Here is a 115,343-nt window from a genome sequence, read left to right as displayed (position 1 = left end):
ACGTTACTTTGATCATAAGGACAATCCTAAAAGCTGCATAGCAGACTCACGGTCGGAGTAATGAATCGTTTCGCCATTCCGAATCTGATAATCTTCGTGGCCCTTACCCGCTAACAAGATGATGTCTTTTGGCGAAGCATTCTCAATGGCATAAGACAGTGCTTTGAAACGATCATGCTGCACAATCGCTTCGGCAGGTTTTGACAGCCCAGCTAACATGTCTTTTACAATCTGAACCGGATCTTCACTGCGTGGGTTATCGTCAGTCAACACCACTCTGTCGCCTAGACGCTCTGCAATTTCCGCCATCATTGGGCGCTTACCTGCATCGCGATCGCCTCCGCAACCAAAAATAGCCCACAGCTGCCCCTCACAGTGAACTCGTAAAGCTTGCAGCGCTTTTTCTAGTGCATCAGGAGTATGGGCATAATCGACCACGACTTTGGCACGGTCCTCTGTCTGGAATAACTCCATTCGGCCGAGTACAGGTTGCAACTGACCTGCGGTTTCGAGTAACGCTTGTTTATCCTTACCCAAGCTTAATAAGGTCGCAAAAGCGAGCATTAAGTTGGTTGCGTTAAACTCACCAATCAGTGGCGCGTGCAATTGACCTGAGCCAAATTTACCATCGAATTGGATAGTAATCCCCGACTCCGCGTAGCTGACATCTGTCGACCAAATTGCGCTTTCAAATTCAGTGTTTGGTTTGAGTGAAACCGCAATCGCATTGCTCAACTGCGTCGCCCATGCATGACCGACCTCATCATCGACATTGATAATGGCACGTTCACATTGATGTTGCGTAAACAACTCCAGCTTTGCATTGGCGTACTCTTCCATCGTGCCATGATAATCTAGGTGATCACGACTTAGATTAGTAAACACACCCGCCGCAAACGACAACGCCTTGACACGGCCTTGCGTTAAGCCATGAGAAGAGACTTCTAGCGCGGTGTATGTGGCGTGTTGATTTGCGAGAGAGGAGAGCGTTTTCTGAATTTCTACAGCATTCCCTGTTGTATTCGCGGCTTGCTGTAAATTGTCGAGAAAACCATTTCCCGTCGTGCCCATCACTGCCGCTTTGTGGCCAAGTAGCTCTAGCCATTGTGCAATTAGCTGAGTAATGGTGGTTTTGCCGTTGGTGCCGGTGACACCAATCAAATCCATATCTGGGTAAGCATAGAGCTTTCCAGCGATTGCAGATAAACGTTGATCCAACGTATCGAGGTAAATAACGGGAACGTCATCGATGATTTCCACTGTGCCGTGTGCTTTTACCTCACAGGCTTGCGCTAGAACCGCATTGGCGCCTTGCTCAATGGCAGAGGCAATGAAGTTACGCCCATCCACAACATGGCCAATCACCGCAACAAACGTGGTTCCAGGCTGAACTCTTCGGCTGTCGAGCTCCAATTCAGAAACAAGAACGGACGATAAACTGGGGCAATCCACCCAAGGGGAAAGCAGCACGTCCATACTGATGGCTTTAGTCATATTTGTTCTCCGAGCTTTGGCTCAGGTTTTCTTAATTTTGTTTGCTCAGTAAGCCACTCAGCTTACTGCTGGAATTTGTTTTCGTCTGGTGCAACATTGAGTATTTGTAGCGCGCCTTTCATGATTTCAGAGAAGACAGGAGACGCTACCGAACCACCATAGTAATCATCACCTTGAGGCTCGTTTACGATCACAACCAATGCAATTCGCGGATCGCTAACCGGAGCAAGCCCTGCCGTATAAGTAATGTACTCATCGCTGTATCCACCTGCAGACGCTTTACGTGAGGTACCTGTTTTGGCCCCCACTCGATAACCAGGAACTGCCGCTCGACGAGCCGAGCCTCCTTTTTGGGTTACGGTTTCCAGCATGTCCAAGACCTGGCGTGCGTACTTTGCACTCACTACTTGGCGCGACATGTCATGATCATTGCTTTCGATAATATGGATTGGCTCGTATTTGCCGAGATTTCCAAGCGTCGCATAGGCATGCGCTAACTGGATTGGCGTTATCGATAGACCATAACCAAACGCAATCGTGGCACGTTCAATAGGAGACCATCGTGTTCGTGTCGGGAAGATACCAGTCACTTCCCCAACGAGGTTCAGACCAGAAAGCTCACCAAAGCCCACAGAGCTGTACAGACCGAGCAGCGCCTCTACTGGCATTTGCATTGCCAGCTTCGTCACACCGATGTTACTCGATTTTTTGAGGATCGTGGTCAAGCTCGCTTTACCCACGCGGGATACATCTCTTACTCGGCTACCACCTAAACGAAGTACACCATTACCGGTATCTACGATGGTATCTTTATCGGCTACCCCATTTTCTAAGGCGGCTAAAATAACGAAAGGCTTAATGGTGGAGCCTGGCTCCATCGAGTCCGTGATCACTCGGTTACGCATTTTATAGCTTTGCCAGTCGCTACGATTGTTAGGGTTGTAGGAAGGCGCATTCACCATGGCCAATACGGCGCCGGTTTTCACGTCCAACATAACAACGGAGCCTGACGTGGCGCGATGGTCCGCAACAGCTTGTTTAATCGCACGATAAGCAATCGCCTGTAGTCGCTGGTCGATTGTTAACTGGAGTGACTTACCTTCTTGCTTGTCTTGCCACGCAATGTTTTCTACGACGCGACCATAACGGTCTTTACGAATGGTTTTCTTACCTGCGGCGCCAGTAAGCCACTCATCGTAGCTACGCTCAACACCCTCTAGACCATGCCCATCAATCCCCGTCACCCCAACTAAGTGAGCACTAACCTCACCGGCAGGATAGTAACGACGAGATTCTGACTTAAGACCCACACCAGGCAGCTTTAGCTCACGAATATAGTTCGCCATGGCTGGACTCACTTGGCGCTGCAAGTAAATAAAGCGGCGCTTTTCATTGTGCTTGATCTTGTCTATCAACCCTTGTCGGTCAACACCAAGAACATCCGCTAATGCATACCAGCTCTTGGTCTGGCTTAAGGCGTTTTCTTTAAATATCGTCGCGGGATCCGCCCAAACGGCCTCAACAGGCACACTGACAGCGAGCGGCTCACCATTTCGGTCCGAAATAATACCGCGTGCAGAAGGGATGGATTTCACACGAACCGAGCGTAGGTCACCTTGTTTAATCAGGTTATCCGGTTCAATGATTTGAATATAGGCTACGCGCGCCACCAAAAGTGCAAATGCACAAAAGACAAAAAACAGTAATAGATGGAAGCGCCAACGAATCAGAAAGGATTCTTCAACCGCCACTTTCACTGCTTTTTTCTCGGTTTTCGTATCCCCCGAAGCGTTTTTTTCTTTCGCGACAGGTTTACGCTTGTTGCTTGGTTTCGTGTTGGTTTTCTTTCTAATCATTTGAGCGTGACAACCACTTCTTTATCGCCATCAGGTCGTTTCATTTCAAGTTCTTTTTTGGCAAGGTCTTGAACACGACTGTGTTCCGCGAGGGCCGTTTCTTCCAACATCAGGTTGCGCCATTCGCTATCTAAACGCTCTCGTTCAACCAAAGTGTGATCTTTTTCGGTGATCGCTTGACGCGCATGGTGGGTAGCAAATACCACTCCCATTGCCGATGCCACGATCAATAGCAACAACAGTAATGGCCAGCGACCAACGGTGATAAGATCCGTTGCAATCAACTTAGCAAGGTTAGGAGTGGGTTTCGTCATAATAATTAAAGCTTTTCTGCAATTCTTAGCACAGAGCTGCGCGAACGAGGGTTCATTTCAATTTCTTGTTTGCTTGGCTTAATCGCTTTGCTCACCGCTTTCATATTCGCACTACCAAGAGCACGAATTTGCTCTTCAGTCATTGGAATGCCATGTGGCACTTCAGGTCCTTTGCTCTCTTTACGGATAAAACGTTTGACCATACGGTCTTCCAGAGAGTGGAAACTGATGACAGATAAACGACCTTCAGGAGCCAGAATACTTGCCGCGCCTTTTAGTGCCGTATCAATTTCTTCTAGCTCACTGTTGATGTAAATACGAAATGCCTGGAACGCACGAGTCGCAGGGTGTTTTTTCTCTTTAAAGCTTTTGGGTGCAGCATCTGAGATCAGCTTCGCGAGCTGGCCAGTACGTACCAGTGGTTCATTTTCTTCGTCTTCACGGTAGGCAACAATCGCTTTGGCAATACGGCGCGCGTGTTTGTCTTCACCAAACTCACGAATCACCCAAGTAATATCATCTAAGTCAGCTTCCATTAGCCATTGAGATACGGGAATACCTGATGTTGGGTCCATACGCATATCTAGCGGGCCGTCTTTCATAAAGCTAAAGCCACGCTCTGCGTCGTCTAACTGCGGAGAAGAAACACCTAAATCCAGTAGAACGCCATCAACTTTGCCAACCAAGTCATACTCTTCAGCATACTCAGCAATACCAGAAAATGGACCATGAATGATGGTGAAGCGAGGATCATTGATTTTGCCTGCTTCAGCTATCGCTTGAGGGTCACGATCGATACTGTACAGTCGGCCGTTTTCGCCGAGTTTAGATAAAATAGTCCGGCTGTGACCGCCACGGCCAAATGTTCCATCGATATAGATACCGTCTGGTTTGATAGCTAAGCCATCAATGGATTCATTTAATAACACGGAAATATGCTGGAAGGTTTCGGTCATAGCTTTCTCGTTGAATGATCTTGAAGCGATTTTAAGATATGTTGCTCTCTCATGCTGAATACTTATAGCAAAAGATCAACCTACCATAGTGTACTGATTTCCCACATCATCGCCACCTCAAGTCTAAAGTCAGACGTGATTTAGCGCCAAGTTTATTGGTAATGACAGGGTTTGCGTCAATAAAATGCAAAAAACCCATCACTACAAAAAGTAGTGATGGGTCTCGAATAGTTGGAGTCGACACATAAGCCGGGTTCTGTTCCGCTTGCGCGGCGGTAGCCATTCGTCTAGGCCAGCAATCGCTCACTGGCTCAAGCAACCTACCCGCCTCCTTACGCGAGCAACGCAATGTGGAGGCCTATTTGGTCTTGCTCCGGGTGGAGTTTACCCTGCAACGAACTATTGCTAGTCGTCCGGTGCGCTCTTACCGCACCCTTTCACCCTTACCTGTGCCCTAGGGCCATCGGCGGTCTTCTCTCTGCTGCACTTGTCGTAGGCTTGCGCCTCCCAGGCGTTACCTGGCACCCTGCTCTATGGAGCCCGGACTTTCCTCCCCTTTACCAGTCTCCCGAAGGACGTCAACGTCAGTCTCCCAAAGGACTTCAACGTCAGTCTCCCGAAGGACATCAGTAAAGCAGCGACTACCCAGTCAACTCCGAGGGCGGATTGTATAGAGTTATCTACTCAGAGTCTAGTGAGATCACAGATATGATGAAATGAATGCATTGAGTGGTGTTTTTTTAACCTAACCATCAAACATTGAGCCTAAAAAAGGCCGATATTTTCACATCGACCCGCTTTACCATGTGTCTCGTTAGCAGTGCTTAGTCTAAATTTTCTAAGCCCCACTTATACAACGCATTCTTCTTCAAGTTATGAATTTCTGCTACCAAAGCCGCTGCTTTTTTCAAAGGCAGCTCTTTGGTTAAAATCCCTAATGTACGCAAAGCATCATCTGGCAATGAATCGTCCACGGTTTCGCGATGGCCATGTACCAGCAACACCATTTCACCACGCTGTTGGTTATCGTCACTTTTCACCCACTCAATTAACTCACCTAATGGCATGCCTTGAATGGTTTCAAAGGTTTTCGTTAGTTCTCTCGCCAACACGACTTCTCTATCTGGGCCAAGAACGTCTAACATGTCTTGTAGAGAGTCCAAAATACGGTGCGGTGACTCGTAAAAAATACACGTACGCTCTACCGAAGCAATCTCTAGGAATTTATCCTTACGGCCTTTGCTTTTCGGTGGTAAAAAGCCTTCGAAGCTAAAGCGATCGGATGGCAAGCCTGATGCACTTAACGCCGTAATGACCGCGCAAGCACCAGGAAGCGGCACAACTCTAACGCCCGCTTGACGACATTTTGTCACCAAATGGTATCCTGGGTCGCTGATAAGTGGCGTACCAGCGTCAGAAACTAACGCGATAGACTGACCGGAAAGCAGCTTTTCTACCAAAACCTGTGCTTTTTGCTGTTCATTGTGATCATGCAGAGCAAAAGTTTTGGTTTGAATATTGAAGTGAGACAGTAATTTACCCGTATGTCGAGTATCCTCAGCAGCAATGATGTCCACCGTCGACAGAATTTCGATAGCACGTTGGGTGATATCCGCTAAATTTCCGATTGGAGTCGGTACGATATAGAGAGTTGGCCCCTCATTCGGCAACTTATTTTTATCTGTCATTTGTTTACCATCACTTCAACGATTAATATAGAGACAATTTTGTACAAAATTATAGAGAACTCACGGCAATGATTAACCATAAGAGACTCAGTGTACCACGCATACTTACTCCTGTTGCACTAGCAATTACGCTCGCCGCCTGTTCTTCAGGTCCAAGACAGCCTGATGGCGTTGATGTAACACTTGAGCCTACTCAGTCTGTTCAGAACTATATGATCCAAGCTGATAGCACGGAAGGCAGTTTACAAAATGACTGGTTGATCATGGCAACCAAAGCCGCTATTCAAGCGAACCAGTTTGATCAAGCAGAACTGTTGATCAAACGTCTGGCTCGACAACAGTTGACCGAAGTTCAGCAAGCGGAGTGGCAACTGGCGCGTGCGACCATACAGCAAAAGCAAGGTAATTACTCGCAGTTGCTGCAATTGTTAAACTTTAAACCTTGGTGGAAATTGCCAAACGAGCAATGGAAAGACTATTACTTGATGCGTGCCGACGCTTATCAAGGCCTCAACCAAGCGTTTGAAGCAAACCGCCAGCTGGTTGCATTTGGTCAATACGCCTCGTCAGCAGAGCAGAGGGAAACCTCTAGCCGTATTTGGATGAACTTTGGCAGCTACTCAGAATATGAACTCACCTCATTAGAAACAGAGCCGAATGAGGATGTTCTAGACGGCTGGCTTCAGCTGGCTGTTTATGCAAAAACGCTGTCGGGCAACCTGTCCCAACTTAAAAATACGCTAGAGCGCTGGTTAAGCGAAAACCCTTCGCACCCAGCTGCTATCTATACACCAGAAGAGATTCAAAACATTCTCTCTCTTGATATCGTGAAGCCAAACAATACTGCTTTATTGCTGCCGCTGACGGGTAAGTTCTCGCCACAAGCGCAATTAATTCGTGATGGTTTTGTATTTGCAATGATGAATGATCGTAATCGAGATCCTAGTGCAACACTTACGGTGATTGACACCAATGCGTATAACGCTGACCAAATTAAACAACGCTTGATCAATGAAAACATCGATTTTGTTGTTGGCCCTCTAGAAAAAGAGAACGTGGAGTTGTTGCACACAACCATGGATGGCTCAGCAAATGGCCCTACCATTCCAGCCCTTGCGCTAAATATCCCCGAGGATGTGCAACCAGATAGCAATATTTGCTACTTGGCATTATCACCGGAACAAGAAGCCGCACAAGCTGCAAAACACTTGTTCAGCGAAGGCTACAACTTCCCTCTTATTCTTGCACCAAAAGGCAGCTTTGGAGAGCGTGTAACTGAGGCTTTCAACAAAGAATGGCGAAAGTACAGCTCTAACAAAGTCGCAGCAAGTTACTTTGGTGACAAGCGCCAACTTCAAAAAGACATCAATGAAGTATTTGGCCTGCAAGAGAGCAAGCAGCGTATCGCCCAGATGCAATCATTAATGCGAATTAAGCTTGAAACACAGCCACGTAGCCGTCGTGATGTTGATGCGGTTTATATCGTAGCTAGAAGCACTGAGCTGACTTTGATCAAGCCGTTTATCGAAGTAGCGATTAACCCTGATGCGAAAGCACCACAAATCTTCTCTAGTTCGCGTAGCAACAGTGGCGGCGCGACATACGAAGATCTAACAGGCATCATCTACAGCGACATTCCATTGCTGATTGACCCAGATCCTAGCGTAACCGCTGAAATGAACGAGCTTTGGTCAGAGCAATCTAACATGGAAAAACGTTTGAAAGCACTCGGTATGGATGCATATAAATTGATCGGTGAACTTCCACAAATGAAGGTCGTTCCTGGTTACTCAGTCGGTGGCCAAACCGGTATTTTAAGTATCGACAACAACTGTGTTGTACAGCGTGAATTGAGCTGGGCTGAGCGTGGGGCTCTTTAGTAAGCGCCAAATCGGAAATCAATATGAAGCTCTGGCGAAGCACTATTTGCAACGCCAGGGCTTGCGCTTTATTGAACAAAATTTCCTGACCAAGGTCGGTGAGATTGATTTAATCTTCCAACAAGGTGAAACTATCGTGTTTGTTGAAGTCAAATATCGTAAGAATGATCACTTTGGCTCAGCAGCAGAAATGGTAACGCACGCAAAAATGCGCAAGCTAATCAAAACTGCACAAGTTTGGCTTAGCCAACAAAAGCGCTTAAAACACAATATCGATTATCGGTTTGATGTCATCGCTATTCATGGCAATGGGCGAGATATCAACTGGATAGAAAACGCAATCTCTGAAGGATAAGCGATGCTAGACAGCATTAAAGACAGCTTTACAGAAAGTATTCAAATTCAAATCGCAGCAGCAGAGGCGCTGCCCGATGCCATTACTCACGCGGCCCAAGCGATGGTCTCAAGCTTGCTCAATGGCAACAAAATTTTATGTTGTGGTAATGGCGGCAGTGCTTCAAACGCTCAACAATTTGTTTCTTGTCTTTTAAACCGTTTTGAAACTGAGCGCCCTAGCCTACCTGCAATGGCCTTAACAGCCGATAATACAACCCTGACCGCTGTTGCAAACGACTACCACTACCAGGAAATTTTCTCAAAACAGGTACGAGCGTTTGGCCAGCCAGGCGACATTCTGCTTGCCATGTCGACTAGCGGTAACAGCAAAAATATTATCAAAGCGATGGAAGCGGCCGTAACTCGAGACATGACGATTATCGCGCTAACAGGCAAAGATGGCGGTGAGATGGCAGGACTGCTTGGTGAGAACGACGTCGAAATTCGCATTCCATCACACCGCACTGCACGTATTCACGAAGTACATATGGTGACACTCCATTGTCTTTGTGACCTTATTGACCAGGTGCTTTTCCCTGCTCATGAAGAGTAACCAAGACTGAGGGTCAGAATTATGATACGTAGCCTCGTTATCTTATTAACAGCATTGAGTTTAAGTGGTTGCGCTGGCTTGTTTATCGCTGGCGCTGCAACCACAGCAAATATTGTCACGGACACACGCAGTACAAAACAAATTTGGCAAGACAACAACATCGAATTCGAAGTTGCGGCGATCGGTAACAAGGCGCCGTTTAAAGGTGAAGTTCGTGTGGTTGCCAGCTCCTACAACGGTACGGTTGTTCTTATGGGTCAGGCTCCAACGCAAGACCTTATTCATGCTTTAGAGCGAAGAGCTCGAGAAGTTAGTGGTGTAAAAGTCATACACAATCAAATCAAACAAAAAGAGCCACTCACTGTCACTCAAATTAGCAACGACAGTTGGATCACAACCAAAGTAAAATCAGCCTTGCTGACCGACTCTGAACTCAATGGCGTTAAGGTTAAAGTGATCACTGAAGACGGCGACGTTTTTCTGTTTGGTTATGTCACACCAGAGCAAGGCGAGCGAGCGACAGAAATCGCGCGTAATATCTCTGGCGTAAAACAAGTCATTAAAGGGTTCCAATATGGCGAAATGGAACCTGTTGAAGTGGACTTACCGAGTGACGGTGTACAAACAATAGAAAGTGAGACAAACGCGGAAAATGAAGCCAACGTCGAAGCATTTACGATTGAGTAATTGCGAAACATCACTTGAAAACACGTCAAGACACTAAAAAGAAAAAAAGCAGCGTTACGCTGCTTTTTTATTATTTAATCACTCTTAAGCTTGGTTTGCCTTTTGGTCGAGGAGCATCGTCCTCTTCGGCATCCGAATCAGAGGCTAACTCAGAAGGCTCATCGCTAACCGTTGTAAACGATGGGGATGATTCTTCCTCGGTCATCGCTTCTTCTTCGATGTGAGTGTACGCTTCTTCTGGTTCAAACATAGTACCAGCACCATTCTCACGCGCATAAATAGCTTGGACAGCATACACAGGCACAATTACTGAGTGTGGACGGCCGCTAAAGCGAGCATGGAAGGTAATCGCATCATTACCTAACTCAAGATTACCCACCGCACGTGGTGCAATATTCAAAATAATTTGACCATCTTGAATAAACTCAACCGGTACACGTACGCCCGGCATCGTTGCATCCACCACCAAGTGAGGAGTCAAGTCATTGTCTACTAGCCAATCGTAAAATGCACGAAGCATATACGGACGGCGAGCAGTCATTTTTGCAATATCCATAACGTGTTTAAAATCGCTTAGCGAACTAGGCGCATTTCACGTTCAGCTTCAGTTAAAGAAGCAAGGAACGAATCACGTTCAAATACGCGGTTCATGTACACCTTGATTTCTTTTGAACCAGGGCCAACCAGATCGATACCAAGTTGAGGCAGACGCCACAATAATGGAGCTAGGTAACAGTCGATCAAGCTGAATTCTTCGCTCATGAAGTACTCATATTCAGCAAAAATTGGCGCTAACGTCAGAAGATCATTACGCAGCTTTGTGCGTGCTTTTTCTGATTCTTCTGCATTACCTTTCATCACTTTTTCAGCGAGTGAATACCAGTTGCGTTCGATACGGTACATCATCAAGCGGCTGTTGCCACGAGCAACAGGGTAAACCGGCATTAGAGGTGGATGAGGGAAACGCTCGTCCAAGTACTCCATGATGATTTTTGAATCGTAAAGAGCTAGCTCACGGTCAACAAGAGTTGGCACTGATTTATATGGGTTTAGCTCAACAAGCTCAGCAGGAAGGTTTGCTTCATCAACAAGCTCAACTTCAACACTTACGCCTTTTTCAGCTAGTACAATGCGAACCTGATGGCTATACAAATCTGATGCACTTGAGAAAAGAGTCATCACAGAACGTTTATTGGCAGCTACAGCCATGGAGCCCTCCAGTACACTTACAAATAAAAACAATGGAGGCTAAGCCTCCATTGTACATCAATTAAAATTGGGAATTAGCACGGTATTTTAGCACAATTAATGCACATCGCGCCAATACTCTTTCTTGAGCATCACGACAACGATGGTTAGAAGCACTAAGAAGCCCATTACCCACCAACCTAAAGCATGACGCTCAAGCTGCACTGGGTCACCTGAATAAACCAAGAAGTTCACTAGGTCGCCAACCGCTTTGTCGTATTCGCCTTCGCTCAGCTCACCCGTACCATCTGTTTCAGTACCAACAACAACTTGTACTTCTTCGCCATCTACGATTTTCGTATCGTAAATCGGCGTCGGGATACCCTGTAGCTCTTCAAGCACATGTGGCATACCAACACTCGGGAAGACAATGTTGTTCACGCCGAATGGACGAGATGGATCAACATAGAAAGAGCGTAAGTAAGTGTATAACCAATCAGCACCACGAACTCGTGCAACCAACGTAAGATCTGGTGGTGGAGCACCAAACCAGTTTGCCGCTTGCTTCGGTGGCATTGCATTGACCATTAGATCACCGATTTTCGCTTCAGGATTGAAAATCAGGTTTTCTTTCATTAAGTCTGTTGGAATTTCCAAGTCTGTTGCTACACGCTCATAACGCTGATACTGCGTTGAGTGACAAGCAAAACAGTAGTTCATGAACAACTTCGCACCGTTTTGTAGCGAAGCTTTATCCGTTAGGTCAACATTCGCTTTATCAAGCGGAACGTTAGCCCCCGCTGCCATCGCTAGTGATGGCAACATCGCAAATAGAATTACAATCCACTTCTTCATTTGAATGTCACCCTCTCTGGTAATGGTTTGGTTGCTTCATTTTTGCTGTAGAAGAACAGCAACACAAAGAACATGAAGTAACACAAGCTAAAGATCTGAGATAGTAGTGTGTACGTTGGTGTTGCAGGTAACGCACCTAAAATACCCAGAGCGATAAAGGCGATAGTGAACTGTACAATATTCAACAGATGAAGTTTGCTACGGTAACGGTATGAACGAACTTTACAACGATCCAACCAAGGTAGAACAAACAGCACTGCAATTGACGCACCCATTAGGATAACACCTAATAGTTTGTCTGGAACCGCACGTAAAATTGCGTAAAACGGCGTGAAGTACCATACCGGAGCAATGTGCTCTGGTGTCTTCAGTGGGTTGGCCGCTTCAAAGTTAGGCGGTTCAAGGAAGTATCCTCCCATTTCTGGGTTAAAGAACAGCACGTAACAGAAGAAGAACAAGAAACCAGCCACACCAACTAAGTCCTTAACCGTACCGTATGGGTGGAAAGGAATAGAGTCGATAATGTCGTATTTCTTCGTGTAGTAATCGTGGAACTTGAACTGTGTCTTGTAATCATCGCCCATTGAACCTTTTGGTAGCTTAGTTTCGATACCATCAGGGTTGTTTGAGCCGACTTCGTGCAGCGCCAATACGTGCAGAACCACAAGAAGAAGTAGAACGATAGGCAGTGCAATAACGTGTAGTGCGAAGAAACGGTTTAATGTTGCACCAGAGATGATGTAGTCACCACGGATCCAAAGCGTTAGGTCATCACCGATAACAGGAATCGCACCAAACAAAGAAATGATTACCTGCGCACCCCAGTATGACATCTGACCCCATGGCAGTAGGTAACCCATGAATGCTTCAGCCATTAGAACGAGGAAGATCAACATACCGAAGATCCACAGTAGTTCACGAGGTTTTTGGTATGAGCCGTAGATCAGGCCACGGAACATGTGCAAGTACACAACAACGAAAAACGCAGATGCGCCAGTTGAGTGCATGTAACGTAGAAGCCAACCGTACTCTACATCACGCATGATGTACTCGATAGAAGCAAACGCACCGTCACCAGAAGGAACGTAGTTCATCGTTAGCCAGATACCCGTTAGGATTTGGTTAACCAGAACCAGCATCGCCAGAGAACCGAAAAGGTACCAAAAGTTGAAGTTCTTAGGCATTGGGTATTCAGACAAATGCTTTTTATAAGCATTCATTGCAGGAATACGCTTTTCAACCCAGTCTAACATTGCTTGCATTATGCATCCCCCTCATCAACACCCACAATGAGCTTGGTGTCGCTCAAATACATGTGCTTAGGAACGACAAGGTTCAATGGAGCAGGTACCCCTTGGAACACTCGACCAGCCATATCGAACTTAGAACCATGACAAGGACAGAAGAAGCCAGATCTTACGCCCTGGACCTGCTCTGAGAAAGAGTCTGGTAGATAGGTTGGTGAACAACCTAGGTGAGTACAGAAACCAACAGCGACAAAAAACTCTTCCTTAATCGAACGAAACTCATTCTGAGCGTACTCAGGCTGCTGTTCCATTTCAGATTGCGGATCACGAAGCTTATCGCCGATCGTTTTTAAGTTATCTAGAACGCTTTGAGTGCGGCGAACAATCCATACAGGTTTCCCCTGCCACTCGACACGAACCAGCTGACCTGGTTCAATTTTACTTATATCCACTTCCACCGGTGCACCTGCCGCTTTGGCTTTAGCACTCGGATTCCATGATTTGATAAAAGGCACGGCGACGGCGACTGCCCCTAACCCACCAACAACTGCCGTTGTAGCGGTTAGAAAACGCCTGCGACCGTTATTTAAAGGCGCGTTGCTCATCCAAACATTCTCCCATTTGCTCCCTTTGGATCGTTATTATTCCGCTTATAAGAGCATGGCTAACAAATAATGAATTTAGTTCTATTTATTGGAGGGAAATGATAAAGAAAACCCTACTTTTTGACAAGATAAAGCTACCTTTTTGTAACATTTGTGAGGCAAATCGCTCGCGTCGTCACAAAAGCGGCAGAATTATAAAAAATTGATGTGATTTGTAACAAGAAAGCACAACATGGAAGTTCTGCTGAAAGCTATTCAAACCTTTTATCTTGGTAGTTTTCAGTTAATTACACAGCAAAATATTTCTTAGTGCACATTCAACTTACGTTATTTGTATTTTCACTTTTGTAGCACGCCGCATACGCAAAAAAGACGAGTAGGCATTTTAAAACATGTTGCAGGGATATTAAGACGCAAAGGCACCCACAGCAGATAAATAAGCTTATGACGTATGGTAAGGAAGAAGCCTTACTCTGAGCCTAGTTATAAGTGAATACAAATGGATATTGATAGGCAGGTATTATTTCTTTAAAAACAAAAAAGCCCGGCATAGAGCCGAGCTTTTGGTACACAGTTTCCAGAGTAACTCTGAAAAGCAGAATTTCCAATAAGAGGAAATTAACGCTTAGAGAACTGTGGACGACGACGTGCTTTACGTAGACCAACTTTCTTACGTTCAACGCAACGAGCGTCACGAGTAACGTAGCCAGCTGCGCGTAGAGCAGGACGTAGAGACTCATCGTATTCCATAAGCGCGCGAGTGATACCGTGACGGATAGCACCAGCTTGACCAGAAATACCGCCGCCTTTAACTGTTACGTAAAGGTCTAGCTTTTCAGTTAGTTCAACAAGTTCTAGAGGTTGTTGTACAACCATGCGAGCTGTTGGACGACCGAAGTATTCGTCAAGGTTACGCTTGTTTACTACAATGTTGCCGCTGCCTGGTTTAATAAAAACACGTGCAGCTGAGCTTTTGCGACGGCCAGTGCCGTAGTATTGATTCTCTGCCATTTTCGAAATCCCCAATTAGATGTCTAGTACTTGTGGTTGTTGAGCAACATGGTTGTGCTCAGCGCCTGCGTAAACTTTAAGCTTACGGTACATAGCACGGCCTAGAGGACCACGTGGAAGCATGCCTTTAACTGCAAGCTCAAGAACCATCTCAGGTTTACGATCGATCAACTTTTCAAAAGTGATAGATTTTAGACCACCTGGGAACTCAGAGTGACGGTAGTACACTTTGTTCTTAGCTTTGTTACCAGTTACAGCAACTTTCTCAGCGTTGATAACGATGATGTAGTCACCAGCGTCAACGTGAGGAGTGTATTCAGCTTTATGTTTGCCACGTAGGCGAGATGCAATTTCACTTGCTAGACGACCAAGAGTTTTACCTTCAGCGTCTACAACGTACCAGTCGCGTTTTACAGTTTCTGGTTTAGCAACGAAAGTTTTCATGCTAATAATAACCCGTTAATTAAAATTTAAACTTTAAGGAACACCGTTCTGGTGCTCCCACACTGTCTAAGAGCCCAGTCATCACCCCTTCGAGTCGTTGGTACTCTCGACCTTCAATTTCGAAATAACTTCGATAATCCGGTCTGCAGTAACGGTGGGTCGCAGGATTATAGAGAAGAGCGAAGAAAAAATCACCTTTTTTTGCGCCAAATCACTAATTTTTTCTTCACTTTTTAAGAACCCACTAGATTTAGGCCAAATGCTCACGCGCGAGGTACTCATGACTTTGCATCTCAGTGAGCCGAGACAAACAGCGCTTAAATTCAAACTCGAGCTGCCCCTCAGTATATAAGTCTTCCATTGGCACTTCAGCAGAAATAATCAACTTCACATTGCGCTCGTAAAACTCATCGACCAGTGCGATAAAGCGCCTCGCAGCGTCATCTATTTTTCGGTTCATCTGTTGAACGTCCGCCAATAATACCGTGTGATAAATTCGGGACAGCTCAATGTAGTCATTTTGACTGCGAGCGGTTTGGCATAACTGAGCAAACGACGCATGCAGAACCCCATCACTCGCTTCAATTACCTCAAGCTGACGGTGATTAACTTCGATTTGATGAGCGACGATCTGACGTTCGCCCGTCAGCTGCTGATAATACTTGTTGAGATTAATGTTGGCCTGTTCATCAAGTGGATAGTGGTATATTTCGGCCTGTTCAAGCGTTCTTAAGCGATAATCAACGCCACTATCAACATTCAACACGTCACAGCGTGCCAAAATCATATCAATTGCAGGCAAAAAGCGCGCTCTTTGTAAGCCATTACGATATAAGTTCTGCGGTTCGATGTTTGAAGTCGCGACTAGGATCATCTGCCGCTTGAACATCTCTTGGAGTAACGTTGCAAGGATCATCGCATCCGTAATGTCAGAGACAAAAAATTCATCAAAGCAAACCACATCCGCTTCTTCTTTGAATTTATCCGCTACTTTTGCTAGCGGATTTTCGACATCACCTAACAGCTTCAACTCATCATGTACTCGATACATGAAGCGGTGAAAGTGTACGCGCATTTTTCTTTGGGTTGGTAAAGCATCAAAAAACGCATCCATGAGGTACGTTTTACCGCGTCCGACTCCTCCCCAAAAGTAAAGACCTTTTGGGGGCTCAGGCATGTCGATTTTTTTCCCCATGAGCTTTTGCCATTTGGAAAGCTGGGGCACAGGAGCTGACTGAAATTCAACGATAGCATGGTAAAGCTTATCTAATGCAACGACCGCTTGATACTGAGCTTCATCACGCTGAAACCCGTGTTCTGCTATGTCTTTTTGATATTGTTGTAGTGGTGTCATCGTATTAAGTCGTATAGAGGTACTGGGAAAAGGGTTACCTCGGGGTCAACTTTGAGAATAGAGAGAAGTAGTTATCAGTCCCCGAAGACATACTGCTATTTTTCTTTATCGGCTGTTCAAGCCATAGTAACATGGACTAGCACCGCGTGTAACTAAGTAGTAAAAGACTTGTTAAAACAACTATAAGGAGCAGTTATGCCTTGGATTTATGCCATTGTGGGTTTGCTGGTCGGTACAATCGTAGGCGTAGTCATTAGTAGACTAACCACCCCTGAATACAAGAAACAAAAGTCTGTGCAGAAAGAACTTGAAGCGGCCAAGTTTGAACTAGAGCAACAACGTCAAGAGCTTGTCGATCATTTTGCACAAACCGCAGAAATGTTGGATACACTAGGTAAAGATTACACCAAGCTGTACCAACATATGGCTAAGACCTCTTCTGAGCTTTTGCCAAACTTGCCAGAGCAAGACAACCCGTTTGATAAGAAAACGGCAATGTCTTCTGAAGCTATTGCAGAAGATCAACCAGAGTTTAACGAACAGCCAAAAGACTACGCCAATGGCGCAACGGGTCTTTTAAAGGATCAAGAGAAAGAAATCATTAATGCTCCCGAAGCGGTAACCGCAAAAGCATCATAACCTTCTCTTACCTCTACCTACTAGGGCCGATACATTTGTATCGGCCCTTTTTTGAACTTTTTCTTCTTACCTTTGCTCTAACTTGGATGTGAACTGCCTCCCCCTTTGATTATCCGAACTAGGCCCTATATTAGTTATTAACAAAGTGAACTAACCGTTCGGATATTTCTTTTTGGCAGACATGTTTCAAGAGGAGTTATTGGATGAAAAAACCACTGCTTGCGCTCACCGTTCTATCTCTGAGTTTGGGCTCTATTATTGCGCCAGTTCAAGCCACCGCCGCATTACCTTTAAATGTGGATGGCCAACAGTTACCTAGCTTGGCGCCCATGCTTGAGAAAGTAACCCCTGCTGTTGTGAGTATTGCTGTAGAAGGCAAACAAGTACAAACCAGCCGTATTCCCGAACAATTTCAATTCTTCTTTGGACCGGACTTTCCGATGGAGCAAAGGCGCGAGCGCCCGTTCAGAGGTTTAGGTTCTGGTGTCATTATTGATGCGAAAAAAGGGCATATCGTCACTAACTACCACGTAATCAAGGGCGCGGATGAGATTCGAGTTCGCCTCTATGATGGTCGCGAGTATGACGCTACGCTCGTTGGCGGCGATGAGATGGCCGATGTTGCGTTGCTTAAATTAGAAAAAGCGAAAAACTTAACGCAAATTAAAGTCGCAGATTCCGACAAACTTCGCGTAGGTGACTTTACGGTTGCGATTGGTAACCCATTCGGACTCGGTCAAACCGTGACGTCGGGCATCGTCTCAGCGTTAGGCCGTAGTGGCTTGAACGTTGAAAACTTCGAAAACTTCATCCAAACCGATGCCGCAATTAACAGCGGTAACTCTGGTGGTGCATTGGTCAACCTTAATGGTGAGCTGATCGGTATTAATACTGCGATTTTAGGCCCTAACGGCGGTAACGTGGGGATTGGCTTTGCGATTCCGTCCAACATGATGAAAAACCTCACCGAGCAAATTCTAGAGTTTGGTGAAGTCAAACGCGGCATGTTGGGTGTACAGGGCGGTGAAGTAACCTCTGAACTGGCTGATGCATTGGGTTACGAGTCAAGTAAAGGGGCCTTTATTGGCCAAGTCGTACCAGACAGCGCAGCCGATAAAGCTGGATTGAAAGCCGGTGATGTAATTGTATCGGTAAACGGTAAAGCGATTAATACTTTCTCAGAGCTCCGCGCAAAAGTGGCAACGCTGGGCGCAGGAAAAGAAATCACGTTAGGTGTAGTTCGAGATGGTAAGAATAAAACCTTTGATGTAACGCTTGGCGAATCTACAAATATGAAAGCCAAAGCCGAAACATTACACGAAGGGCTCAAGGGTGCTGAGTTAAGCAATACGACACCAAGTGATGCAATTCAAGGCGTTAAAGTATCGAGCGTTGCAGATAACTCTCCGGCTGCTCAATATCAATTACAACAAGGGGACATCATTATCGGTGTAAACCGTCAGCGCGTGAAAAACCTTGCTGAGCTTCGTGCAATCGTGGATAAGCACAAAGGCGTATTAGCTCTGAATATTCAGCGTGGCGAACGTACTATTTATCTTGTTATTCGTTAGTCACTTTCAAAGTAATAGGAAATAAGGTTTTCGATGCATAGCATCGAGTAATAAGCCTCGAATACTTTTCCTTATCGCTCAATAGCTAATGAAAAGGGCAGCACGATTCCGTGCTGCCCTTTTGTTATTTTTCAATGTAATGCTATTCTTCATCTTCTATGCCATTTTGGCGCTCATGCATGGAGAGGATATGCTCAGCTTTTTATTACGTTCTGTCTTTTTAGGCTTGGCTACTGCCGCAGTGGTATTACTGGCGGTACCATCTTTGCGCAACAACGTAATTCCTGCCGCGCTAGATCCGCAACCTGTTAATATCGCGTCCGTTGAGTTGACATTTAATCAGGCGGTGCGAAGAGCAGCACCTGCCGTAGTAAACATCTACAGCCGTAAATATGTTGAAAATGATCGCAGTAAACTCTCGACTCAAGGTCTGGGTTCAGGTGTTATTGTCAGTGAGAAAGGCTACATCATTACCAACTACCATGTGGTTGCTCAAGCAGACCAAATTGTTGTCGCATTACAAGACGGTAGAGCCGCGGCGGCTCAGCTAGTTGGCACGGATAAACGCACAGACATTGCCGTACTGCGTGTCGAAGGTTCAAATTTACCTGTTATTCCTCTGAACTCTAATTACAAGCCACAAGTGGGTGATGTGGTCCTAGCCATCGGTAACCCATACAACCTTGGACAAACCACAACGTTCGGCATTATTTCAGCAACAGGACGCTCATCGATTAGCGACGGTCGCCAAGCATTCATTCAAACCGATGCCGCCATCAATGAGGGCAACTCTGGCGGTGCTCTAGTGAACACACAAGGTGAGCTCGTCGGCATCAATACCGCCTCTTTCCAACAAGCGACTGATTTAGAAACTTACGGTATTTCCTTTGCGATCCCTGCGCCACTAGCCAGCAAGATCATGCAGAAAATCATCGCTGATGGTCGCGTGATTCGTGGCTATATTGGTATCGACGGCCAAGACATTAATGCGGTCACTGCTCGCCTACTTGGAAATGAACACATAGGTGGTATTGTCGTGCTTGGTATTGATCCAAATGGTCCAGCCAATGCAGCAGGCTTCCAAAAGCAGGACATCATTATCAGTATTGATGGCAATAAAGTGCAAGGGCGTCAGAGCGTCATGGATATCGTCACCGATTTACGTCCTGGCACCACCGTGGACGTCGGCATCATTCGCAAAGGAAAAGAGATGAGCTTGAAAGTCACCATTGCCGAAGACAAGCAAGAAGCATAAAAAATCCCAGCCATTGGCTGGGATTTTTTATTTGTGCGTTACTCGCTATCGCTCGGTGCTTCCGTCGTATCGGAATCATCCAGCTCAACTTCAATGCGAGTGACTCGCTGCAAACCTCTTGGTAATAACCCACCTCGGCGACCACGTTCGCCACGGAAGTTATCAAGGTCAGACGGTTTAAGACCCAACTTTCGCTTACCCGCGTACAGCGTTAACGATGCACCTTTTGGTAAAGACATTAAGTGAGATAGTACTTCTTCTCGCTCTTTTGCTTTAGCAGCAGGAATATTGATGATCTTATTCCCTTTACCTTTCGCCAGTTGTGGCAGGTCTTTGATTGGGAACAGCAGCATGCGGCCTTGGTTAGTGATTGCTAAGATTTCATCAGAATCTAAATCTTCAATCGCTTTTGGCGTCATGACCTCAGAGTTAGCCGGCAAAGTGACCAGCGCTTTACCACTGCGGTTTTTAGACAGCAAGTCAGCACCTTTACATACAAAGCCGTAACCTGCATCAGAGCCCACCAGCCACAGCTGATCTTCTTCACTCATGATCACTTGGCGAATACTGCTACCAGCCGTAATATTCAAACGACCGGTAATCGGCTCACCTTGACTACGAGCAGAAGGCAGCGAGTGCGATTCCAGAGAGTAACTTCGACCGTCACTGCCTAGGAATACCGCAGGCTGATTACTCTTACCTCGTGCGTGCGCTAAGTATTTATCACCCGACTTATAGTTCAGGCCTTCTGCATCTACGTCATGGCCTTTCGCGTGACGAATCCAACCTTTCTCAGAAAGCACAACCGTGATTGGTTCGCTTGGAACAAGATCACGTTCAGTAAGCGCTTTTGCTTCTGCACGCTCAACCAATGGAGATCGACGGTCATCACCGTATTTCTCAGCGTCTGCTTTGATTTCTTTTTTCAGTAGTGTGTTTAGACGACGCTCAGAACCGAGCAGCTGTTCTAGCTTCTCACGCTCTTTCTCTAGCTCGTCTTGCTCACCACGGATCTTCATCTCTTCTAGTTTGGCGAGGTGACGAAGTTTGGTATCTAGAATCGCATCCGCTTGGATATCGGTAATACCAAAACGTGCCATCAATACCGCTTTAGGATCATCTTCAGTACGGATGATCTCAATCACTTCATCTAGGTTTAGGTAAGCAACCAACAAACCTTCCAAAATGTGTAAGCGAGCCATGACTTTGTCTAGGCGGTGTTGTAGACGGCGACGTACGGTCGTGCGACGGAACTCAATCCACTCTGACAGAATTTGCACCAGACCTTTAACTTGAGGACGATTATCCAAACCAATCATGTTCAAGTTAACACGGTAGCTGCGCTCAAGATCCGTTGATGCGAACAAGTGGTTCATCAACAAATCACAATCAACTCGGTTTGACTTAGGTACCACAACGATACGCGTTGGGTTCTCGTGATCCGACTCGTCACGAAGATCGTCAACCATTGGTAGCTTCTTCGCACGCATCTGGTTGGCGATTTGCTCAAGCAGTTTTGCACCCGATACTTGGTGTGGCAGAGAGGTGATAACGATATCAGAACCTTCTTTGTGCCATACCGCGCGCATCTTGATGCTGCCGCGACCGTTGCGGTAAATCTTCTCAATATCCGCTTGCGGCGAGATGATTTCTGCTTCTGTTGGGTAATCCGGACCTTTAACATATTGCATCACGTCCGGCAGTTCTGCTTTCGGGTTGTCGATCAAATGAATAGTCGCATCTGCGATTTCACGAACGTTATGCGGTGGGATGTCTGTTGCCATACCAACCGCAATACCGGTTACACCGTTAAGCAGGATATGAGGCAGGCGTGCTGGCAACATTTGTGGCTCTTTCATTGTGCCATCAAAGTTAGGTTGCCATTCAACCGTACCCTGGCCCAGTTCGCCTAGCAATACTTCAGCAAACTTAGACAGTTTTGCTTCGGTATAACGCATTGCCGCGAATGATTTCGGGTCATCTGGCGCACCCCAGTTACCTTGACCATCCACTAATGGATAGCGGTAAGAGAATGGCTGAGCCATCAATACCATCGCTTCGTAACACGCTGAATCACCGTGCGGATGGTATTTACCTAACACGTCACCAACCGTACGTGCAGATTTTTTGTATTTTGCTGATGCAGAGAGACCAAGCTCCGACATCGCATAAATGATGCGTCGTTGAACCGGCTTTAAGCCATCACCAATGTATGGCAAGGCGCGGTCCATGATTACGTACATCGAGTAGTTCAGATAAGCGTCTTCAGTGAACTTGCGCATTGGCAACTGTTCGACGCCATCGTAGGTAATTTCTGTAGACATCCGTTACACCTCTGCCAAGTCGCCGTTGTTTTGTAGCCAAGAACGACGGTCATCTGCACGCTTTTTGCCCAGCAGCATGTCCATCATTTCCATGGTCGCCGTAGAGTCGTCAATGGTTAACTGCACTAAGCGACGCGTGTTCGGATCCATGGTGGTTTCACGCAACTGAAGTGGGTTCATCTCACCCAGACCTTTGAATCGTTGCACGTTGATTTTGGCTTTCTTCTTCGACAAGCGCTCTAAGATGCCATCTTTTTCATCGTCATCGAGGGCGTAAAACACTTCTTTACCACAGTCGATTCGATACAGAGGCGGCATCGCCACATAGATATGGCCCGCTTCAACCAGTGCACGGAAGTGACGAGTGAACAGTGCACAAAGCAGCGTTGCGATGTGAAGACCATCCGAGTCCGCATCGGCAAGGATACAGATCTTACCGTAACGAAGACCATCAAGGTTATCGCTGTCAGGATCAATCCCCAAAGCCACTGAAATATCGTGTACTTCTTGAGATGCTAATACTTGGTCAGCAGAGACTTCCCACGTGTTCAAGATCTTACCACGCAGTGGCATCACAGCTTGGAACTCACGGTCACGTGCCTGTTTTGCCGAGCCCCCCGCAGAGTCACCCTCCACAAAGAAGATTTCAGTGCGACTTAAATCCTGTGCTGAACAGTCGGTCAACTTACCTGGCAGTGCCGGGCCGGACGCCACTTTCTTACGTACGACTTTTTTCGCTGCACGCATACGACGGTGCGCATTAGCGATACAGACTTCTGCCAATTGCTCTGCTAGCTGAGGCTTTTCGTTCAACCAAAGACTGAACGCGTCTTTTACTACGCCAGAGACAAATGCCGCGGTTTGACGAGAAGACAGACGTTCTTTGGTCTGGCCTGCAAATTGCGGATCTTGAATTTTAACCGACAACACGTAAGAACAGCGGTCGAAAACGTCATCACCCGTTAGCTTCACGCCACGAGGTAATAGATTACGGAACTCACAGAACTCGCGCATCGCTTCTAACAAGCCTTGGCGTAAACCATTAACGTGCGTACCACCTTGAGCAGTTGGGATCAGGTTAACGTAGCTTTCGGTGATCATCTCACCACCTTCTGGCTGCCAAATTACCGCCCAGTTTGCCGCTTCGGTATCCGCCAAGAACTCACCAGTAAATGGTTCTTCAGGAATAACTGGGTAGCCTTTTACGCCTTCCGCAAGATAGTCTTTAAGACCGTCTTCGTAGTACCACTTATAGTCTTTACCATTAACTTTGTCGGTTAATGTAATTTCTAGGCCCGGGCACAAAACCGCTTTTGCGCGCAGATTATTGACTAGGCGTGTAACAGAGAAGTTAGCCGAATCGAAGTACTTCGCATCAGGCCAGAAATGCACGCTGGTACCGCGATTGCGACGACCACATGTGCCGGTTACGGTCAGGTCAGAGACTTTATCACCGTGCTCAAATGCAATTTCATACACTTGACCATCACGACGAACGGTTACTTCAACGCGTTTTGACAACGCGTTTACTACCGAAATACCTACCCCGTGCAAACCACCAGAGAATTGGTAGTTTTTGTTAGAGAACTTACCACCTGCGTGCAGCTTGCATAGGATTAACTCTACGCCTGACACTTTCTCTTCAGGGTGGATATCAACAGGCATGCCTCGACCATCATCGATCACTTCTAGTGATTGGTCGGCATGTAGGATGACTTGTACTTTTGAGGCATGTCCGGCTAGCGCTTCGTCGACACTGTTGTCGATAACTTCTTGGCCCAAATGGTTTGGGCGCGCTGTATCCGTATACATCCCTGGTCGGCGACGTACTGGCTCTAAGCCATTCAGTACTTCAATGGCACCAGCATTATATTGTTCAGTCATAATACGGAATTATTCTCAAAGTTTACTTGTTGCCTGAATATCACCAATGGGTGAACCCATACTCAGGAAACGAAAAAGCCACCCTGTTCACATCACTAAGTGCTTGTAAACATGATGCATAACAAAGTAGCCAGGGTCCTCGACCCTTAAGATCTTTTGGCAAAACATAGTCGGAAAGCATACCGCCCATGTCAAGAAACGGTTGGATATATCAATAAAAACTATGAGCCTTTTCCAATCGCTTTCGAATTACAGTTCTAGAAATTCGATAATCTGTGCAGGATAACGCTCAAAGCCTACAAAACTGTGATCACCGCCTTGTTCTACTGTTTGCTTAGCGCCTGCAAACTTATCTACCGCTTGTCGATAGTCTAAAACCTCATCTTCTGTTTGCTGCAACAACCAGAAAGAATGTGGCGACGCGATGCTTTGTACATCAAGAGCTTTTAACTCGTCAATATGACAAGCTTCAAGTGTATAGGTTTCGTGCGTATAAGGGTTAGTTTGCTCACCCAAATAATCTACTAACAACTCATAGGGCTTAACCGCGGGGTTGACCACAACCGCTTTAAATCCAAACTTGTCATTTAGCCACATTGACATAAAGCCGCCTAATGAGCTGCCCACCAGACCAATGTTATAGTCGTCTTTATATTGCTCGATGATATCCAACAACATTTTCGCCGCTTGTTGAGGATAACAAGGTAACTGGGGAACAATCACTTTGATATCAGGACGATGCAGCTCGCAGTATGCTCTTATCACATTGGCTTTCATTGAGAGTGGAGAACTGTTAAAGCCATGGATATACAGAAGAAGTGAAGGTTTACTCATAGATATCTCGCACAAAAAGCGAGCCCGAACATAGAGCTCGGGCGCGTTAGTATCCGTTAGAAGAGAAGTCTGGTTGGAACTGGCCGTCAGGAAGTCGGCCCACTTGGGTCGTAATATCACCACAAGCGTGCAACTGCAGTTCACGCCAACCAGGCGAAGTCGTATCGAGGGCAAAATCATCCGAGTTAGGCTTAAACTGAACACACGTCGAGGGTGTTGCCATCACTCGAATGCCATTATGAAGCACATTCATGTCTTGATGAACATGACCACAGAGAATGCCTTTCACGTTATCAAAACGATCGACAACCTGCCAGAACGCTTCGGCATCTTTTAAGGTATGTTGATCAAGCCACGCGCTTCCCACCAATAATGGATGGTGATGCAACAACACAAGTGTGTGCCTTTCTGGGTGTTCTGCTAACTTTTCTTCGAGTAACGCTAACTGCTGGTCACTCAAGCGTCCGTGAGGAACGCCAACAACTTGCGAGTCTAAAAGAACCAACTGCCAATGCGCGCCAAGCAATACATGCTCTGCCGCTTTGATTTGTTGCGAAGGTAATACACTGCCCATATTGGGCTTGTAGTCATGATTACCAGGCAGCCAAAAGCAGTCTTTCTCTAGCGGTTCAATGCCTTCGGCAAAGCGCTGGTAAGATTCTGCACTATGGTCTTGGGAAATGTCCCCTGTCGCCAAGATGTAATCAAACGTCACGTTGCGGCGTAAAACATCAGCAACAACAGCGTTAAAGCTATCGGCCGTTTTTACGCTCAGCAAACTTCCCTCATCGGCAGCAAACAGATGAGTATCCGTAATTTGTAAAAGTTTGATGCTGTCACTAGATGATTGCAAAATGAAAACCTGATTCGTCCACTATATCGTTATTTGTTATTTTCCTTTAGTGACGTGACGATCAATTGAAGGCAAGTGGTGTTCTACTGATACCACTTCGTAAACAAAACGTCAGCCATTCACCGAGGAACGTGTTTAGTTGATGCTTTTCATCTTTCTGCATCAGTTGGTCGTTGGGATAATCATACTTAGCTTTTATGCGAGAGAACTCTCCGCTTGAGCATACTTCGGCTACTCTCGCATCGTGATAAAGCCTGACAGACATCGTCGGTAAAGGAAACACTGGCGTTTCATCACTCTGACATATCTCAACAACTGTGGTGTATTTTGTGATTTCATTCACGGTCAGTTGGTAAACCATGTTCGCCGCTTGATAGCAGCGTACATCCCCAACTTCAGCAGAAGCAGGCAATAAGGCGTTCAATTTAGCGTAGTTGGTCTCATAGGTTCTCATTAGACCCGCTAAATCAACATGATACCTCTGTTTTTCAGCCACTTGTGCCATTACTTACTCTCCACCATTTGGGGTTGCCCCCACTGTGACTTCAACTCTTGATGGTTTAATTGCAACCATTGCAACGCAATAATCGACGCACCATTTTCAAATTTTCCGTCTTTCACCCATTGATATGCTTGCTCACGACTCAAAACATGTACGCGAATATCTTCATTCTCATAGTCTAAACCATGAATGCCGTGCGCTTTAGATGCGTCCACTTCACCAACAAATACGTCCAACTTTTCCGAGCAACCGCCAGCAGAAGGATAATAAGAAGTGACTAGCGCAACACGCCCCACTTGTATCCCCGCCTCTTCGACAGCTTCTCGGCGAATGACGGCTTCAGCTGATTCATCACGGTCAATCATACCCGCGACAATCTCTAGCTGCCATGGGTGTTGATGCTCTAAGGCTCCTACTCGAATCTGTTCAATGATAACCACTTGATCCGTATTTGGATCATAAGGAAGCATCGCTGCAGCATGACCACGCTCGAACATTTCTCGTTCGACAACCTCGCTCCAACCTCCAGCAAATAGCTTATGCTGAAAGCGATATTTCACCATTTTGAAAAAGCCTTCAAATAAGGTTTCTTTCGAGATGACTTTTACATCTTGCGAAGTAAAATCCTTTTGTTGTTTGTCACACTGTTGCATTCGACACCTCTCTGAGTGAATCTTGTAGTTTACTCATTGTTATTCGCTTGCTCAAAGGACTTGGCTCAACTTTTTGTACAATAGTTACAAATTAATTTAAGTCTTTGGTGAAAATTTATTGCACAACTGGATAATTACGTGTAAAAAAGTGCAAACTTTAGAGTAAATATCGTGCAAATTGAGTTAAACTACTGAGAATTAACCAATCTATTGACCGCGGGAATAGAAAATGAAAAAATTGCTTCCACTATTTATCAGTGCAGCGCTAGGTAGCATGAGTACGTCTGCGTTCGCAGACTCTTTGGCTGAAATCTACGACTTAGCAAAACAAAATGATCCACAATTGCTCAGTGTAGCAGCACAACGTGACCAAGCTTTCGAAGCAATCACCTCAAGCCGTAGTGCTCTATTACCACAAATTAACCTAACAGCAGGTTACAACTTAACTCGTGGTGATACTGAATACGACTCAAATCTAGTCAATGACGTATCAAACGATGCCAACGCTCTAACCGCTGGTGTTAGCTTTTCACAAGCACTTTACAACCGCGCATCTTGGATCTCGCTAGATACCGCTGAGAAAAGTGCTCGCCAAGCAGACGCAACTTACGCTGCGACTCAACAAGCACTAATTCTTCGTGTTTCACAAGCGTATTTTGAAGTTCTACGCGCACAAGACAACCTTGTTTTCGTCCGTGCAGAAAAAGCCGCAGTGGGTCGTCAACTAGAGCAAACAAAACAGCGTTTTGAAGTAGGTTTATCTGCGATCACTGACGTACACGACGCGCAAGCTCAGTACGACCAAGTACTGGCGGATGAAGTGTTAGCAGAAAACGCACTAACTAACAGCTACGAGTCATTACGTGAAATCACTGGTCAAGAGCACAAAGATCTCAACATCTTAGATACTCGCCGCTTCACTGCTAGCCCATCGACCGTGCCTGCTGAATCACTAATTGACGAAGCAAAAACCAAAAACCTGACCTTGCTATCTTCACGTATTCTTCAAGATATCGCACGTGACAATATTTCACTAGCAAGTTCTGGTCATCTACCAACGCTGTCTCTAGACGGTGGTTACAACTACGGTGATACGTCTCATAGCTCTCGTGACAACACCACAGACAACTTCAATATCGGTGTGAACCTTGCGGTGCCGCTATACACGGGTGGTAACGTCACCTCTCAAACCAAACAGGCTGAATACGCGTACGTGGCAGCAAGTGAAGATCTTGAAGCACAATACCGCAGCGTAGTAAAAGATGTTCGCGCACAAAACAACAACATTAACGCCTCTATCGGCGCACTACGTGCTTATGAGCAAGCCGTTATTTCTGCGCGCTCTGCACTAGAAGCAACAGAAGCAGGTTTTGATGTGGGTACTCGTACTATCGTTGACGTGCTCGACGCAACTCGTCGTCTATACGATGCGAATAAAAACCTATCGAACGCTCGTTACGACTACATCTTAAGTGTTCTTCAGCTACGCCAAGCCGTTGGTACGCTAAGCGAACAAGACATCTTAGACGTTGATGCAGGTTTGAAAGCAGCAAAATAACTGCTGACTGAATGCTTCAGTTCTCAATAAATAAAAACGCCAGTTGATTTATCAGCTGGCGTTTTTTATTGCTTGCAGTTAAGAGACGAAAAGTATCTCAGAACATCAAGTATCAAAAAGGCCGCACTTGGCGACCTTTTACAAACAAATAGCGTTTCAATGCCAACAAATCGTAGGCTTAGCCCTTACCGCCTTTGATTGCATTGATGATTTCACTGGTTGAGCAGCCATCCTCAAAGTTCAATACACGAACTTCGCCACCTGCAGCGATGACTTCTTTACCACCAGCAATCTCTTCTGGTTTGTAGTCACCACCTTTTACTAGCAAGCTTGGCAGAACTTCCGAGATCAAACGTTGCGGCGTATCTTCACTAAATGGTACTACCCAATCCACAGCGCCCAAACCTGCCAATACCGCCATGCGGCGATCGGTTGGATTCACAGGACGACCAGGCCCTTTAAGACGCTTCACTGATTCATCGGTATTCACCGCAACAATCAGGCGATCACCAAGTTCTGCAGCGTGATTGAGGTAAGAAACATGCCCAGCGTGAAGAATATCAAAGCAGCCGTTTGTCATAACGACTTTCTCGCCACGTGCACGTGCTTTTTTCACTGCTTCAATCAGCGCTTTTTCTGAAATCACACCGTAATCCGTGTCTTGGCTGCCATGTACCGCTTCTGCCAGTTCAATTTCAGACAAGGTCGAGGTACCAAGCTTACCAACAACAACGCCTGCCGCAGCATTCGCTAGTGCACACGCTTCTTCGAAGGATTTACCCGCCGCAACTGAAGCTGCAAGTACAGAAATCACCGTATCACCAGCACCTGTCACGTCGTACACTTCTTTCGCTTGAGTCGGAAGGTGGAATGGCTCTTGACCACGGCGGATCAACGTCATGCCGTTTTCACTACGCGTAACCAGTAGCGCTTCAAAATCAAACTCTTCAACAAGCTGAAGTGCTTTTTCAACCAGCTCTTGGTCTGATTTTACTTTGCCAACGACATCTTCAAACTCTTTCATGTTTGGTGTTAAGAGTGTTGCTCCGCGGTAGCGTTCAAAATCCGCACCTTTAGGGTCAATGAAAACTGGAATGTTTGCTGCGCGCGCTTTTTGGATGTATGCCTGAACATGCTCTAACGAGCCTTTTGCGTAGTCAGACATAATCACGGCTTTAACGTTTGGCAGAGCGGTATCCATACGCGATAGTACAGGTGCAGAATCCGTGTTTTCAAATTTGTCTTCGAAGTCGAGACGGATCAGTTGTTGTCCACGGCTCATCACACGAAGCTTCGTAATCGTTGGGTAATCCGGCAGTGCAACGAAATCGCACTTCACATTGAGTGAGCTCAGCGTCTCCGTCAGCACTTTTGCAGGCTCATCTTCCCCTGTTAGACCAACAATGTGAGCATGGCCACCTAGTGATGCGATATTCATCGCAACGTTCGCAGCACCACCAGGACGCTCTTCATTGTTTTCTACTTTTACAACAGGAACCGGCGCTTCAGGAGAAATACGTCCGGTTGGGCCATACCAGTAACGATCTAGCATGACATCACCGATGATGAGCACACCAGCGCTGTTGTAATCAGGTAGAATTGGTTTCATTATTGGTCTCCAAAAATTAAATCGAAGTGAGTTTATCACAGCCCTTATCGAGGCTAAATATATGGTCTTAACTGAACCACTGATTCCAAGCCTGTTTTACCCACTCCCTTTCGGCAACAAACTTATCTTCCACCACATCAGCATCTAAATTGAGTAGATTTCTCCGGTGTATTTCGTTTCGCATTGTCGTGTAGGCACGTATCAACTGCATTGCCTGGTCTTCGTCCATGACATTTTGTGCAATGAGCGTTTCAAAGATGCGCACATTATCACACCAACGCGTTAATTTCGGCTTATCGTGACTATAGTTGAGCACTAAGTACTGAGCGAGAAATTCGATATCGGTAATCCCTCCCACATCTTGCTTGAGCATAAAACGGCCGGGCTTTTTCCCCCCAAGATGACCGCGCATTTTCTCTCTCATTTCGACAACGGCTTTTTTCAGTTCCGCCCGATCGCGCGCTTTGCACAACACATCATGTCGCGTATTGTGAAATGCAATGGCAAGGGGTTCATCGCCATAAATCAAGCGCGCGCGCACAAGTGCTTGATGCTCCCATGTCCAGGCTTCTTGATGCTGATAATCGTCAAACGCATCGGTTGGGCTAACCAACAAACCTGACGCGCCAGATGGGCGCAAGCGGGTATCGACTTCGTACAAAATGCCGGAAGCGGTGCGAGTCGAGAAAATATGGATGATGCGCTGCGCTAGGCGAAGGTAGAACTGACGGCCGTCGATTTCCTTTTTGCCATCTGTATAGACATTGACTGGGCAGTCATGCATGAAGACGATATCCAAGTCGGAGTTATAGCCGAGTTCCCAGCCACCGACTTTGCCATAACCAATGACGGCAAAACCCTTCCCTTCACGATCTTTCACATGCGTTGGCTCGCCGTATTTTTCGGACACTTGCAACCAAGCCTGACTGACCACAGCATCAACGATAGCTTCCGCCAAATAGGTTAAGTGATCACTCACTTTCATCACCGGCAATGCACCAGCAATATCCGCCGCCGCAATACGTAAAATGCAGATTTGCTTAAACTGGCGCAACGCTTCCATTTGCTGCTCCATATCATCTTCTGGAATACGGGCCAGATAATCACGCAGCTCTGTGCGGTAACTGTCTAATGGGATTGGATTGTACAACTGTGCAGGATCGATCAACTCATCGAGTAAGATCGGATACCGAGATAACTGCTCTGAAATCATTGGGCTTGCGGTACACAAACGTACGAGCTGTACTAGAGCCGCTGGGTGCTCATCCAATAACTCCAGATAAGTTGTACGTGTGCAGATATTGTGCAGTAAATGCAACACTCGCGGTAAACCAAACTGTGCATCAGGGTGGGCAAACACCGCATCAAACACCTTCGGCATCAAACGGTTTAACACTTCGCGTCCACGCGGTCCTAACGTTTTTTTAGCCAGATCGGTTTTAAAGTTGATGATGGTTTTCGCGCATGAAGCAAAGTCTTCAACCTGAATATCCTGCTGTAAGATATGCTCAAGCACATCTTGTTTGTTCGCCATATCCCATAGCTCATGAAAATGACGAGCAACCGTAGTGCCCTCATCTTCTTCATCATCACCAATTAACGACTCAAATACTTGATGGACATTCGCCATGTGCTGCTGAGTTTGCTCAATCAGTTGGTCCCAAGAGGTCATTTGCATCGCTGTGGCGAGCTTTAAGCGTTCGGTTTCGCAATCAGGCAGCGTCTGGGTTTGCTTATCCGCCATCGCTTGCAACAAGTTTTCTAATTGACGCAAGTACTTGTATGCAGCTTCTAGACTGCTGACTTCTTGCGAAGTGAGTAACGCCAGCTCTTCAATGCCTTGCAGCGTTTCCAACAACCCTCGATTACGAAGAGAAGGCTCGCGACCACCTCGAATTAATTGAAAAACTTGGGCGATAAATTCAATTTCTCGGATGCCACCTGCACCTAACTTAATGTTGTTGTTCAAACCTCGGCGGCGAACCTCACTACTGATCATCGATTTCATCCGACGCAAAGACTGAATCGCACTGAAATCAATATAGCGACGAAAAACAAAAGGACGCAGCATTTGGCGTAGCTCTTGGTATTGCGGGTACATTTCGCACCCCATCACTCGAGCTTTGATCATCGCGTAACGCTCCCAGTCACGTCCCTGTTCTTGATAGTAATCCTCTAGTGCCGCATAGCTCATAACTAATGGACCACTCTCACCAAACGGACGCAAACGCATATCTACGCGGTAACAGAAGCCATCGAAGGTTTGTTGATCGAGCGCTTTGATGATGCGTTGACCAAGACGAGTAAAGAACTGGGCATTGGCAATGCTGCGACGAGCGCCTTGGGTTTCGCCATTCTCTGGATATGTGAAAATTAGATCAATATCGGAAGAAAAGTTTAACTCGCCACCACCCAGTTTCCCCATGCCGATAATCAACATCGGCTGTACTTCACCTTCCTCACTCGTCGGCGTTCCCCACTCCTGACAACACGCTTGATATTGCCATTGATAGGTTTCAAAAATCATCGCTTCAGCCAACTCGGATAAGTGGCTTAAAGACGTTTCTAGCGACCATGCATGCGTGAAATCCTTCCACGCAATGTACACCATTTCTCGGTTGCGAAACTGACGCAACACGCGATGACCAGACATCTCATCCGGGCATTGTCCCAACAGTGCAGCAAGACGTGAGCGGTAAGATTCCTGACGACTTGGTTGCGCTAACATGCTTGGCAACTCACGGGCTAAAACTTCATCGCGATGAATGGCTTCGGTAATAAACTGGCTTAAGCCCGCCACATAGCGAAATTGCTGCGCAATCTCATCTGGCCAAAGGGGAAAATAACCTGCCTCTTGAGCATTTTGTACGGCAGATTCAGCGATAGAAATCAGTGGCGAAGGCAGCTGCATTTTTCTTCCTTGTTTGAAAAGCACGGTAACTCATTCTTTATACCAGACTTAAAGCAAATAAAAACGCCCACAAAAGGTTTGTGGGCGTTTTATCAAAAGTTCTGGATGGAATATTAAACTTGGAAAGATTTGATCTTCTTGTCTAACTCGCCAGCATTATTTTGCATCATTTCAGAAGTTTCTAGCAGCTCTGTCACAACCACAACCGAGGCTTCCACCAGCTCACGTACATTGGTGAGGTTTTGACTCATCTCTTCTGCAACACTGCTTTGCTGACCAGACGCCGTCGCGATTTGGAAGTTCATGTCATTGATTTGCGTCACTTGCCCAACAATACCATCGAGCTCAGATCCAGCATTAGAAACCAGCTCGTTTCCATCGGCCGCTTCCACTACGCTTTTCTCCATGAGTTCTACAGCAGATTCGGCACTGGTTTGCAGCTGAGCAATCATCTCTTGAATTTCTACCGTCGCTTGTTGTGTACGTTGTGCAAGGTTACGAACTTCATCTGCAACCACCGCAAAACCACGACCCGCCTCGCCAGCTCGCGCAGCTTCAATCGCCGCATTCAGTGCAAGCAGGTTAGTTTGTTCAGAGATACCTTGAATCGTACCCACAACACTACCAATGGATTCAACACGTTCTTCGACCTGGTTAACTGCCTGCGCCGATGAAGCGATGTCCGACGAGAGTTCACTCATTTTCGCCATCGTACTTTGCAAGAACTGTTGACCAGAAATCGCTTGTGCGGAAGCTTGCTCTGTAAGAGAAGACGCCGTCTGGGCATGTTCTGCGACGGTTTGCACCGTCGACGACATTTCACTCATCGCCGTCGCAAGTTGATCAATTTCGTTAAACTCTTCTTGCGCCGACTCTTTCGTTTCCGACATGCTCAGCGTCATCACTTCCGTGAGTGTGGATAACTCATCAGAAGCATTAATTTGCATTTGAATCACATCGTGCAATTGGCGACGTGTCTTTTCTAATTCACGTGCCACGTCTCCGTATTCATCTTTACAATCCATACCAAATGGCACGGAGAGGTTCTTGCTCGCCATCAGTTTGATCGCGTCGCTCAGATACTGCGTTTGACGCAGCATCACTCTAGCCGCCGCTAATAAGAGCACGACAAAAACCACAATCAATAAGGCGGTTTGCCAAGCAACTTGCGTTAAGTATGCTTCGTAATGCTGTTGGGCAACTTGCGCGTTTTGTGTCGCCGCTAAAAGTGAATCGTAAAAGGTGTTCGCGTCCCACAGTTGTTTTGCCACAATCAGGACAGTACTGAAGACCATCAACATGACCATTTTAGGAACCAGTCGAATGTCGGATATGACCCTTTCCCATGGCTTAAATGCCAGCTTTTCCATTGTCAGTTCTCCACCGAGTCTTATATAGTCTTTATCTATAATCTTTATATTACTTATAGTTATGTTCGCGTTTAGCGTGGTTACGCGATTTATTTCGAGCTTCGTATGAAAAACAATGATATCAAAGACAGCACACGACCGATGGGCCTGTTGTCACTAATATTGTCTTTTATGGCACTATTTGTGATCTCTGGCTTGTTGTTTTTCCCGATCGATCACGAAACCCGTCAAGTTCTTATCGGTCTGGATTTCATAATCTGTAGTATTTTTCTATTACAGCTCACCATTGATTTGATCCGGTCCACAGATCGGTGGTTGTTTCTTAAACGTCATTGGATAGATTTCGTGGCGAGCATCCCATTAATAGAGCCACTGCGCTTTGCTCGTATCTTTCATATTCTTCGAGTGGTATTAGTACTGCGCTCGTCAAAGTTCATTTTGCATCAGCTCAAAGAGAACCGCCGCGAAACCACGGTCGCCTCAATATTACTGTTGATGGTGATCCTCATTACGCTCGGTTCTAGTGCCATGCTGTTTATCGAAGCGAAAAACCCAGAAGCGAATATTCGCACTGGCGCCGATGCTTTGTGGTGGGTATTAGTAACGATCTCAACCGTTGGTTACGGCGATCATTATCCGGTGACCTCAGTAGGAAAGTTTTTAGCCGTCATCATCATTGTTTGTGGTGTGGGGATCTTTGGTATGATTTCGGGTCTTATCACCTCTATCCTTACTGCCCCGACAAAACAACAGACGCACAGCTCAATCAATAAAGAACGTATGCTCGAGCAGCTCCTAAGCCAACAAGCGCAAATACTAGAACGACTCGACTTCATAGAACAAGAGCTGCAACAAAGCAAAACAAAGACAAAAAAATAGGACCATGCGGTCCTATTTTTTGTACAGGTACTCAAGGTGATCATTCACGCCAATAAGGCTGAACTTCTACACTGATCGCTCGGGTTTGATCCATTGCATGCAAAATTGAACGCTCTTGACGGTGCAACCAGCGTTCTAACTGCTCTTTTTCTGCGTCTTCCAACATATCAACCAACGGAAGTAAGTGGTTCAGCATTAGCAGATCATCAATACCATGCACCAGATCCGCCCATGGCAAACGGAAGCTGTTACGCTCATCCGAGTTATATAGACTCGCGAAACCAATACCGGTATAGAGGTTACGCAGCAAGCGATAGCGCTGATCAACGTACTCTTGCGCCGTCAGGTCGCGCTCTGCTGGGAAAGCTTCCATTAGTTCTGCCCAAGTGCGATCGAGCTGAGTGACTGAAAACGGCATGATATTACTTGCCATTTTTTCGCGCGCTTTTTCATCAAGAAACGGCTGCCAGCCACGCGCTAAGATCCAGCGACTAAGATCCAGCAATAACCCGGTGTAACGCGCGGAATTGAGCAACCCTAGCACTTCTTCACGGCTTGGCAACTCTTGTAACTGCTGAGTCAACTCAGATACTAAGAACTTACGCGCATCCAACTTACGCAGCACATTGCCTTTGTCATCTAAGAGCTCTTCAAGGTGTGCATGTTCATCCAACCAACTCAATTCTTCTTCCAACCATTTAAGCTCTTGGCGCAGAATCGCACTCGCGCGACGAGGGACAACACCACCAAAAATGGTCAATGTTTGACGAATAAAACGAATGGCATTGCTGATTTCACGTAGCGCTTCCACATTGTCACGCTCAGCATAAATTTGCTCGTGATAATGCCAGTGAGATAGGGCGTGTTCTAAAGAGTTGATCAAGCAGTATTCAACGGTATCCGTCGGGCTACTGTCCACAAGCGCCAACGATTTTACTTCATCACCTGCATAGCCACTTGCAAGTCGATAGCCTTTCGCCGCCTTACTCAAGTTACCCAAACGCATGCCACCTTGCTCGCAAAAGCTACGTGCTAGTGTAAATAGGGCATCGGTTTGGCCCGATTTAAGTTCCAGTTCAACTTCGCAAATCGGTTCTTGTTTCTCTTCCCCATCTTCACCTTTGGCTACGACCATACCTTGGTCAAACGCCACTTCTATTTGGCTACCATCTGGCATGCCAATCAGCCACTGTTCACGTGTGAAGTTGGTCGAGAATAACGGCATAAGCTCAGATTGCAGCGTTGCTGCGTCTTTACCTGGCGGCCAAATGTCTACAGGATGAAGCGACAGATTAGGCTCGTCGCTAGTGTGCTCAGCATTGTATTCTGGTCTTTGATGTAAGCCTGCGACGACGCGTCCTGCGGTCTTTACGGTTTGGACGAATACATCATCAAAACGGCGAATTCTTAAACCAATGTCGTGCTTTCTCAGCCATTTATCGGCGGTATCAAAGTAGGTGTTACCCAAGTCACGACAACTATGCTGAAGTACTTTTGTCTCAGAAATTTTTTCTTTTAAAGTTTCTGAAAATTCAGGAGAAACAAAAAACTTCAGTTCTATTTCGGTTTCCATAGCTATACCTTTCAAAGCAGATAGAAACAGGATATTGCGTAATTTCTCGCACGGCAAGAGAGAAATATCGCCGGAATGATGATCTAAAACAGTTTTAATGAGCGATTTAATGCGTTACCATGCGCGCCTTTATAGCCATCGTTCAACATTTCGCCAAGCACTCAGAAATGGTGTATGTTTTTTTAAGGTTATAGTTATTAGGTTGAATGACCATGCCAGTAAATACAATTATGGGGTTATTTGCAAAGTCCCCAATTAAGCCTTTGCAACGCCACGTTGTGTGTGTCAACGAATGTTGTTCACACTTGGTGAAATTCTTTGAAGTATCTTCAAAGGGTGACTGGGAAAAAGCATCTGAAATCCGTGCACAAATTTCTCACCTAGAGAAAGAAGCGGACGTGCTGAAACGTGAAATCCGTCTAAAACTGCCTCGCGGTTTGTTCATGCCAGTAGACCGTACTGACATGCTTGAGCTTCTGACTCAGCAGGACAAACTTGCAAACCTGGCAAAAGACATTGCTGGCCGTGTATATGGTCGTCAACTTGTCATTCCTGAGGCTCTCCAACCAAACTTCCTCGCTTACGTTCAACGTTGTCTTGATGCGGCCGATCAGGCGCAAAAGGTAATCAATGAACTTGATGAATTGCTAGAAACCGGCTTCAAAGGTCGTGAAGTGACGCTCGTCGCTGAAATGATTCATCAATTAGATGTCATCGAAGATGATACCGATGCTATGCAGATTGAACTTCGTCAACAGTTGATGGCGATTGAGTCTGACATGAACCCTATCGATGTCATGTTCTTGTACAAGATTCTTGAATGGGTAGGTGGTATTGCCGACCAAGCGCAGCGCGTAGGTGCTCGTTTGGAAGTCATGCTATCTCGATCTTAAAACATAAAGTTAACGACATAACGAAGAGCATAATGAACACGTGTCATAGGGACGATGACTATTTTCATCGTCTTATGGTTTGGCGCGCGTAAAATTTTGTTCCGCTTGTTATAAAACAACTAGGTATTACGATGGATATCCTTGCGAACTACGGCACTGTCCTGATTATTGTTGCAGCGATTTTTGGTTTCATGATGGCGATTGGTATTGGCGCGAACGACGTTGCTAATGCGATGGGTACATCAGTAGGTTCAAAAGCGCTAACCGTAAAACAAGCTATCATCATTGCGATGATCTTCGAATTTGCAGGTGCTTACCTTGCAGGCGGTGAAGTAACCGACACTATCCGTAAAGGTGTAATCGAAACTTCTTTATTTGCTAGTCAACCTGACGTTCTTGTCTACGGTATGATGTCTGCTCTTTTGGCTGCGGGTACATGGTTACTTCTTGCCTCTTACATGGGCTGGCCAGTATCTACGACTCACTCAATCATCGGTGCAATCATTGGTTTTGCATGCGTATCAGTAGGTACTGAAGCGGTTGACTGGGGCAGCGTTCAAGGCATTGTTGGTAGCTGGATTATTACACCAGTGATTTCAGGTTTCTTTGCGTACGTTATCTTTGTCAGCGCACAACGTCTGATTTTTGATACTGAGAACCCGTTATTCAACGCCAAACGTTTTGTTCCTGTTTACATGTTCATCACAACAATGGTGATTGCACTTGTAACTATCAAAAAAGGTCTAAAACACGTTGGTCTTCACCTAACCAATGGCGAAGCTTGGATGTGGGCAGCAGCAGTTTCAGCACTCGTGATGGTTGGCGGCTACGTATACATCCAGAAAAAATTCGCTAATCGCGAAGAAGACCGCAGCTTTTCTGGCGTGGAAGGTATCTTCAGCGTTCTGATGGTTATCACCGCTTGTGCAATGGCATTTGCACACGGTTCAAACGACGTTGCAAACGCCATTGGTCCACTGTCTGCTGTAGTATCGACCGTTGAACACATGGGCGAAATCAGCACGAAAAGCACCATCGCTTGGTGGATTCTACCTCTTGGTGGTATTGGTATCGTGGTCGGTCTTGCGACACTGGGTCACAAAGTAATGGCAACCGTTGGTACAGGTATCACTGAGCTAACTCCTAGCCGTGGTTTTGCAGCTCAGCTAGCAACCGCTTGTACTGTTGTTCTAGCTTCTGGTACTGGTCTGCCAATCTCAACCACTCAAACATTGGTTGGTGCGGTTCTCGGTGTTGGCTTTGCTCGTGGTATCGCGGCACTAAACCTGGGCGTGGTTCGTAACATCGTGGCATCATGGATCGTTACACTACCAGCAGGTGCACTATTGGCCGTTGTATTCTTCTACGGACTTCAAGCGATGTTCGCTTAAGACACTCGTCAATAGAATGTAAGCGCTTTGTCATTATTGACTCAAACGCACAGAAAGGGAGGCTTTGCCTCCCTTCTTTGTTGCACCGAAGTTTGAAACTGCATACTATTCGTCTATTTCCGGCTCCAATCATTCGGTGCCAACGCTGTCTCCAAGAAAAATCGTTAAGGGATTTACTGTGAAAAAACTAATCATCACGGTTTTGTTTACTTTGCTAGCAGCGCCAGCGGCCCTAGCAGCAGACCGTTATATTTCTGATGACCTCTTCACTTTTATGCACTCAGGTCCAAATAACACCTACCGTATTATTGGTAGTGTTAATGCCGGTTCTAAAGTACAACTGATTAAAACCAACCGAGATACTGGCTATACGCAAGTTCGTGATGACCGCGGTCGTACTGGTTGGGTACAAAGCAAGTTTGTGACAAACCAAGAAAGCATGGCGATTCGCCTTCCTCGCATTGAGAAAGAGCTAGCAGAAGTGAAAGAGCAGCTTGCTAACGCTCGTAAAACTTCTGATGCAGAGAAAGCTGGTCTTGTTACCTCTCTAGAAACGCGCAACCAACAAATTTCCGATCTTGAGAATAAATACTCTGAGATCAGCGACCAGCTTACTTCTGTTGAAACAGAAAACCGCGAGCTGCGCGCTAAACTGGATACACAAAAAGACGACATGCTGCTTAAGTACTTCACTTATGGCGGCGGTGTTGCAGGTTTAGGTTTGCTATTTGGTTTGATTCTTCCGCATGTCATGCCTCGTAGAAAACGTTCACCTGCGGGTTGGGCATAAGTCCTTCGCCCTTTTATCGATAAAAAAGAATGCAAAAGCCAGTCGATATTCGACTGGCTTTTTTGTTTGCTTAGTTTTACGGAAATCTGCACTACTCCCCCATTGAACTAGATGCTCGACGACGATCCGTTGCGCCATAAAGCTTGCCATCTTTTAGCTCAATTGCATTCAAACCACTTACCACTGGAATAACGTGTACTGGGTAGCCAAGCTCCATAAACTCCGGCACCAACATTTCTGCGAAGGTTTTCTTTTCCACCAGCAAGCCAGTCGGGTCATAAGACTTGGTGCGATCTATCTTGGTACCGTACTGGATGTTTGGTAAGTCAATAGCCTCTTGCGCTGATAACTTCCAATCCAGCACGCCAACCACGGTTTTGAGTACATACCCCGGTATTTGCGAACTTCCTGGTGAACCGACAACCAAACGCAAGTTATCATCGCCGTCCATCACCATTAATGGCGTAATGGCTGAGCGTGGACGCTTACCCGCTTCAATCGAGTTTTGAGTAGGCTTACCGTTAAGCGTTGGTTGAGGTGAAAAGTTTGCCATTTGTGCATTCAAGATAACGCCATCAACCATGACACCAGATCCCATTCCCGTGCCAACGGTGCTGGTCATAGCAATCGCATTACCTTCCCTATCAACGATAGAAATGTGCCCTGTATCTTTGCTCTCGAAGCCTTGATATTGCGCATACTGAGTTTGCGTTATCTGTCCGGCTTTTGGATTCTCTTTCGAGGTGCCATTATCAGGGATTAAATCACGTCTCTGGTCCAAATAGGTTTTAGATAACAATTGTTCAACTGGTGCTTCCACATAATCCGGATCTCCGGCATACGCAATACGATCAGCTTTTGCTAAGCGCATCGCCTCGGTCATTAAACGCCAAGGCTCTACATCAGTTAATGCCATCTGAGATATATCGTACGGCTCCAGCAGTTTCAGACTTTGAGCGACCATCACACCGCCAGAGGCCGGGTAACCAAACGAAACGATTTTGTTGCCTCGATAATCGCTTTCAATAATATCGCGAGATTTCACCTGATAGTTTTTAAAGTCCTCTAACGATAATTTCTCATGCTGATCGTTAATACGACGATTCACCGTATCAACAATATGTTGACCAAGTGCACCACCATACAAATAGCGATCGCCTTGCTGGGCTATTTTCTCTAGCGTCTCAGCCATTTTAGGGTTCTTCATTAACGTCCCTGTAGGCTTCACTTCATCATCTTGCCAATACAAGGCTTTAATTTCTGGATCGCGAGCCAAACGCGTTTGCTCTCGCACGACGATATCATAGGTATAGCTGTTCATCGCGTACCCATCACGCGCGAGCTTAATCGCAGGTTGAACCAACTCAGACCATGGTAATTTGCCGTATTGCTCGTGAGTGGAATAAAGCAGACGTAAGGTGCCCGGCACTGCAACGGAGCGAGGCCCCAAAATTTCATCGCGGCTGAGTGCTTTCCCATTTTCAATAAACATCTCAGGGTGAGCGCTAGACGGCGCTTCATCTCGCCCATCAAGGGCTAAAAACTTCTGCTTGTCATGTTGATAAAACAGCGCGAAAGTACCGCCGCCAATTCCCGTCATATCCGGTTCAACCACAGACATCACCATCTGCATCGCGACCATGGCATCAACGACGTTCCCGCCCTCTTTCAATATTGAATAACCAGTGCTGCTCACGTAAGGGTTGGTCGCGCTGACCATAAAATCTTGTCCGTTATTATCTGGTGTTATAGGGAAAGGGGTCGGCTTTGCTGCGTAACTTAACGACGCAACAACACTTAAAGAAAAAATCAGAATACGCATGTGTCTCTGTATAGACTCCTGTTATTTCATGGGGTCTAACGTGGACCAGGTCGTGATGACGAAGTTCGTCAATATGGTGCTTTTTTACACAACGCTGACTGGAGTCATTCTACTAATACATGACTGATATTGATGTAATTTAAACGACTGAGAAAAGCTATATTTAGCTTGTGTGAGTCCCTAAAAATCATCATTCAAATAGATAAAAAAAGACCTTATGAGAAACAAAAAAGCCAGCGACATGACCTCGCTGGCTTGATGATTTACTCTAAAAAACGGCTACCCTTTCCACTCATACAACGCAGGGATACGAATTTGCTCACCTTGGAACTCGACAATCACCGCTTGCGGTTGTATTTCTCTTAATGTGACCTGCCCATCAACAACGTCTCCTTGATGATATTCAACATTGTTAATTTTCACCCAGCGGCGATTTTCATCACTGGCGTACATGTGAGTTTGCAAATTGAGCGCAGGTAAACGCCCTTGCCATTGGTGAGCGTTGCGCTCTAAATCGTTCACGCGCACCGTTTGTGGTGAAGGCGCATCATCTCGGGATAACGCATTTTCGACCTTTCGCGCCAAATCAGGAGATAATGAGGACAAGTCAAGATCATCCAGAGACAAACCTAGGTCCTCTTCAACTACTGAAGTGCCTTGAGTTGATACAGATGTTTCTATCTCGTCTTTGTTTGCTGTATTACTCACGTATTCATCAGATGTTGCAAACGTACCAAAATCACGAGACAGCTCTGCACTTGGCCACTCTCTTGGCAATTGCGCCAACTGAGTAGTTTCAGGATAGTCCAATGCTTTGAACGGTTGTTCCGCTTCCATCTTAGCCTTAGGGGCGGAAGTACTAGCTTCAGCATGAGGCGTAAGGAGATCTAAATACCAAGCAACTCCGATTGCAGCAACGGTGATCGGCAACAAGAACAAACCAATATGTTTCATGGCTGACATTATGCGTCCTCCTTCTCGATTCGTGCCAGTTGAGGCGCATCTGGCTGCACGTTTTGTTGAAGACGATCTAGCGTCCGCTTACCTGCAATGCCGTCGACCCCGATACCTTGCCAACGTTGGAATAACTCGACTCGCTCTTTCATCGCACCATCAAAAATAGACGTTTCAAGCAGTGGCTCACTTACCGCTTCTGCTAATAATCGGTCTAATACTTCGATCGCAGGGCCTTCCATGTCTAAACGTAATGTCTCTTTCAACGGCGCTTGCCACAGTTCAATGATATTGCCTTGCCACATCGGCTTTAGCCACGAAATAGGCAGACGCAGACGCTGCTTGCCATTGAGCACTTCGACTTTGTCATTACCGACGGCGTACAAAATGACATACCCAACATCACCTTGATAATTCAACTCCAAAATCACAGGGCGATTTTGTTGCATCAGCAGCGGCCAGGTCGCCATTTTACGCTCACAACGCATGGTCGATTGGGGTTCTGATAAACAAAGATTGTCGCGAACCGATGCTTGATAACCCCACAAACGATACAAATCATTCACGGCGAGATTCGACTGTTTTTGTGCTAACAATAAGTCACGCTGATCATCTGTCAATTGTTGGTTGACGACTATTGGCGTTGGCTCCTCTCTTGGTGCGGTCACTTGCGCCAACACTGACGTTGCTTGAGCTGGCATATAATTAACGACCGCCCACCCCGTACCTAATGCAGCAATAAGACCCACCGTAACAGAGCCCCAAGCAGGCCAACGGAAAGTACGGCGCTCTTTTTTATCTTGCTGATAAATATCTGCCTGAAACTGCATCACCTCTTCACAGGCCTGCTGAACGGTTTGCTTATCCACCACCACATTACCTTGGTGATAACTGATGTTGAGAGATTTATCACAGATAAGATTAATCAAGCGCGGGATGCCGTGACTGTATTTGGCAATGAGTTTACAAGAAGCACGATTAAACAGTTGCTGGTCACCACCTGCCGTATGTAATCGAAACGCGATGTAATCTTCTGTCTCTTTTTCATCCAACGGCAACAAGTGATAACGCCCAGTAATGCGCTGAGCGAGCTGGCGTAGTTGCGTCGTTTGTAATAACCGCTGTAATTCAGGCTGTCCGACCAACAACACTTTGAGCAGTTTTCTGGTATCGGTTTCCAAGTTGGTCAACAAACGTAGCTGCTCTAAAACGTCGGCAGCAAGGTGTTGAGCCTCATCAATGACCAGCAATGTCTGCCAGCCTGAACGATAATTACGCAGCAAGTATTTGTGAATCACTTGGTTTAGCTGTTTGAGGTTTGCATCTGGCGGGTAAGTAATTTTGAATTCATCGCAAATAGCTTCGAGCAAGTCTCGACTCGAAAACGTGGGATTTAGGATCAGACCCGCTTTGGTGTTATCACCTAAATTCGCCAGCATCGCTTTTGCGACGGTCGTTTTGCCTGTACCCACTTCGCCAGTAAGCATAGCAAAACCACCGCCATCGCCTAGCCCGGCTTGGAGATGTGTGATTGCCTCTTTGTGACGTTGGCTTAAATACAAATAACGCGAGTTTGGAACAATCGAATATGGTTGTTCTACAAACCCAAAAAAGTCCTTATACATTAGGCTCTCCAGCTAAAAAACCACCAGGGAATAGTCAGATATAATATAAACATAGCTGCATCTACTCTCGGGAGTAAAGAAAAGTACCATTGCTTGCTACAATGTCCAACGGCATATCAATAAATTAAGAGGTAATTCGTGCAAGTTTATTTAGTAGGTGGCGCAGTTCGAGATAAATTGCTCGGAATTGATAGTTATGACAACGACTGGGTGGTCGTAGGTGCGACTCCCGAGATGATGCTGTCCCAAGGGTACACCGCCGTTGGTAAAGACTTTCCTGTATTTTTGCACCCAAAAAGTAAAGAAGAACATGCACTTGCGCGAACAGAAAGAAAATCAGGCTCTGGTTACACTGGCTTTGAGTGTTTCTTTGATCAAAGTGTCACCTTAGAAGAGGATTTAATTCGTCGTGATTTAACCATTAATGCAATGGCAATGGATGATGCAGGTAAGCTCCATGATCCTTACGGCGGCCAGAAAGATCTCAATAATAAACTCCTACGCCATGTCTCAGACGCCTTTGTCGAAGACCCTCTACGCGTTTTACGTGTCGCTCGCTTCGCAGCAAAGCTGGCTGATCTAAACTTTACGGTTGCCGACGAAACCATGCGCTTAATGCGCCACATGGCAGAGTCTGGGGAGCTGAGCACACTGACTCCCGAGCGTATTTGGCAAGAATGGCATAAGTCCCTCTCCACCCCTCGCCCTGATATCTTCTTATCGATTCTAAGAGATTGTGGGGCATTGGCCGTTGTTTTACCTGAAATTGATGCACTATTTGGCGTACCTCAACCAGAAAAATGGCATCCAGAAATCGATACGGGCATCCATACTTTGATGGTAGCAAAGCAAGCTGCAAGACTGAGTGACTCACTCCCCGTCAGATTTGCCGCCCAAGTGCATGATTTGGGCAAAGGGGTGACACCAGAGAGCGAATGGCCAAGCCACAAAATGCATTGTCATACAGGGTTAAAACTGATCAAAAAGCTGTGCGAGCGTGTCCGGGTGCCGAATGAGTTTCGTGATTTAGCCTTGATGGTGTGCGAACAGCACTCCAATATCCATCGCGCGGCCGAGTTAAAGCCGCAAACCATCATAAAAATACTCAACAAATTCGATGTGTGGCGCAAAGCTGAGCGCTTAGAAGATATTTTAATATGCTGTCAGGCTGACCATGCAGGTCGAAAAGGGTTAGAAGAGAAGCCTTATCCTCAAGCTGAGATTTTTACCCGCGCTTATCAAGCCGCAGCCGCCGTAGATGTTCAGAGCATCATTAAGGATGGATTTAAAGGCCCGGCAATACGTGATGAACAAGAAAAGAGACGGATTGAAGCGGTAAGAGTCGCTTTGAATAAGTGATCTGAGCTCAGATTAATTAACCGAATTGTATTCATGCCAGGTCATTCCAGCGAGACTAGGAATCTAATATCAGCACGCAGGGAAGTTTTAGAAATGGCCAACGCTACAAGAAACTCGGAGAGAAGGTTCTGAACCTCGCTCCTTCGTCGCTGTTCAGAATGACGTTGTGGTTTAGGTATGCAGCTTGCGGTTAAGCAAGCTGCCAATCCGTCGCGTTATCAGGCGCTAAGCAAGAACGCAAACAAACCGAAACCTAGAATCAGACGGTAAATCACAAACGGTGTCATGCCCATTCGTGAAATCATCTTTAAGAAAAAGTGGATACAAATATATGCACTGATAAACGATGTGATGATACCAGTCAGCAAGAAGCCAATATGGACAGGTTCACCACTGGTCACTAGCTTCATGCCTAAATAGCTACCAGCTAATGTAATGATCGGGATCGACATTAAAAATGAAAAGCGCGCAGCCGCTTCTCGAGTAAAGCCGAGGTAAAGTGCAGCCGTAATGGTCGCCCCTGAACGCGACGTTCCAGGAATCATCGCTAAGGCTTGGGCAATACCGATAAACACGGCTTTCTTCCAACCCGTTTGGTATTCATCCGCAACCAACTTAGCGTTTTTGTCTACCCACCAAAGCAACAAGCCAAATACGATCGTTGTGGTCGCGATGACATAAGCGCTACGTAGATACACTTCAATGATGTCTTTCATCAACAAGCCGAACACACAAGCTGGAATCGTCGCAATCACGATCATCCAAGCAAGTTTTGCTTCTTTACTCCTATCTCCTTTAAAGATCGAAGCAAATAATGCCTGGAACAGAGTGATCACTTCATGACGAAAATAGATCACTACCGCCATTAATGTACCGACGTGAACAGCAACATCAAAGGCTAGACCTTGGTCTTCCCATCCCAAAATGGCGGAGGGCAGGATTAAATGGGCTGAGCTCGAAATAGGCAAAAACTCTGTCAGACCCTGAATCAGAGCCAGAATAAAGGCTTCAAAATAACTCATGTAAACAACTCAAATTAAAAATGAAAAAGAAACAGGTTTGAGTGAATCGACTGGCTGCATTGCATGCCAAATATCTGCGACTGTGCGTCCATCGCCTGGGATCACTAATTGAGGTTCGAGATCATACAGAGGCTTTGTGACAAAAGGATATTTGTAAATATCACTGCGAGGTAGCTCAGGTTTTTTCTTGGAGACGCATTCACCGAACAACACTATATCGAGATCCAGTGTTCGATCCTGATACTTTTGCGCATTTTCTTCGCGTCCCCACTTAAATTCAATCTCACGTAGCTGATGACTCAACTCTTCTAATGACAACTCGGTACGCATTGCAACGACAAAGTTGTAGAAGTTCCGGCTGCTAAAGCCAATAGGTTCACATTCATATACCGGCGATACGAGGAGACTTTCTCCAAGCTGTAGCAGCTCCTGATACGCAGCGAGCGCATGTTGCTCTCTTTCTACATTCGTACCAACACCGATATAGGTGGTGATCATGCTTGACCTCGCTCAATCACGACACCAACAGCGCGTGCTTGTGGCACGGCACCAGGTTTTGCTAAACGGATTTTCACCCAAGGCACAGAGAAACGCTGCATGATAAGCTCTGCCACTTCTTCGGCTACGCGCTCAACCAACAGAAAACGACCATTTTCAATATGGCTCAGTACCGCCTCACTCACTTGCGAGTAATCCAACGCATCTTGCACATCATCACTTTTACCCGCAGGCTTATTGTCGTGCGCCATTTCGATATCCAGAACCAACTTTTGTTTAATTTGTTGTTCCCAGTCGTACACGCCAATCGTGGTGATTACTTCTAATTGTTCAATAAAAACTTTATCCAGAGCCATCTTATGTCCTTCTATTACAGAGGTCGGATACCCGTGAGGGGTAATTTGATCGTAGTATTCTATACCTAAGTAACATTTCCTTGGGTCATCACAATGTTACTTAGGTATAAACTGCGAAAGCATCTTTATATACAAGAAATCACATAATGCAAGCTCTATCACAGTGAGGATTTCTGCATTATGTGAATTCGAGGTATGATAGCAACTACGCGGGAACCGAGCATTAAATTCCAATCCATCAAGGACTTCTATGGACGCACTGGCACTGATAATGACAATGGCCGCCTATTTACTGGGTTCGGTTTCCAGTGCGGTTTTGATCTGTCGACTCTTAAAACTGCCAGATCCACGCAGTGTAGGCTCCAACAACCCTGGAGCAACGAACGTATTGCGTATTGGCGGACGAGGAGCCGCTGTTTCAGTCTTGTTGTGCGATATGCTCAAAGGCACCATCCCCGTGTGGGGCGGATACTTTCTTGGTATCGACCCTATCATTCTTGGCGTCATCGCCATTGCTGCCTGTCTTGGGCACATGTACCCCATCTTTTTCCACTTTAAAGGCGGAAAAGGTGTCGCAACCGCGCTTGGCGCTATCGCTCCGATTGGTTTGGACTTAACAGGATTAGTGATGTTAACTTGGCTGTCAGTAGCCGCGCTATTCCGCTATTCATCCTTAGCGGCTCTCGTCACGGTTTTGGTCACTCCGTTTTATACCTGGATGTTTAAACCGCAATACACGTTACCTGTTGCTATGCTGTGTTGCTTAATCGTATTTAAGCATCATCAAAATATTCGGCGGCTTTTGTCTGGCGACGAGCCAAAAATCGGCGAGAAGAAACTGACACAAAAAAACTCGGCTTAATGCCGAGTTTTTCGTTTAAAGAGGGATGCATTGGTTATGCATGAACTCGATTCAGGAAGTTCAACAACATTTGGTTGACGAACTCCGGTTGTTCTAAACAACTGATGTGTCCCGCTTGCGGAATTTCTACCAACTCACTGCCCGTGATACAGTCTTTCATTAAATACGATTCGAAAACCGGGCGAGGCTTATCTTCACAGCCCACCGCAATTAACGTCGGCAGAGCGAATTTTTCCGAATCTTCAATCACATCACGGCGACCAAACACCATGCGCCCCATGCGAGCTACTTCAACCGCACGCTCACCGTTGAGGTCTTCTAAACTGCGTTTGAATGAAGCGACCAACTCAGGGTTATCCTGATCGACGTTGTTGGCAAAGAACAGCGGCACAACGGCTTCAATAATTGGCGCAGGCACCGCTTGGACTTGGCTGATAGTATCAAGCATTGCAAAGTACTTTTTATACGTAACTTCTGGCTCCCAGCCAATGAAGGTATCCATCAATACCAGTGATTTCACACGTTGCGGTGCTTGAGCCGTCAGTTCCGCTCCCCACATGCCGCCAACAGATAAGCCCACTACAGAAAACTCTTCAATATCCAAATGATCCATCAACGCCAACATATGTTGTGCATAATCAACCAATGACTGTGTAGATGCAGGGGCCGCTTCTGACTCACCATGTGCCCACAAATCTGGCACAATACAACGATATGACTGGCTTAAAACTTCAATTTGTGGCGCCCACATTTGGCTATCCCACAAATAACTGTGACCAAACAGTAATACTGGACCATCACCTTTATCAAGGTAAGCAAGTTGCTGACCTTCAATTTCAAACTTATTCATTGTTATATCCATTTCTTATTCTTCCGCACCATCCTATCACTGAAACGATACCGAACTGCTCGCATCAGTCAGAGTGTAAACGAAGCTTTTCATTGAATAGCTAAAAATAAAGGCCTCTGATGAGCAGAGACCTTTATCGTAGTGAATCTATTCCAAACCTACCGCATAAGTTTGATTAAGCGACTGGCGTCAGTTGGTCAATCGGCCAACGTGGGCGAGCCTCTACCGACATATCTGCCACTTCGCCATTCTTCAAACGCTGCATACCAGCGTAAGCGATCATCGCACCATTATCCGTACAGAACTCAGTTCGTGGGTAGTAAACCTCGCCGCCAACTTTCTTCGCTAGCTTCTCTAACTCTGCACGTAAACGACGGTTAGCACTCACACCACCAGCAATAACAATACGCTTCATGCCTGTTTGCTCAAGCGCGCGTTTACATTTAATCGCCAATGTTGCACACACGGCTTCTTCAAATGCCAGTGCGATGTCTGCGCGAGTTTGCTCGTCATCGCCATTCGCAGCAATCGTATTTGCTGTAAAGGTTTTCAGGCCAGAGAAACTCATATCCAAGCCAGGGCGATCAGTCATTGGGCGCGGGAACTTAAAGCGACCCGGCGTGCCTTTTTCTGCCAGTTTAGACAACAGCGGGCCGCCTGGGTAATCCAATCCCATTAGCTTCGCTGTTTTATCAAACGCTTCGCCCGCCGCATCATCAATCGACTCACCCAGAATTTTGTACTCACCGATGCCTCTCACTTCGACCATCATCGAGTGACCACCCGACACCAACACTGCCACAAACGGGAATGGTGGTGGGTTATCTTCCAACATTGGAGCCAACAGGTGACCTTCCATATGATGAACAGGTACAGCAGGCACTCCCCAAGCATAAGCAATACTGCGACCAATAGTAGCGCCCACTAATAGTGCACCAACGAGACCCGGCCCCGCGGTGTACGCGACACCATCAATGTCTTTCGAAGTTAAGTTCGCTTCTTTTAGTGCCTCTTTAATAAGAGGAATGGTTTTCTTTACATGGTCACGTGAAGCCAACTCAGGCACCACACCACCGTAATCTGCGTGCAGTTTTACTTGGCTGTAAAGCTTGTGTGACAGCAGACCTTTTTCATCATCATAAATCGCGATGCCAGTCTCGTCACAAGAGGTTTCAATACCGATAATGCGCATGGTTTTCTCAGTATGCTTTCTGTATAGAGGAAATTTGGGCGTCATATTACCTCGCCTTGGTGCTGCAAACAAATTTTGTACAGACAATAATCGACAAAAGGCTTTACAAAGTAGTTGTGATCGGATTAAAATTCCGCACCATTTTTGATCAAGCTGGTAAGAGACCAAACAATTGTGATTTGGTCTGTTGAATGCCAGCGTTAACGAATAACCCCTGAGGTGAAAGGCATATGCCAGTAGTTAAAGTACGTGAAAACGAACCGTTCGACGTTGCTCTACGTCGTTTCAAGCGCTCTTGCGAAAAAGCAGGTATCCTTTCTGAAGTGCGTCGTCGTGAGCACTACGAAAAACCAACTACAGTTCGCAAACGCGCTAAAGCAGCAGCTCAAAAGCGTCACGCTAAGAAGCTAGCTCGCGAAAACGCTCGTCGCGTTCGCCTGTACTAATAACTGAGCTCCAAAAGGAATTTAGTTATGGCTCTGATTGATCAACTCAAAGAAGAGCAAAAATTAGCGATGAAAGCCAAGGACAAATTGCGCCTTGGTACTATTCGTTTAGCCCTATCAGCAATCAAGCAACGTGAAGTTGACGAGCAGATCACTCTGAACGATGACGACATTCTTGCAGTATTGACCAAAATGGTTAAACAACGTCGCGATTCTGTAGCGCAGTATGAAGCAGCGGGTCGTCAAGATCTTGCTGATGCGGAACAAGCAGAAATTACCGTTCTTGAGGACTTTATGCCTCAACCACTGACAGACGAAGAAGTAGCGGCTCTTATCGAGAACGCGATTGCTGAATCTGGTGCAGCTGGCATGCAAGACATGGGCAAAGTAATGGGCGTTCTGAAACCGCAAATTCAAGGGCGCGCAGATATGGGTAAAGTAAGCGGTTTAGTTCGCGCTAAACTGGCTTAAGATACCCCACCCAATTGCAGCAAGCCGTGCTATCCTTTGGAACGCACGGCTTGTTTGTATCTGGATGAATGGAATGAAATAAGTGAGCAACACGCTTATTCTTTTAAAGCATTCACTCCACTCATCATCTTCTTTTTTTGTTAGGTTTTATGGCTGGACACATCCCTCGCAGTTTTATCGATGACCTTCTAGCTCGACTTGATATTGTCGATATCATCGACGCACGTGTGAAACTTAAGAAAAAAGGCAAAAACTACGGCGCATGCTGCCCGTTCCACAACGAAAAGACGCCGTCATTCAGCGTCAGTCAAGAAAAACAGTTCTACCATTGTTTTGGTTGTGGTGCGCACGGAAATGCCATCGACTTTTTGATGGAATTCGACCGGCTAGAATTCGTCGAAGCCATTGAAGAACTCGCTTCATACTTGGGCTTAGATGTTCCTCGCGAACAACGTAGCGGCGGTAATGGTTCGTTCCAGTCAGGCCCACAAGCAAGCAGCAGTGAAAAACGTAATCTATACGACTTAATGGGCAGCATTGCTCAATTTTATCGTAACCAACTCAAGCAGCCAGCAAGTAAAGTGGCGATTGAGTATCTAAAAGATCGCGGCCTGTCTGGTGAAATCGTCCAGAAGTTTGGCATCGGCTATGTGGCTGATGAATGGGATTTAGTTCGTAAGAACTTTGGCCAGAATAAAGAAAACCAAGACATGCTCGTCACGGGCGGCATGTTGATTGAAAACGATAAAGGCAACCGCTACGACCGATTCCGTGGTCGAGTGATGTTTCCTATTCGAGACAGACGCGGCCGAGTAATAGGCTTTGGTGGTCGAGTATTAGGTGATGGGACACCGAAATATCTCAACTCACCTGAAACCCCGATATTTCATAAAGGTAAAGAGTTGTATGGCCTTTATGAAGTACTACAAGCGTACCGTGAGCCACCACAAATTTTAGTGGTTGAAGGCTATATGGATGTTGTCGCGCTTGCTCAATATGGCGTAGATTATTCCGTTGCCTCATTGGGGACCTCTACAACGGGCGATCACTTGCAAGTATTATTCAGGCAAACAAGCACTGTCGTATGTTGTTACGACGGTGACCGCGCAGGCCGTGAAGCAGCGTGGCGTGCCATGGAAAATGCATTGCCTTACCTAACTGATGGTCGCCAGTTAAAATTCATGTTTTTGCCGGATGGAGAAGATCCCGACTCTTATATCCGACAAAACGGAAAACAAGCATTTGAACAACAAGTGTCTAATGCGATGCCTTTGTCTGAATTCATGTTCAGCTCATTGACTCAGCAAGTCGATATGAGCACGAAAGAAGGCATGGCAAAGCTGAGTACCCTTGCTGTTCCTCTCATCGACAAAGTCCCTGGCGGCACTTTAAGACTATACTTGAGAGAACTGCTTGGCCGCCGTTTGGGTTTGGTTGATGAACGCCAACTACAGCAGCTAATTTCAAAACAAGGTAAAGAGGATAAAAGGCCTCAACCTCATAAAGAAATCAAGCGAACGCCGATGCGAGAAGTGATCGCGTTACTGATTCAAAACCCACAATACGTAAGTATGGTGCCAGATCTAACTAGCGTTAGAGATTTACCCATTCCTGGTCTAAGTTTATTTGTTGATGTACTTGATAAATGCCAAGCGCATCCCCATATCAACACAGGCCAATTATTAGAGCATTGGCGAAACAGCCAAAATGAGACCCTTCTGTCTCGTCTCGCGAGTTGGGACATTCCACTCGATGAGGACAACCAAGAAGAAATATTTTTAGACTCACTGGATAAAATTATTGCCCAGTGCGTAGAAAAACAAATTGAAAACCTGCAGGCCAAAGCAAGAAGTGTCGGTTTATCAGCCGAAGAGAAAAGGGAGCTGCTAGCACTTATGCTAGATTTAAAAGCGTAACCCTGTTTAATTAGTCAGCAACGATTTAATTTGTTATAGTAAGTGGTTTGCATTTCGCATACTGATTCCTTCACCAGATTACGAAGTTGGATACCGTCTATGGATCACAATCCGCAGTCACAGCTAAAGTCACTTGTTATTAAAGGCAAGGAACAAGGCTATCTGACCTACGCCGAAGTAAATGACCACCTACCTGCTGAAATCGTAGATTCAGAACAGGTAGAAGACATCATTCAGATGATCAACGACATGGGCATTAAGGTAGTAGAAACTGCTCCTGATGCTGATGATTTAGCACTGAACGATGACACAAATATTACCGATGAAGATGCAGCCGAAGCTGCAGCCGCTGCACTGTCTAGCGTAGAGAGTGAGATTGGTCGTACCACAGACCCAGTACGTATGTACATGCGTGAAATGGGTACTGTCGAACTTCTAACTCGCGAAGGCGAAATCGACATCGCAAAACGTATTGAAGAAGGTATTAACCAAGTTCAATCGTCTGTTGCTGAATACCCAGGTACGATTCCGTACATTCTTGAGCAATTTGACAAAGTTCAAGCTGAAGAACTACGCCTTACTGACCTTATTTCAGGTTTTGTAGACCCAGATGCTGACGACACCGCTGCACCAACAGCAACACACATCGGTTCTGAACTGACTGAATCTCAGTTAGAAGAAGAAGACGATGAAGACGTTGATGACGACGAAGATAGCGATGACGATTCAGATGATTCTGAAGAAGATGTAGGTATCGATCCTGAATTAGCGCTAGAGAAATTCAACCAACTACGCAGCACCTATCAAAATCTTCAATTAGCAATCAACGAGTACGGCTATAACAGCCCGAAAGCGACCGTTGCTAATGAAATGATGCTAGACGTATTCCGCGAGTTTCGTCTAACGCCTAAACAGTTTGATCACCTAGTGAATGAACTGCGTACTGCTATGGATCGCGTTCGTACTCAAGAACGCCTGATCATGAAGTCTGTGGTTGAATACGGCAAAATGCCGAAGAAATCATTCATCGCGCTGTTCACTGGTAATGAATCAAGTGAAGCTTGGTTGGATGAAGTTCTTGCTTCAGATAAGCCATACGCTGAAAAGATCAAACGTAACGAAGAAGAAATCCGTCGTTCAATCGCTAAGCTAAAAATGATTGAAGAAGAGACTTCTCTAAACGTACAAAACATTAAAGACATCAGCCGTCGTATGTCTATCGGTGAAGCAAAAGCTCGCCGTGCGAAGAAAGAAATGGTTGAAGCGAACTTGCGTCTTGTAATTTCTATCGCGAAGAAATACACCAACCGTGGCCTACAGTTCTTGGATCTTATCCAGGAAGGTAACATCGGTCTGATGAAAGCGGTAGATAAGTTCGAATACCGTCGTGGTTACAAGTTCTCGACTTACGCAACGTGGTGGATCCGTCAGGCAATCACTCGTTCAATCGCGGACCAAGCACGTACGATTCGTATCCCGGTCCACATGATCGAAACGATCAACAAGCTAAACCGTATCTCTCGTCAAATGCTGCAAGAGATGGGTCGTGAGCCATTACCAGAAGAACTGGCTGAGCGTATGCAGATGCCAGAAGACAAGATTCGCAAAGTTCTGAAAATCGCTAAAGAGCCTATCTCAATGGAGACACCAATCGGTGACGACGAAGATTCGCATCTAGGTGATTTTATCGAAGATACAACGCTAGAACTGCCGCTAGATTCTGCAACTGCAACTAGCCTTAAAGTGGCAACAAAAGACGTGCTTGCAGGTCTAACGCCACGTGAAGCGAAAGTACTTCGTATGCGCTTTGGTATTGACATGAACACTGACCATACTCTAGAAGAAGTTGGTAAGCAGTTCGACGTTACTCGTGAGCGTATCCGTCAGATCGAAGCAAAAGCACTACGTAAACTTCGTCACCCAAGCCGCTCAGAGACTCTGCGCAGCTTCCTAGACGAATAACCGCAGCGCATACAAGCTTTTAGAAATCAAAAAAGGTGACTTTAGGTCACCTTTTTTATTATCTACTGTTCTAAGTGGATAAAAACTAAGCGCAATTGCCCTAGTTGGTATCTAGACACCTTGCAACGCTTCCCCTATAATCGTTGTCCTATTAAGGCCCCTTAGCTCAGTGGTTAGAGCAGTCGACTCATAATCGATTGGTCCCCAGTTCAAGTCTGGGAGGGGCCACCAAATTTTGAAAGGCGTAGCAGGTTAGTACCTACTACGCCTTTTTTGTGTCTGCTGACTTTGGGTACAGTTGTGAGTGTAGTAATTCGTTGCTCATATCCTCAACAACTTCAAACTTATCATCTTCCTCGATTCTACCCTCTCTTTCTTTTCGCTTATTACCAATCTTTCTATATAGTCGTAGAAACAAAATGTCTGCTCGCTATTTAAACCATTGACCCTTTTTCGACTTCTGATAGGATGGACATGTAAACGTATGGACGTCTAAAACAAAAATGGAGTTACAATGAAAAGTATTCGTCACCTAAAGAAACTAGCTTTGGTTCTCACGGCAGTAGTTGGCTTAAGTGCTTGTGGAGAAAAAGATAACTCTGTCATTAAAGTGGGAGCAACCGTAGGGCCTCATGCTCAAGTAGTTGAAGCAGTAGCGAAGGAAGCAGCGAAGCAAGGCTTGAATGTAGAAGTCATCGAGTTTTCTGATTACGTGACACCCAATGCCGCGCTTAGTGATGGTAGCATCGACATTAACAGCTATCAGCACCAACCATTTTTAGACAACTTCAACAATAGTCATGACGCCCAATTAGTGTCGATTGGTCAATCCATTCTGATGCGCATGGGGCTTTATTCTAACAAGTATCGCTCATTACAAGAGCTTCCAAACAATGCACGCATAGCAATTCCAAACGATCCAACTAATGGTGGTCGTGGTCTATTGCTACTCGCCGATGCAGGTTTAATTGAGCTTAAACAAGGTGTTGGCCACAAATCCGCCCTAACTGATATTACAAAAAATGCAAAGTCGTTTGAATTTGTCGAGGTAGATGCCGCCCAGTTACCACGAACATTGGATGATGTAGACGCGGCTGCGATCACAATGAACTACGTAATGTCTTCTGGTTTAGACCCGAAGAAACAAAGTATCTATCTTGAAGCAAAAGACGCACCGCTGGCCGTCATGGTCATCGCTACTCGTGACGCAGACAAAAATAATGAAGCGTATAAAAAATTCGTTTCTATTTACCAATCTCAAGCAATTCGTGATTATCTCGATCGTACGTTCAAAGGCACAATAGAAGCAGCTTTTTAATCAATAAAGCAACGAATACTTTGCCCACGAATCAGATAGAAAAGAGGCTAATGTTTTCTCATAGCCTCTTCTTTTCACTCCTCACTCAATCGGCTTATTGTCGACTTTCAGCCTCTAATTTCATTGCTAAATAAGCTTGGTCCGCAGAAACCAATTCAGGGCGGTTAATCAACTTCCAAAGGAAGTATGGTGGGATTAAAAATACGACAAAGTAGAGAGATTCATGGAAGAATACATCGGCTATCGCTTGCTGATGCTCCCAGAGTGCCGTCAGTGCAAAGAGCTCTAACATCACACCTAAAACACCAAAGACGACAGAAACAACAATCGCTAAACCCAGTAGTTCTCTAATAAAGTGCTTGTATGCCATGATACTAATTCCTTCTAGCAGTAAGTCATACTAACTTACGCTCATAAGAAACAAGCCAGCTTGACTATTATCAAACTCCCCTCATCACAGTTAAGAACTTAGTTTTATAAAAAAGGACTTGTATATAACGCCATTGAAGATTGACCTCTCTATCACAATACAATGACATCATTTCTCGACTTTGAGACTAGCCTTTTACATTTATCAGCAGTGTAAACAAGAGGTCATAATGAAAAAATATACCTACCCTTTACTTGCCATCTCAGGCGGTCTTTTATTGACGGGCTGTGGTAGCGACGACTCTTCATCCGATACAGAAGCAGCCACTTTTTCTCTCAGCGTTTCCGATGCGCCTGTCGACGATGCCAACAAAGTCGTCTTAGCGTTTAAAGATGTTGTCCTTGTACCATTTGACCCAGAAACTGGCGAACAAACTGGAGAACATATTCTGTTAGATGTTAGTGACAATGGAGCACTACACCAAGTTGATCTAATGGAATATCAGGGAAGTAACGCTAAAACGATCATTAGCGAGCAAGACATCGCTCCTGGTGACTATGCTATGTGTGTGTACGCTAAAGACGGCAAACAATTAAACGATACAACGCTGTCATACGTAGAGAAGACAGACGGCAACATCAAAGGCTTAGTTGTGCCTAGCCGAGGCAGCTGTTTTGGTTTTAAACCAGATACGAGCGATCAAGGTCGCTTGAAGTTTTCGCAAAAAGGTCAGTATGTAAAAGTTCATACTGGTCATAATAGCTATGTTGTCGAGTTTGATTTGCGTAAAGGCCTGGCAGATCCAACGGGCAAAGATTACATGAACATGAACTCTAATGCGGTAAGCTTAGTAAACGCATCAGAATCAGGTCATATCGGTGGTGAAGTCAGTGAAATTCAGTATCAAGCGTGTGAAGCAGACAGTGCAGCATCAAATGCAATAAATGACGTTCCTGCCGTTCACTCAGTCTATCTTTACGCAGGTTCGATGGATCGCTCAACCATGGGCGATATGGGCGCGATGGAACCACTCCAAGCTCCAATTGCAGTAGCTAACGTGAATGAATCGCAAGACGATGAAGGCAATACAACCTACAGCTACGAGTTTGGTTACATTGGCCCAGGCACCTACAGTATTGGGTACACCTGTACCGCGTATGTTGATACACCAGATAACCATGAAACATCAGAAGATGGCTTCCTGATTTATCAACATTACACACCTGTTGATGTGGTCGAAGGTGAGCATACAGAGCAAGATATTAATCCTATCCTATAGCTCTCGTCTTATCGAAAGCCGCTCACACGAAGAGCGGCTTTTTGACTATTATTTTAATCCGATAAGTAATACTGAACGGTTGAGACCACTCGTACTTTCTTAATGTAAGGCGTGTTGCTGTCTCGGTCATAAATCGAGAACTGCCCTTGCGTGGCACGTTTGATCTTACCCAGTGAACTCTGCGAGTCTTTGGCAAACTTTTGCGCCACTTCGCGGGCGTTTTTGGTCGCCTCTTCAATCATGTCTGGCTTTACATCATTTAGCTTAGTAAAGCTGTACTCAATGCGGTTCGCGTACGGGTCCTGATTCAGCAGTACGCCTTGTTTTCCTAGCTCACCAATCTCATTAATTGCCGCTCGAACCACATCGACACTTTGACTATAAACCGTAACGGTCCGCGAGGCTAAATAACGAAACTCGATATCTTGCTCACTCCCGTATTGCTGTGCTTTTCGGTCAATGACAGCAGGAGAAGAAAGGGAAACGCTCGTTTCAGGGAGCCCTTTGGCACTTAAGAAATCCAGAATCAAACGCGTTTGCTGATCGATGTCATCAAACATAGCCCCCATATCATTACTCGCTAAGGTGAACTGAATTGGCCAGATCACTGTATCGGCAGAGTACTCTCGTTCAGACAATCCCTTCACCGTTACCACTCGCTCATAGGCTTTGTATTTGACTGCCGTTTGCTGAATAAAAAAGCCCAATACTCCTAAACCAATGATCAGACACAGCCCGAGCCATATTGACGCTCTATTGGAAATCTTCTCCATTCATCCTCCTAATTTCGCCAAAAGTAACAATTCGTCGTATCGATAACATAGCTCAACTATGGCCAGAAAATGGCGACCTAAAGCCAAGTTTTTGTCATATCGTTCGAAATGGTGAATAGAATAAATTACAATTGAACAGTGTTTTATTGTGAGTTTTAAGATTATGTTGAAAATAAAATGGCTGGTAGTTCTGAGCGGATTATTTGTCTCAACGGCTTGTTTGAGTACTGACGACTTAGTAATGGATGACAACTCAACACAAGAACCCCAAGTGGGTATGTGCGATGAAGATCAATGCGAAGGGAAACGCTTTGATGGTCGCATTCTGCTAGACAATGAGCCGACCAAACAGGTCTTGAGCTCACTAGAAAGTCTCGGTGAAACGCTCAACTCTCTGAGTATCCTGATGTTTGCTGGCGACAAAACGTAACGCTAAGGCGTTCCTATCCCCTTCGCCTTTGGTCAACAAAGCTTCACCAGTTTGTCACCAAAGGCTCATGGATTTGCCTCTGAACTGTCATCTGTAATTTCTACTATCCGATCAGCCACTTGTACGCTGAGGTAAATATGGATAGTTCGACCCCTTTTCGTCTCCCTCGTAAAACGCCGTTTGGCATTGGTGAAAACGTTGCTGAATGGGCAACAGGTTTGAGTCAGCTCGATAAATTCTACGCCCAACGCCCCGTGAATGCGGATACCAAAACTTTCTTGCGATTTACGCTGGATATTTTGGGGATCGACTATCGCATTGCCCATGGTTCGCTCGACGCAGTGCCAAAGCAAGGCGCAACCGTCATTGTGGCGAATCACCCTCTCGGTTGTGTTGAAGGCGTGATTCTCGCCGAGCTACTATTGATGATACGAGACGATATCCAAATTTTAGCGAATCAGTACCTAAAAACCGTACCAGAGCTCGACCAACTTTTTATTGGTGTCGACGTATTCGAAGGCAAAGACGCCGTCAAATCGAATATGAAGGCCCTCAGAGCAGCCAACAAACACCTTGCGAATGGCGGCTTGTTATTGGTTTTCCCTGCGGGTGAAGTGTCGCAGTTAGTGGATGCCAAACAACAGCGTTTAGAAGACAAAGAATGGAGCCGCAGTGTCAGTGCGTTAATTCGTAAGAACAAAGCCGCCACTGTTCCCGTCTTCATTCGTGGGCAGAACTCAAAACGCTTCTACATGGCAGGTAAAATACACCCTCTTTTACGCACCTTGATGTTGGGAAGAGAGCTGCTCAATAAGAGCGCGAAAACCATTGAATTGTCCTTTGGGCAAGCGATCAAGTTTAAAGAACTCAATAACCTCAACGATGATCAGATCGTCAATTATCTGAGGCTTAACACCTACCTGCTTAACCGCGATGTAAGTGCCACTCAGCAAACGGTCTCAGACAATGATCTCTTACCTATTGCAGCAGGGTTACCCATAAGCCAATTGCTTGAAGAGCTGCACAGCTTACCGACAGAAACCCAATTGCTTCAAAGTGGCGAGTTCGACGTATATTGCGCCAGCGCGCAGCAGATCCCATCTCTCCTGCATGAAATTGGCCGCTTGCGAGAACATAATTTCCGTCAAGTTGGCGAAGGGACTGGACAAGCGATAGACATCGATCATTTCGATCATGATTACCTGCACCTATTTGTGTGGGATCGTGAGAACCAATGCATGGTAGGTGCTTACCGTCTTGGATTAGTTGATCAATTATTGGCGAAATATGGCGTAGAAGGATTGTATTCGCGCACCTTATTCAACTATGACCAAGGCTTTCTCGATCAAATGGGCAAGTCGATTGAAATGGGTCGCTCTGTGATTGCCGAGCAATATCAAAAAAGCATGAGTGCCCTACTCTTACTCTGGAAAGGCATAGCGACTTTTGTCCATCAACATCCCGAATACACGCACTTGTTTGGCCCAGTGAGCATCAGCAACGATTACAGCCATACCGCGCGTCAGTTGCTGGCACAATCGATGACCCTACACCACTACGACAACGACTGCGCCGAATACGTCACTCCGTCAAATCCACTGCCAGAAACCAACTTAAACTGGAATACCAGCATGCTAACCGCATTGGGAGATTTACAGTTGCTATCTCGCGTGATCGCTCGAATTGACGAAGGCAAAGGCGTTCCGGTATTACTGCGCCAATATTTGAGTTTGAATGGTAAGTTGGTGTGTTTTAACGTCGATCCGGCGTTTAACAACGCACTGGATGGATTGATTATGGTGGATTTACGCGATGTGCCTGAGAAAACGCTTGCACGTTACATGGGCAGTGAAAACGCGCGCGAGTATTTAGCTCTGAACCATTAACCGTCGTCTAAAAACGTAGGAGGTATCGCGCTGCTCAAAATCGCTCTAAACAACACAACGCGAGCAGCGTGATGCGTTATTTACCCATAAGACATTAAAAACAAAGTGTTTAGTTAAACTCATCGCAAAAAGGCCAGTCATCTCAAGCTTTAATCCACAAAACGCCAACATCGCACAAACGTTCACGTTATAAACTTTCACAAAACTTCAAAATAGTCATAGATCACATTTCTAATCAAACCTGACTTCAAACAAAATGTGACATTGATCATTTCGAGTATTTAATTTGAATTGAAAAAGAAATTAAAGGTGATCTTAATCACAATGAATTTTGATTTTATATTTGTCAGAGGATCGAATTGATCACTAATATTTTTATTGACAGATTTGAAAGTCATTTTTTGTTATTAAGTTACATATCAATTAATTGATCATCATCACTTAAAAAATGCTTTTCATCCGAAGAAATGCGGGGGTTGATCACGAAAAACCCGTCGTCAGTTCCAATTGGAAAATGTGTGGTAAATTGATTGGGTACTAAGCAATCAAACAAGCGGTTTTGGCGAACCGTTTACGACAACATATTCATCAGAACATCGAACGGGGAATTGTTATGATATCACCAGATGCCAAGATCAAGATACAAAATTTTGGTCGTTTTCTGTCAAACATGGTAATGCCTAACATCGGCGCGTTTATCGCGTGGGGCTTTATCACTGCTCTATTTATCCCAACCGGATGGCTACCAAATGAGACGTTAGCTTCCATGGTTGGTCCTATGATCACTTACTTGCTGCCACTACTGATCGGTTACACCGGTGGTAAATTAGTGGGCGGCGATCGCGGCGCGGTCGTTGGTGCAATAACAACCATGGGCGTGATCGTCGGTACCGACATCCCAATGTTTATGGGCGCAATGATGGTTGGCCCAATGGGTGGCTGGGCAATCAAAAAATTCGATAACTACATCGACGGTAAAGTAAAAAGCGGCTTCGAGATGTTGGTGAACAACTTCTCTGCGGGCATCATTGGTATGCTGTGCGCCATTTTGGCTTTCTTCCTTATCGGTCCATTTGTCAAAGTGCTTTCAGGCGCATTGGCAGCAGGCGTAAACTTCCTTGTTTCAGCGCACCTTCTGCCACTGACTTCTATTTTTGTTGAGCCAGCGAAGATCCTGTTCCTAAATAACGCGATCAACCACGGCATCTTCTCTCCACTGGGTATTCAGCAAGCGTCTGAAACTGGTCAATCGATCTTCTTCTTGATCGAAGCGAACCCAGGTCCTGGTCTAGGTATTCTGCTGGCTTACATGGTGTTTGGTAAAGGTACGGCTCGTCAAACGGCAGGTGGTGCATCAATCATCCACTTCTTCGGCGGTATCCACGAGATTTACTTCCCTTACATCCTAATGAACCCTCGCCTAATCCTTGCGGCTATCGCAGGTGGTATGACGGGCGTATTCGTTCTAACTATGTTTAACGCAGGTATCGTTTCTCCAGCATCACCAGGCTCAATCTTCGCAATCTTGTTGATGACTCAGAAAGGTTCAATCGTTGGTGTACTAGCGTCTATCGCAGCAGCAACAGGTGTGTCATTCGCCGTAGCAGCACTGCTAATGAAGACACAAACGTCAACAGAAGAAGACGGTGATGAAGCAGCACTAGAAAAAGCAACATCACAAATGAAAGACATGAAATCTGCATCTAAAAACGATGCGGTGGTAAACAGCCAAAGCAAAGGTGACGTAGACCTAGCGACAGTACAAAGCATCATTGTCGCGTGTGATGCGGGCATGGGCTCGAGTGCAATGGGCGCGAGTATGCTACGCAAAAAGGTTCAAGACGCAGGTCTGAACATCCACGTAACCAACCTTGCCATTAACAGCTTACCAGAGAGTGCAGATATCGTGATTACTCATAAAGACTTAACGGATCGTGCTCGTAAGCATGCTCCAAACGCACACCACATTTCATTGACGAACTTCCTAGACAGCGAAATGTATAACCAGCTAGTCACCAAGTTACTGGCAGCACAAAACCAATCCGCAGCCAATGACGACCAAATGGTGAAAGTGTCAGTCATGGCGGCGAACGATGACTGCTTTGAGCCACAGCAGCCATCGGTATTCCAAATCCAGCGCGAGAACATTCACCTAGGTTTGAAAGCAGCCAACAAAGAAGAAGCCATTCGCTTTGCTGGCAACAAATTGGTTGAACTTGGCTACGCAGAACCAGAATACGTAGACGCGATGTTTGAGCGTGAAGCGCTGGTTCCAACTTACCTTGGCGAATCTATCGCGGTTCCTCATGGCACCGTAGAAGCGAAAGACCGCGTGAAGAAAACTGGCATTGTAATCTGCCAATACCCATCGGGTATCCAATTTACTGAAGATGACGACGATGTCGCGAAACTGGTTATCGGCATTGCCGCTAAGAACGATGAGCACATCCTGGTGATCACCACCATTACGAACGCGCTCGATGAGCCGGAAGCAATTGAGAAGCTAACCAGCACCAACGATGTAGAAGAAATTCTTAACATCCTTGGCGGTCAACAAGCGGCTTAATTGCTCCTTTAATTTGCTCCTGAGGCAAATGAGGTCAGCTGTCACCCCCTATGCGGTTGGCCTCACCCTAGTTTCGTAAGTCAACATTTTCAGATATTGGTAGGTAAGAATTATGAAAAACGCAGTTCATTTTGGTGCAGGTAACATTGGTCGTGGTTTCATCGGTAAACTCTTGGCAGACGCAGAAGTCGAGGTCACTTTCGCTGACGTTGATGCGCCGTTGGTAGACCAGCTCAGCCACAAACAAGAATACAAAGTGAAAGTGGTCGGTACTGAGTGCAAAATCGACACCGTTACCCACGTCACAGCCGTAAACTCAGCCAGTGATGACGTGATTGATCGCATCGTCAAAACCGATTTAGTTACCACAGCGGTCGGTCCAAACGTATTAGATATCATCGCGAAAACCATCGCGAAAGGTATCGCCAAACGTTTTGAAGCTGGTAATGACGCGCCACTTAACATCATCGCCTGTGAAAATATGGTGCGTGGCACAACACACCTAAAAGGCGAAGTATACAAACATCTGGATGAATCGCTGCACACAAAGGCAGACGAGTTGGTTGGCTTTGTTGATTCAGCAGTCGATCGCATCGTGCCACCAGCAGAAGCCGCCAACGATGATCCACTAGAAGTCACGGTAGAAAGCTTTAGTGAATGGATTGTGGATGAACAGCAATTCAAGGGCGAAATCCCTGACATCTCAGGCATGGAAAAGACCAACAACCTAATGGCCTTTGTCGAACGTAAGCTGTTCACCCTAAACACAGGTCACTGCATTACCGCTTATTTAGGTTGTTTGAAAGGGCACCGTACCATTCGTGAAGCAATTGAAGACCCAAGCATTCATGCTGAAGTAAAACAAGCAATGCAGGAAAGTGGCGAAGTGTTGATTCGTCGTTACGGCTTCGACCGTGATATGCACAACGCTTACATCGAAAAGATTCTAGGTCGCTTCGCCAACCCATATTTAGTGGATGAAGTGGATCGCGTTGGACGACAACCAATTCGTAAATTGGGTGCAAATGATAGATTAGTGAAGCCATTACTCGGTACAATCGAGTATGGCACTGAAAATAAAACACTTTTGAAAGGGATCGCGGCGGCGTTGAAATACACCAACGACACCGACCCACAAGCGGTGGAACTACAAACCTCATTAAAAGAGGTTGGCGTGACAAAAACGCTAGCAAAATACACCGGTCTGGCTGAAGACAGTGTTGAAGTAGCTCAAATAGAAGCGATTTACCACCAGCTTTAATCGAATCAAGGGGAGCTCTGCTCCCCATAAATATAATTTTAAACAGTTACTCAGTATATGGCAGATAACATCAACGAAACCGAGATCATTGAACGATTAAACAGCGCGCCATCGGTACGAGGCTTTTTTATTTCAGCAGTCGATGTGTTCAACGATTCCATCGACGGGCTAATACAAAGGATCTTTCGTAAAGATAACTTCGCCGTGCAATCAGTTGTTGGTCCCCTACTGCAAGACTCCGGACCGCTGGGCGATCTCTCTGTTCGTTTGAAACTCCTATTTGGCTTAGGCGTCCTCCCAGACGATATTTATCATGATATTGAAGACATCATTAAGCTTAAAAACCGACTCAATAGCGATGCATCCGACTACGAGTTCACTGATCCAAATATTCTAGAGCCAATCAAAAAGCTGCATCTGGTAAAGAAAATGGGCATGGTGCAATTAGAAGTCAACGAACCTGATGACGACATCGACCTTGAGTTTTATCAACTCCAACTTCAACGCCAGCAACAAATAATAAAATCAGGTCTCTCGCTCGCCATTGTCGAAATTTGCAATGAACTGGGCAAGGACAGCCCTTTTTAACCCAACCTCCGGCAAGGAACGCCTTCTCTACTAGCCTCTTTTCTTTGCGTATCCTTTCTGTATGACGTGCGTGAAAGCCATCACAGTCCATATTCGTATGTCTCTGTAATATCAGACCAATCTATCGCTGGTATTGAAACGGTATGGCATGCTTTCAATCGAAGACACTAAAACCAAATGGGCGTTTTTCCAGAAACACCATTGGGTATCTCCAGAATTTTCCCGCACTCCCGTACTTGAGTCGTGGGAGCGTTGCATAAAGCAATGCAGTCCTTACACCTGGTCAAAGCCACATATTGCCTCTGGCTTTACCTTCTCATCTCTGATGAAACGCAACGAGCACCTCATCGAATGCGCCACGACCGTACTTGAAGACACTTACGACATGCTAGGAGACGAAGACCTGCTATTGATGGTGACTGACGGCAACGGCTGCGTTCTTTCCGTTGTGGGACATGACTCAATGCAACAAGAGATGCAGGTACTCGGCATTAAACAAGGCTGTTTTCTATCTGAAGGAAAAATTGGCACAAATGCGGTCAATCTTTGTATTAGTACTCATATCCCGTGTGAAGTATTCGCAGCAGAACATTTCAATCGCCACTTACATTCTTATACCTCTGTAGCAGCACCTGTTTTCGACCAATTTGGCAAGTTACGCGGCACAACATGCCTTCTCAAAAAAGCAGAGAGCTATAAGAAAGAAAACTTGGTCATCATCGCGTCGAGCGCGAAAGAAGTCAGTTTGCAAATCCATATTCAGTCGGAACAAGAAAACATTAACCGCCTCACTTGTGCGCACAACGCAACGTTAGAATGCATGGATGATGGCCTTCTGGCCTGGGATGAAGAAAGCCGTATCACGATGGTAAATCATCAATCAGAGCGCTTGTTAAACATTGAAGCCAGTCAGGTCTTGGATAAAGAAGTCTTTTCTGTTTTACGCTTCCCGCCAAATGTCCTCAATAGTATTGAGTCGGGTGCAAGCATCAACCGAAAACTCACAACGGTAGAGGTTCGTGGAGAGTTTGTTGAGGCAATCATTACCTTGCGTCCACTCAACGACGGCACACACTTATTGTTTTTGCACCCTATCGATAAAATTCGCGAACTTGCTCAACAACAAATAGGTGGCAGTGCGCGCTATACGTTCAGTACTTTGCCTGTTATTTCACGAAAAATGAAGCATGTCATTACCGTGGCAAAACGGGCCATAAAGTCCAAATCACCGATTCTAATTACAGGTGAAGAAGGTGTAGGAAAAGCCACTCTCGCCATGGCGATTCATAACGAAAGCACCTACAAAGAAGGGCCGTTCATTACGCTCAACTGCCGCTCCATCAATACAGAGCAACTGGTCAAAGAAACCCTGGGATACGACGAGGGACAAGGCATGCCCTCTAAGTTTGAACTCGCCCATGGCGGTACGCTCTTTTTGGAAAAGGTGGAATATCTGTCACCCGATTTACAAGCCGTGCTACTTAAGTTGTTAAAAACTGGGCTCGTCAGCCGCAGCGACAGTTTGCGATTGATCCCCGTAGACTTTCAACTTATTACCAGCACCGCTTCAGAGATCAGCGAGTATGTAATTCAGCGCTCATTTGGTCGGCAACTTTATTATGAAATCTCCTCGAACGAGCTACATATTCCACCACTACGAAAGCGTAAAGAAGACATTGAATTTCTCGTCCAGCAGCTTATCAGCCATTATGAACGCCGCCACAATGTGACGATCTCGATAGAGCCAGTCGCACTGGAAGCGTTGATGAATTTTCGTTGGTCAGGTAATAACTCCGAATTAAGAAACCGAACTGAGCGAATCTTGCTGAACCGCAGTTCCAACTTAATCAAGCTGAACGATATTCCTGAAGACATTAAACTGAATTCTCGCCATACCGCAGAAAATACGCCAGTAATCACGTTAGAAGAAGCCGAGAGAAGAGCTATCGTTCAGGCTTGGAATCAGTGTGATGGCAAAATGCATGATATGGCGAGAGCATTGCAAATTGGCCGCACGACCCTATGGAGAAAAATTAATAAGTTTGGGCTGCAGGAACAAATGAAGCTGTATTAAGCCAAGAGTGAGTCCCACAACAAAAGCAAGACCGGCGTAAGCACGCCGGTATAGATGTACTAACGACAAGATGTCGATTAAACATCAACAGACAACTGACGAATCTGCGCTTTTAGTCCCGGTAGCAGACTCGAACTGGCGCTGAATTTTCGCAACCCCACGCGAAGCAATGTTTCTGTGGCATTTGGATCGCCAGCCATCTCACCGCACATACTGACCGGTATGCCCGCGCGATCGCCTGCTGCACAAGTGAGTTCAATAGCTTTTAGTACCGATGGTTCAAAGTAGTTCACCAATTCGGCAACGGCGGCGTTGCCTCGATCGGCTGCCATAACATATTGAGTCAAATCATTGGTGCCAATAGAGAAAAAGTCGACTTCTTGTGCTAACGCATCAGCATTCAACACCGCAGCTGGTACCTCAATCATAATACCAACGGACAAATGAGTCGCATCCAAGCCGAGTTGGTTCGCTTGATGCGCCAACAGCGCTTTTACTTTTCTCACTTCTTCAACCTGAGCCACCATCGGTATCATCAATTGAATATTCGGTTGCTCGTGAAAGGCTCTCAGAATGGCTCGAAGTTGGGCGGTAAACAATGACTCATGTTGAAGGCACAACCGCACCCCTCTCAAACCTAAAAATGGATTATCTTCTGCTGGCATAGGATAAGCGGCTAAAGGCTTATCACCGCCAACATCTAAACTTCTAATCGTAAGTGGCTTATCACCAAGTGCGGCAGCAATATCACGATACACTTGGTATTGCGCTTCCTCAGTCGGCAACTCATCACTGTTTTGAAATAGAAACTCAGTCCGGAATAGACCAACGCCCTCAGCTCCTGATGTTAGTGCATCATCAATATCTTTCGGTCCACCAATATTGGCGAATACTGGAATATGGACACCATCACAGGTGACTGCGGCTTGCTGAGCTCTCGCTAGTGCACTTTGTCGGATGCTTTGCCACTCAATTTGTTGCGCTTCTAATTCTTGCTGTACGGAATCTGAAGGAGAGAACCATAAATGCCCTCGGAAGCCATCAATAGTCACCACTTGACCAGCACGCACAGCATCAAGGCAGCCCTGAGCTTTAACGATGGCAGGAATCCCCATCGCACGAGCAAGAATCGCACTGTGAGAGGTTTTCCCTCCTTCACTCAAACAGATACCAAGCACTTTCGATTTATCAAGCCCGGCCACATCAGAAGGCATCAGGTCGCGGGCCAACAAAATACTCGGTTCCTGAATGTCGATGGCATTAGGCGTTACACCTGTCATTTCGACCATAACTTGGCGTGCGATATCATGCACATCTGCTTCGCGCTCCCGCATGTACTGACTTTCTGCCTGGCGAAACTCTTCGGCCAACGTTTGCAGTGATTCTATCCAAGCTTGCTCGGCTATCATGCCCGTTTGAATTCGCGCCTCAACCGATGCCCATAACTCTGGGTCACTGAGCATCATGCTATGAGCAGAAAATATTTCCCCTTTCGGCTGCTTCGCTTGCTCCTGCAAATGTTGAACAACCACGCCTATCGCATGCTTAACCCGTTCAATTTCATCTTGTTCACTTTGGAAATCACGTTCAGGCACAGCTGGAATTTCATGGGTAAAAAGGACAGCTGGAGCAGTTGCGATACCGTCATTGACTCGAATACCAACAACAGCACCTTCAATCTGACTTGAGGCCATATCATCGAGCAGAGTATCCGTGCTCTCTTCAGGCTCGATAATGCCTTGCTCAACCGCCTCTTTTTCTCCGAAGTGCTCATGAGCTAAGGCTTCAAATGCCTGAATTGCTTCACTAGATTGAGGTCCGAGTGCGCACAGCGTGATCGTCTCTTGGCTACGAACGCCAAGTTTCGCAATGCTGTTTAAGCTCTTCGCGTTTACACGGCGCTCGCCTTTTTTCAACCATAATTGGCAGTCAAAAGGCGCGAGTGCACCAACAATGGCCGCTGCGGGACGAGCATGTAATCCATGCGGATTTTGCACTACCCAATCAAATGTCCGTTCTTGCTCAAAGTTCTCTGATACTGGCGCTATCTCAGCGGATGTTAGTGGCTGATCACCAAGGTGCTCCCGTTTTACGCTTAACGCATTCTGTGCCTCTTCGACTACCGTCGATAAAGGTAGCCCGGCAGCAGCAGCCACCGACGCCGCCATGGTCCCTTCAACAATGGGGGCCGAGATAAGGGTGACATTTTCCCTCACATGATCATCAATCAGATCCAGAGCCATTTCCGTGCTAAGCAACGCGCTGCCAAGATCCATCAACACAACAACCCCTTGTTGATCATGTGCCTGCTCAATCGCTTCCATCACGGCAATAGCATCAGTTCCGATCGGGTTCTCTGGATCATCAATCCCAGCCGCAATCGCAAGCTTGGCTTTGCCTTGCGTCATTTGGGTGGCAAGTTCGGCCACCCCTTCCGCAAGGCGACGACTATGAGATACAACTACAATTCCCACCATCTTAATTACCTGCTATTGCCTGCTGTAGTGCTTTAATCATTAACAAAGAAGAGGTTGCGCCGGGGTCTTGGTGACCAATACTGCGTTCACCTAAATAGCTTGCTCGCCCTTTTTTCGCCAACATTTCAATCGTGGCAACCGCGTTCGTTTCTGCTAGCTCAACCATTTCATTCAATAAATGGTCAGCGCTCATGCCATTTTCTAACGACGCCTTCACGCTAACTAAAACGGGTAACCAAACATCACACATGGTTTTATCACCCAGTTCCGCTTTACCACGAGACACCACGCCATCCACACCGCTTTTTAGTGCATCAACCAACTCTTCAAACGTTAGTTGCTCTCGAGTTCCGACAGCGGCAGCCGTGCGAATAAACAGCGTGCCATACAGCGGGCCACTTGCCCCACCGACACTAGAAAGCAAGGTCATGCCCGTATTCTTGAGAATGCTGCCGATATTTTGGTCCGCAAATTGCGGCAGTTTTTCCGCGACTTTTTTAAAGCCTCGGTTCATATTGAGACCATGGTCTGCGTCACCAATATCACGATCAAGGTCGGTCAGAAAATCTTGATTCTCTTGATACGTTTTTGCACATAGCTCTAACCAGTGAACGATATGTTGTTTTTCAATTTGCATGTTTGCTCCCCCCTGTTACCACTTGATCGCGGCCGTATCGACAGGAGCATCAAACAGCTCCAACATCTCTTTATCTGCCTTCAACAACGTAATTGAAACGCCTTCCATATCGAGTGATGTACAGAAGTTACCAACCATATTACGCACGATACGGAACCCTGCTTGCTCACAGTTATGAGCAAGACGGCGGTACACTCCGTAAAGCTCTGAAGTTGGCGTACCGCCCATACCATTCACCATCACAATGTAGTCGTGTTCAGCAGCAAAAGGCTCAATGCTGGATTCCACTTCATCCCATTCACCTTCGTCACGATTCCAAATACGCAAAGTGCGCTGATAAGGTGTGTTTTCAGCAACTTCAGCAAACATTTCATCCACTAACGTATCGACGTCGGTGTATTTCACTCGCTTGATACCTGGTTCACCATGGATACCAACACCAAACTCCACTTCATCATCTTCCAGAACAAAAGATGGTTTACCCGCCGCTGGCACAACACAAGCATTAAGCGCCACGCCAAATGAACGACAGTGATTATTAACGCGACGAGCCAGTGCTTCACATTGCTCCAACGAATAACCTTTGTTCGCGGCAGCCCCAACTAACTTCTCAACCAATACCGTTCCAGCGACGCCACGGCGACCAGCGGTATACAGGCTGTCTTTGACTGCAACATCGTCATCCACCAACACCGACCCAACTTTAATGCCATCGGTATGAAGCAACTCCACGGCCGTTTCAAAGTTCAACACGTCGCCGGTGTAGTTTTTAATGATAAATAGCACGCCTTCACCAGTATTCACTTGGTTGCCACATTCGTACATTTGATCTGGCGTAGGTGAAGTAAATACCTCTCCTGGGCAGGCGCCTGTCAGCATACCTTTACCAATAAAACCTGCGTGCAAAGGTTCATGACCACAGCCACCACCAGAAACCAATGCCACTTGCCCCGGCGTTTCCTCATGCCACATGTAACGAGGTTCGTAGTTAGCTTTTAGCTCAGGGCGGGACAATGCCAGGCCTTCCATTTGCTGCAATACAACATCATCGACTTGGTTAATTAACTTTTTCATCGTTCTATCTCATTCCATTTATATTTTTATGTAGGGTATGAATTCATCTTAAACAGAGAAAAAGCGTACTCAACAAAAATCAATCCGTTTCATATTGAAACAAAATCTTCGACATTCTTGTTTCAATATGAAACGAAAAACGACAAATTTTTCTGAATAGTGATCGTCGCCATAAAGCATGCTGATGCTTATTACTTCTGACAGTCGGTTTGACACAGAGGTCATAAAAGCATGGAACAAAATCAGAGATATCCTTCACCACTTACCACACCAAACCTAATATAAACCTTATCGCTACAATGGATTTTCATTGCAGTCCAAAACACACATAAAAAAGGTTAAAGGTTTGAATTATGGACAAAATTATTATCAGCCCAAGCAAATACGTCCAAGGTGAACAAGTACTTACATCTATCGCTCACTATGTGAAAACATTGGGTGAACGTCCGTTAGTAATTGCTGATGAGTTCGTGACTAACCTGGTTGGTGATGACGTCAAACAAAGCTTTGCTGACGAAAAGCTTCCACTCACTATGAACATTTTTGGTGGCGAATGTTCGCGCGTTGAGATTGAACGCATCACGGACATTTGTGCGACTCAAAAACATGATGTCATTGTCGGTATTGGTGGCGGTAAAACGTTAGATACAGCAAAGGCCGTTGCGTTTTACACCAAAATTCCTGTCGTGGTGGTTCCTACGATTGCCTCGACTGATGCGCCAACCTCTGCTCTTGCGGTGATATACACACCAGAAGGTGAATTTGCGGAATACTTGATGATCCCTAAAAACCCAGACATGGTCATCATGGATACATCAGTCATCGCCAAAGCCCCTGTTCGCCTACTGGTATCGGGGATGGGTGACGCGCTTTCCACCTACTTTGAAGCCAGAGCCAACATGACCTCTGGTAAGGCAACAATGGCTGGTGGTTTAGCGACGCGTTCAGCGCAAGCGCTTGCGAAGCTCTGTTATGAAACCTTGCTTGAAGATGGTGTAAAAGCAAAAGCTGCGGTAGAAAATGGTGTGAGCACCAAAGCGGTAGAAAATATCATTGAAGCCAACACATACCTAAGCGGTATCGGTTTTGAAAGCAGTGGCCTAGCGGGCGCTCACGCTATTCATAACGGCCTAACCAAGCTCGAAGAGTGTCACCATCTCTATCATGGTGAGAAAGTCGCGTTCGGCACACTTGTTCAATTGGTGCTAGAAAACGCAGCGATGGAAGAGATTAATACGGTTCTCGCCTTCTGCCTCTCTGTAGGTCTACCAACCAACTTATTTGATATGGGCGTTAAAGAGCTTAATCACGCTAAGTTGCGTGAGGTCGCCGAAGCTTCAACGGCCGAGGGAGAAACCATCCACAATATGCCATTCCCAGTGACGGCAGAAAATGTCTACTCTGCTATTCTAACCGCTCATCAACTGGGCCAATAACCCAAATAACTTCAAACGAGTTTGAGTCTCAAAAGGCAAGCCAAGGTTTGCCTTTTATGCTTCAACTGACTTATCACTTCCATTGACACCTGCCGATGGCAACATCATAACAAACCGCGTCTTGTCTTTATCTGATGTTACTTTTATCTGTCCTTCATACGCTTGCACGATAGATTGGGTAATCGACAAACCTAGCCCTGCTCCTACACTGCCTACATGTTGGCGAGACTTATCTGCGCGATAAAAACGGTCGAAAAGGTACGGTAAGTTTTGCTCTGCAATGGTGTCACCTTGGTTGCTGACCGATATCGTCACCTGTTCATCAACCGCTTGAACGTCAATCACAATGGTTGAATCAGCATACGCATGACGAATCGCGTTGGAGAGCAAATTGCCCACTGCACGCTCAAACATGTTTTTGTCCATATAGAGCTGACCGTCGCCTGAGCTCACGATTTGCACATCGGCATCTTCGGCCAATATTTCAAAATACGCGACCAAACGGTCGATTTCCTCCTGCACCGCAAACACTTCGTCATGGCGATGAATGAGCTTGTTTTCGGCCTTGGCAATGTAGAGCAAATCGTTGATGGTTTTCGTGATGCGGTTGAGTTCTTCCAACGTTGAGGCAATCGCATCCTGATACTCTTCAGGCGTTCGACACGCACCTAAAATGACCTGATTTTGCGTGGTAATGTTGGTGAGTGGCGTTTTTAACTCATGTGCTATATCAGAAGAAAACTCGCTCAAGCGGCGAAAACCAGTTTGCAACCTATCGAGCATCGCGTTGTGTTTGTTGGCTAACTCGCGCAGTTCTATTGGCAACGAATCGGGGTCGAGACGAATGCCCATTTGCTCTGGTGATATCTGTTGAATGTGCTGATTCAATCCCACAATCGGCTTCAACCCACGTTTTACCATCCAACCGCTCAACGCGGAAGAAATCACAAACGCCAAACCGAGCGCCCAAAACAAAATCCAGTCGAGCTTATCCAAAAACAAAATATGGTGATTGATACTCATGCCGAGCACCACCTGATACTCCCCAGCTTGAAACGCAAACGCGCGAATATTCAGCGAGTCCTCACTCCATTCGATGGCGCGCTCGTGATTTAAGACCTGAGGTGAGCTAATGCTGTAGGCTCGGTTCTGAGGAATCGTCAGGCTCGAATTCTGATACACGTTCTGCTTGCCTTCAAACACCCACATATAGAGCGTACTGTTATTCGCTTGCTTGAACACATCCTCTGGCGAGCGTTTTAACTCGTTCTCAATGGCATTGAACTTACTGGAAATATAGCTGAAATCTTGCGAATAAAAGTGGCGCTCAATGGCGTACTGTAGGATGAAAGCCAAAGAAAAATAGGTAACAAACGTCATGCTAACAAACATCAGCACGAGCTTGTTTTTCATGGAAAAAGGCAGCGAAAACTTAGGCATCACGACTCTCTTCGAGTTTGTAGCCCATCCCTCTGACAGTGTGAATCAGTGGTTTATCGAACGGTTTGTCCACTTTGCTACGCAGACGTTTGACCGCCACATCAATCACATTGGTATCGCTGTCAAAGTTCATATCCCACACTAACGACGCAATGGTGGTACGTGAAAGCACTTGGCCAGTTTTGCGCATCAACAACTCAAGCAGGGCATATTCTTTGGCGGTAAGCGACATCGACTGCCCCGCGCGCGTGGCAACGCGTTTGATCATATCAAGTTCTAAATCTGCCACACGTAATGTTTGCGGCGATGCGACCACTTGCGCGGTAATATGATGACGAAATACGTTTTGAACACGCGCCAGTAGCTCCGCAAACGCGTAAGGTTTTACCACATAGTCATTGGCACCCAGCTCAAAACCGCGCACGCGATCTTCCACTTGCTCCTTCGCTGTCAGCATGATCACTGGGGTGTGAATCCCACTACTGCGCAATGTATTAAGCACCTGCCAACCATCGAGTTTAGGCAACATAATGTCGAGGAGGATTAAGTCATATTCTTCACTGGTAGCGTGATACAGCCCATCGACCCCATCATGCACTAAATCCACCACATACCCAGATTCAATCAAACCTTTTTGCAGATATTCTCCGGCTTTGTGCTCATCTTCGACGATCAATATTTTCAACTTTACTTACCTAGTATGTTAGCGGGAGGATGAGAACCCAGTATAAAGCTCGAAAAAGAGCATGATGTGAACCACACCATACTCTTCCTCCTTGGTAAACCATTATCGATTGTTATCGCGTTCGGCATAATGCACTTTGACATTCACTTTGCCCAAATATTCCAACTGACCATCTTCATTCATGCGTTCTTGCACGGTCACGAAGCCACCATCTTTTAAATGCGTACTGCGAGACTTCACATTAAACGTCAGGATATTGAGCTCTTTATTCAATTCACGAGCCGTCATGGTTTTAAGTGAATTGAGTTCAGACAGTGCCTGTTGATAAGCCTCATCTGACGTTGCCGTCGGCGTAACTGAGATTGTTTTCATCTCTTCGCGGCTCACGTAGTTGCCACCAGTGAAAAGTGGTTGAGCGAATGCAGATGCGCTAGTCATTGCCATTACCGTTACAAAAAGAGCAGTTTTGATTGCGTTCATGTTGTTAACCTTTGAGTGCTTGTTTTCAATGAGGTCATTATTGAACACCGCCTCTGACACCACCCTTTCAACAAAATGACATTTTTGTCATGAAAGTAACCTACTGGCGAAGGCTCTTGAGCGTTCCATTACGCTTAGAATAAGACAAAAAAAAGCGGCACATACTCTCGCATGTGCCGCTTGGGATTTTTGCTGTTAAGCGTAATTACTCAACCGTTACCGCTTTCGCTAGGTTACGTGGTTGGTCTACATCCGTACCTTTGATCAGCGCTACGTAGTATGACAGCAACTGCATTGGGATGGTGTAGTAGATCGCCGCCGTGATTTCACTAACGTGAGGCATCGTGATGATCTTCATTGTTTCATCGCCTTCGAAGCCTGCGTCTGCATCTGCGAATACGTATAGAAGGCCGCCACGTGCACGTACTTCTTCAACGTTTGATTTTAGCTTTTCAAGTAGGTCGTTACTTGGTGCAACCACAACAACAGGCATGTCAGCATCAATCAGCGCTAGAGGACCATGTTTCAGTTCACCCGCCGCGTAAGCTTCTGCGTGGATGTAAGAGATCTCTTTCAATTTTAGAGACGCTTCCATCGCGATTGGATAGAATTCACCACGACCTAGGAACAGTGTGTGGTGCTTGTCTGCGAAATCTGTCGCTAGTGCTTCAATGTCTTTCTCGAAAGAAAGTGCCGCGTTGATTTGCTTAGGAAGTGCGTGTAGCGCTTCAACAATCTCTTTTTCTTTCTCTTTGCTAACGCGACCTTGCTCTTTACCTAACGCCGTAACCAGCATCAATAGTGCAGAAAGCTGAGTCGTGAACGCTTTGGTTGAAGCGACACCGATTTCAACACCAGCGCGAGTCATGAACGCAAAATCTGATTCACGAACCAAAGAAGAACCTGCTACGTTACAAATGGTCATCGCCGCCATGTAACCTTTTTCTTTCGCAAGACGAAGTGCTGCTAGCGTATCGGCGGTTTCACCAGACTGAGACAACGTGATCAATAGGCTGTTTGGACGAGTCACAAACTTGCGGTAACGGAATTCAGAGGCAATTTCTACGTCACAGCTCACGCCAGCAATGTCTTCAAACCAGTAACGCGCTGTCATACCTGCGTTGTAAGACGTACCACACGCAACGATTTGTACGTGTTCTACTTTGCTTAGAATGTCAGCCGCATGCACACCGATCGCATCAGTTACAACAGAGTCTGCCGTGATACGGCCTTCCATTGTGTTGATCAACGCTTTAGGTTGCTCATAGATTTCTTTTTGCATGAAGTGGCGGTATTGGCCTTTATCGCCAGCATCATGTTCTGCGTTGGATTCTACGATTTCACGCTCAACCAGCTCGCCCGTTGCGTCAAAGACAGTAACTTCACGGCGAGTGATTTCTGCCACATCACCTTCTTCTAGGTACATGAAACGGCGCGTTACATTCAGTAACGCAAGTTGGTCAGAAGCCAGGAAGTTTTCACCCACACCAAAACCAATTACGATCGGGCTGCCTGAACGTGCAACTACGATGCGTGAAGGATCTTTGCGATCCAACGCTACCGTGCCGTATGCGCCTTCAAGTTGTTTTGCTGTTTTTTGTACTGCTTCTAGTAGCGTTTCTGAAGTGCGAAGTTCCCACTCAACCATGTGTGCGATAACTTCTGTATCCGTTTGAGATTCAAACACGTAACCACGAGATTGAAGCAATTCACGAAGCTCTTCGTGGTTTTCGATAATACCGTTATGTACAACAGCAATATCGCCAGACATATGTGGGTGTGCATTAACTTCAGATGGTTCACCGTGCGTCGCCCAGCGAGTGTGTGCAATACCCGTTCCGCCGATCACTTTTGCTTCTTCTACTGCATCAGCCAGTTCTTGCACTTTACCCAAGCGACGAACGCGCGTTAGGTTTGACTCGCCATCAACAACAGCAACGCCAGCAGAGTCGTAACCGCGGTACTCTAAGCGGCGTAGACCTTCAACCAAAATTTCTGCAACATCTCGTTGTGCTACTGCACCTACGATTCCACACATGTGTTTATCTCCGTTTGTAGTTTTGTTCTTCCCTAGCCATGTTTCAGATAGAGGCAGCAAGCAAAGGCCTGTATTCAGAGGGAAGTGAAATATGAAACTGATTACATTATTAGATTAGGCGCAAATAACTTTCACGCCATGTTGTTCAATCTGTATTTTGTGTTCTTGCTGAATATCAGCATCCGTCACTAGCACATCAATTTGATGCCAAGCGAGCTCTAAATTCGGGATCTTACGACCGATTTTTTCCGATTCGATCATGACGATCACTTCGCGCGACACTTCCGCCATCACCTTACTCAAACCAACCAATTCATTAAACGTTGTGGTGCCGCGTTCGAGATCGATGCCATCCGCACCGATAAATAGCTGGTCAAAATCGTAAGCTCGTAATACAGATTCGGCTACTTTGCCTTGAAAAGATTCTGAGTGCGTATCCCAAGTCCCGCCAGTCATCAGCAGTGTTGGTTCGCTCTCTAATTCATTAAGGGCGTTAGCAACATGCAACGAGTTGGTCATGACAACTAAGCCACGTTTGTCATTCAACTGTTGAATCAACGCAGCCGTCGTACTGCCACTGTCGATCACTATGCGATTATGGTCTCGAATCAGTGATGCCGCTGCTTTTGCCAAGTTTAGCTTTCGAGTCGAAACATTAGCGCTCAATTCTTCGTGAATGACTTCGGTTGGGATAGCAATCGCACCGCCGTAGCGGCGTAGAAGTTGGCCATTTTTCTCTAAAGAAGCTAAATCCTTTCTAATCGTGACCTCTGAGGTTTCGAATTTCTGAGCGAGTTCGTCAACGCTGACTTCTCCTAGCTCAGAAACCAAGTTAGAAATGGCGTGTCTTCTTAGTTGAGTGTTTCGTTTCGACATTTACGTTTTGAACTTAAGTTTCGATGTGAAACTTATTATAGTCAAACCGAAACTTTTAAGTCCATTTATTTCGATCCAAAAAATTAATATTTCTCGATAAAACCTTGTCCTAAGACAATTCTTAAACAGTGATATTGGATTCATTCAGTGGTAGAATTCGCCACCGAAAAGAAAAAAAATTACAGAATTGAAGGCTATTTTTTTGCAACTTTCTGCATATAAAGTGGGATTAGTCACAAAAAGGTAACCAAAATCGCCGATCTTTTAGTCATAAAATGACTAAACTTGGTGAAAGACTTTCAGAATCTGAAGTACTGATAATGAGGCGAAAAATCGGTGGGTGACAGGCACTAAATGTCATCAATAACGCCCTAACTTCAGAGTAAACAACCGACTTTCAAATTGTAACTATACTTACCGGAGAGTATCTTCCATGAAAAAGACCAAAATCGTATGTACGATTGGCCCTAAAACTGAATCTGTAGAGAAGCTAACTGAGCTAGTGAACGCAGGCATGAACGTAATGCGTCTTAACTTCTCTCACGGTGACTACGAAGAACACGGCACTCGTATCGCGAACTTCCGTAAAGTAATGGAAGCTACTGGCAAACCACTAGCAATTCTTCTAGATACTAAAGGTCCAGAAATCCGCACTATTAAGCTAGAAGGCGGTAACGACGTTGATCTAGTAGCTGGTCAAGAATTCACTTTCACAACTGACACTTCAGTTGTAGGTAACAAAGATAAAGTTGCAGTAACTTACGCAGGTTTCGCAGCAGACCTAAACGTAGGTAACACTATCCTAGTCGACGACGGTCTAATCGAGATGGAAGTTATCTCTAAGACTGAAACAGAAGTTAAATGTAAAGTACTTAACAACGGTGCACTAGGCGAGAACAAAGGTGTTAACCTTCCTGGCGTTTCTGTAAACCTACCTGCTCTATCTGAAAAAGATAAGAACGACCTTAAATTCGGTTGTGAGCAAGGCGTTGACTTCGTAGCAGCTTCTTTCATCCGTAAAGCTTCTGACGTTCAAGAAATCCGTGAAGTTCTAGCGGCAAACGGCGGCGAGAACATCCACATCATCTCTAAGATCGAAAACCAAGAAGGTGTTGATAACTTCGACGAGATCCTAGAGCTTTCTGACGGCATCATGGTTGCTCGTGGTGACCTAGGTGTTGAAATCCCAGCTGAAGAAGTAATCTTCGCTCAGAAAATGATGATCGAGAAGTGTAACCGTGCACGTAAGATGGTTATCACTGCAACTCAAATGCTTGATTCTATGATCAACAACCCACGTCCTACTCGTGCGGAAGCAGGCGACGTTGCTAACGCAGTAATGGACGGTACTGACGCAGTAATGCTTTCTGGTGAAACAGCGAAAGGTAAGTACCCAGTTGAAGCGGTAACTATCATGGCCCAAATCGCGAACCGTACTGATTCAGCGCTAAAAGCTGAGCTAGGTTCTCGTCTAGACAGCCCACGTCTACGTATCACTGAAGCAGTATGTAAAGGCGCAGTAGACACAGCTGAGAAACTGGCTGCTCCACTTATCGTTGTTGCAACTGAAGGTGGTAAATCTGCACGTTCAGTACGTAAATACTTCCCAACTGCAAACATCCTAGCACTAACAACAAACAAGAAAACAGCAGCACAACTTGTTCTAACTAAAGGTGTGACGCCAGTTGTTGTTGATTCTATCGAAAGCACTGACGCATTCTACGTAGCAGGTAAAGAGCTTGCTCTAGAATCTGGTCTAGGTAACAAAGGTGACATCGTAGTGATGGTTTCTGGTGCTCTAGTCGCTTCAGGCACTACGAACACAGCTTCTGTACACGTACTATAAGACTGAACTTTTCATACTTCAGTTGATTGATAAAGAGGGCTTATGCCCTCTTTTTTTATATGGCTTTCTTGCTCTAATAATAGCCTAACTGTATCATTCACCATGCGCAGAATTGCGTACTGTTTAATTTTGTCGTCACGATTAAAATTTCTATGAGGTGTATGTGTCCAGTCCCACTCTTACCGACAAAGTATCAAAAATGATCCGTCAGGATATTCTCGATGGCGTGCTTAAACCGGGTCAAAAACTCGTGGTTGCGGAACTCAAAGAGAAGTACAACGTAGGAGCGTCACCCATTCGCGAAGCTTTGGTGCAGTTATCGTGGAGCAAATACGTCAAACTCGAGCCGCAAAAAGGCTGCTGGGTTGCACCTGTATGTAAAGATGAGTTGAATGACTTGTACGAGAGCCTACAAATGGTCTCTGCATGCCTACTAAATAAAGCAATTGTGATTGGCGATGAAAATTGGGAACTGGACGTCCTAACCGCTTATCACAAGTTATCCCGCTCTAAATCTGGCGAAAGCTTTTGCTGGAAGGAATGGGAAGAACGCCATAATCAGTTTCTTACTGCGCTGTTTGAAGGCGCTGGCTCTGCCAATATGTTTGGTTTTTTCCGTGATCTACTCACGCAAATTAAGCGTTACCAATATTTTGCTATGCAAATGTTAGGTACAGGAAACCCAGGGCACTGTAATATCGATGAGCAAGAAATGCTGATGAAGACGTCGTTAGATAAAAAGAGCCAGGATGCTTTAGGTTATCTAGAGCGTTATTTGAGACAGTCAATGCAATGTATCGAAGCGGCCATCGACAACCAATATCGCATACTGGCTAGCGAATAACGCAGAGGCTAAAATAAGCATAAAAATCGGGGTCTATCCCCGATTTTTTGTTTTTGAAAAAGAGCTAAGCAATATCATCGAAACTATGGCATAGCGATACGCAGTTACGCCCTGCACTTTTGGATTCATACAAGGCAATATCAGCACATTTATAAGTGCGCGTGCGATCAGAAGTTAAATCACTATACCCGGCACTAACGGTAATAGCTCTATCACTGCGCAGTTGAACCGCCACACGTAACCGGTTCAATACAACTTCTGCTTCTTCGAGTGTGGTATGCGGCATGATCACCGCAAACTCCTCACCACCGACGCGAGACACAAAGTCAGTACTGCGCACCTCTTTAAGAAGAGTCTCCGCGACACTGCAAATCACTTTGTCCCCTTCATCGTGCCCAAGTTCATCGTTAATGCGCTTAAAGTGGTCAATATCAAACAACGCCAAACATGCAGGGGGACTATCAGGATAACGCTCAATAATCCCGGCATATTGCGCTAATTGCTCTTCAAATTTTCGACGGTTCCACAAGCCCGTCAAACCATCTTTTTCACTGAGGTTGCGTAGCTTTTCTTCCAGCTCTTTTTGCTCGGATATATCCACCAGCGACGTGATGTAATAGCTTACTTTACCTGACTTGGTTAAGTTTGCCTGAATGCGCATAATGGCGGTAAATACGTGATTAAACTTGGTTCGACAACGAACCTCACCTTCCCAAACGTGCTCGTTCGCAAGCTTATTCCAAATATTGAGGGTCGACTCGAGATCTTCCGGTAAGAAAATTAGATTATGCGCATTCCAGCCTTGAGTATGCTTGGTGGAATAGCCCATCATGTTTTCAAATTCTTGGTTCACCATAATGATTCGATGCGACGCATCTGAGATCATCACCGCAGTCATGCCATCAAGTGCAGCCCGAGCTAACTTCGATTCCATACTATGACGTCGATAGTGCAGGGCTAGCGCGGTCGTTGGTAAAGTAAAACCAAACACCAAACTTAATACAAAAAACGCTTCTTGGATTAAGTCATCAATATCTCGCTGAGATCGAGATAGTAATTGCTCATTCGTGAGATCAATCACCAGATGAAGTGGTTCACTAGAAACAAATTGGATCGTGCTATACGCAATCAAATTCGAGCCGTTGTACTCATAGCCCGAAACCTCTGAGATCATCGTGCGCCAAATGTTGGGGTACATCCGGCCAAAATTAAATTGAGAACGAGCTGGGATAATATTGCCGTACAAGCGTGATGACTTAGGACTCGCGATATAAAAGCCATCACTTTTAATTAACTCAATATGAAAATCCCGCACCGGTGAGTAGTTGAGTCGAGAAGATAAATACTCAATATCAACATTAAGAACAAGATACCCTTCGCGTTTCCCATTGAGAGAAATCGGCATCAGAATACGCAATGAAGGGCTATAAGGGTAAACAAGCTCACCATTTTCCCGCTCCAGTTCAATCCCCCACGACGCAATTTCATCATTACCTAAACCTTGCGCGTAATGAAAATAATCCCGCTCTGACTTGTCATGTAATTTGAGGGCGGGTGCAGCGATACCCGTTTTGAAATCGTAATTAATCCGTGCTTTTTCCTGACCGGTAATATCAAGAAAACGAATTTGTTTATATAGCTTTTGGTTGATCGCAACCGAGATCCACATATCTTCTAAGATAGAAAGGTTGACCCGGTTCGGCTGACGTAGATAGTCGTAAAGACTTTGGCTGTGACCGAGAAGATCGCTGATCGTCTCAATTTGATCCTGAATATTGTTGTATTCGCGACCAGTATAAGCCAGTTGGTGTAATGCTTCTTGAGCGGTATTCTCAACGTTACTCTCTAATAACGTCAGATATTTCTGATAATAGTAAACTGCAGTGAGCGCACTAAAAAATAGTGCTGTCGCCAACAATGTGCCGACTCGCTTAGGTATTTTCACGCGTCTACTGCCTATAATGCTTACTAAAACGACAATTATATCATTAATTGTTATTTTCTAAACAAAAAGCCACTTAGATTAAGTGGCTTTTCTATATGCAATTAGACAATTACGGTTTGAGTGCGCGCTCACCTCGGGCAATGCCCACTACCCCACTACGAGCAACTTCGACGACTTCAGTTACTTCAGATATCGCTTGAATGAAGGCATCCAACTTTTCACTCGTGCCCGCAAGTTGTACCGTGTATTGAGCAGCGGTGACATCCACGATCTGGCCACGGAAGATGTCCGCTGTCCGTTTCACTTCTGCTCGCGCAAAACCGCTGGCTTTCACTTTCACCATCATCAATTCACGTTCGATGTGCTCGTACTCGGTGACTTCTTGTACTTTCAGCACATCGATCAATTTGTGTAACTGCTTCTGAATTTGCTCCAACTGCATCTCATCAGACGTCGTGGTAATGTTCATTCGCGACAGCGTTTCATCATCTGTCGGTGATACCGTCAAAGATTCAATGTTGTAACCACGTTGAGAGAACAAACCAACAACACGAGACAACGCACCCGGTTGGTTTTCCAATAGCAGTGAAATAATGTGTCTCATATTAAGTTCTCTCCGTTTTGCTTAGCCACATTTTATCCATACCCTCACCTTTGATTTGCATCGGGTATACGTGTTCGGTTTCGTCTACGTTGATGTCCACAAACACCAGACGATCTTTCATATCCAACGCTTTTTGTAGCCCTTCTTCGAGCTGATCAGGCGTTTCGATACGAATACCGACGTGACCATAAGCTTCTGCAATCGCTGCAAAATCAGGAACAGAACTCATGTAAGAATTAGAGTGACGACCTTGATAAATAATGTCTTGCCACTGTTTTACCATGCCTAAGAAGCGGTTGTTTAGGTTGATGATCTTCACTGGAATGTCGTATTGCATGGCTGTCGAAAGCTCTTGGATATTCATTTGAATACTGCCATCGCCCGTAACAACCACGACTTCTTCTTGTGGCATGGCAAACTTAACACCCATACCAGCCGGAAGGCCAAATCCCATAGTGCCCAATCCACCCGAGTTGATCCAACGGCGTGGTTTGTTAAATGGGTAGTAAAGTGCTGCAAACATCTGGTGCTGACCCACATCAGAAGCAACATACGCATCACCATTGGTCAGCTTGTGCAAGGTTTCAATCACTTGCTGTGGCTTAATTCGCTCTGGTGACTTCTCATAAGCCAAACAGTTGCGGTCACGCCACACTTGAATGTCATCCCACCATGCGGTGATGGCATCTTCATCGTTCCCACCTTCTTGCTCTGCCAGCAGGCCAAGCATGGTTGTAAGCACTTTTTCCGCAGAGCCGACGATAGGTAAATCCACCTTCACGTTTTTCGAGATCGATGATGGATCGATATCAATATGCATGACTTTTGCGTTTGGGCAGTATTTTTCAAGGTTGTTCGTCGTGCGATCATCAAAACGCACACCGATACCAAAAATAAGATCCGCTTCATGCATCGCCATATTGGCTTCGTAAGTACCGTGCATACCCAGCATGCCCAGTGAGTTTTTGTGCGTTCCAGGGAATGCGCCTAGTCCCATCAACGTACTGACTACTGGAAGGTTCAGCTTGTCGGAGAGCTCTAAAATATGTTCATGAGCGCCAGAAATCACAGCACCACCACCGATATAAAGCACTGGTTTTTTCGCTTCTAACAGCGATTTAAGCGCTTTTTTAATCTGGCCTTTATGACCCGACGTCGTCGGCTTGTAAGAACGCATTGAAAGCGTTTCTGGGTATTGGTAAGGCAGTTTGATTTGCGGATTCATTACATCTTTCGGCAAGTCAATCACTACTGGACCAGGTCGACCTGTGGTCGCGATATAAAACGCTTTCTTGATCGTTTCAGGAATATCTTCCGCTTTTTTCACTAAAAAGCTGTGTTTGACCACTGGGCGAGAGACACCAACGATGTCACATTCTTGGAAAGCATCATTACCAATTAGGCTATTAGGTACGTTACCCGAGATAACGAGCATTGGGATGGAGTCCATATAAGCCGTGGCAATACCAGTAATGGTATTGGTCGCGCCTGGACCTGAACATACCAGTACGACACCCGGTTTACCGGTAGCGCGAGCGTAACCATCTGCCATATGAGTGGCGGCTTGCTCATGCCTTACAAGTACGTGTTTGATTTGATCGGTTTTGGCATGCAGTGCATCGTAGATATCCAAAACAGAGCCACCTGGGTAGCCAAAGATCTGCTCTACGTGCTCTTCTATCAGAGATTGAACCACCATCTCTGCGCCTGACAACATTGCTGTCATAATTGCTCTCCTTAGCCAGTTTCCTCACCGTAAGGTCAACGGATTGGTCTGGTTTTACATAGTCTAGGTCTTATTCGTAGCCTAATCGAAATACTTCCACGTTTTCGGCTATGTCTTGCGTTCGTCATAACATCCCGCAAGGTTACCCAACAAATGTAACGTTTTATTATCAACGGGTCTAATGAGAGATTGGTCTACTTTTTAAACAAGATGCTAGTAATTAGAATGTTAGTAGGAATAGCAGCCACACATACCTTATTTCACAGTACAACCTAAAAATTTAACGCTCAAAAAAAGAACATTATTTCAGAACCTTTTAAGTATAGGGTGCTAAATAGCTGTATTTGGTGAGCAAAATAGAAAGAATCAACACAAACAAAAATCCCCAGCAATGCGCAATAACATCACTGGGGATTTTTTCATCAATATAAAATCTAAGTCAGCTTAAGTTACTTTTTCTCTGACTTTTCCTTATACATTTCTTCAATTTCATCTTGGTATTTGTCATTGATGACTTTACGACGCAGTTTTTGAGTTGGCGTTAACTCACCATCATCCATAGAGAAAGCTCTTGGTAACAGTTTAAACTTCTTCACCTGTTCAAACTTTGCCAACTCTTTTTGGAGATCGTTAACACGCTTCTCAAGCATTTCGACCACTTGGTGATGCTTAATCAATTCAACGCGATCGTGATACTTGATATTCAGCTCTTTCGCATACTCTTCAAGAGAATCAAAACACGGCACAATCAGCGCCGAGACAAACTTACGCGTGTCCGCGATAACCGCGATTTGCTCGATGAAGTGGTCTTTACCTATCGCACCTTCAATCATTTGCGGAGCGATATATTTACCGCCAGAGGTTTTCATCAGTTCTTTGATACGATCAGTGATGAACAGGTTGCCATTTTCATCAATGTAACCCGCATCGCCAGTTTTTAGGAAACCGTGCTCATCAAAGGTCTTTTCGGTCTCTTCTGGCATTTTGTAATAGCCACGCATCACCATTGGACCACGCACCAGAATCTCGTTGTTCTCGCCGATCTTCACTTGCGCGCCAGGCATAGACATACCAATAGAGTCTGGGTTAAAGCACTTATCATCCCAACACGATACTGTCGCCGTGGTTTCAGTCATGCCGTAACCTAACTTCACATTGATACCAATCGCGTGGAAGAATCGGCCTATGGTTTCATCTAACTTCGCACCGCCACACGGCATAAAGTTGATTTGTCCACCAAGTAACGCACGCAGCTTGCTCAGAACCAATTTATCCGCCAATGCATATGACTTGCGCAGCATGAGCGATGGCTGACGTTTTTCTTGATGACAAGCGGCCATTTTTGCGCCCATGTTCACAGCCCAAGTAAACATAATCTTACGGTGAATCGGTGCGCGAGACACTTTCTCATGAATCGCAGAGAAGATCTTCTCATAGAAACGCGGTACGGCACACATCACGGTAGGTCGTACTTGGCTCAGTGCATCACGTACCTGCATGGTGTCTTGCAAATAGCAGTTGGTCGCCCCTTTGTACAACACATAAAAGGTCCAAGCGCGTTCAAATACGTGTGACAGCGGAAGGAAACACAGTGACACATCACTTTGAGAAAGGCTCAAGCGTTGATCGTGCCCTTCCAATTGCGCCGCAATGTTTGCGTAATCTAGCATTACACCTTTCGGTTGACCTGTGGTACCAGAGGTGTAAATCAGCGTGAGTAGATCATCTTCCTTTGCTTGCTCTAAACGTGCGTCCAATTCAACTTGGTATGTGGTATCGCCTTTGGCGACAAATGCTTGCCAAGAGATAACGAAATCATGCTCGCCAAGTTCGATATCATCAGACATTGCAACAATGAGCTCTAACTGCTCGCACTGGTCGAAAATGCTCACTGCTGCGTCAAATTGTGGCTGCTCACCAACAAACAGCACTTTGACGTCTGCGTTGTCAATGATGTACGCCGACTGAGCGGCGGTATTGGTTGGGTAAATAGGTACTGTTACGCCGCGTAGTTGTAGCGCTGCAATATCAGCAATCGTCCATTGCGGCATGTTGTTCGAGAAAATGCCGATTTTATCTTGGACTCCTAATCCCTGAGCCAAAAGTGCAAGTGATAAAGCATCAACTTGCTGACCAAATTGCGTCCACGTAATACCTTGCCATTCCTCACCCACTTTATGCTTGAGTGCAACGCGTGTACCACCGTTCGCAATTTGTTCACGAATACGTTTAACGATATGAAAATCTAACTTGGCCATTCTTTTACTTACCTTTTGGCTTACAGGCGTAAGCTAATTGAGCGAACAAGTGTACTCACGGCTTGCTAAAACGCAACTGACCAGTATCAAACTTATCACTAATAAGAGACAACTATCACTTATACGTCGCGAACATACCCAAAACTGCTGAATGATTACTCTATTTAACTTACTGTTTCGATTGTTGATTGCTAAAACAAAAAGCCCCGAGAGACAAAAATCTCTCGGGGACCAATGAATTGTAAAAATTGATGATTACCAATATGGTCTTAACCGATAAGACCAAACGTCATCTTATTTTGCGGCAACCACTTCACCACAAGTGATCATCAGTTGATCGCGCAGCCAAATGTGGCCTTTATCTTTTTCACTTGATTCATGCCAGCTTAAGAAGCCGCTGATTTCCTTGTTTGCAAATGGGAAGTCTAGAATTTGCAGCTGATCGCTGTTTACCGCATTTTCTGCCATCCAACGTGGCGCGATAGTCACAAGCTCAGATTGACCCACCACATATAGTAGGTTGCTTAGACTAGAGCCTTCGTACGCGGCTTGGCAATCCAGTTCACGATATGCTTGTTCTGAGAAGCTACGTTGACCGTGCACTTTCGATAACTTCGCATGTTTTTCGTTAAGCAGTTGCTCGGCCGTTACACCACCTTGAATGCGTGGGTGTGTTTTTGACGCGATAACCACTAATTCATCTTTGAAAATTTCAGTACTTGAGAAACCTTGCTCATCAAAGCGAGCATAATCGATCACGAAATCAATTTCTTGATAGCGCATACGCTCAGACAACAGACGGTCAAATTCTGCATCTAGGTGAAGCTGAACATTTGGTGCTTGTTGATTCACTTTTGCCATGATCTTCGGAGCAAAACGCATGTCACAAGGGCTGCAAATCGCCAGCTTAAATAAGCGAGTCGAAGATTCTGGTTGGAATACGGAGCTAGGAAGTTCATTACGAATCAGCTGTAATGCTTGGCGAATTGGACCAAACAATTGACGAGCACGTTGCGTTGGCTGAATACCACGGCCCTGACGCATAAACAGCTCGTCGTTAAACATCACTTTTAGGCGTGCCACGGCATTACTTACTGCCGGCTGAGACATGCCTAAGTTATGTGCTGCACGAGTAATATTTTGCTCTTGCATCACAGCATCAAATACAGTCAGTAGGTTTAAATCTACACCACGCAAAGTGCTTTCCATACGGTAGCTAGCAATTGCGCTCATCGCATCTTTCTTCTCTAACATTGAGTGCGCCTCTTTTGTAATCGTCAACTTTGTTCATTAAATTCATAACGAATAGAATCCCATCTCGCACAAAAGACGGCGGCTGGATTCGAATCATTTTACGAATAGATAACCTAACTTTTTATTATATTTGCCGTCCGGATACTTCCGGCTCGAACTGTACTATCAACTAATCGATTGCGGTTTCGCAACTAGATTGATATTTAATCAGTAAATTTTAGCCGATTAGGTATTTACCCTTTAAATAACAATGGCTTGATAAAAACATAAAAAACTATAAAACACGTAAAAGCGCATTCTTTGAGGAAGTATTTAGCAAATTGATGAGACGGATGGTCACCACATGCATGCATTTACCTCAGTTATCAGTCGAGAACAAACCAACAGATGACGACTATATCTCTGAGTGAAATTTGCACTTATCAGTCAAATTATCAGCAAATACACATTGAATAGAAATGAAAGAGAGAGAATAAAAATGCAGCCTTCTAGGTTGAAAGGCTGCAACAAAATCGTGTCAAAAATAGGAAGGAACAATGTACTTAGAACAACGTACTTAAATGTTCGACACGTAACTTGGGAAATCAACTTGCTCCCACAACTGTTTGGATAACTCCGCTTGTGAATCCCACGCGCCTTGCAATACCCAATGGACAATGGCCTGAGCAACATCTGGGTATTTCACACTTTCGGCTTGTTGCTCCTTTAGCCACTGGCGTACTGCGGAAATGTCTAAGCTCTCCATCGACATCGCAAGCCCTAAGTCTTCTAAGGTCGCGACGTTGCTTTGTTGCTCAAACTGACCTGCGAGTGGCTTAAGCAATAATTTTTTCCCTAGAGACAGAGCTTCCGAAGGGAGCTCAAATCCACCATTGGCAATGACACCACTACACCGATGCAAATGATGCTGAAAGTTGCTGTGGCATAAAGGGCGTAATTCTATGTTTTCCACTTGCTCACATTCGATCACATCGGGGTGATAACAGATGAACGCTTGCTGGTTAAAATGGAACAGTAAATCCGAGATGTCTTCAATGGATTCGAACGGTAGATACACCAAAACAAAATCATCATTTTCTGCTTGGCTATCGACGGTATGCACTATCGGTGGTAGCAAAGGTTGATCAAAATGATGCCAATGCAAACCAAGGTGGTGTTGAGAAGGCGCAAAGTATTCAATGACGGATTTGTCTAACCAACTCGCTCCCTTTAACGGCACTGGATAACGGAAAGCATTTTGATGACTGATACCAATCGACGGCTTATTTTGTTGTTTTGCCGCCCATGCCGTAACAGGCTCGAAATCATTGAGCACGAGATCATAGGACGACAAATCAAGCTGTTTAACTTCTTTGCAAAATTGCACCAAATTGTTACTCAATGCTGTTTTCGCATAGTTCACTGAACCTTTTTCAGTGATAAAGGTGAAGCCTCGGCGAGTCTGATAATCGCCAAACGCTTCCATTGAAAAGTACTTTTCAGGCGCTCGTCCAGAAAACAAAAAGTCGACCTCAACATCGTGCTCTTTAAACGCATGACTCATCGCCCTCGCACGCGCAATATGTCCGTTTCCTGTACCTTGAACACCGTATAAGATTTTCATCAATTAGCCTCCCAGCATCGCAATCGCTAATCCACCACAAAGACTACCTAGCAGTGCACCAATGATGACATCGGTAAAAAAGTGCACCCCCAATAAGATTCGCGCAGTTCCGATTAAACTTGCCCAAAAGAATGCAGCAACGCCTAGGCTCGGATAGAAATGATCAATCAGCGTCGCCATGACAAACGCAGCGGCAGTGTGTCCTGAAGGAAGACTGTAGCGATCAGAGGGGGTAATAAAAGCAGGAAGGAGTGCACTGAGTTCTTCAGGGCGACGACGCTTAAAACTGTTTTTCAGCGTCCAATAAATTGGCAACTCGATGGCAAAAGCAAGTAAACCCGCCAGTAAAAACCAAACTCCCTGCTCTTTATCTAAATACCAAGCTAATAAACCTAGCACCAAGTACAGATGTCCGTCACCACTGTGGGAGACTCCTTTACTGATGTTGGCAACTTGCTGATTAAAACGGTGCTTAAGACAAGCACTAGAGAGCGCTAAATCAAACTTAGCAATGGTTGCAATTGGCTGTGTAATTGTCTCTATGGTTCGCATGTGGCCTTTCCTTACTTTGACAACGCCGTTGTGTGAAAAGTAGGAGGTTTAGGTGACAACTGCATGACGGGAGTTTGGACAATTAATGACAAATGCCAAATTAGAGTGTGCCCAATGATCTATTGAGCACAATCGTAGGAGAGAACGATTAAGAAGGGTTTGCTTGCTGCGGTTGAGGCGTATCGATGTACCAGACCTTTCTCTTCTTACGACAGGCGCGCAAAGAGCCCATCGTCATGTCGCCATCTTTTGTTAGCTCGTAGCTAAGGGAGCGGCAAGTGTAATTTCCTGACAGTTCATGCTCTATGCCCGTTTGCTCAGTTATGCTCGAAGCAGACTCTAAAATAGGATTAGGCTGTGTAGAAAGAATGTCACGATTTACCACATTGCTGCGCGCATAATCCTTATGGACGTAACCTTTTATCACGCCTTTCTGTTCAACGAGAAACCAAGGTTGATCCACCACTTTTGCCAACACATTAAAAACTTCCCCTTTCGATAACACGCCAAGCTTTTCTCCTTCTAGGCTCGGCTTGGATCGCAGGTTTAATGTGGTCTTAGAGCGATAGGAGACATCCATAAACTCAACGGGGTTTGAGGTATCCACACCGTCAGCTGTTGGTCGGAAGACTTCCGCTTGTTGTTTCTCACTAGGTTGCACTCGGATCTTCCACCACGAATAGGTTTCCGGATCTTTGCCTTTAAATTTATCTCGACTGTCCGACTCAAGAGCAACGAGCATTTGATTCAAAAACGATTCACGTCCCTCGTAGCTCAAGAATCGATCCATTTGATCATTAATCACCATGACACTCTGAGAGTGATCATTAATAACAACAGGGGAAATCTCTGCCATATAGGTTTGAGATTGAAACAGCTGACAACCCGATAAGCTGACCAGAGTAAATACTGCGGCTGAACGTCCAAATTGTTTTGCTAACCTCATTATTCCTTAACCCTTCTTTTTACCTAGTGCAACTGCACTACTATAAATGGTCATTCAAAACTTTTGCCAAACAATTCGGGCCTTTGTGTGACAAGTCGCAATCCCAATGCTTGTTTTGGTAATGAAACGTCGCAAAATTGATGAGAACTTGCCTCTTCTAGCACGTTTCTATCGCACCATGCAGTTTCACTTAGCGCATCATTTTTCTCGAGTAAATGAAAAGAGTCATCCGATATGAATAAAAAATCGACTTTAGGGTTGACGCGCTCCATGGAGTGCGGTACTAATTTGTTAACTTAATTATGTGGAAAGCTTAACAACTATGTCAGCTCATTTTTCTATTCTGCTTAGCCTCCTCCTGATCGTGACCAGTTCGCGCGGGTAGGCTGTGGAAGAAAAATAACCACACCAATTTCTAAGAACCCGCATGAGAATGCGGGTTTTTTTATATCTAAATACTGGAAGTAAACGATTAACTTGCACGTAAAGTGCAGAAATCAGGAAGGAAGCAAACATGAACGATCAGGTCATTATATTCGACACCACATTGCGTGATGGCGAGCAAGCGTTGTCAGCAAGCTTGACGGTTAAAGAAAAACTGCAAATTGCCTATGCGCTGGAAAGACTCGGCGTTGATGTTATCGAAGCTGGCTTCCCAATCTCTTCACCTGGTGATTTCGAGTCGGTACAAACCATTGCAAAAAACATCAAAAACAGTCGAGTTTGTGCCCTTTCGCGTGCCGTTGCGAAAGATATTGATGCCGCCGCTGAAGCATTAAAAGTGGCCGACCAATTCCGTATTCACACGTTTTTAGCCACTTCCACCATTCACGTAGAAGACAAACTACGCCGCAGCTACGACGATGTACTTGAAATGGCGGTCAACGCCGTTAAACATGCGCGTAACTACACCGATGATGTCGAGTTTTCTTGTGAAGATGCAGGGCGTACTCCTATCGACAACCTATGTCGCATGGTAGAAGCTGCCATCAATGCCGGTGCGAGCACAATCAACATTCCAGATACCGTTGGCTACACAGTACCAAGCGAGTTTGGTGGCATTATTCAAACCCTTTTCAACCGCGTTCCAAACATTGATAAAGCGATCATCTCCGTTCACTGTCACGACGACTTGGGGATGTCAGTTGCCAACTCTATTGCCGCCGTTCAAGCCGGCGCACGTCAGATAGAAGGCACCATCAATGGCATTGGTGAGAGAGCGGGTAACTGTTCTCTTGAAGAGATCGCAATGATCATCAAGACGCGTCAAGAGTTCTTGGGTGTTCACACTGGCATCAAGCATGATGAAATTCACCGCACCAGTAAGTTGGTGAGCCAGTTATGCAACATGCCAATTCAGAGCAACAAAGCGATTGTGGGCGCGAATGCCTTTAGCCACTCTTCAGGTATCCACCAGGATGGCATGTTAAAGAATAAGAATACCTACGAAATCATGACCCCTGAGTCGATTGGCCTTAAAAACCAAGCACTAAACCTAACCAGCCGTAGTGGTCGCGCAGCCGTGAAGAGCCACATGGACACCATGGGATACAACGAGGACGAGTACAACCTAGACGCTCTATACGCGGACTTCTTGAAACTTGCCGACCGCAAAGGCCAAGTGTTCGATTACGATCTAGAGGCCCTAATGCACTTCTCGAACCTGCGTGAAGAAGATGACTTCTACAAACTGAACTACCTAAGCGTGCAATCGGGCAGCGTAATGGCCACCACCAGCATCAAAATGCAATGTGGCGATGAAGAAATGTGTGAAGCGGCAGTCGGTAATGGCCCAGTTGATGCGCTATACCAATGTATCTACCGCGTGACAGGCTACGACATCGTACTGGATAAATTCGACCTAACCGCGAAAGGCGAAGGTGAAGATGGTTTGGGTCAAGCTGACATCATTGCCAACTACAAAGGTCGTAAATACCACGGTACAGGCGTTTCCACCGATATCGTTGAAGCTTCCGGCCAAGCACTATTGCACGTTATTAATAGCATCCACCGTGCAGACAAAATCGAAGAAATGAAGCAGAAAAAGATTGCGACTGTGTAATAACAACTGGGCTGCATGGCTCAGGAAAGAACACGCTCGTTGAAATAATTAAGCTCAAAATTAGAAAACTTAAAGGATTAACATGACAGACAAATCATACAAAATTGCCGTCCTACCCGGTGACGGCATCGGCCCGGAAGTAATGGCGCAAGCACACAAAGTATTGGATGCTATCGAAAAGAAGCATGGTATTGCGTTTGAGCGTGACGAGCATGATGTAGGCGGCATCGCGATCGACAATCATGGCAGCCCACTTCCAGAAAGCACCGTGAAAGCGTGTGAAGAGTCTGATGCAGTACTATTTGGCTCGGTTGGCGGCCCGAAGTGGGAGCACTTGCCACCCAACGACCAACCAGAACGTGGCGCCCTACTTCCACTACGCAAACACTTCCAACTATTTTGTAACCTACGCCCAGCGCAAATCCACTCAGGTCTTGAAGCTTTCTCACCACTACGTGCAGACATCTCAGGTCGCGGTTTTGACATCGTTGTAGTCCGTGAGCTGACGGGCGGCATCTACTTCGGCCAACCAAAAGGTCGTGAAGGTGAAGGCGCAACAGAAAAAGCATTTGATACTGAGGTGTACCACCGCTTTGAGATCGAACGTATTGCAAAAATCGCTTTTGAGTCTGCTCGTCTACGCCGTAAGAAAGTATGCTCTATCGACAAAGCGAACGTTCTACAAAGCTCAATCCTATGGCGTGAAGTGGTCGAAGAAATCGCAAAAGATTACCCAGATGTCGAGCTATCACACATGTACATTGATAACGCAACCATGCAGCTTATCAAAGACCCAGCACAGTTCGACGTAATGCTGTGTTCGAACATCTTCGGCGACATCATTTCTGATGAGTGCGCGATGATCACTGGCTCAATGGGTATGCTGCCTTCAGCAAGCCTTAACGAAAGTAAGTTCGGTCTGTACGAGCCAGCAGGCGGCAGCGCACCAGATATCGCAGGTAAGAACATCGCCAACCCAGTAGCACAAATCCTATCGGCAGCACTGATGTTACGTTATAGCCTTGGCGAAGAAGCCGCAGCACAAGACATCGAAGCAGCGGTGTCGAAAGCACTTTCAGCTGGCGAGCTAACAGGCGACCTTGCAGTCAACAACCCGGCACTTACAACATCAGAGATGGGCGATAAGATCGCTGAGTACATCTTAAACTCGTAATACAGAACAGATTCATAATAAATACTAAATCCTCTATCCACCAATGACTTACCTCTAAGTCATTGGTGCTAAAACAAAGCAACAAGGATAACGAGGAAAGGAAGCAAACAATGGGCAAAACACTATACGAAAAAGTCTACGACGCACACGTTGCCGTCGCAGCAGAAGGGGAAAACCCTATCTTGTACATCGACCGTCACTTGGTACATGAAGTGACGTCTCCGCAAGCATTTGACGGCTTGCGTGAAAAAGGTCGCAAAGTGCGTCAGGTCAGCAAAACTTTTGCCACTATGGACCACAACGTTTCGACAACCACCAAAGATATCAACGCATCCGGTGAGATGGCGCGTATCCAGATGGAAACGCTATCAAAAAACTGTGAAGAGTTTGGCGTTACGCTTTACGACATCAACCATAAATACCAAGGTATTGTGCACGTTATGGGCCCAGAGCTTGGTATTACCCTACCGGGCATGACGATTGTTTGTGGTGACTCGCACACGGCTACACACGGTGCATTTGGCTCGCTAGCATTTGGTATTGGTACCTCTGAAGTTGAGCACGTATTAGCAACTCAAACGCTAAAACAAGCGCGCGCTAAAACGATGAAGATCGAAGTGAAAGGCAAAGTGGCTCCGGGCATCACGGCGAAAGATATCGTGCTAGCCATCATCGGTGAAACCACAGCAGCAGGCGGTACAGGCTACGTAGTTGAATTCTGTGGTGAAGCGATCACAGACCTTTCAATGGAAGGCCGCATGACCGTATGTAACATGGCAATTGAGCTAGGTGCGAAAGCCGGTTTGATTGCGCCAGATGAAACCACGTTCGAGTACATCAAAGGCCGTAAATTCTCACCTCAAGGTGCCGACTTTGATGCAGCAGTAGAATACTGGAAGACATTAAAAACGGACCATGATGCTCAGTTTGATGCGGTCGTGACACTAAACGCAGCGGATATCAAACCACAAGTCACTTGGGGTACTAACCCAGGCCAGGTTATCGCGGTAGACCAACCGATCCCTGCACCAGAAAGCTTTGCTGACCCAGTAGAAAAAGCCTCTGCAGAAAAAGCACTGGCTTACATGGGCCTAGAGGCAGGCAAGTCATTGTCGGATTACAACGTCGATAAAGTCTTCGTTGGTTCTTGTACTAACTCACGTATCGAAGACATGCGCGCAGCCGCAGAAGTGGCGAAAGGTCGCAAAGTCGCGTCTCACGTTCAAGCGCTAATCGTTCCTGGCTCTGAGCAAGTAAAAGCGCAGGCGGAAGCAGAAGGCCTAGATGTCATCTTTAAAGAGGCGGGCTTTGAGTGGCGCCTACCAGGTTGCTCGATGTGTCTAGCAATGAACAACGACCGTTTGGGTCCACATGAACGTTGTGCGTCTACTTCAAACCGTAACTTTGAAGGCCGTCAAGGTCGTGATGGCCGTACCCACCTAGTGAGCCCTGCGATGGCAGCGGCGGCAGCAATTGCTGGTCACTTTGTAGATATTCGTGAACTAGACTAAGGAGCAAACAAATGTCAGGCTTTAAACAACACACAGGCTTAGTTGTTCCTCTAGATGCAGCGAACGTTGATACTGATGCCATCATTCCAAAGCAGTTCCTACAAAAGGTCTCCCGCCTAGGCTTTGGTAAACACTTGTTCCATGACTGGCGCTTCCTAGACGATGCTGGCGAACAGCCAAATCCAGAGTTCGTGATGAACGCACCTCGCTACCAGGGCGCGTCTATCTTGCTGGCTCGTGAAAACTTCGGCTGTGGCTCATCTCGCGAGCACGCACCGTGGGCACTGGCGGATTACGGCATAAAAGCGATGATCGCACCAAGCTTTGCCGATATCTTTTACGGCAACTCGATCAACAACCAAATGGTGCCAGTTCGTTTGACTGAACAAGAAGTGGATGAAATCTTCCAGTTTGTTGAGGCAAATGAAGGTGCAGAAGTCGAGGTCGACCTAGAAGCGAATGTGGTTCGTGCCAACGGCAAAGAGTACAGCTTTGAAATTGATGAGTTCCGTCGTCACTGTTTGTTAAATGGTTTAGACAATATTGGGCTAACGCTTCAACACGAAGATAAGATTGCTGAGTACGAAGCGAATATCCCAAGCTTCTTGCGTTAAAACGCATTAGTAAATACACAAATCAAGGGCTGGCAATTGTTGGCCCTTTTAATGTTTTAAGTGACTGATTTTATAGCGCTTTACTTACGAAATACTGAACGCCTCTGTTGAAATTCGTCATCCTGAACAGCGGCGAAGGAGCGTGATTCAGGATCGACTGCCAGAATGTACTGTGCAGATTCATACTTTCTTTACTCAAGCGTTTGTGGGGATTAGATTCCTGCTGTCGCTTATGCTCCTCGGAATGACGGAGAATAAAGGCAACTGATTACTGATTACTGATTACTGAAAGAAAACAAGCACTCAACAGGTCTACACTATCAACAATATCTCATTCAAAGGTATCTCTATGAAGCGTCTGTTATTGCTATTGTGTGCTCTGGTTTCTTTCTCAGCGTTCGCTGCTCCTAAATCTGACTTGTGGCCGTATTGGCAACAATCGAATCAGGCCAACCAAACACACATTTCGCACCAGGAATGGCAACAACTGTTAGACAATTACTTGGTTGAACAAGGTGAGAATACTTTGTTCCGCTATAGCAAAGTCACGGCTTCCGACAAAGCGAAGTTAAAGCAGTACATCCGACGACTGGTAAAACTCGATCCATTGCAGTACAACCAAGCAGAGCAATACGCCTATTGGGTGAACCTTTACAACGCCATCACGGTAGATCTTATTTTGGATAACTATCCCGTCGAATCCATCACCAAGCTAGGTGGTTTATTTAGCTTTGGGCCTTGGGGAGACAATGTGGTCGTGGTCAACGGGAAGGATCTGACTTTAAACGATATTGAACATCGAATTTTGCGTCCAATTTGGAATGACCCAAGAACGCATTACGCCGTAAATTGTGCAAGTTTGGGATGCCCTAACCTACAAGCTCAAGCATTCACTGCCGAAAACACTGAAGCCTTACTTGAAAGTGCTGCCAAAGCGTTTATTAACAGCAACAAAGGCGTATCTATCCAAGGAAACACGGCGCAGCTGTCTTCCATTTATGATTGGTTTGCAGCGGACTTTGGTGGAGAAAAACAAGTCTTCAGCCACATCGCGAAGTACGCGCCACAATACAAAGACTTCTCTGGAAAAGTGAAGTACGAATACGATTGGAGTTTGAATCAAGCTGACTAATTTATCGCCACCGTTCAGCTTGCAACGCTTTTGGTCACCCGTAACCCAAAAGCTAAAAAGGGCACCAAGTGCCCTTTTTACTTTCTAGATTTTGACAAAATCACTTAAAGCCTTTGACCTTTTTAATCAGATCGTAAGCGTTTTGAATCTCTTGAGATTTTTCTTTCGCTACGTTCATCATCTCTGGTGGTAGACCTTTAGCCATCAATTTGTCTGGGTGGTGCTCGTTCATCAGTTTACGATAAGCACGCTTGACGGTTTTACTGTCGGCATCTGAAGACACATCCAGAATTTTGTACGCGTCAGCCAGTTGATCCGCTTGTGAAGCTTGTTGCCAGCTACCACCAGAAGATTGGCCTTGATGCTGACCATGAAAACCTCCTTGGCTTTGGAAACGGAATGCGGCTTCTTGCATTTGCAAGCGACGCTCTAGCTGCTCAGAAGAGAAACCCAAACCACGTGCTATTTTGTGTAACACATTTCGTTCACTAGGATGAATCGATCCATCTGCAAAGGCCGCCGAGATTTGTAGTTCAAGGAAAAATTGCAACAAGTCAAAGCGGCCTGCTGTCGAAATTTTCACACGAACAAGAACGTCTTCTAACGGAAAGTCACTGCCTTTACCTTCACGAAACGCATCTTGCGCAGCGCGGCGCTGTTCGCCATGCAAATTCATGCGATCCATCATTGCAGAAGCAAGTTGGATTTCCTCTTTGGTGACTTGGCCTTTCGCTTTTGCCACATGTCCCATTACCGCAAACGCCGCTTTAAAAAATTCTTCTTGGCGCTGAGCTTGACTCGGCCCTTTTCCAAAGCCGCCAGTTGAGAACCCGGCTTGACTCAAGCGACGTGCTTTATCGAATTGATGGCCAATAAATAAGCCAAAGAGTAAACCTAGCGGCCCGCCAAGTAACAAGCCAAAAAAGGCACCCAGAATTTTGCCAAAAATATGCATTATGTGTTCTCTATCAATGAATTTTTATCGACGACGGCGGTCTTATAGTGCCGGATGCAACGATTTCCTTTATGATAATGGAATTAGTTTTATTTCGGCTAGGCCATTTCGCCTGCTTATCTTTGCAGCTATTTTGTCGTCATTATGCCACAGTGAATCAATACGCTGGGATAAATGCGACTATAGTTGATTCATTTGGCTATTACGCTAGGGTACAACAAGCCCTATAGCCATCGAGTAGTAGTGACACAGGAAAGTTCAATTCAATGCAACATTTCTCCCGCACATGTTTAGCGGCCTCTATCAGCACCGCCTTGTTTGTACCCACCACTCAAGCTGAAGCGAATATCCATGATAGTGTGCAGGAAATGCCCGCCACAGATCAATGTTTGGTCGATACCAGTGGCGAGGAGGACGCTCTTAATACCCCAGTAGTGGTAGAAGCTGACACCCTGCAAGCCATCAATGGTGACAAAGCTCAGTACTCAGGTAATGTACAAGTCACCCAAGGCCAGAAGAAAATCACCGCAGATAGCGTAACGCTGCACCAACAAGACAACGTCGTGGTTGCCGAAGGCAACGTGACTTTCAATGACGGCCAAGTCAAAGCTCGATCTGATCGTGTTACTAATGACATCAACCAAGACACGTTTTCACTGGAGAACACCGATTATCAGTTCCTTTGCCAACAAGGTCGAGGTACAGCAGCATACATTGCGCGTACAGGTCAGTCGGTTTATGAACTCGAAGATGGTTCTATTACATCATGTCCTCAAGGCGACAATTCATGGCGTTTAGTGGCATCAGGTATTGACGTTGACCAAGATGAAGAGACGGCGACGCTGCACCATCCTCGATTTGAAGTGTTAGACGTTCCTGTTTTCTATGTGCCGTATCTAACCATGCCAATTGGAGATACGCGTAAAACGGGTTTCCTCTTCCCTTCTTTATCGTACGGTTCTAGTGATGGTATGGAAGTCGAGGTGCCATTCTATTGGAACATCGCGCCTCAATATGACATGACACTCACCACGCTCTATATGCAGCAACGTGGTACAAAACTCGATACTGATTTCCGCTACCTAACAGATGGTTGGGGAAATGGGGAAATCAAAGGCGAATACCTCAATAGCGATCGTAAATATCAGGACGAGTCTCGTTGGGGCTACCAAGTTAAACACGACGGTATCATCAATAAACAGTGGATAGTCAAAGTCGATTACTCAAAAGTGAGTGATATTGATTACTTCCTCGATCTCGACTCCGATATTGGTAACCGTGAAGATGGTCAACTGGTTCAAGAAGGACAAGTACAATATCGTTCTGATTTCTGGGATGCCTCGTTAACCGTTCGCGACTTCCAAATCTTATTGAAAGAAGAGAACCGCCCTTATCGCCTGCTTCCTCAGTTAGACTTGAACTACTACACGCCATTGTGGGGAGATTACCTCAACTTTGACGTGAAGAGCCAAGTCAGCCGCTTTGATACAAGTGATGCTGCGCGACCAAATGCGACCCGTGTTCATATTGAGCCAGGACTTACATTGCCGCTTTCAAATTCATGGGCAACGTGGACAACGGAAGCTCGCGTGCTTTCCACGTACTACTCTCAAGACTTAACGGGTCTGACAGATGTCAACTTGCAAAACCAGTTAGATGACGAAGTTTCTCGTGTTATCCCCGAGTTCCGTACGCATGCGCAACTTTACTTAGAGCGAGACACGAGTTGGATCAAGGGCTACACACAAACACTGGAGCCTCAGCTGCAGTACTTGTACGTACCTGAAGAAGATCAAACCAATATCTACAACTACGATACCACCTTGCTACAAACCGACTACTACGGGCTATTCCGCAGTCGTAAGTACAGTGGCATTGATAAAATCGCCTCTGCGAACCAGTTAAGCTACGGTGCAAGTACGCGCTTCTTTGATGATGACTATAAAGAGCGTCTTAACGTTTCATTTGGTCAGATTTACTACTTCGATAAAAAGACCAAACTGAGCAACAGCCCAAATCTTCCGGATGAGACCACCAACTACTCATCATGGGCGATTGAAGCTGATTTCAACTACAACGATTACTTGTTCTATCACGGTGGAATTCAATACGATATCGATTTGAGCTCCATGCAGTTGGCGAACAGTACCTTAGAGTACCAATTTAACGGTGGCTTTATTCAGGGTAACTATCGTTACGTCACGCGTGAATACATCGAAGATACGATCATTCTCGAAAACCTAGACACAATTACTCGTAAAGGCATTTCACAAGCAGGTATTGTAGCGGCCTACGAGTTCAACCCGAACTGGTCTGCAAGTGGTCAATACTACTACGACCTAAATGAAAATGCGGACCTAGAATGGCTAGCGAGCCTGCGTTACCAGTCTGACTGTTGGTACATTGGTGTGACTTACGCCAACCAATTGCTTGGTTGGGAAAACCAAACTATCGGCAGCACTGGCGCATCACCTGAATACGAAAATAACTTTAGCGTTAACTTCGGTATTCAAGGCTTTGCGACCAATCAGCGTGAAGACACTGCAGTCAAAGAACTGGATGGTTCTGACAACGCGATTAAGTACGGCCGCCCATTCTATCTGAACAATTAATCGAAATAGGCGTCTTAAATGAATAAGACGCCTATTCAAAAAATACTGACGGAATTTTAAATGAAAATTTGGAAATCAATCTTATTCACGACCCTACTCTCTTGCGGAGCGGTTGCAGCACCAGTAGAGATCGATAAGGTTGCGGTCATCGTGAACGACGGTGTAATTCTACAAAGCGACATCGAAACAGCGATGAAAACGCTGCAAGCCAACGCACGTCAAAGCGGAAAGAGCTTACCTTCTGCTAGCGTGTTAAAAGAACAAGTTGTTGAAAAGCTGATTATTGACACGTTGCAAGGCCAAGAAGCAGACCGTATCGGTGTGCGTATTGACGATAACCGCTTAAACCAAGCGATTGCGGAGATCGCACGTAATAATGAGCAATCGGTAGAACAACTCGCCGCTTCTGTAGAAAGTGAAGGCTTGAGTTACCCAGAATTCCGCGAACAAATTCGTAAGGAAATCGCCGCTTCAGAAGCCCGTAATGCACTGGTTCGTCGCCGTATTAATATCCTTCCAGCAGAAGTCGACAGCCTTGCTGAGCAACTATCACAAGAAACCAATGCGACCGTTCAATACAAAATTGGACACATTCAACTGCGCTTCTCTGATGACAAAGAAAAGTCTGCTGTAGAAGCAGAAGCAAAAGCGCTGGCGAAAAAGCTAAACGAAGGTGCAGACTTTACGGAGATGGCCTACACCTACTCAAAAGGTCCTAAAGCTTTACAAGGTGGTGACTGGGGTTGGATGCGTAAAGAAGAGATGCCAACCATCTTTGCCGATCAGATCAAAATGCAAAACAAAGGCAGCATCATTGGCCCATTCCGTAGTGGTGTCGGTTTCCACATCCTAAAAATTGAGGATGTAAAAGGCCTAGAAACGGTTGCGGTAACGGAAGTAAATGCGCGTCATATTTTGATTAAACCAACCGTGATTCTGAGCGATGAAGGGGCGAAGAAGCAACTGAATGAATTTGTACGCCGCATCAAAGCTGGCGAAGCCACTTTCGCTCAACTGGCAACACAATACAGCCAAGACCCTGGTTCGGCAGCGCAAGGCGGTGAGCTAGGTTATCAAACGCCAGATCTGTACGTGCCAGAATTTAAACACCAAGTAGAAACTCTGCCTGTTGGCTCAATCAGCGAACCGTTCAAAACCGTTCACGGCTGGCATATCGTTGAAGTGTTGGATCGTCGCCAAGTTGACCGCACTGACTCAGCGATGAAGAATAAGGCTTACCGTATTCTATTTAACCGTAAATTTAATGAAGAAGCGGGCGCATGGATGCAAGAACTACGCGCAAGTGCGTTTGTTGAAATCGTGGATGACAACAATGACAACTAATACAATTCGTAGAATTGTCGTAACCGCAGGGGAACCTGCGGGTATCGGCCCAGACTTAGTGCTTGCCTTATCGAAGGAAGATTGGGCGCACCAAATTGTCGTCTGCGCCGATAAAAATATGCTGATGGACAGAGCCAAGCAGCTTGGCATTGAAGTCCAACTGTCTGATTACAATCCAGAAGAAGCGCCTAAAGCACAAAAAGCAGGCACGCTTATCGTTGATCATATCCAAATATCGGAACCTGCGGTCGCAGGCGAGCTCAACGAAGCGAATGGTCACTATGTACTAAAAACGCTAGAAAGAGCCGCTTTAGGCTGTATGAATGATGAATTTGATGCTATTGTCACCGGCCCTGTTCATAAGGGGGTGATTAATCGCGCAGGTGTTGCATTCAGTGGTCATACTGAGTTTTTCGCCGAGAAGTCAAAAACGCCGCTAGTCGTCATGATGCTAGCAACGAAAGGACTACGAGTGGCGCTGGTCACAACACATATTCCTTTAGCATATGTGTCCAAAGCGGTCACCGAAGAGCGATTAGAAAAAATCATCGATATTCTTCATAAAGACCTTGTAGAAAAGTTTGCTATCGCACAACCAAACATCTATGTTTGCGGGCTTAACCCTCATGCTGGCGAAGATGGCTGCTTAGGTCGTGAAGAGATCGAAACCATCACTCCGACACTGGAAAAGATTCGACAAGAAAAAGGTATCAACCTGATCGGCCCTTTGCCGGCAGATACCATTTTCAATGAAAAATATTTAAATGATGCTGATGCTGTTTTAGGCATGTACCACGACCAAGTGTTGCCAGTATTAAAATACAAAGGCTTTGGTCGTTCAGTAAACATTACTCTTGGTCTACCTTTTATTAGAACATCGGTGGATCACGGTACTGCATTAGATCTGGCAGGGACAGGTCAAGCGGATACAGGGAGTTTCCGAACAGCGCTCACGCATGCGATAGATTTGGTAGAGAAGAAACAATGAGAAATGATGTCCATTTAGGACACAAAGCGCGTAAACGTTTTGGTCAAAACTTCCTGAACGATCCATACATTATTGATGGAATCGTATCAGCGATTAACCCAAAACCAGGTCAAAACCTGGTTGAAATCGGTCCTGGTCTCGGTGCAATCACTGAGCCGGTAGGTCGTGAAGTGGATAAGTTCACAGTTATCGAATTAGACCGCGATCTGGCAGAACGCCTACGTACTCACCCTGAACTGGCGGATAAGTTGACCATCCATGAGGGTGACGCTATGCGTTTTGACTTCACTCAATTAGTGAAGCCAAACAACAAGCTACGCATTTTCGGTAACTTGCCGTACAACATCTCTACACCATTGATGTTCCACCTTTTTGAATTCCATAAAGACATTCAAGACATGCACTTTATGCTGCAAAAAGAAGTGGTAAACCGCTTAGCCGCCGGCCCTGGCAGCAAAGCTTACGGCCGTTTAACGGTAATGGCTCAGTACTACTGTAAAGTGGTACCAGTACTGGAAGTACCGCCAACGGCATTCGTTCCACCACCGAAAGTGGACTCTGCCGTTGTTCGTTTAGTGCCATACGAAGAGCTGCCATGCCCTGCGAAAGATCTGCGTTTGCTGGATCGCGTTTGTCGTGAAGGCTTTAACCAACGTCGTAAAACAGTTCGTAACTGCTACAAATCGTTGTTAAGCACAGAAGTACTAGAAGAGCTAGGTGTTAATCCAAGCATGCGTCCAGAGAACCTGACGCTAGAACAATTCGTCGCGATGGCGAACTGGCTTGCGGATAACCCGCAGCACTAAGAACTCAAACGATAAGCCAAACCCTTGCCGGTTTGGCTTATTATTATTGGGATATTACGTTTCTGAGGAGTGCACATGGACGTCATTCAACCTTGCATCAAAATTCAAGTTCACACCAAATACATCGAAGAACAGTCCAATCCTGAGCTACAACGCTACGTTTTCGCCTATATCATCACCATCAAAAACCTTAGCCAACAAACCGTGCAGTTAGTGAGCCGTCGCTGGTTAATCACAGACTCGAATGGCAAGCAAATGACGGTTGAAGGTGATGGTGTGGTGGGTCAACAACCTTTTATTCCAAGCAATGATGAATACACGTACAGTAGCGGAACCGCGTTAGAAACCCCTGTCGGCGTTATGCAAGGGCACTACAAAATGCTGGATGAAAAAGGACAGGAGTTCATCACCGAAATTGAACCATTTCGTCTTGCTGTTCCAAATGTTTTAAATTAGTAAATTGGAGATTCAGTGGCTACCTATATTGTTGGTGATATTCAAGGCTGTTTTGATGAATTGCAGCGACTACTAGAACAAGTCTCTTTCTCTGCGAAAAAAGACCAACTTTGGCTCGCTGGTGATTTGGTCGCCAGAGGGCCTAAATCACTAGAAACTTTACGCTTTGTGAAGTCGCTTGGCACAAGCGCAACCGTGGTGCTTGGTAATCACGACCTTCACCTGCTCGCCGTTGCTCACGGGATAAAAAAGGTCAAAGACAAAGATAAAACCGCGCCTATTTTCACTGCACCCGATAAAGAAGATCTATTGGCATGGATAGCTCAGCAACCTCTTATGGCCGAGCATGACGAGTTCGTGATGTGTCACGCTGGGATATCACCGCAGTGGAATCTAAAAACCGCAAGAAAATGTGCCCGCGAAGTTGAACGCATCATCCAAAGTGAAGAGCTGCCTTGGCTCTTAAAAAACATGTACAGTAATCAACCTGATTCCTGGGATGACTCTCTACAGGGTTTGGATCGATACCGTTATATTATCAATGCTTTTACGCGGATGCGCTTTTGTTTCCCCGATGGTCGTCTGGATATGGATTGTAAACTACCACCACAACAAGTTTCCGGTAACGAACTTATTCCATGGTTTGATGTACCTCAGCGCGTTCACCTCAATAAAACGGTGTTATTTGGTCACTGGGCTGCACTACAAGGCCATGTAGACGAAGAGATCATCGGTCTGGATACTGGCTGTGTTTGGGGCGGAAGCCTAACCATGCTCCGTTGGGACGATAAGAAAATCTTTACTCAGGATGCGTTAAGTTAAACACTGAATAATAGTCGATAATCCATCGTAGGGAGAATGCCTGTCACCTAACATCTCCTGTAGAGTCATTCCAGCGACTTAGCGAAACTAGGAATCTAATATCCGCACGCTGCGGGTAGATAGAGATACCTTTGACAACAAAGTACTCGTATAGAAGATCCTGAATCACGCTCCTCCGTCGCTTTCAGGATGATGGCAGGCCGGGATGGCCGCTCGGTGTTATACGAACGGCATTACCGTATTAACTACGCTGTTTTAATTTCGAATTACTTTTCTAACACAGTAAAGCGCATGTTGTAGGCGTTCTTCTCATCCGCTTGATACGTTTCTGAATAGGTTTCCTTAAATTGATCTCCCCAGTCTGGGAACTGAGTATCACCATCAATCGCGGCTTCAATGTGTGTTACATACAGTTTATTGGCCATCGGCAGACAAGCTGCGTAAATCGCACCACCACCAATGATCATCACTTCTTCCACGTCACCAGCCACGTCCAAAGCTTGCTCAATCGATGTTACTGTAGTGACGCCTTCGATCTTTAGTGTCTCATCACGGCTGATAACAATATTCAAGCGACCAGGTAAAGGGCGACCAATAGACTCATAGGTTTTGCGTCCCATCACAACCGGTTTTCCCATAGTACAACGCTTAAACCAAGCGAAATCGGCGGGAAGATGCCAAGGCATTTGATTGTCTTTGCCAATGATGCGATTGTCGGCCATCGCGGCAATCATACTAATGATCATGTTAGGTCCTTATACAATAGGTCTGCGGCGATAGAATAACAGCCCTGGAACAGCAAGACCAACAGCTAAACCTGCAATAATAAACATGGCCTTAAGAAAGTTCTCCATACAAGTTGCAACGAGCTCAGGTGAATAACCAATATGGTTGATCTCAACCATGGCTATCATTGCTTTGTAAGCAAACACGCCAGGTACCATCGGGATCAAAGCTGCCACAGTGAACACTTTTGGGTGCGCGAGAAAGCGGCGAGACCAGTACACACCAATCATCCCAACTAGCGTCGCGGCAAAAAAGGTCGCCCATTCAATGGGAATACCAAACTGCATCATCAAATAACGGCTGCCGTGTCCAATCGCGCCGCCAACAGCACAATACACTAAAGCTCTTTGTGGCACGTTAAAAACCAGTGCAAATCCAACTGCGGGAATCGCAGCGAAAAACATGTCATTCAGCAGGCCAAGCATCAAATCAAATAAACTCATTAGATTGCCCACCCCCAAATTCCAGTAACGCTCATCGCAGCAACGATGCCCAAACACGTCGCCAACGTCAGTAAGCTGGCCATCACAAACCGGGCAATACCCATGTTAATGTGCCCTTTCAGCATGTCTGCCACTGAGTTAATCAACGGGAAACCCGGTACGAGCATTAATACCGACGATGCCATTGCAACGGTGGGCATATTGCCGATTTGGTAGATTTCCGCTTGCGCAGAAATTAGGGTCGTGACAAAGGCGGTCGCTGCAAAGTTCAGTAAAGGGTTAAAGTGACGATGACCAATTTCTTGGCGAACGATCATGCCACCAGCTGATGCTAAAAAGGTCATAACAAATACCCCCCAATCGCCACCTGCCAGATGACTGAATGCCGCACATGACAAGCCAATCATAAACACCACCAGCCAGCGGTTATAACGCTCTGGACTGATGGCGTTCAGCTTTTTCTGCGCCATGGTTGCATCGAGCAGCCCACGCTCCATCATGATGCAGATACGTTGAATTTGCGTAATAACGCGCATATTAATGCCACGATCGGCACAACTTCGGGTGGTGGTGATGCAGTGTCCATCCATTACCGTCGTTACAACCAGTGCATTAGCTGATAGCGCAACCGCAACTTCATTAACCCCACAAGCAAGGCCAATACGGCGCATAATATCGCTCACCAGAGTACTTTCAGCACCATGAGCGAGTAGCATTTGCCCGGCTTGGGCAACAAGGCGAGAAATAGATCGTTGAGTGGATACCGCCAACTCTCCAGACGGTATGGTTTCTAGAGTCATAAATCAGTCTAATTCCTTTTAGGGTGTTGCTCATTCATACGCGAGAGGTCCAAACTAGCCCTCAAAAATCACGACGTATCGGCTATTGTGCCGTAAATCACACCATCTAAATATGATTTAGATACAAAAAAAGCCGCAATAAATAATTGCGGCTTAATGAATTATTGGCAAACAGGCATTGTTTGACGGTTCTGATTAGTCACGAACGTAGACAACGTGACCGTCATCTTCTTCATCGTCCCAGTCATCCCAATCGTCGTCGTCATCTTCAGTGATAACGTCTTTACCCGCCATCGCATCTTTATGGTAGTCATCCCACATGAAGTTAACTTTATCTTCTTCAGCCACTTCTTCCTCTTCGCGAGGTAGATTATCCATAAAGTCAGCCAGTTTGTAACAAAGCTCTTTAGTACCGTTGCGGTTGATCGCCGAGATCTTAAAGAACTCGTCTTCCCAGCCTAGTGCGTCTAAGATTTCTTGGATCTTCTCATTCGCTTCTTCTTCAGGCATTAAATCAACTTTGTTGAATACTAACCAGCGTGGCTTGCTTGCCAGTTTTTCACTGTATTGCTCTAGCTCATCAATGATCGTTAGTGCATTTTGCACCGGATCAGACTGATCAATTGGCATAATATCGATCATGTGCAGCAACACTCGGCAACGCTCTAAGTGCTTCAAGAATCGAATACCAAGACCAGCGCCATCTGCTGCACCTTCGATAAGACCTGGAATGTCTGCAACAACAAAGCTTTTCTCTGGTACGACACTCACTACGCCCAAGCTTGGGATCAACGTCGTGAATGGGTAATCAGCGACTTTTGGTTTTGCTGCTGAGACTGCGCGGATAAAGGTTGATTTACCTGCATTAGGTAGACCAAGCATACCAACGTCAGCAAGAAGCAATAGCTCAAGGCGAATTTCACGTACTTCACCTTTTGTGCCTAATGTTCTTTGACGAGGCGCGCGGTTTACTGAAGATTTGAAACGCGTGTTACCTAGACCGTGCCAACCGCCTTTTGCGATCATCACTTTCTTACCGTGTTCAGCAACTTCTGCCACGATTTCATTTGTGTGGATATCCACTGCGCGCGTACCTACAGGTACACGAAGAACGATGTCTTTACCACGTTTACCAGTACAGTTGCCACCGCGGCCATTCTCACCACGCTCCGCTTCGTAGAAGCGCTGGAAACGATAATCAATCAGAGTGTTAAGGTTTTCATCGGCTTGGATATAAACATCACCACCGTCGCCACCATCACCGCCATCAGGGCCACCTTTAGTGATGAATTTTTCACGCCAGAAACTGACAACGCCGCTACCGCCGTCGCCAGCCTGAACTTTTACTACCGCTTCATCTACGAACTTCATCTTTTACTCCGACTACTTCGTGCGTGGATTAAATCTACTTTGTCATCTGACAATTTTAGCAGATGACAGATCTAAGCTCCCAGCCCACAAATAACGTGGAAACGAGAAACTTCGATATGTCGACTGCCATAAATAAAAAACCCCGCCGATTCGGCAGGGCTTTTGAATTCAGCTTAAAGCTATTAAGTAACTTGGTAAAAACCTAATTACTCAGCTTCGATGCTTACAAACTTACGGTTCTTAGGACCTTTCACTTCGAACTTCACTTTACCTTCAGTAAGAGCGAATAGAGTGTGGTCTTTACCGATACCTACGTTGTTACCAGCGTGGAACTTAGTACCACGTTGACGAACGATGATGTTACCTGCAAGTACAGATTCACCACCGAAACGCTTAACACCTAGACGTTTGCTTTCTGAATCGCGGCCGTTACGAGTAGAACCACCAGCTTTTTTGTGTGCCATTGTTAAACTCTCCTAATAGATTAAGCGTTGATACCAGTGATCTTCACTTCAGTGAACCACTGACGGTGACCCTGTTGCTTACGAGAGTGCTTACGACGACGGAACTTAACGATTTTAACTTTATCGCCACGACCGTGTTGTACAACTTCAGCAACAATTTTGCCGCCCTCTACAAGAGGAGCACCAACTTTGATGTCTTCGCCGTTAGCAACAAGAAGAACTTTATCAAATTCTACAGTTGCACCAGTTTCAACGTCTAATTTCTCTAAACGAAGAGTTTGACCTTCGCTTACACGGTGTTGTTTACCACCAGATTGGAAAACAGCGTACATATTTTACTCCGCTTTTTCCGCACAGCCTTTCTTGAGGGTGTGCGCTAAACTAATCATCAATAGGGCGCAGATTCTACAGAATAGATGCTCCTATGACAAGCCATATTTTGAAAAAATTGGCGAAAAGCTAATCGCCAAAGAAAAGTGCGGCAATCATGCCCTTTAGTAATGTATTAATCAACGTTTTTTAGTGTATTATTCGACAATTATATAAATCGAATAAGCCTTGCAGGGTCTAACTTCAGCCGGATATACGATGGATTTTAAAACTATCCAAGCGCTTACTGCCGATGACATGGCAAAAGTGAATGAAACAATTCAAGCCCAACTTAATTCTGATGTCTCTTTAATCAACCAGCTCGGTTTTTATATCGTGAGTGGTGGAGGCAAACGTCTGAGACCGCTTTTAGCGATACTGTCAGCCCGCGCACTTGGTTACCAAGGCAACGGTCATACCATGGCAGCTGCGTTTATTGAGTTCATCCATACAGCGACTTTGCTGCATGATGACGTGGTCGACGAATCAGACATGCGCCGCGGTAAAGCAACTGCGAATGCTGCATTTGGCAATGCTGCTAGCGTGTTAGTTGGGGACTTTATCTATACTCGCTCATTCCAAATGATGACGGAGCTAGGATCCATGAAGATCCTTAAGCTAATGAGCAACGCCGTAAATGTGATCGCCGAAGGTGAAGTTCAGCAGTTGATGAACTGTAACGATCCTGACACGACAGAAGAAAGCTACATGCAAGTCATCTACTCTAAGACGGCACGCTTATTTGAGTCCGCAACTCAAATTGGCGCAATCTTAAACGATGCTCCTGAGCATGTTGAAATCGCAATGCAAAATTACGGTAAGTATTTGGGTACTGCGTTTCAGCTTATTGATGACGTCATGGATTACACCTCTGATGGCGAAGACATGGGTAAAAATGTGGGGGATGATTTGGCTGAAGGCAAGCCAACTTTACCTCTACTTCACGCTATGCGTAATACCACGCCAGACAATGCCCTCATGATTCGCGAAGCAATTGAGAAGGCCAATGGCATGGATCGCTTAGAAGAAATTCTCGCGGTGATGAAAGAGGCCGGATCTCTGGAATACACGACGCAAAAAGCACTAGAAGAAGCAGACAAAGCAATCGAAGAACTATCAGTATTGCCGGAATCTGAATACAAGCAAGCGCTTATTACTCTGGCTCATGTCGCGGTACAACGCACGAAGTAATCATAGCAACCCATACGCAAGACTTAAAACAACAAGGAAGAGCAAGCTCTTCCTTTTTTGTATCTGATACCTAATGCCGTGATAAGCGCTAGTAATATCTGTCACTACCGCCATGCAGTTGTGGGTCATCTTCTATTTCATCAAAGCTAACCGCAATCTGCTGATCAGAACCTTGTTTCGACAACAGTACCGTCTCTGCTTCACGGTCGACCACCAATATCGTACCTACGCCCTGCTGGCATTCAACAACCATGCCTTTACGGATTCGACTTGCTTCCATCATCTTCTCCTTCACCACGTTGTTTTGATCAAGTAATTTTACGAAGCAGAGAAGCCAAAGATCAAAAAAGCCGATCATTTTGATCGGCTTTCTTCTTATTCGGGCTTTCTAGATTACTTTGCGAATTCAACACCAATATTGATGTCGCCATTTAGTGTTTCTAGCATACCGTCTAGTGCAGACTTTTCGTAGTCGCTGAGTTTGCCGTAGCTTAGTACTTCTTCTACGCCTTCTTTACCTAGTTTCACAGGCTGTGCGAAGTAAGTCGCGTGCTCACCGTCGCCTTCAACGTATGCACATTCAACTACGCCTTCTTCACCTTGAAGAGCACGAACTAGAGACAGACCAAAGCGACATGCAGCTTGGCCCATTGATAGTGTTGCACTACCACCACCCGCTTTCGCTTCTACAACTTCGGTACCTGCGTTTTGAATACGTTTCGTTAATGCTTCTACTTCTTCAGCTGTAAAGTCAACGCCTTCCACTTGAGACAGTAGAGGTAAGATCGTTACGCCAGAGTGACCACCGATAACAGGTACGCGAATGTCACCTGGATCTTTGTCTTTTAGCTCTGCAACGAATGTTTCTGAACGGATAACGTCAAGTGTTGTTACACCGAACAAGCGACGCTTATCGTAAACACCCGCTTTCTTAAGTACTTCAGCGGCAATTGGCACTGTTGTATTTACCGGGTTTGTGATGATACCAACACAAGCTTTCGGACAAACAACCGCAATCTTCTCCGCTAGCGACTTAACAATACCAGCATTTACATTGAATAGATCCGCGCGATCCATACCAGGCTTACGAGCAACACCTGCAGAAATCAGCACAACATCCGCACCTTCTAGTGCTGGAGTAGGATCTTCACCCGCGTAACCTTTGATAGAAACTGGCGTCGGGATGTGGCTAAGGTCAGCAGCCACACCAGGAGTTACTGGAGCAATATCGTATAGGGCTAAATCAGAACCAGCAGGAAGACGGTTCTTAAGTAGAAGGGCCAGGGCTTGACCGATGCCACCAGCGGCACCAATAACGGCTACTTTCATGTAGTTCTCCTTGAGAGTATTTCTCTTATAAACGTATTCGTAGGGTAGTTTGTAACCAACTTAAATAAAGCTATCGGAATCACAACTTGATTACAATCAATTAACGCTAGCTTTGCGACCTCGCGCAACTCGCTGTTACCGTGCTACAAATGGGGCTTGGATTATTCTTTTATTCTGTTGAAATGACAAGGAATTCAAGAAAACAAAAACAGCCCTACTTCATATAGTTAAAGAATTCCATGTGGTATATAGTTTACAGTGACGTAACTAACATAATACTGGGACTCTTTGGCACCGCATGAATATATATGCGAGAATATGCAAAATTGCTGACCCGTAATAAGAGATTCGTAATGACTATGCGCAATTCAGAAAAACAAGACAACTTAGTCCGCGCCTTCAAAGCCCTATTAAAAGAAGAGAGCTTTGGCTCACAGGGTGAGATTGTTGATGCACTCAAACAACAAGGATTTGAAAGCATTAACCAATCGAAAGTATCACGCATGCTGACTAAATTTGGCGCCGTCCGCACACGCAATGCAAAAATGGAAATGGTTTACTGCCTTCCTGCTGAGCTAGGCGTACCGACTGTAAGCAGCTCTTTGCGTGAACTGGTGCTAGATATTGACCATAACGCGGCATTAGTTGTTATCCATACTGGCCCTGGTGCTGCGCAGTTGATTGCTCGCTTGCTTGACTCACTGGGTAAATCCGAAGGTATTCTTGGTGTTGTTGCAGGTGATGACACTATCTTTATCACTCCAACGATGGCGATTACGACTGAACAGTTGTTCAAATCAGTGTGTGAACTGTTCGAATACACTGGCTAAGTTCTTTCACATTTAGATCAGCTAACTCTTTGTGGGCTATAAAAGAAATCTCATTTTGTAGCCCATGATTTATGTAAATTTTTTGCTTATCCAGACCATTATTTAACCACCTATTTTGTGATTAACATCACGCAATTGATCTTTTTCACTTCGTTCACTTAATACTTATTAAGTGTTTGTTATAAAAAGAATTAAATCACAAATCTAACACTATCCTCCTGCACAAGATTCAGACTTATCAACTATAACATTTAACAATTGGATAATTTTCTGCCAATTTTTTGTTATGATTCGCTCGCTTTTTCAAACGATTGGATTGGAAAAGATGCCGTTTCCAAATAGGAAACTCCAGAAGTGATTTATGGTTATTTCCGGGTAAATAATGAATATAAGGAAGGGAAATTCATGGCATTTAACAAACTTCTCAAAGTAGGCGCTATCGCTGCAGCAGTAATGGGTGCAGGCGCAGTTAACGCTCAAGAGTTTATTACTATCGGTACTGGCTCTGTTACAGGTGTTTACTACCCTACTGGTGGTGCTATCTGTAAATTGGTCAATAAAGGTCGTAAAGAACACAACATTCGTTGTTCAGTAGAATCGACTGGCGGCTCTATTTACAACGTTAACACTATCCGTGCTGGCGAGTTAGATTTTGGTATCGTGCAA

General features: G+C 45.7%; 102 protein-coding genes, 1 tRNA gene and 1 other RNA gene (2 of these 104 only partly in view). 44 read left to right on the top strand and 60 right to left on the bottom strand.

What is annotated here, in order from left to right; genetic code table 11:
- The 7 genes from murF to rsmI all read right to left on the bottom strand — a co-directional run.
- Window positions 1-16, bottom strand: the 5' end (the start) of a protein-coding gene (gene murF, locus CBX98_RS06205; protein WP_109168782.1) for a UDP-N-acetylmuramoyl-tripeptide--D-alanyl-D-alanine ligase. 1,349 nt of this gene lie to the left of the window's left edge; 16 of the gene's 1,365 nt are visible here — the first part of the coding sequence; the start codon lies at window positions 14-16; its stop codon lies beyond the left edge, outside the window.
- Window positions 13-1,494, bottom strand: a complete 1,482-nt coding sequence (murE, locus tag CBX98_RS06200; RefSeq protein WP_109168781.1) for a UDP-N-acetylmuramoyl-L-alanyl-D-glutamate--2,6-diaminopimelate ligase — start codon at window positions 1,492-1,494, stop codon at window positions 13-15. Before murE ends, murF begins: the two co-directional genes overlap by 4 nt.
- Before the next feature lie 62 nt (window positions 1,495-1,556).
- The gene (locus tag CBX98_RS06195) at window positions 1,557-3,350 is read right to left on the bottom strand and encodes a penicillin-binding transpeptidase domain-containing protein (protein WP_006743237.1); all 1,794 of its coding nucleotides are present in this window, start codon (window positions 3,348-3,350) and stop codon (window positions 1,557-1,559) included.
- Complete coding sequence (gene ftsL / locus CBX98_RS06190; RefSeq protein ID WP_012842154.1) at window positions 3,347-3,664, bottom strand: cell division protein FtsL; 318 nt, start codon at window positions 3,662-3,664, stop codon at window positions 3,347-3,349. The genes CBX98_RS06195 and ftsL overlap by 4 nt, the downstream gene beginning before the upstream one ends.
- A gap of 5 nt (window positions 3,665-3,669) precedes the next feature.
- Window positions 3,670-4,620, bottom strand: coding sequence for a 16S rRNA (cytosine(1402)-N(4))-methyltransferase RsmH (gene rsmH / locus CBX98_RS06185; protein ID WP_006743238.1), 951 nt, complete (start codon window positions 4,618-4,620; stop codon window positions 3,670-3,672).
- A 229-nt stretch (window positions 4,621-4,849) separates the two neighbouring features.
- Window positions 4,850-5,277, bottom strand: an RNA gene (gene rnpB / locus CBX98_RS06180) — RNase P RNA component class A.
- 167 nt (window positions 5,278-5,444) lie between these two features.
- Window positions 5,445-6,308: a 16S rRNA (cytidine(1402)-2'-O)-methyltransferase gene (gene rsmI / locus CBX98_RS06175; protein WP_047009072.1), complete on the bottom strand. Its 864-nt coding sequence runs from the start codon at window positions 6,306-6,308 to the stop codon at window positions 5,445-5,447.
- A gap of 68 nt (window positions 6,309-6,376) precedes the next feature.
- On the opposite strand from rsmI, the gene CBX98_RS06170 reads away from it, so the two are divergent.
- The 4 genes from CBX98_RS06170 to CBX98_RS06155 are packed head-to-tail and all read left to right on the top strand — an operon-like array spanning window position 6,377 to window position 9,824.
- Window positions 6,377-8,188: a penicillin-binding protein activator gene (locus CBX98_RS06170; protein WP_109168780.1), complete on the top strand. Its 1,812-nt coding sequence runs from the start codon at window positions 6,377-6,379 to the stop codon at window positions 8,186-8,188.
- On the top strand, window positions 8,175-8,543 hold the full coding sequence (locus tag CBX98_RS06165) for a YraN family protein (RefSeq protein ID WP_109168779.1): 369 nt from the start codon (window positions 8,175-8,177) through the stop codon (window positions 8,541-8,543). Before CBX98_RS06170 ends, CBX98_RS06165 begins: the two co-directional genes overlap by 14 nt.
- A gap of 3 nt (window positions 8,544-8,546) precedes the next feature.
- On the top strand, window positions 8,547-9,137 hold the full coding sequence (locus tag CBX98_RS06160; RefSeq protein WP_005372901.1) for a phosphoheptose isomerase: 591 nt from the start codon (window positions 8,547-8,549) through the stop codon (window positions 9,135-9,137).
- Window positions 9,138-9,158: 21 nt separating this feature from the next.
- Window positions 9,159-9,824, top strand: coding sequence for a BON domain-containing protein (locus CBX98_RS06155; protein ID WP_005396458.1), 666 nt, complete (start codon window positions 9,159-9,161; stop codon window positions 9,822-9,824).
- Between the two features lie 70 nt (window positions 9,825-9,894).
- Here the strand turns inward: CBX98_RS06155 and sspB are convergent, their stop codons facing one another.
- The 8 genes from sspB to zapE form a co-directional block, all read right to left on the bottom strand.
- A complete protein-coding gene (gene sspB / locus CBX98_RS06150) occupies window positions 9,895-10,380 on the bottom strand; it encodes a ClpXP protease specificity-enhancing factor (RefSeq protein ID WP_031780550.1) in 486 nt (161 codons plus the stop codon).
- Between the two features lie 17 nt (window positions 10,381-10,397).
- Window positions 10,398-11,033: a stringent starvation protein SspA gene (gene sspA / locus CBX98_RS06145; RefSeq protein WP_005372897.1), complete on the bottom strand. Its 636-nt coding sequence runs from the start codon at window positions 11,031-11,033 to the stop codon at window positions 10,398-10,400.
- 96 nt (window positions 11,034-11,129) lie between these two features.
- Entirely contained in the window at window positions 11,130-11,867 is a 738-nt protein-coding gene (locus CBX98_RS06140; protein WP_005372881.1) for a cytochrome c1, read from the bottom strand.
- Window positions 11,864-13,129, bottom strand: coding sequence for a cytochrome bc complex cytochrome b subunit (locus CBX98_RS06135; protein WP_005372880.1), 1,266 nt, complete (start codon window positions 13,127-13,129; stop codon window positions 11,864-11,866). Before CBX98_RS06135 ends, CBX98_RS06140 begins: the two co-directional genes overlap by 4 nt.
- Entirely contained in the window at window positions 13,129-13,719 is a 591-nt protein-coding gene (gene petA, locus CBX98_RS06130; protein ID WP_005396462.1) for a ubiquinol-cytochrome c reductase iron-sulfur subunit, read from the bottom strand. Before petA ends, CBX98_RS06135 begins: the two co-directional genes overlap by 1 nt.
- 618 nt (window positions 13,720-14,337) lie before the next feature.
- A complete protein-coding gene (rpsI, locus tag CBX98_RS06125) occupies window positions 14,338-14,730 on the bottom strand; it encodes a 30S ribosomal protein S9 (RefSeq protein WP_005372876.1) in 393 nt (130 codons plus the stop codon).
- 15 nt (window positions 14,731-14,745) lie between these two features.
- The gene (rplM, locus tag CBX98_RS06120) at window positions 14,746-15,174 is read right to left on the bottom strand and encodes a 50S ribosomal protein L13 (protein WP_012842158.1); all 429 of its coding nucleotides are present in this window, start codon (window positions 15,172-15,174) and stop codon (window positions 14,746-14,748) included.
- 250 nt (window positions 15,175-15,424) lie between these two features.
- A complete protein-coding gene (zapE, locus tag CBX98_RS06110; RefSeq protein ID WP_005395918.1) occupies window positions 15,425-16,528 on the bottom strand; it encodes a cell division protein ZapE in 1,104 nt (367 codons plus the stop codon).
- Between the two features lie 195 nt (window positions 16,529-16,723).
- Here zapE and zapG point away from each other — a divergent pair, with 195 nt between their 5' ends.
- The 3 genes from zapG to degS all read left to right on the top strand — a co-directional run bounded on the left by zapG (window position 16,724) and on the right by degS (window position 19,993).
- Window positions 16,724-17,167, top strand: a complete 444-nt coding sequence (gene zapG, locus CBX98_RS06100) for a Z-ring associated protein ZapG (RefSeq protein WP_005395919.1) — start codon at window positions 16,724-16,726, stop codon at window positions 17,165-17,167.
- Between the two features lie 203 nt (window positions 17,168-17,370).
- Window positions 17,371-18,738: a Do family serine endopeptidase gene (locus CBX98_RS06095; RefSeq protein ID WP_005395920.1), complete on the top strand. Its 1,368-nt coding sequence runs from the start codon at window positions 17,371-17,373 to the stop codon at window positions 18,736-18,738.
- Window positions 18,739-18,928: 190 nt separating this feature from the next.
- Window positions 18,929-19,993 carry an outer membrane-stress sensor serine endopeptidase DegS gene (gene degS, locus CBX98_RS06090; protein WP_005395921.1) on the top strand — a complete coding sequence of 355 codons (1,065 nt, stop codon included), beginning with the start codon at window positions 18,929-18,931 and terminating at the stop codon, window positions 19,991-19,993.
- A gap of 38 nt (window positions 19,994-20,031) precedes the next feature.
- Here the strand turns inward: degS and parC are convergent, their stop codons facing one another.
- The 6 genes from parC to nudF all read right to left on the bottom strand — a co-directional run bounded on the left by parC (window position 20,032) and on the right by nudF (window position 27,043).
- Complete coding sequence (gene parC, locus CBX98_RS06085) at window positions 20,032-22,317, bottom strand: DNA topoisomerase IV subunit A (RefSeq protein WP_006743360.1); 2,286 nt, start codon at window positions 22,315-22,317, stop codon at window positions 20,032-20,034.
- 3 nt (window positions 22,318-22,320) lie between these two features.
- Window positions 22,321-24,201, bottom strand: coding sequence for a DNA topoisomerase IV subunit B (parE, locus tag CBX98_RS06080; protein WP_005395924.1), 1,881 nt, complete (start codon window positions 24,199-24,201; stop codon window positions 22,321-22,323).
- A gap of 249 nt (window positions 24,202-24,450) precedes the next feature.
- Window positions 24,451-25,035, bottom strand: coding sequence for an esterase YqiA (gene yqiA, locus CBX98_RS06075; protein WP_109168778.1), 585 nt, complete (start codon window positions 25,033-25,035; stop codon window positions 24,451-24,453).
- A gap of 46 nt (window positions 25,036-25,081) precedes the next feature.
- On the bottom strand, window positions 25,082-25,888 hold the full coding sequence (gene cpdA, locus CBX98_RS06070; RefSeq protein WP_046874001.1) for a 3',5'-cyclic-AMP phosphodiesterase: 807 nt from the start codon (window positions 25,886-25,888) through the stop codon (window positions 25,082-25,084).
- A 61-nt stretch (window positions 25,889-25,949) separates the two neighbouring features.
- Entirely contained in the window at window positions 25,950-26,393 is a 444-nt protein-coding gene (locus tag CBX98_RS06065; RefSeq protein WP_005395930.1) for a DUF1249 family protein, read from the bottom strand.
- Window positions 26,393-27,043: an ADP-ribose diphosphatase gene (nudF, locus tag CBX98_RS06060; RefSeq protein WP_109168777.1), complete on the bottom strand. Its 651-nt coding sequence runs from the start codon at window positions 27,041-27,043 to the stop codon at window positions 26,393-26,395. The genes CBX98_RS06065 and nudF overlap by 1 nt, the downstream gene beginning before the upstream one ends.
- Window positions 27,044-27,272: 229 nt before the next feature.
- Between nudF and tolC the strand changes: the two genes are divergently transcribed.
- Window positions 27,273-28,601, top strand: coding sequence for an outer membrane channel protein TolC (gene tolC / locus CBX98_RS06055; RefSeq protein WP_012842165.1), 1,329 nt, complete (start codon window positions 27,273-27,275; stop codon window positions 28,599-28,601).
- 178 nt (window positions 28,602-28,779) lie between these two features.
- Here the strand turns inward: tolC and hldE are convergent, their stop codons facing one another.
- The 3 genes from hldE to CBX98_RS06040 all read right to left on the bottom strand — a co-directional run bounded on the left by hldE (window position 28,780) and on the right by CBX98_RS06040 (window position 34,491).
- The gene (hldE, locus tag CBX98_RS06050) at window positions 28,780-30,210 is read right to left on the bottom strand and encodes a bifunctional D-glycero-beta-D-manno-heptose-7-phosphate kinase/D-glycero-beta-D-manno-heptose 1-phosphate adenylyltransferase HldE (RefSeq protein ID WP_005395938.1); all 1,431 of its coding nucleotides are present in this window, start codon (window positions 30,208-30,210) and stop codon (window positions 28,780-28,782) included.
- A gap of 67 nt (window positions 30,211-30,277) precedes the next feature.
- Complete coding sequence (gene glnE, locus CBX98_RS06045; protein WP_109168776.1) at window positions 30,278-33,121, bottom strand: bifunctional [glutamate--ammonia ligase]-adenylyl-L-tyrosine phosphorylase/[glutamate--ammonia-ligase] adenylyltransferase; 2,844 nt, start codon at window positions 33,119-33,121, stop codon at window positions 30,278-30,280.
- A 113-nt stretch (window positions 33,122-33,234) separates the two neighbouring features.
- Entirely contained in the window at window positions 33,235-34,491 is a 1,257-nt protein-coding gene (locus tag CBX98_RS06040) for a methyl-accepting chemotaxis protein (protein WP_005395942.1), read from the bottom strand.
- Between the two features lie 105 nt (window positions 34,492-34,596).
- Between CBX98_RS06040 and CBX98_RS06035 the strand changes: the two genes are divergently transcribed.
- Window positions 34,597-35,370, top strand: a complete 774-nt coding sequence (locus tag CBX98_RS06035) for a potassium channel family protein (protein ID WP_109168775.1) — start codon at window positions 34,597-34,599, stop codon at window positions 35,368-35,370.
- A 40-nt stretch (window positions 35,371-35,410) separates the two neighbouring features.
- Here CBX98_RS06035 and CBX98_RS06030 read toward each other — a convergent pair whose 3' ends face one another.
- Entirely contained in the window at window positions 35,411-36,943 is a 1,533-nt protein-coding gene (locus CBX98_RS06030) for an inorganic triphosphatase (RefSeq protein WP_005395946.1), read from the bottom strand.
- A gap of 212 nt (window positions 36,944-37,155) precedes the next feature.
- Here CBX98_RS06030 and CBX98_RS06025 point away from each other — a divergent pair, with 212 nt between their 5' ends.
- The 3 genes from CBX98_RS06025 to CBX98_RS06015 all read left to right on the top strand — a co-directional run bounded on the left by CBX98_RS06025 (window position 37,156) and on the right by CBX98_RS06015 (window position 40,017).
- On the top strand, window positions 37,156-37,836 hold the full coding sequence (locus CBX98_RS06025; RefSeq protein WP_031780508.1) for a TIGR00153 family protein: 681 nt from the start codon (window positions 37,156-37,158) through the stop codon (window positions 37,834-37,836).
- 131 nt (window positions 37,837-37,967) lie between these two features.
- Window positions 37,968-39,227 (top strand): inorganic phosphate transporter, encoded by a 1,260-nt coding sequence (locus CBX98_RS06020; RefSeq protein ID WP_005395948.1) that lies wholly within the window; start codon window positions 37,968-37,970, stop codon window positions 39,225-39,227.
- A 178-nt stretch (window positions 39,228-39,405) separates the two neighbouring features.
- On the top strand, window positions 39,406-40,017 hold the full coding sequence (locus CBX98_RS06015) for a TIGR04211 family SH3 domain-containing protein (RefSeq protein ID WP_031780509.1): 612 nt from the start codon (window positions 39,406-39,408) through the stop codon (window positions 40,015-40,017).
- Between the two features lie 91 nt (window positions 40,018-40,108).
- Here CBX98_RS06015 and ggt read toward each other — a convergent pair whose 3' ends face one another.
- From ggt to CBX98_RS06000, 3 genes are all read right to left on the bottom strand, one after another.
- Complete coding sequence (gene ggt, locus CBX98_RS06010) at window positions 40,109-41,839, bottom strand: gamma-glutamyltransferase (RefSeq protein WP_109168774.1); 1,731 nt, start codon at window positions 41,837-41,839, stop codon at window positions 40,109-40,111.
- Between the two features lie 279 nt (window positions 41,840-42,118).
- The gene (locus tag CBX98_RS06005) at window positions 42,119-42,802 is read right to left on the bottom strand and encodes a general secretion pathway protein GspB (protein WP_005395951.1); all 684 of its coding nucleotides are present in this window, start codon (window positions 42,800-42,802) and stop codon (window positions 42,119-42,121) included.
- Window positions 42,802-44,418 (bottom strand): ExeA family protein, encoded by a 1,617-nt coding sequence (locus tag CBX98_RS06000; RefSeq protein WP_109168773.1) that lies wholly within the window; start codon window positions 44,416-44,418, stop codon window positions 42,802-42,804. Before CBX98_RS06000 ends, CBX98_RS06005 begins: the two co-directional genes overlap by 1 nt.
- Before the next feature lie 138 nt (window positions 44,419-44,556).
- On the opposite strand from CBX98_RS06000, the gene CBX98_RS05995 reads away from it, so the two are divergent.
- The gene (locus CBX98_RS05995) at window positions 44,557-45,777 is read left to right on the top strand and encodes a multifunctional CCA addition/repair protein (RefSeq protein ID WP_109168772.1); all 1,221 of its coding nucleotides are present in this window, start codon (window positions 44,557-44,559) and stop codon (window positions 45,775-45,777) included.
- 218 nt (window positions 45,778-45,995) lie between these two features.
- Here the strand turns inward: CBX98_RS05995 and CBX98_RS05990 are convergent, their stop codons facing one another.
- From CBX98_RS05990 to folB, 3 genes are read right to left on the bottom strand one after another with little or no spacing between them, the layout of a single operon-like run.
- The gene (locus CBX98_RS05990) at window positions 45,996-46,799 is read right to left on the bottom strand and encodes an undecaprenyl-diphosphate phosphatase (RefSeq protein ID WP_006743204.1); all 804 of its coding nucleotides are present in this window, start codon (window positions 46,797-46,799) and stop codon (window positions 45,996-45,998) included.
- Between the two features lie 9 nt (window positions 46,800-46,808).
- Window positions 46,809-47,297 (bottom strand): 2-amino-4-hydroxy-6-hydroxymethyldihydropteridine diphosphokinase, encoded by a 489-nt coding sequence (gene folK, locus CBX98_RS05985; protein ID WP_109168771.1) that lies wholly within the window; start codon window positions 47,295-47,297, stop codon window positions 46,809-46,811.
- Window positions 47,294-47,653 carry a bifunctional dihydroneopterin aldolase/7,8-dihydroneopterin epimerase gene (gene folB, locus CBX98_RS05980; protein WP_005395977.1) on the bottom strand — a complete coding sequence of 120 codons (360 nt, stop codon included), beginning with the start codon at window positions 47,651-47,653 and terminating at the stop codon, window positions 47,294-47,296. The genes folK and folB overlap by 4 nt, the downstream gene beginning before the upstream one ends.
- 250 nt (window positions 47,654-47,903) lie before the next feature.
- Between folB and plsY the strand changes: the two genes are divergently transcribed.
- Entirely contained in the window at window positions 47,904-48,515 is a 612-nt protein-coding gene (plsY, locus tag CBX98_RS05975) for a glycerol-3-phosphate 1-O-acyltransferase PlsY (protein WP_005379857.1), read from the top strand.
- A 34-nt stretch (window positions 48,516-48,549) separates the two neighbouring features.
- Here the strand turns inward: plsY and CBX98_RS05970 are convergent, their stop codons facing one another.
- Window positions 48,550-49,365, bottom strand: coding sequence for an alpha/beta fold hydrolase (locus CBX98_RS05970; RefSeq protein WP_109168770.1), 816 nt, complete (start codon window positions 49,363-49,365; stop codon window positions 48,550-48,552).
- Between the two features lie 175 nt (window positions 49,366-49,540).
- Window positions 49,541-50,557: a tRNA (adenosine(37)-N6)-threonylcarbamoyltransferase complex transferase subunit TsaD gene (gene tsaD / locus CBX98_RS05965; protein ID WP_046874179.1), complete on the bottom strand. Its 1,017-nt coding sequence runs from the start codon at window positions 50,555-50,557 to the stop codon at window positions 49,541-49,543.
- A 230-nt stretch (window positions 50,558-50,787) separates the two neighbouring features.
- Here tsaD and rpsU point away from each other — a divergent pair, with 230 nt between their 5' ends.
- From rpsU to CBX98_RS05935, 6 genes are all read left to right on the top strand, one after another.
- Window positions 50,788-51,003 carry a 30S ribosomal protein S21 gene (gene rpsU / locus CBX98_RS05960; protein ID WP_001145625.1) on the top strand — a complete coding sequence of 72 codons (216 nt, stop codon included), beginning with the start codon at window positions 50,788-50,790 and terminating at the stop codon, window positions 51,001-51,003.
- A gap of 27 nt (window positions 51,004-51,030) precedes the next feature.
- The gene (locus CBX98_RS05955; RefSeq protein ID WP_005395984.1) at window positions 51,031-51,474 is read left to right on the top strand and encodes a GatB/YqeY domain-containing protein; all 444 of its coding nucleotides are present in this window, start codon (window positions 51,031-51,033) and stop codon (window positions 51,472-51,474) included.
- Window positions 51,475-51,623: 149 nt separating this feature from the next.
- The gene (dnaG, locus tag CBX98_RS05950; RefSeq protein ID WP_005379719.1) at window positions 51,624-53,390 is read left to right on the top strand and encodes a DNA primase; all 1,767 of its coding nucleotides are present in this window, start codon (window positions 51,624-51,626) and stop codon (window positions 53,388-53,390) included.
- 99 nt (window positions 53,391-53,489) lie between these two features.
- A complete protein-coding gene (gene rpoD / locus CBX98_RS05945) occupies window positions 53,490-55,352 on the top strand; it encodes an RNA polymerase sigma factor RpoD (protein WP_005395986.1) in 1,863 nt (620 codons plus the stop codon).
- A gap of 155 nt (window positions 55,353-55,507) precedes the next feature.
- Window positions 55,508-55,583 (top strand) — tRNA-Ile (locus tag CBX98_RS05940).
- Between the two features lie 283 nt (window positions 55,584-55,866).
- On the top strand, window positions 55,867-56,670 hold the full coding sequence (locus tag CBX98_RS05935) for a MetQ/NlpA family ABC transporter substrate-binding protein (RefSeq protein WP_109168769.1): 804 nt from the start codon (window positions 55,867-55,869) through the stop codon (window positions 56,668-56,670).
- Window positions 56,671-56,764: 94 nt separating this feature from the next.
- Here CBX98_RS05935 and CBX98_RS05930 read toward each other — a convergent pair whose 3' ends face one another.
- A complete protein-coding gene (locus CBX98_RS05930; RefSeq protein WP_012841145.1) occupies window positions 56,765-57,040 on the bottom strand; it encodes a hypothetical protein in 276 nt (91 codons plus the stop codon).
- A gap of 229 nt (window positions 57,041-57,269) precedes the next feature.
- On the opposite strand from CBX98_RS05930, the gene CBX98_RS05925 reads away from it, so the two are divergent.
- Window positions 57,270-58,319, top strand: coding sequence for a DUF4382 domain-containing protein (locus CBX98_RS05925; protein WP_109168768.1), 1,050 nt, complete (start codon window positions 57,270-57,272; stop codon window positions 58,317-58,319).
- 53 nt (window positions 58,320-58,372) lie between these two features.
- On the opposite strand, the gene CBX98_RS05920 is transcribed toward CBX98_RS05925, so the two are convergent.
- Complete coding sequence (locus CBX98_RS05920) at window positions 58,373-59,092, bottom strand: SIMPL domain-containing protein (RefSeq protein WP_006742751.1); 720 nt, start codon at window positions 59,090-59,092, stop codon at window positions 58,373-58,375.
- A gap of 163 nt (window positions 59,093-59,255) precedes the next feature.
- Here CBX98_RS05920 and CBX98_RS26270 point away from each other — a divergent pair, with 163 nt between their 5' ends.
- The 6 genes from CBX98_RS26270 to dhaR all read left to right on the top strand — a co-directional run bounded on the left by CBX98_RS26270 (window position 59,256) and on the right by dhaR (window position 67,897).
- Window positions 59,256-59,522, top strand: a complete 267-nt coding sequence (locus CBX98_RS26270) for a hypothetical protein (RefSeq protein WP_172605930.1) — start codon at window positions 59,256-59,258, stop codon at window positions 59,520-59,522.
- Window positions 59,523-59,659: 137 nt separating this feature from the next.
- Window positions 59,660-61,408: a GNAT family N-acyltransferase gene (locus tag CBX98_RS05910; protein WP_109168767.1), complete on the top strand. Its 1,749-nt coding sequence runs from the start codon at window positions 59,660-59,662 to the stop codon at window positions 61,406-61,408.
- Window positions 61,409-62,021: 613 nt separating this feature from the next.
- Window positions 62,022-63,974, top strand: coding sequence for a PTS mannitol transporter subunit IICBA (locus tag CBX98_RS05900; RefSeq protein WP_109168766.1), 1,953 nt, complete (start codon window positions 62,022-62,024; stop codon window positions 63,972-63,974).
- Window positions 63,975-64,086: 112 nt separating this feature from the next.
- Window positions 64,087-65,235, top strand: coding sequence for a mannitol-1-phosphate 5-dehydrogenase (locus tag CBX98_RS05895; protein ID WP_109168765.1), 1,149 nt, complete (start codon window positions 64,087-64,089; stop codon window positions 65,233-65,235).
- A gap of 57 nt (window positions 65,236-65,292) precedes the next feature.
- Window positions 65,293-65,823, top strand: coding sequence for an MltR family transcriptional regulator (locus CBX98_RS05890; RefSeq protein WP_109168764.1), 531 nt, complete (start codon window positions 65,293-65,295; stop codon window positions 65,821-65,823).
- Window positions 65,824-65,971: 148 nt separating this feature from the next.
- A complete protein-coding gene (gene dhaR, locus CBX98_RS05885) occupies window positions 65,972-67,897 on the top strand; it encodes a dihydroxyacetone kinase operon transcriptional regulator DhaR (RefSeq protein WP_109168763.1) in 1,926 nt (641 codons plus the stop codon).
- A 77-nt stretch (window positions 67,898-67,974) separates the two neighbouring features.
- Here the strand turns inward: dhaR and ptsP are convergent, their stop codons facing one another.
- Genes ptsP through dhaK form a run of 3 tightly spaced genes read right to left on the bottom strand, consistent with a single transcriptional unit; the run spans window position 67,975 to window position 72,085 of the window.
- A complete protein-coding gene (ptsP, locus tag CBX98_RS05880) occupies window positions 67,975-70,374 on the bottom strand; it encodes a phosphoenolpyruvate--protein phosphotransferase (protein WP_109168762.1) in 2,400 nt (799 codons plus the stop codon).
- Window position 70,375: 1 nt separating this feature from the next.
- Window positions 70,376-71,011 (bottom strand): dihydroxyacetone kinase subunit DhaL, encoded by a 636-nt coding sequence (gene dhaL, locus CBX98_RS05875; protein WP_005379705.1) that lies wholly within the window; start codon window positions 71,009-71,011, stop codon window positions 70,376-70,378.
- Window positions 71,012-71,026: 15 nt separating this feature from the next.
- The gene (gene dhaK, locus CBX98_RS05870; protein ID WP_005383055.1) at window positions 71,027-72,085 is read right to left on the bottom strand and encodes a dihydroxyacetone kinase subunit DhaK; all 1,059 of its coding nucleotides are present in this window, start codon (window positions 72,083-72,085) and stop codon (window positions 71,027-71,029) included.
- A 353-nt stretch (window positions 72,086-72,438) separates the two neighbouring features.
- Here dhaK and CBX98_RS05865 point away from each other — a divergent pair, with 353 nt between their 5' ends.
- Entirely contained in the window at window positions 72,439-73,521 is a 1,083-nt protein-coding gene (locus tag CBX98_RS05865) for a glycerol dehydrogenase (RefSeq protein ID WP_109168761.1), read from the top strand.
- 54 nt (window positions 73,522-73,575) lie between these two features.
- On the opposite strand, the gene CBX98_RS05860 is transcribed toward CBX98_RS05865, so the two are convergent.
- The 5 genes from CBX98_RS05860 to CBX98_RS05840 all read right to left on the bottom strand — a co-directional run bounded on the left by CBX98_RS05860 (window position 73,576) and on the right by CBX98_RS05840 (window position 79,040).
- Window positions 73,576-74,961, bottom strand: coding sequence for a heavy metal sensor histidine kinase (locus CBX98_RS05860; protein ID WP_172605929.1), 1,386 nt, complete (start codon window positions 74,959-74,961; stop codon window positions 73,576-73,578).
- Window positions 74,954-75,646 (bottom strand): heavy metal response regulator transcription factor, encoded by a 693-nt coding sequence (locus CBX98_RS05855; RefSeq protein WP_029805540.1) that lies wholly within the window; start codon window positions 75,644-75,646, stop codon window positions 74,954-74,956. Before CBX98_RS05855 ends, CBX98_RS05860 begins: the two co-directional genes overlap by 8 nt.
- A 102-nt stretch (window positions 75,647-75,748) precedes the next feature.
- Window positions 75,749-76,126, bottom strand: coding sequence for a DUF3316 domain-containing protein (locus tag CBX98_RS05850; protein ID WP_005496993.1), 378 nt, complete (start codon window positions 76,124-76,126; stop codon window positions 75,749-75,751).
- Between the two features lie 205 nt (window positions 76,127-76,331).
- Window positions 76,332-78,164 carry a glutamine--fructose-6-phosphate transaminase (isomerizing) gene (glmS, locus tag CBX98_RS05845; RefSeq protein WP_005392238.1) on the bottom strand — a complete coding sequence of 611 codons (1,833 nt, stop codon included), beginning with the start codon at window positions 78,162-78,164 and terminating at the stop codon, window positions 76,332-76,334.
- Between the two features lie 114 nt (window positions 78,165-78,278).
- Window positions 78,279-79,040, bottom strand: a complete 762-nt coding sequence (locus CBX98_RS05840; RefSeq protein ID WP_005392240.1) for a DeoR family transcriptional regulator — start codon at window positions 79,038-79,040, stop codon at window positions 78,279-78,281.
- 433 nt (window positions 79,041-79,473) lie between these two features.
- Between CBX98_RS05840 and pykF the strand changes: the two genes are divergently transcribed.
- Window positions 79,474-80,886 carry a pyruvate kinase PykF gene (pykF, locus tag CBX98_RS05830; protein WP_005392243.1) on the top strand — a complete coding sequence of 471 codons (1,413 nt, stop codon included), beginning with the start codon at window positions 79,474-79,476 and terminating at the stop codon, window positions 80,884-80,886.
- Between the two features lie 157 nt (window positions 80,887-81,043).
- Entirely contained in the window at window positions 81,044-81,730 is a 687-nt protein-coding gene (locus tag CBX98_RS05825) for a GntR family transcriptional regulator (RefSeq protein ID WP_006742739.1), read from the top strand.
- Window positions 81,731-81,794: 64 nt separating this feature from the next.
- Here the strand turns inward: CBX98_RS05825 and CBX98_RS05820 are convergent, their stop codons facing one another.
- From CBX98_RS05820 to CBX98_RS05785, 8 genes are all read right to left on the bottom strand, one after another.
- Window positions 81,795-83,675 carry a diguanylate cyclase gene (locus tag CBX98_RS05820; protein WP_005392251.1) on the bottom strand — a complete coding sequence of 627 codons (1,881 nt, stop codon included), beginning with the start codon at window positions 83,673-83,675 and terminating at the stop codon, window positions 81,795-81,797.
- Between the two features lie 109 nt (window positions 83,676-83,784).
- The gene (ilvN, locus tag CBX98_RS05815; protein ID WP_005392253.1) at window positions 83,785-84,279 is read right to left on the bottom strand and encodes an acetolactate synthase small subunit; all 495 of its coding nucleotides are present in this window, start codon (window positions 84,277-84,279) and stop codon (window positions 83,785-83,787) included.
- Between the two features lies 1 nt (window position 84,280).
- Window positions 84,281-86,005 carry an acetolactate synthase 3 large subunit gene (locus CBX98_RS05810; RefSeq protein WP_109168759.1) on the bottom strand — a complete coding sequence of 575 codons (1,725 nt, stop codon included), beginning with the start codon at window positions 86,003-86,005 and terminating at the stop codon, window positions 84,281-84,283.
- A gap of 449 nt (window positions 86,006-86,454) precedes the next feature.
- Entirely contained in the window at window positions 86,455-88,263 is a 1,809-nt protein-coding gene (locus CBX98_RS05805) for a long-chain fatty acid--CoA ligase (RefSeq protein ID WP_109168758.1), read from the bottom strand.
- A 294-nt stretch (window positions 88,264-88,557) separates the two neighbouring features.
- Window positions 88,558-89,517, bottom strand: a complete 960-nt coding sequence (gene calR / locus CBX98_RS05800) for a LysR family transcriptional regulator CalR (RefSeq protein WP_005379693.1) — start codon at window positions 89,515-89,517, stop codon at window positions 88,558-88,560.
- Window positions 89,518-90,073: 556 nt separating this feature from the next.
- The gene (locus CBX98_RS05795; protein ID WP_005392259.1) at window positions 90,074-91,120 is read right to left on the bottom strand and encodes an MJ1255/VC2487 family glycosyltransferase; all 1,047 of its coding nucleotides are present in this window, start codon (window positions 91,118-91,120) and stop codon (window positions 90,074-90,076) included.
- 3 nt (window positions 91,121-91,123) lie between these two features.
- Window positions 91,124-91,672 (bottom strand): phosphatase PAP2 family protein, encoded by a 549-nt coding sequence (locus CBX98_RS05790; protein ID WP_109168757.1) that lies wholly within the window; start codon window positions 91,670-91,672, stop codon window positions 91,124-91,126.
- Between the two features lie 148 nt (window positions 91,673-91,820).
- Entirely contained in the window at window positions 91,821-92,618 is a 798-nt protein-coding gene (locus CBX98_RS05785; protein WP_109168756.1) for an SH3 domain-containing protein, read from the bottom strand.
- A 514-nt stretch (window positions 92,619-93,132) separates the two neighbouring features.
- Between CBX98_RS05785 and leuA the strand changes: the two genes are divergently transcribed.
- The 5 genes from leuA to CBX98_RS05755 all read left to right on the top strand — a co-directional run bounded on the left by leuA (window position 93,133) and on the right by CBX98_RS05755 (window position 99,111).
- The gene (leuA, locus tag CBX98_RS05775; protein ID WP_006742733.1) at window positions 93,133-94,680 is read left to right on the top strand and encodes a 2-isopropylmalate synthase; all 1,548 of its coding nucleotides are present in this window, start codon (window positions 93,133-93,135) and stop codon (window positions 94,678-94,680) included.
- 82 nt (window positions 94,681-94,762) lie between these two features.
- A complete protein-coding gene (gene leuB, locus CBX98_RS05770; protein ID WP_109168755.1) occupies window positions 94,763-95,854 on the top strand; it encodes a 3-isopropylmalate dehydrogenase in 1,092 nt (363 codons plus the stop codon).
- A 110-nt stretch (window positions 95,855-95,964) separates the two neighbouring features.
- Complete coding sequence (leuC, locus tag CBX98_RS05765; protein ID WP_109168754.1) at window positions 95,965-97,365, top strand: 3-isopropylmalate dehydratase large subunit; 1,401 nt, start codon at window positions 95,965-95,967, stop codon at window positions 97,363-97,365.
- Between the two features lie 11 nt (window positions 97,366-97,376).
- Entirely contained in the window at window positions 97,377-97,979 is a 603-nt protein-coding gene (leuD, locus tag CBX98_RS05760; protein WP_104971226.1) for a 3-isopropylmalate dehydratase small subunit, read from the top strand.
- 349 nt (window positions 97,980-98,328) lie between these two features.
- Window positions 98,329-99,111: a DUF547 domain-containing protein gene (locus CBX98_RS05755; RefSeq protein ID WP_109168753.1), complete on the top strand. Its 783-nt coding sequence runs from the start codon at window positions 98,329-98,331 to the stop codon at window positions 99,109-99,111.
- A 100-nt stretch (window positions 99,112-99,211) separates the two neighbouring features.
- Here CBX98_RS05755 and djlA read toward each other — a convergent pair whose 3' ends face one another.
- Window positions 99,212-100,066, bottom strand: a complete 855-nt coding sequence (gene djlA, locus CBX98_RS05750) for a co-chaperone DjlA (RefSeq protein WP_005379675.1) — start codon at window positions 100,064-100,066, stop codon at window positions 99,212-99,214.
- Window positions 100,067-100,332: 266 nt separating this feature from the next.
- On the opposite strand from djlA, the gene lptD reads away from it, so the two are divergent.
- From lptD to CBX98_RS05720, 6 genes are all read left to right on the top strand, one after another.
- Window positions 100,333-102,678: an LPS assembly protein LptD gene (lptD, locus tag CBX98_RS05745; RefSeq protein ID WP_006742729.1), complete on the top strand. Its 2,346-nt coding sequence runs from the start codon at window positions 100,333-100,335 to the stop codon at window positions 102,676-102,678.
- A 60-nt stretch (window positions 102,679-102,738) separates the two neighbouring features.
- Window positions 102,739-104,022, top strand: coding sequence for a peptidylprolyl isomerase SurA (gene surA / locus CBX98_RS05740; RefSeq protein WP_109168752.1), 1,284 nt, complete (start codon window positions 102,739-102,741; stop codon window positions 104,020-104,022).
- Window positions 104,012-105,010 carry a 4-hydroxythreonine-4-phosphate dehydrogenase PdxA gene (gene pdxA / locus CBX98_RS05735; protein WP_005392286.1) on the top strand — a complete coding sequence of 333 codons (999 nt, stop codon included), beginning with the start codon at window positions 104,012-104,014 and terminating at the stop codon, window positions 105,008-105,010. Before surA ends, pdxA begins: the two co-directional genes overlap by 11 nt.
- Entirely contained in the window at window positions 105,007-105,816 is an 810-nt protein-coding gene (gene rsmA, locus CBX98_RS05730; RefSeq protein ID WP_005379669.1) for a 16S rRNA (adenine(1518)-N(6)/adenine(1519)-N(6))-dimethyltransferase RsmA, read from the top strand. The genes pdxA and rsmA overlap by 4 nt, the downstream gene beginning before the upstream one ends.
- A gap of 75 nt (window positions 105,817-105,891) precedes the next feature.
- Entirely contained in the window at window positions 105,892-106,272 is a 381-nt protein-coding gene (apaG, locus tag CBX98_RS05725; protein WP_005379668.1) for a Co2+/Mg2+ efflux protein ApaG, read from the top strand.
- Window positions 106,273-106,287: 15 nt separating this feature from the next.
- Window positions 106,288-107,094 carry a symmetrical bis(5'-nucleosyl)-tetraphosphatase gene (locus CBX98_RS05720; RefSeq protein WP_109168751.1) on the top strand — a complete coding sequence of 269 codons (807 nt, stop codon included), beginning with the start codon at window positions 106,288-106,290 and terminating at the stop codon, window positions 107,092-107,094.
- Window positions 107,095-107,360: 266 nt separating this feature from the next.
- On the opposite strand, the gene folA is transcribed toward CBX98_RS05720, so the two are convergent.
- From folA to rplU, 6 genes are all read right to left on the bottom strand, one after another.
- Window positions 107,361-107,840, bottom strand: coding sequence for a type 3 dihydrofolate reductase (gene folA, locus CBX98_RS05715; protein ID WP_005392293.1), 480 nt, complete (start codon window positions 107,838-107,840; stop codon window positions 107,361-107,363).
- 9 nt (window positions 107,841-107,849) lie between these two features.
- A complete protein-coding gene (locus CBX98_RS05710) occupies window positions 107,850-108,323 on the bottom strand; it encodes a threonine/serine exporter family protein (RefSeq protein ID WP_005392295.1) in 474 nt (157 codons plus the stop codon).
- Window positions 108,323-109,123 carry a threonine/serine exporter family protein gene (locus CBX98_RS05705; RefSeq protein WP_048626598.1) on the bottom strand — a complete coding sequence of 267 codons (801 nt, stop codon included), beginning with the start codon at window positions 109,121-109,123 and terminating at the stop codon, window positions 108,323-108,325. Before CBX98_RS05705 ends, CBX98_RS05710 begins: the two co-directional genes overlap by 1 nt.
- A 195-nt stretch (window positions 109,124-109,318) precedes the next feature.
- A complete protein-coding gene (gene cgtA, locus CBX98_RS05700) occupies window positions 109,319-110,494 on the bottom strand; it encodes an Obg family GTPase CgtA (RefSeq protein WP_109168750.1) in 1,176 nt (391 codons plus the stop codon).
- 206 nt (window positions 110,495-110,700) lie between these two features.
- Window positions 110,701-110,958 carry a 50S ribosomal protein L27 gene (gene rpmA / locus CBX98_RS05695; RefSeq protein ID WP_005383095.1) on the bottom strand — a complete coding sequence of 86 codons (258 nt, stop codon included), beginning with the start codon at window positions 110,956-110,958 and terminating at the stop codon, window positions 110,701-110,703.
- A gap of 20 nt (window positions 110,959-110,978) precedes the next feature.
- Window positions 110,979-111,290, bottom strand: coding sequence for a 50S ribosomal protein L21 (gene rplU, locus CBX98_RS05690; RefSeq protein ID WP_005383096.1), 312 nt, complete (start codon window positions 111,288-111,290; stop codon window positions 110,979-110,981).
- Between the two features lie 256 nt (window positions 111,291-111,546).
- Between rplU and ispB the strand changes: the two genes are divergently transcribed.
- Window positions 111,547-112,518: an octaprenyl diphosphate synthase gene (ispB, locus tag CBX98_RS05685; protein WP_005392297.1), complete on the top strand. Its 972-nt coding sequence runs from the start codon at window positions 111,547-111,549 to the stop codon at window positions 112,516-112,518.
- A gap of 88 nt (window positions 112,519-112,606) precedes the next feature.
- On the opposite strand, the gene CBX98_RS05680 is transcribed toward ispB, so the two are convergent.
- Entirely contained in the window at window positions 112,607-112,798 is a 192-nt protein-coding gene (locus tag CBX98_RS05680; RefSeq protein WP_005392299.1) for a hypothetical protein, read from the bottom strand.
- A 113-nt stretch (window positions 112,799-112,911) separates the two neighbouring features.
- Window positions 112,912-113,847 carry a malate dehydrogenase gene (gene mdh / locus CBX98_RS05675; RefSeq protein ID WP_046874036.1) on the bottom strand — a complete coding sequence of 312 codons (936 nt, stop codon included), beginning with the start codon at window positions 113,845-113,847 and terminating at the stop codon, window positions 112,912-112,914.
- A 359-nt stretch (window positions 113,848-114,206) separates the two neighbouring features.
- Here mdh and argR point away from each other — a divergent pair, with 359 nt between their 5' ends.
- Both argR and CBX98_RS05660 read left to right on the top strand, forming a co-directional pair.
- The gene (gene argR / locus CBX98_RS05670; protein WP_031780246.1) at window positions 114,207-114,677 is read left to right on the top strand and encodes a transcriptional regulator ArgR; all 471 of its coding nucleotides are present in this window, start codon (window positions 114,207-114,209) and stop codon (window positions 114,675-114,677) included.
- A 405-nt stretch (window positions 114,678-115,082) separates the two neighbouring features.
- A protein-coding gene (locus tag CBX98_RS05660; RefSeq protein WP_005392302.1) for a TAXI family TRAP transporter solute-binding subunit crosses the window boundary here: on the top strand, window positions 115,083-115,343 show its start. Its footprint extends 708 nt past the window's final position; only the first 261 of its 969 coding nucleotides appear in the window; it begins with the start codon at window positions 115,083-115,085; the stop codon falls past the right edge of the window.

The organism is Vibrio sp. T9 (assembly GCF_003123985.1).
GTDB lineage: Bacteria > Pseudomonadota > Gammaproteobacteria > Enterobacterales > Vibrionaceae > Vibrio > Vibrio diabolicus.
This window is presented reverse-complemented; position numbering and strand designations above follow the sequence as displayed.

What these genes read in the sequence shown, in the direction of transcription:
- petA (WP_005396462.1), bottom strand. Translation starts at nt 13,719, where the DNA reads ATGAGCAACGCGCCTTTAAATAACGGTCGCAGGCGTTTTCTAACCGCT.
- CBX98_RS05865 (WP_109168761.1), top strand. Translation starts at nt 72,439, where the DNA reads ATGGACAAAATTATTATCAGCCCAAGCAAATACGTCCAAGGTGAACAA.
- CBX98_RS06040 (WP_005395942.1), bottom strand. Translation starts at nt 34,491, where the DNA reads ATGGAAAAGCTGGCATTTAAGCCATGGGAAAGGGTCATATCCGACATT.
- yqiA (WP_109168778.1), bottom strand. Translation starts at nt 25,035, where the DNA reads ATGAGTAAACCTTCACTTCTTCTGTATATCCATGGCTTTAACAGTTCT.
- CBX98_RS06155 (WP_005396458.1), top strand. Translation starts at nt 9,159, where the DNA reads ATGATACGTAGCCTCGTTATCTTATTAACAGCATTGAGTTTAAGTGGT.
- sspB (WP_031780550.1), bottom strand. Translation starts at nt 10,380, where the DNA reads ATGGATATTGCAAAAATGACTGCTCGCCGTCCGTATATGCTTCGTGCA.
- ptsP (WP_109168762.1), bottom strand. Translation starts at nt 70,374, where the DNA reads ATGGTGGGAATTGTAGTTGTATCTCATAGTCGTCGCCTTGCGGAAGGG.
- dnaG (WP_005379719.1), top strand. Translation starts at nt 51,624, where the DNA reads ATGGCTGGACACATCCCTCGCAGTTTTATCGATGACCTTCTAGCTCGA.
- leuC (WP_109168754.1), top strand. Translation starts at nt 95,965, where the DNA reads ATGGGCAAAACACTATACGAAAAAGTCTACGACGCACACGTTGCCGTC.
- glnE (WP_109168776.1), bottom strand. Translation starts at nt 33,121, where the DNA reads ATGCAGCTGCCTTCGCCACTGATTTCTATCGCTGAATCTGCCGTACAA.
- CBX98_RS05795 (WP_005392259.1), bottom strand. Translation starts at nt 91,120, where the DNA reads ATGAAAATCTTATACGGTGTTCAAGGTACAGGAAACGGACATATTGCG.
- CBX98_RS05810 (WP_109168759.1), bottom strand. Translation starts at nt 86,005, where the DNA reads ATGACAGCAATGTTGTCAGGCGCAGAGATGGTGGTTCAATCTCTGATA.
- CBX98_RS05900 (WP_109168766.1), top strand. Translation starts at nt 62,022, where the DNA reads ATGATATCACCAGATGCCAAGATCAAGATACAAAATTTTGGTCGTTTT.
- rsmA (WP_005379669.1), top strand. Translation starts at nt 105,007, where the DNA reads ATGAGAAATGATGTCCATTTAGGACACAAAGCGCGTAAACGTTTTGGT.
- apaG (WP_005379668.1), top strand. Translation starts at nt 105,892, where the DNA reads ATGGACGTCATTCAACCTTGCATCAAAATTCAAGTTCACACCAAATAC.
- tolC (WP_012842165.1), top strand. Translation starts at nt 27,273, where the DNA reads ATGAAAAAATTGCTTCCACTATTTATCAGTGCAGCGCTAGGTAGCATG.
- CBX98_RS05955 (WP_005395984.1), top strand. Translation starts at nt 51,031, where the DNA reads ATGGCTCTGATTGATCAACTCAAAGAAGAGCAAAAATTAGCGATGAAA.
- CBX98_RS05790 (WP_109168757.1), bottom strand. Translation starts at nt 91,672, where the DNA reads ATGCGAACCATAGAGACAATTACACAGCCAATTGCAACCATTGCTAAG.
- sspA (WP_005372897.1), bottom strand. Translation starts at nt 11,033, where the DNA reads ATGGCTGTAGCTGCCAATAAACGTTCTGTGATGACTCTTTTCTCAAGT.
- rpoD (WP_005395986.1), top strand. Translation starts at nt 53,490, where the DNA reads ATGGATCACAATCCGCAGTCACAGCTAAAGTCACTTGTTATTAAAGGC.
- leuB (WP_109168755.1), top strand. Translation starts at nt 94,763, where the DNA reads ATGACAGACAAATCATACAAAATTGCCGTCCTACCCGGTGACGGCATC.
- CBX98_RS05710 (WP_005392295.1), bottom strand. Translation starts at nt 108,323, where the DNA reads ATGAGTTTATTTGATTTGATGCTTGGCCTGCTGAATGACATGTTTTTC.
- pykF (WP_005392243.1), top strand. Translation starts at nt 79,474, where the DNA reads ATGAAAAAGACCAAAATCGTATGTACGATTGGCCCTAAAACTGAATCT.
- ftsL (WP_012842154.1), bottom strand. Translation starts at nt 3,664, where the DNA reads ATGACGAAACCCACTCCTAACCTTGCTAAGTTGATTGCAACGGATCTT.
- zapE (WP_005395918.1), bottom strand. Translation starts at nt 16,528, where the DNA reads ATGACACCACTACAACAATATCAAAAAGACATAGCAGAACACGGGTTT.
- CBX98_RS05970 (WP_109168770.1), bottom strand. Translation starts at nt 49,365, where the DNA reads ATGAATAAGTTTGAAATTGAAGGTCAGCAACTTGCTTACCTTGATAAA.
- leuD (WP_104971226.1), top strand. Translation starts at nt 97,377, where the DNA reads ATGTCAGGCTTTAAACAACACACAGGCTTAGTTGTTCCTCTAGATGCA.
- CBX98_RS05930 (WP_012841145.1), bottom strand. Translation starts at nt 57,040, where the DNA reads ATGGCATACAAGCACTTTATTAGAGAACTACTGGGTTTAGCGATTGTT.
- CBX98_RS06020 (WP_005395948.1), top strand. Translation starts at nt 37,968, where the DNA reads ATGGATATCCTTGCGAACTACGGCACTGTCCTGATTATTGTTGCAGCG.
- hldE (WP_005395938.1), bottom strand. Translation starts at nt 30,210, where the DNA reads ATGAAACCAATTCTACCTGATTACAACAGCGCTGGTGTGCTCATCATC.
- mdh (WP_046874036.1), bottom strand. Translation starts at nt 113,847, where the DNA reads ATGAAAGTAGCCGTTATTGGTGCCGCTGGTGGCATCGGTCAAGCCCTG.
- rsmI (WP_047009072.1), bottom strand. Translation starts at nt 6,308, where the DNA reads ATGACAGATAAAAATAAGTTGCCGAATGAGGGGCCAACTCTCTATATC.
- CBX98_RS05935 (WP_109168769.1), top strand. Translation starts at nt 55,867, where the DNA reads ATGAAAAGTATTCGTCACCTAAAGAAACTAGCTTTGGTTCTCACGGCA.
- djlA (WP_005379675.1), bottom strand. Translation starts at nt 100,066, where the DNA reads ATGCATATTTTTGGCAAAATTCTGGGTGCCTTTTTTGGCTTGTTACTT.
- pdxA (WP_005392286.1), top strand. Translation starts at nt 104,012, where the DNA reads ATGACAACTAATACAATTCGTAGAATTGTCGTAACCGCAGGGGAACCT.
- CBX98_RS06065 (WP_005395930.1), bottom strand. Translation starts at nt 26,393, where the DNA reads ATGGCACAAGTGGCTGAAAAACAGAGGTATCATGTTGATTTAGCGGGT.
- CBX98_RS05680 (WP_005392299.1), bottom strand. Translation starts at nt 112,798, where the DNA reads ATGGAAGCAAGTCGAATCCGTAAAGGCATGGTTGTTGAATGCCAGCAG.
- parC (WP_006743360.1), bottom strand. Translation starts at nt 22,317, where the DNA reads ATGTCTACAGAAATTACCTACGATGGCGTCGAACAGTTGCCAATGCGC.
- surA (WP_109168752.1), top strand. Translation starts at nt 102,739, where the DNA reads ATGAAAATTTGGAAATCAATCTTATTCACGACCCTACTCTCTTGCGGA.
- CBX98_RS05755 (WP_109168753.1), top strand. Translation starts at nt 98,329, where the DNA reads ATGAAGCGTCTGTTATTGCTATTGTGTGCTCTGGTTTCTTTCTCAGCG.
- rpsU (WP_001145625.1), top strand. Translation starts at nt 50,788, where the DNA reads ATGCCAGTAGTTAAAGTACGTGAAAACGAACCGTTCGACGTTGCTCTA.
- nudF (WP_109168777.1), bottom strand. Translation starts at nt 27,043, where the DNA reads ATGCAACAGTGTGACAAACAACAAAAGGATTTTACTTCGCAAGATGTA.
- zapG (WP_005395919.1), top strand. Translation starts at nt 16,724, where the DNA reads ATGCCTTGGATTTATGCCATTGTGGGTTTGCTGGTCGGTACAATCGTA.
- CBX98_RS05705 (WP_048626598.1), bottom strand. Translation starts at nt 109,123, where the DNA reads ATGACTCTAGAAACCATACCGTCTGGAGAGTTGGCGGTATCCACTCAA.
- CBX98_RS06195 (WP_006743237.1), bottom strand. Translation starts at nt 3,350, where the DNA reads ATGATTAGAAAGAAAACCAACACGAAACCAAGCAACAAGCGTAAACCT.
- CBX98_RS05860 (WP_172605929.1), bottom strand. Translation starts at nt 74,961, where the DNA reads ATGCCTAAGTTTTCGCTGCCTTTTTCCATGAAAAACAAGCTCGTGCTG.
- CBX98_RS06095 (WP_005395920.1), top strand. Translation starts at nt 17,371, where the DNA reads ATGAAAAAACCACTGCTTGCGCTCACCGTTCTATCTCTGAGTTTGGGC.
- dhaL (WP_005379705.1), bottom strand. Translation starts at nt 71,011, where the DNA reads ATGCAAATTGAAAAACAACATATCGTTCACTGGTTAGAGCTATGTGCA.
- glmS (WP_005392238.1), bottom strand. Translation starts at nt 78,164, where the DNA reads ATGTGTGGAATCGTAGGTGCAGTAGCACAACGAGATGTTGCAGAAATT.
- rplM (WP_012842158.1), bottom strand. Translation starts at nt 15,174, where the DNA reads ATGAAAACTTTCGTTGCTAAACCAGAAACTGTAAAACGCGACTGGTAC.
- rpsI (WP_005372876.1), bottom strand. Translation starts at nt 14,730, where the DNA reads ATGGCAGAGAATCAATACTACGGCACTGGCCGTCGCAAAAGCTCAGCT.
- calR (WP_005379693.1), bottom strand. Translation starts at nt 89,517, where the DNA reads ATGTTAGAGAAGAAAGATGCGATGAGCGCAATTGCTAGCTACCGTATG.
- CBX98_RS05805 (WP_109168758.1), bottom strand. Translation starts at nt 88,263, where the DNA reads ATGGCCAAGTTAGATTTTCATATCGTTAAACGTATTCGTGAACAAATT.
- CBX98_RS06005 (WP_005395951.1), bottom strand. Translation starts at nt 42,802, where the DNA reads ATGTCAGCCATGAAACATATTGGTTTGTTCTTGTTGCCGATCACCGTT.
- CBX98_RS05785 (WP_109168756.1), bottom strand. Translation starts at nt 92,618, where the DNA reads ATGAGGTTAGCAAAACAATTTGGACGTTCAGCCGCAGTATTTACTCTG.
- rpmA (WP_005383095.1), bottom strand. Translation starts at nt 110,958, where the DNA reads ATGGCACACAAAAAAGCTGGTGGTTCTACTCGTAACGGCCGCGATTCA.
- CBX98_RS06170 (WP_109168780.1), top strand. Translation starts at nt 6,377, where the DNA reads ATGATTAACCATAAGAGACTCAGTGTACCACGCATACTTACTCCTGTT.
- murE (WP_109168781.1), bottom strand. Translation starts at nt 1,494, where the DNA reads ATGACTAAAGCCATCAGTATGGACGTGCTGCTTTCCCCTTGGGTGGAT.
- CBX98_RS05925 (WP_109168768.1), top strand. Translation starts at nt 57,270, where the DNA reads ATGAAAAAATATACCTACCCTTTACTTGCCATCTCAGGCGGTCTTTTA.
- cgtA (WP_109168750.1), bottom strand. Translation starts at nt 110,494, where the DNA reads ATGAAGTTCGTAGATGAAGCGGTAGTAAAAGTTCAGGCTGGCGACGGC.
- CBX98_RS06000 (WP_109168773.1), bottom strand. Translation starts at nt 44,418, where the DNA reads ATGTATAAGGACTTTTTTGGGTTTGTAGAACAACCATATTCGATTGTT.
- tsaD (WP_046874179.1), bottom strand. Translation starts at nt 50,557, where the DNA reads ATGCGCATTATCGGTATTGAAACCTCTTGTGACGAGACTGGCATCGCG.
- CBX98_RS26270 (WP_172605930.1), top strand. Translation starts at nt 59,256, where the DNA reads ATGTTGAAAATAAAATGGCTGGTAGTTCTGAGCGGATTATTTGTCTCA.
- CBX98_RS06135 (WP_005372880.1), bottom strand. Translation starts at nt 13,129, where the DNA reads ATGCAAGCAATGTTAGACTGGGTTGAAAAGCGTATTCCTGCAATGAAT.
- degS (WP_005395921.1), top strand. Translation starts at nt 18,929, where the DNA reads ATGCTCAGCTTTTTATTACGTTCTGTCTTTTTAGGCTTGGCTACTGCC.
- ispB (WP_005392297.1), top strand. Translation starts at nt 111,547, where the DNA reads ATGGATTTTAAAACTATCCAAGCGCTTACTGCCGATGACATGGCAAAA.
- CBX98_RS05910 (WP_109168767.1), top strand. Translation starts at nt 59,660, where the DNA reads ATGGATAGTTCGACCCCTTTTCGTCTCCCTCGTAAAACGCCGTTTGGC.
- CBX98_RS06030 (WP_005395946.1), bottom strand. Translation starts at nt 36,943, where the DNA reads ATGGAAACCGAAATAGAACTGAAGTTTTTTGTTTCTCCTGAATTTTCA.
- CBX98_RS05850 (WP_005496993.1), bottom strand. Translation starts at nt 76,126, where the DNA reads ATGAACGCAATCAAAACTGCTCTTTTTGTAACGGTAATGGCAATGACT.
- CBX98_RS05840 (WP_005392240.1), bottom strand. Translation starts at nt 79,040, where the DNA reads ATGTCGAAACGAAACACTCAACTAAGAAGACACGCCATTTCTAACTTG.
- folK (WP_109168771.1), bottom strand. Translation starts at nt 47,297, where the DNA reads ATGATCACCACCTATATCGGTGTTGGTACGAATGTAGAAAGAGAGCAA.
- CBX98_RS05890 (WP_109168764.1), top strand. Translation starts at nt 65,293, where the DNA reads ATGGCAGATAACATCAACGAAACCGAGATCATTGAACGATTAAACAGC.
- rplU (WP_005383096.1), bottom strand. Translation starts at nt 111,290, where the DNA reads ATGTACGCTGTTTTCCAATCTGGTGGTAAACAACACCGTGTAAGCGAA.
- dhaR (WP_109168763.1), top strand. Translation starts at nt 65,972, where the DNA reads ATGCTTTCAATCGAAGACACTAAAACCAAATGGGCGTTTTTCCAGAAA.
- dhaK (WP_005383055.1), bottom strand. Translation starts at nt 72,085, where the DNA reads ATGAAAAAGTTAATTAACCAAGTCGATGATGTTGTATTGCAGCAAATG.
- plsY (WP_005379857.1), top strand. Translation starts at nt 47,904, where the DNA reads ATGGACGCACTGGCACTGATAATGACAATGGCCGCCTATTTACTGGGT.
- lptD (WP_006742729.1), top strand. Translation starts at nt 100,333, where the DNA reads ATGCAACATTTCTCCCGCACATGTTTAGCGGCCTCTATCAGCACCGCC.
- CBX98_RS05895 (WP_109168765.1), top strand. Translation starts at nt 64,087, where the DNA reads ATGAAAAACGCAGTTCATTTTGGTGCAGGTAACATTGGTCGTGGTTTC.
- CBX98_RS06035 (WP_109168775.1), top strand. Translation starts at nt 34,597, where the DNA reads ATGAAAAACAATGATATCAAAGACAGCACACGACCGATGGGCCTGTTG.
- CBX98_RS06140 (WP_005372881.1), bottom strand. Translation starts at nt 11,867, where the DNA reads ATGAAGAAGTGGATTGTAATTCTATTTGCGATGTTGCCATCACTAGCG.
- ggt (WP_109168774.1), bottom strand. Translation starts at nt 41,839, where the DNA reads ATGCGTATTCTGATTTTTTCTTTAAGTGTTGTTGCGTCGTTAAGTTAC.
- CBX98_RS05990 (WP_006743204.1), bottom strand. Translation starts at nt 46,799, where the DNA reads ATGAGTTATTTTGAAGCCTTTATTCTGGCTCTGATTCAGGGTCTGACA.
- argR (WP_031780246.1), top strand. Translation starts at nt 114,207, where the DNA reads ATGCGCAATTCAGAAAAACAAGACAACTTAGTCCGCGCCTTCAAAGCC.
- ilvN (WP_005392253.1), bottom strand. Translation starts at nt 84,279, where the DNA reads ATGAGACACATTATTTCACTGCTATTGGAAAACCAACCGGGTGCGTTG.
- CBX98_RS05920 (WP_006742751.1), bottom strand. Translation starts at nt 59,092, where the DNA reads ATGGAGAAGATTTCCAATAGAGCGTCAATATGGCTCGGGCTGTGTCTG.
- rsmH (WP_006743238.1), bottom strand. Translation starts at nt 4,620, where the DNA reads ATGACCGAAACCTTCCAGCATATTTCCGTGTTATTAAATGAATCCATT.
- folA (WP_005392293.1), bottom strand. Translation starts at nt 107,840, where the DNA reads ATGATCATTAGTATGATTGCCGCGATGGCCGACAATCGCATCATTGGC.
- CBX98_RS06160 (WP_005372901.1), top strand. Translation starts at nt 8,547, where the DNA reads ATGCTAGACAGCATTAAAGACAGCTTTACAGAAAGTATTCAAATTCAA.
- folB (WP_005395977.1), bottom strand. Translation starts at nt 47,653, where the DNA reads ATGGCTCTGGATAAAGTTTTTATTGAACAATTAGAAGTAATCACCACG.
- leuA (WP_006742733.1), top strand. Translation starts at nt 93,133, where the DNA reads ATGAACGATCAGGTCATTATATTCGACACCACATTGCGTGATGGCGAG.
- parE (WP_005395924.1), bottom strand. Translation starts at nt 24,201, where the DNA reads ATGACTGAACAATATAATGCTGGTGCCATTGAAGTACTGAATGGCTTA.
- CBX98_RS06025 (WP_031780508.1), top strand. Translation starts at nt 37,156, where the DNA reads ATGCCAGTAAATACAATTATGGGGTTATTTGCAAAGTCCCCAATTAAG.